The organism is Serratia sp. root2 (genome assembly GCF_031931805.1).
In the GTDB taxonomy this organism is placed as follows: Bacteria; Pseudomonadota; Gammaproteobacteria; order Enterobacterales; family Enterobacteriaceae; genus Serratia; species Serratia inhibens.
The window spans coordinates 345,288-458,914 of record NZ_JAUJXB010000002.1; the positions used below are offsets into that span (position 1 = coordinate 345,288).

General features: G+C 56.5%; 108 protein-coding genes, 2 tRNA genes and 2 pseudogenes (2 of these 112 cut by a window edge). 55 read left to right on the forward strand and 57 right to left on the reverse strand.

The features are described 5' to 3' along the window. Together QZQ97_RS15300 and QZQ97_RS15305 are read left to right on the forward strand one after the other, a co-directional pair. Nucleotides 1-2,154, forward strand: partial view of a valine--tRNA ligase gene (locus tag QZQ97_RS15300; protein ID WP_311994168.1) — the 3' portion only. It extends 723 nt beyond the left edge of the window; 2,154 of the gene's 2,877 nt are visible here — the last part of the coding sequence; the start codon falls outside the window, past its left edge; the stop codon is at nt 2,152-2,154. Between the two features lie 204 nt (nt 2,155-2,358). Next, nucleotides 2,359-2,862: a GNAT family N-acetyltransferase gene (locus QZQ97_RS15305; protein WP_006323361.1), complete on the forward strand. Its 504-nt coding sequence runs from the start codon at nt 2,359-2,361 to the stop codon at nt 2,860-2,862. A gap of 66 nt (nt 2,863-2,928) precedes the next feature. Here QZQ97_RS15305 and QZQ97_RS15310 read toward each other — a convergent pair whose 3' ends face one another. Then, nucleotides 2,929-3,936: an acyltransferase family protein gene (locus tag QZQ97_RS15310; RefSeq protein ID WP_311994169.1), complete on the reverse strand. Its 1,008-nt coding sequence runs from the start codon at nt 3,934-3,936 to the stop codon at nt 2,929-2,931. 402 nt (nt 3,937-4,338) lie between these two features. On the opposite strand from QZQ97_RS15310, the gene QZQ97_RS15315 reads away from it, so the two are divergent. Further along, on the forward strand, nt 4,339-5,946 hold the full coding sequence (locus tag QZQ97_RS15315) for a GMC family oxidoreductase (protein WP_311994170.1): 1,608 nt from the start codon (nt 4,339-4,341) through the stop codon (nt 5,944-5,946). Nucleotides 5,947-5,961: 15 nt separating this feature from the next. Here QZQ97_RS15315 and miaE read toward each other — a convergent pair whose 3' ends face one another. Together miaE and rraB are read right to left on the reverse strand one after the other, a co-directional pair. Continuing rightward, nucleotides 5,962-6,726 (reverse strand): tRNA isopentenyl-2-thiomethyl-A-37 hydroxylase MiaE, encoded by a 765-nt coding sequence (gene miaE, locus QZQ97_RS15320; RefSeq protein ID WP_065505830.1) that lies wholly within the window; start codon nt 6,724-6,726, stop codon nt 5,962-5,964. 49 nt (nt 6,727-6,775) lie between these two features. After that, nucleotides 6,776-7,204 (reverse strand): ribonuclease E inhibitor RraB, encoded by a 429-nt coding sequence (gene rraB, locus QZQ97_RS15325; RefSeq protein WP_006323358.1) that lies wholly within the window; start codon nt 7,202-7,204, stop codon nt 6,776-6,778. A gap of 163 nt (nt 7,205-7,367) precedes the next feature. Between rraB and argF the strand changes: the two genes are divergently transcribed. The 9 genes from argF to QZQ97_RS15370 all read left to right on the forward strand — a co-directional run bounded on the left by argF (nt 7,368) and on the right by QZQ97_RS15370 (nt 16,910). Continuing rightward, nucleotides 7,368-8,387 carry an ornithine carbamoyltransferase gene (argF, locus tag QZQ97_RS15330; protein WP_311994171.1) on the forward strand — a complete coding sequence of 340 codons (1,020 nt, stop codon included), beginning with the start codon at nt 7,368-7,370 and terminating at the stop codon, nt 8,385-8,387. Nucleotides 8,388-8,643: 256 nt separating this feature from the next. Next, on the forward strand, nt 8,644-10,212 hold the full coding sequence (locus QZQ97_RS15335) for an ABC transporter substrate-binding protein (protein ID WP_311994172.1): 1,569 nt from the start codon (nt 8,644-8,646) through the stop codon (nt 10,210-10,212). Between the two features lie 414 nt (nt 10,213-10,626). Beyond that, nucleotides 10,627-11,562 carry an aspartate carbamoyltransferase gene (gene pyrB / locus QZQ97_RS15340; RefSeq protein ID WP_126479957.1) on the forward strand — a complete coding sequence of 312 codons (936 nt, stop codon included), beginning with the start codon at nt 10,627-10,629 and terminating at the stop codon, nt 11,560-11,562. Between the two features lie 12 nt (nt 11,563-11,574). Continuing rightward, nucleotides 11,575-12,039 (forward strand): aspartate carbamoyltransferase regulatory subunit, encoded by a 465-nt coding sequence (pyrI, locus tag QZQ97_RS15345; protein WP_013811322.1) that lies wholly within the window; start codon nt 11,575-11,577, stop codon nt 12,037-12,039. A gap of 222 nt (nt 12,040-12,261) precedes the next feature. Next, a complete protein-coding gene (gene ridA, locus QZQ97_RS15350) occupies nt 12,262-12,648 on the forward strand; it encodes a 2-iminobutanoate/2-iminopropanoate deaminase (RefSeq protein ID WP_006323354.1) in 387 nt (128 codons plus the stop codon). Nucleotides 12,649-12,922: 274 nt separating this feature from the next. Continuing rightward, on the forward strand, nt 12,923-14,359 hold the full coding sequence (locus QZQ97_RS15355) for a circularly permuted type 2 ATP-grasp protein (protein WP_311994173.1): 1,437 nt from the start codon (nt 12,923-12,925) through the stop codon (nt 14,357-14,359). Beyond that, nucleotides 14,353-15,282: an alpha-E domain-containing protein gene (locus tag QZQ97_RS15360; protein ID WP_311994174.1), complete on the forward strand. Its 930-nt coding sequence runs from the start codon at nt 14,353-14,355 to the stop codon at nt 15,280-15,282. Before QZQ97_RS15355 ends, QZQ97_RS15360 begins: the two co-directional genes overlap by 7 nt. Next, nucleotides 15,279-16,085, forward strand: coding sequence for a transglutaminase family protein (locus QZQ97_RS15365; RefSeq protein WP_311994175.1), 807 nt, complete (start codon nt 15,279-15,281; stop codon nt 16,083-16,085). Before QZQ97_RS15360 ends, QZQ97_RS15365 begins: the two co-directional genes overlap by 4 nt. A gap of 96 nt (nt 16,086-16,181) precedes the next feature. Then, a complete protein-coding gene (locus QZQ97_RS15370; RefSeq protein WP_013811319.1) occupies nt 16,182-16,910 on the forward strand; it encodes a proteasome-type protease in 729 nt (242 codons plus the stop codon). Nucleotides 16,911-16,951: 41 nt separating this feature from the next. Here the strand turns inward: QZQ97_RS15370 and QZQ97_RS15375 are convergent, their stop codons facing one another. Further along, the gene (locus QZQ97_RS15375; protein WP_311994176.1) at nt 16,952-19,345 is read right to left on the reverse strand and encodes a beta-N-acetylhexosaminidase; all 2,394 of its coding nucleotides are present in this window, start codon (nt 19,343-19,345) and stop codon (nt 16,952-16,954) included. A gap of 146 nt (nt 19,346-19,491) precedes the next feature. Continuing rightward, nucleotides 19,492-22,200, reverse strand: a complete 2,709-nt coding sequence (gene mgtA, locus QZQ97_RS15380) for a magnesium-translocating P-type ATPase (RefSeq protein WP_311994177.1) — start codon at nt 22,198-22,200, stop codon at nt 19,492-19,494. Nucleotides 22,201-22,618: 418 nt separating this feature from the next. On the opposite strand from mgtA, the gene treR reads away from it, so the two are divergent. From treR to QZQ97_RS15400, 4 genes are all read left to right on the forward strand, one after another. Beyond that, nucleotides 22,619-23,566, forward strand: coding sequence for a trehalose operon repressor TreR (gene treR, locus QZQ97_RS15385; RefSeq protein WP_126479949.1), 948 nt, complete (start codon nt 22,619-22,621; stop codon nt 23,564-23,566). 299 nt (nt 23,567-23,865) lie between these two features. Beyond that, a complete protein-coding gene (locus QZQ97_RS15390; protein ID WP_311994178.1) occupies nt 23,866-25,002 on the forward strand; it encodes a tail fiber domain-containing protein in 1,137 nt (378 codons plus the stop codon). A gap of 42 nt (nt 25,003-25,044) precedes the next feature. Then, nucleotides 25,045-27,162, forward strand: a complete 2,118-nt coding sequence (locus QZQ97_RS15395) for an S-type pyocin domain-containing protein (protein WP_442995194.1) — start codon at nt 25,045-25,047, stop codon at nt 27,160-27,162. After that, complete coding sequence (locus QZQ97_RS15400) at nt 27,162-27,419, forward strand: immunity protein (protein WP_311994179.1); 258 nt, start codon at nt 27,162-27,164, stop codon at nt 27,417-27,419. Before QZQ97_RS15395 ends, QZQ97_RS15400 begins: the two co-directional genes overlap by 1 nt. Before the next feature lie 110 nt (nt 27,420-27,529). Here QZQ97_RS15400 and QZQ97_RS15405 read toward each other — a convergent pair whose 3' ends face one another. Further along, the gene (locus QZQ97_RS15405; RefSeq protein ID WP_311994180.1) at nt 27,530-27,943 is read right to left on the reverse strand and encodes an Exc2 family lipoprotein; all 414 of its coding nucleotides are present in this window, start codon (nt 27,941-27,943) and stop codon (nt 27,530-27,532) included. Nucleotides 27,944-28,302: 359 nt separating this feature from the next. Here QZQ97_RS15405 and treB point away from each other — a divergent pair, with 359 nt between their 5' ends. After that, nucleotides 28,303-29,718 carry a PTS trehalose transporter subunit IIBC gene (treB, locus tag QZQ97_RS15410; protein WP_126479930.1) on the forward strand — a complete coding sequence of 472 codons (1,416 nt, stop codon included), beginning with the start codon at nt 28,303-28,305 and terminating at the stop codon, nt 29,716-29,718. A gap of 179 nt (nt 29,719-29,897) precedes the next feature. Further along, entirely contained in the window at nt 29,898-31,562 is a 1,665-nt protein-coding gene (gene treC, locus QZQ97_RS15415) for an alpha,alpha-phosphotrehalase (protein ID WP_311994181.1), read from the forward strand. A 210-nt stretch (nt 31,563-31,772) separates the two neighbouring features. Here treC and QZQ97_RS15420 read toward each other — a convergent pair whose 3' ends face one another. Then, nucleotides 31,773-32,297: an NAD(P)H-dependent oxidoreductase gene (locus tag QZQ97_RS15420; RefSeq protein ID WP_311994182.1), complete on the reverse strand. Its 525-nt coding sequence runs from the start codon at nt 32,295-32,297 to the stop codon at nt 31,773-31,775. A gap of 104 nt (nt 32,298-32,401) precedes the next feature. Here QZQ97_RS15420 and QZQ97_RS15425 point away from each other — a divergent pair, with 104 nt between their 5' ends. From QZQ97_RS15425 to nrdG, 3 genes are all read left to right on the forward strand, one after another. Then, nucleotides 32,402-33,307: a LysR family transcriptional regulator gene (locus QZQ97_RS15425; RefSeq protein ID WP_311994183.1), complete on the forward strand. Its 906-nt coding sequence runs from the start codon at nt 32,402-32,404 to the stop codon at nt 33,305-33,307. A 214-nt stretch (nt 33,308-33,521) separates the two neighbouring features. After that, nucleotides 33,522-35,660 carry an anaerobic ribonucleoside-triphosphate reductase gene (nrdD, locus tag QZQ97_RS15430; protein ID WP_311994184.1) on the forward strand — a complete coding sequence of 713 codons (2,139 nt, stop codon included), beginning with the start codon at nt 33,522-33,524 and terminating at the stop codon, nt 35,658-35,660. Between the two features lie 166 nt (nt 35,661-35,826). Continuing rightward, on the forward strand, nt 35,827-36,291 hold the full coding sequence (nrdG, locus tag QZQ97_RS15435) for an anaerobic ribonucleoside-triphosphate reductase-activating protein (protein WP_311994185.1): 465 nt from the start codon (nt 35,827-35,829) through the stop codon (nt 36,289-36,291). A gap of 329 nt (nt 36,292-36,620) precedes the next feature. On the opposite strand, the gene QZQ97_RS15440 is transcribed toward nrdG, so the two are convergent. Then, nucleotides 36,621-38,039, reverse strand: coding sequence for an insecticidal delta-endotoxin Cry8Ea1 family protein (locus tag QZQ97_RS15440; protein ID WP_311994186.1), 1,419 nt, complete (start codon nt 38,037-38,039; stop codon nt 36,621-36,623). A gap of 120 nt (nt 38,040-38,159) precedes the next feature. Between QZQ97_RS15440 and QZQ97_RS15445 the strand changes: the two are divergent. Beyond that, nucleotides 38,160-38,258 (forward strand): annotated as a pseudogene (locus QZQ97_RS15445) (integrase); the annotation flags it as partial. Nucleotides 38,259-38,535: 277 nt separating this feature from the next. Here QZQ97_RS15445 and QZQ97_RS15450 read toward each other — a convergent pair. Next, complete coding sequence (locus tag QZQ97_RS15450) at nt 38,536-39,594, reverse strand: permease (protein WP_311994187.1); 1,059 nt, start codon at nt 39,592-39,594, stop codon at nt 38,536-38,538. Between the two features lie 294 nt (nt 39,595-39,888). Between QZQ97_RS15450 and phnF the strand changes: the two genes are divergently transcribed. From phnF to phnP, 11 genes are all read left to right on the forward strand, one after another. Next, nucleotides 39,889-40,614 (forward strand): phosphonate metabolism transcriptional regulator PhnF, encoded by a 726-nt coding sequence (gene phnF / locus QZQ97_RS15455; RefSeq protein WP_311994279.1) that lies wholly within the window; start codon nt 39,889-39,891, stop codon nt 40,612-40,614. Next, on the forward strand, nt 40,615-41,058 hold the full coding sequence (gene phnG, locus QZQ97_RS15460) for a phosphonate C-P lyase system protein PhnG (protein ID WP_311994188.1): 444 nt from the start codon (nt 40,615-40,617) through the stop codon (nt 41,056-41,058). A gap of 3 nt (nt 41,059-41,061) precedes the next feature. Then, nucleotides 41,062-41,643: a phosphonate C-P lyase system protein PhnH gene (gene phnH / locus QZQ97_RS15465; protein ID WP_311994189.1), complete on the forward strand. Its 582-nt coding sequence runs from the start codon at nt 41,062-41,064 to the stop codon at nt 41,641-41,643. Beyond that, nucleotides 41,643-42,728: a carbon-phosphorus lyase complex subunit PhnI gene (locus QZQ97_RS15470; protein ID WP_062791095.1), complete on the forward strand. Its 1,086-nt coding sequence runs from the start codon at nt 41,643-41,645 to the stop codon at nt 42,726-42,728. Before phnH ends, QZQ97_RS15470 begins: the two co-directional genes overlap by 1 nt. After that, nucleotides 42,721-43,581 (forward strand): alpha-D-ribose 1-methylphosphonate 5-phosphate C-P-lyase PhnJ, encoded by an 861-nt coding sequence (locus QZQ97_RS15475; protein ID WP_004952938.1) that lies wholly within the window; start codon nt 42,721-42,723, stop codon nt 43,579-43,581. The genes QZQ97_RS15470 and QZQ97_RS15475 overlap by 8 nt, the downstream gene beginning before the upstream one ends. Next, nucleotides 43,581-44,369, forward strand: coding sequence for a phosphonate C-P lyase system protein PhnK (gene phnK / locus QZQ97_RS15480; protein WP_311994190.1), 789 nt, complete (start codon nt 43,581-43,583; stop codon nt 44,367-44,369). The genes QZQ97_RS15475 and phnK overlap by 1 nt, the downstream gene beginning before the upstream one ends. A 15-nt stretch (nt 44,370-44,384) precedes the next feature. Next, nucleotides 44,385-45,089 carry a phosphonate C-P lyase system protein PhnL gene (phnL, locus tag QZQ97_RS15485; protein ID WP_311994191.1) on the forward strand — a complete coding sequence of 235 codons (705 nt, stop codon included), beginning with the start codon at nt 44,385-44,387 and terminating at the stop codon, nt 45,087-45,089. Then, nucleotides 45,089-46,225 carry an alpha-D-ribose 1-methylphosphonate 5-triphosphate diphosphatase gene (gene phnM, locus QZQ97_RS15490; RefSeq protein WP_311994192.1) on the forward strand — a complete coding sequence of 379 codons (1,137 nt, stop codon included), beginning with the start codon at nt 45,089-45,091 and terminating at the stop codon, nt 46,223-46,225. The genes phnL and phnM overlap by 1 nt, the downstream gene beginning before the upstream one ends. Continuing rightward, nucleotides 46,225-46,794 carry a ribose 1,5-bisphosphokinase gene (gene phnN / locus QZQ97_RS15495; RefSeq protein ID WP_311994193.1) on the forward strand — a complete coding sequence of 190 codons (570 nt, stop codon included), beginning with the start codon at nt 46,225-46,227 and terminating at the stop codon, nt 46,792-46,794. The genes phnM and phnN overlap by 1 nt, the downstream gene beginning before the upstream one ends. Further along, nucleotides 46,791-47,393 carry a DapH/DapD/GlmU-related protein gene (locus tag QZQ97_RS15500; RefSeq protein WP_311994194.1) on the forward strand — a complete coding sequence of 201 codons (603 nt, stop codon included), beginning with the start codon at nt 46,791-46,793 and terminating at the stop codon, nt 47,391-47,393. Before phnN ends, QZQ97_RS15500 begins: the two co-directional genes overlap by 4 nt. A 150-nt stretch (nt 47,394-47,543) precedes the next feature. Continuing rightward, nucleotides 47,544-48,326: a phosphonate metabolism protein PhnP gene (gene phnP, locus QZQ97_RS15505; protein WP_311994195.1), complete on the forward strand. Its 783-nt coding sequence runs from the start codon at nt 47,544-47,546 to the stop codon at nt 48,324-48,326. Here the strand turns inward: phnP and QZQ97_RS15510 are convergent. Together QZQ97_RS15510 and QZQ97_RS15515 are read right to left on the reverse strand one after the other, a co-directional pair. Further along, the gene (locus tag QZQ97_RS15510; RefSeq protein ID WP_311994196.1) at nt 48,277-48,915 is read right to left on the reverse strand and encodes an NAD(P)H-binding protein; all 639 of its coding nucleotides are present in this window, start codon (nt 48,913-48,915) and stop codon (nt 48,277-48,279) included. The two genes, phnP and QZQ97_RS15510, sit on opposite strands and share 50 nt — an antisense overlap. A gap of 47 nt (nt 48,916-48,962) precedes the next feature. Then, nucleotides 48,963-49,397 carry a YhbP family protein gene (locus tag QZQ97_RS15515; RefSeq protein WP_311994197.1) on the reverse strand — a complete coding sequence of 145 codons (435 nt, stop codon included), beginning with the start codon at nt 49,395-49,397 and terminating at the stop codon, nt 48,963-48,965. Between the two features lie 84 nt (nt 49,398-49,481). Between QZQ97_RS15515 and QZQ97_RS15520 the strand changes: the two genes are divergently transcribed. Beyond that, the gene (locus tag QZQ97_RS15520) at nt 49,482-49,784 is read left to right on the forward strand and encodes a GIY-YIG nuclease family protein (protein ID WP_311994198.1); all 303 of its coding nucleotides are present in this window, start codon (nt 49,482-49,484) and stop codon (nt 49,782-49,784) included. Here the strand turns inward: QZQ97_RS15520 and QZQ97_RS15525 are convergent. Beyond that, a complete protein-coding gene (locus QZQ97_RS15525) occupies nt 49,771-50,274 on the reverse strand; it encodes a GNAT family N-acetyltransferase (protein ID WP_311994199.1) in 504 nt (167 codons plus the stop codon). The two genes, QZQ97_RS15520 and QZQ97_RS15525, sit on opposite strands and share 14 nt — an antisense overlap. Then, nucleotides 50,268-50,789 carry a ubiquinone anaerobic biosynthesis accessory factor UbiT gene (gene ubiT / locus QZQ97_RS15530; protein ID WP_062791109.1) on the reverse strand — a complete coding sequence of 174 codons (522 nt, stop codon included), beginning with the start codon at nt 50,787-50,789 and terminating at the stop codon, nt 50,268-50,270. The genes QZQ97_RS15525 and ubiT overlap by 7 nt, the downstream gene beginning before the upstream one ends. A gap of 226 nt (nt 50,790-51,015) precedes the next feature. Between ubiT and ubiU the strand changes: the two genes are divergently transcribed. Together ubiU and QZQ97_RS15540 are read left to right on the forward strand one after the other, a co-directional pair. Then, the gene (gene ubiU / locus QZQ97_RS15535; RefSeq protein WP_311994200.1) at nt 51,016-52,011 is read left to right on the forward strand and encodes a ubiquinone anaerobic biosynthesis protein UbiU; all 996 of its coding nucleotides are present in this window, start codon (nt 51,016-51,018) and stop codon (nt 52,009-52,011) included. Nucleotides 52,012-52,022: 11 nt separating this feature from the next. Next, the gene (locus tag QZQ97_RS15540) at nt 52,023-52,901 is read left to right on the forward strand and encodes a U32 family peptidase (protein ID WP_311994201.1); all 879 of its coding nucleotides are present in this window, start codon (nt 52,023-52,025) and stop codon (nt 52,899-52,901) included. Nucleotides 52,902-53,511: 610 nt separating this feature from the next. Here QZQ97_RS15540 and QZQ97_RS15545 read toward each other — a convergent pair. From QZQ97_RS15545 to QZQ97_RS15555, 3 genes are read right to left on the reverse strand one after another with little or no spacing between them, the layout of a single operon-like run. Then, nucleotides 53,512-54,654: an ABC transporter permease gene (locus tag QZQ97_RS15545; protein ID WP_311994202.1), complete on the reverse strand. Its 1,143-nt coding sequence runs from the start codon at nt 54,652-54,654 to the stop codon at nt 53,512-53,514. Next, nucleotides 54,651-55,805 carry an ABC transporter permease gene (locus tag QZQ97_RS15550; RefSeq protein WP_311994203.1) on the reverse strand — a complete coding sequence of 385 codons (1,155 nt, stop codon included), beginning with the start codon at nt 55,803-55,805 and terminating at the stop codon, nt 54,651-54,653. Before QZQ97_RS15550 ends, QZQ97_RS15545 begins: the two co-directional genes overlap by 4 nt. Beyond that, nucleotides 55,787-56,758: an HlyD family secretion protein gene (locus tag QZQ97_RS15555; RefSeq protein ID WP_311994204.1), complete on the reverse strand. Its 972-nt coding sequence runs from the start codon at nt 56,756-56,758 to the stop codon at nt 55,787-55,789. The genes QZQ97_RS15550 and QZQ97_RS15555 overlap by 19 nt, the downstream gene beginning before the upstream one ends. A 230-nt stretch (nt 56,759-56,988) precedes the next feature. Here QZQ97_RS15555 and QZQ97_RS15560 point away from each other — a divergent pair, with 230 nt between their 5' ends. Continuing rightward, entirely contained in the window at nt 56,989-58,002 is a 1,014-nt protein-coding gene (locus tag QZQ97_RS15560; RefSeq protein WP_311994205.1) for a luciferase-like monooxygenase, read from the forward strand. Between the two features lie 140 nt (nt 58,003-58,142). Here QZQ97_RS15560 and QZQ97_RS15565 read toward each other — a convergent pair. The 20 genes and pseudogenes from QZQ97_RS15565 to rlmE all read right to left on the reverse strand — a co-directional run. Next, a pseudogene (locus tag QZQ97_RS15565) lies at nt 58,143-58,352 on the reverse strand (MFS transporter); the annotation flags it as partial. Nucleotides 58,353-58,542: 190 nt separating this feature from the next. Continuing rightward, the gene (gene yedF, locus QZQ97_RS15570; RefSeq protein WP_004952879.1) at nt 58,543-58,782 is read right to left on the reverse strand and encodes a sulfurtransferase-like selenium metabolism protein YedF; all 240 of its coding nucleotides are present in this window, start codon (nt 58,780-58,782) and stop codon (nt 58,543-58,545) included. Continuing rightward, nucleotides 58,779-59,993 carry a selenium metabolism membrane protein YedE/FdhT gene (gene yedE, locus QZQ97_RS15575; RefSeq protein ID WP_311994206.1) on the reverse strand — a complete coding sequence of 405 codons (1,215 nt, stop codon included), beginning with the start codon at nt 59,991-59,993 and terminating at the stop codon, nt 58,779-58,781. The genes yedF and yedE overlap by 4 nt, the downstream gene beginning before the upstream one ends. Nucleotides 59,994-60,140: 147 nt before the next feature. After that, nucleotides 60,141-62,117 carry a DEAD/DEAH family ATP-dependent RNA helicase gene (locus tag QZQ97_RS15580; protein ID WP_065505783.1) on the reverse strand — a complete coding sequence of 659 codons (1,977 nt, stop codon included), beginning with the start codon at nt 62,115-62,117 and terminating at the stop codon, nt 60,141-60,143. Next, nucleotides 62,107-62,187, reverse strand: a complete 81-nt coding sequence (yrbN, locus tag QZQ97_RS24555) for a protein YrbN (protein WP_096335046.1) — start codon at nt 62,185-62,187, stop codon at nt 62,107-62,109. The genes QZQ97_RS15580 and yrbN overlap by 11 nt, the downstream gene beginning before the upstream one ends. 116 nt (nt 62,188-62,303) lie before the next feature. After that, nucleotides 62,304-63,188: a lipoprotein NlpI gene (nlpI, locus tag QZQ97_RS15585; protein ID WP_065505782.1), complete on the reverse strand. Its 885-nt coding sequence runs from the start codon at nt 63,186-63,188 to the stop codon at nt 62,304-62,306. Nucleotides 63,189-63,316: 128 nt separating this feature from the next. After that, nucleotides 63,317-65,440, reverse strand: a complete 2,124-nt coding sequence (pnp, locus tag QZQ97_RS15590) for a polyribonucleotide nucleotidyltransferase (protein ID WP_065505781.1) — start codon at nt 65,438-65,440, stop codon at nt 63,317-63,319. 256 nt (nt 65,441-65,696) lie between these two features. Next, the gene (gene rpsO, locus QZQ97_RS15595; RefSeq protein ID WP_004933502.1) at nt 65,697-65,966 is read right to left on the reverse strand and encodes a 30S ribosomal protein S15; all 270 of its coding nucleotides are present in this window, start codon (nt 65,964-65,966) and stop codon (nt 65,697-65,699) included. A 123-nt stretch (nt 65,967-66,089) separates the two neighbouring features. Beyond that, a complete protein-coding gene (truB, locus tag QZQ97_RS15600; RefSeq protein ID WP_311994207.1) occupies nt 66,090-67,034 on the reverse strand; it encodes a tRNA pseudouridine(55) synthase TruB in 945 nt (314 codons plus the stop codon). Beyond that, nucleotides 67,034-67,444, reverse strand: coding sequence for a 30S ribosome-binding factor RbfA (gene rbfA / locus QZQ97_RS15605; RefSeq protein WP_004952863.1), 411 nt, complete (start codon nt 67,442-67,444; stop codon nt 67,034-67,036). Before rbfA ends, truB begins: the two co-directional genes overlap by 1 nt. Before the next feature lie 68 nt (nt 67,445-67,512). Beyond that, nucleotides 67,513-70,200 (reverse strand): translation initiation factor IF-2, encoded by a 2,688-nt coding sequence (gene infB / locus QZQ97_RS15610; RefSeq protein WP_311994208.1) that lies wholly within the window; start codon nt 70,198-70,200, stop codon nt 67,513-67,515. 24 nt (nt 70,201-70,224) lie between these two features. Next, nucleotides 70,225-71,733, reverse strand: coding sequence for a transcription termination factor NusA (nusA, locus tag QZQ97_RS15615; protein WP_004952855.1), 1,509 nt, complete (start codon nt 71,731-71,733; stop codon nt 70,225-70,227). A gap of 21 nt (nt 71,734-71,754) precedes the next feature. Further along, the gene (gene rimP, locus QZQ97_RS15620; protein ID WP_004952852.1) at nt 71,755-72,207 is read right to left on the reverse strand and encodes a ribosome maturation factor RimP; all 453 of its coding nucleotides are present in this window, start codon (nt 72,205-72,207) and stop codon (nt 71,755-71,757) included. A 217-nt stretch (nt 72,208-72,424) separates the two neighbouring features. Further along, nucleotides 72,425-72,501: transfer RNA gene (locus tag QZQ97_RS15625), tRNA-Met, on the reverse strand. A gap of 60 nt (nt 72,502-72,561) precedes the next feature. Next, nucleotides 72,562-72,648 (reverse strand) — tRNA-Leu (locus tag QZQ97_RS15630). A gap of 77 nt (nt 72,649-72,725) precedes the next feature. Further along, nucleotides 72,726-73,061 carry a preprotein translocase subunit SecG gene (secG, locus tag QZQ97_RS15635; protein WP_006317502.1) on the reverse strand — a complete coding sequence of 112 codons (336 nt, stop codon included), beginning with the start codon at nt 73,059-73,061 and terminating at the stop codon, nt 72,726-72,728. A gap of 252 nt (nt 73,062-73,313) precedes the next feature. Continuing rightward, nucleotides 73,314-74,651 (reverse strand): phosphoglucosamine mutase, encoded by a 1,338-nt coding sequence (gene glmM / locus QZQ97_RS15640; RefSeq protein ID WP_311994209.1) that lies wholly within the window; start codon nt 74,649-74,651, stop codon nt 73,314-73,316. A gap of 7 nt (nt 74,652-74,658) precedes the next feature. Next, the gene (gene folP, locus QZQ97_RS15645; RefSeq protein WP_311994210.1) at nt 74,659-75,492 is read right to left on the reverse strand and encodes a dihydropteroate synthase; all 834 of its coding nucleotides are present in this window, start codon (nt 75,490-75,492) and stop codon (nt 74,659-74,661) included. A 92-nt stretch (nt 75,493-75,584) separates the two neighbouring features. After that, a complete protein-coding gene (gene ftsH / locus QZQ97_RS15650) occupies nt 75,585-77,516 on the reverse strand; it encodes an ATP-dependent zinc metalloprotease FtsH (RefSeq protein WP_006317499.1) in 1,932 nt (643 codons plus the stop codon). 56 nt (nt 77,517-77,572) lie between these two features. Next, nucleotides 77,573-78,202 carry a 23S rRNA (uridine(2552)-2'-O)-methyltransferase RlmE gene (rlmE, locus tag QZQ97_RS15655; protein WP_004952836.1) on the reverse strand — a complete coding sequence of 210 codons (630 nt, stop codon included), beginning with the start codon at nt 78,200-78,202 and terminating at the stop codon, nt 77,573-77,575. Between the two features lie 142 nt (nt 78,203-78,344). Here rlmE and yhbY point away from each other — a divergent pair, with 142 nt between their 5' ends. Continuing rightward, nucleotides 78,345-78,638 (forward strand): ribosome assembly RNA-binding protein YhbY, encoded by a 294-nt coding sequence (yhbY, locus tag QZQ97_RS15660; RefSeq protein WP_004933536.1) that lies wholly within the window; start codon nt 78,345-78,347, stop codon nt 78,636-78,638. A gap of 114 nt (nt 78,639-78,752) precedes the next feature. On the opposite strand, the gene greA is transcribed toward yhbY, so the two are convergent. Further along, entirely contained in the window at nt 78,753-79,229 is a 477-nt protein-coding gene (gene greA / locus QZQ97_RS15665; RefSeq protein ID WP_037423174.1) for a transcription elongation factor GreA, read from the reverse strand. Between the two features lie 257 nt (nt 79,230-79,486). On the opposite strand from greA, the gene dacB reads away from it, so the two are divergent. From dacB to pmrB, 3 genes are read left to right on the forward strand one after another with little or no spacing between them, the layout of a single operon-like run. Next, nucleotides 79,487-80,920: a serine-type D-Ala-D-Ala carboxypeptidase gene (gene dacB, locus QZQ97_RS15670; RefSeq protein WP_004952830.1), complete on the forward strand. Its 1,434-nt coding sequence runs from the start codon at nt 79,487-79,489 to the stop codon at nt 80,918-80,920. A gap of 8 nt (nt 80,921-80,928) precedes the next feature. Continuing rightward, on the forward strand, nt 80,929-81,591 hold the full coding sequence (gene pmrA / locus QZQ97_RS15675) for a two-component system response regulator PmrA (RefSeq protein WP_311994211.1): 663 nt from the start codon (nt 80,929-80,931) through the stop codon (nt 81,589-81,591). Next, nucleotides 81,588-82,652, forward strand: coding sequence for a two-component system sensor histidine kinase PmrB (pmrB, locus tag QZQ97_RS15680; protein WP_311994212.1), 1,065 nt, complete (start codon nt 81,588-81,590; stop codon nt 82,650-82,652). Before pmrA ends, pmrB begins: the two co-directional genes overlap by 4 nt. 53 nt (nt 82,653-82,705) lie before the next feature. Here pmrB and cgtA read toward each other — a convergent pair whose 3' ends face one another. The 4 genes from cgtA to rplU all read right to left on the reverse strand — a co-directional run bounded on the left by cgtA (nt 82,706) and on the right by rplU (nt 85,558). Then, nucleotides 82,706-83,878: an Obg family GTPase CgtA gene (cgtA, locus tag QZQ97_RS15685; protein WP_311994213.1), complete on the reverse strand. Its 1,173-nt coding sequence runs from the start codon at nt 83,876-83,878 to the stop codon at nt 82,706-82,708. Between the two features lie 16 nt (nt 83,879-83,894). Next, entirely contained in the window at nt 83,895-84,866 is a 972-nt protein-coding gene (locus tag QZQ97_RS15690; RefSeq protein ID WP_311994214.1) for a DMT family transporter, read from the reverse strand. A gap of 105 nt (nt 84,867-84,971) precedes the next feature. Continuing rightward, a complete protein-coding gene (gene rpmA / locus QZQ97_RS15695) occupies nt 84,972-85,229 on the reverse strand; it encodes a 50S ribosomal protein L27 (RefSeq protein WP_004933559.1) in 258 nt (85 codons plus the stop codon). A gap of 17 nt (nt 85,230-85,246) precedes the next feature. Then, entirely contained in the window at nt 85,247-85,558 is a 312-nt protein-coding gene (gene rplU / locus QZQ97_RS15700) for a 50S ribosomal protein L21 (protein ID WP_004933561.1), read from the reverse strand. 269 nt (nt 85,559-85,827) lie between these two features. Here rplU and ispB point away from each other — a divergent pair, with 269 nt between their 5' ends. Continuing rightward, nucleotides 85,828-86,799 (forward strand): octaprenyl diphosphate synthase, encoded by a 972-nt coding sequence (ispB, locus tag QZQ97_RS15705; protein WP_311994215.1) that lies wholly within the window; start codon nt 85,828-85,830, stop codon nt 86,797-86,799. A gap of 50 nt (nt 86,800-86,849) precedes the next feature. Here the strand turns inward: ispB and QZQ97_RS15710 are convergent, their stop codons facing one another. Continuing rightward, a complete protein-coding gene (locus QZQ97_RS15710; protein WP_311994280.1) occupies nt 86,850-87,200 on the reverse strand; it encodes a DNA-binding protein in 351 nt (116 codons plus the stop codon). 181 nt (nt 87,201-87,381) lie between these two features. On the opposite strand from QZQ97_RS15710, the gene QZQ97_RS15715 reads away from it, so the two are divergent. Then, nucleotides 87,382-87,642, forward strand: a complete 261-nt coding sequence (locus QZQ97_RS15715; protein WP_311994216.1) for a helix-turn-helix domain-containing protein — start codon at nt 87,382-87,384, stop codon at nt 87,640-87,642. A 67-nt stretch (nt 87,643-87,709) separates the two neighbouring features. Here the strand turns inward: QZQ97_RS15715 and mdh are convergent, their stop codons facing one another. Then, nucleotides 87,710-88,648, reverse strand: a complete 939-nt coding sequence (mdh, locus tag QZQ97_RS15720) for a malate dehydrogenase (protein WP_006317490.1) — start codon at nt 88,646-88,648, stop codon at nt 87,710-87,712. A 466-nt stretch (nt 88,649-89,114) separates the two neighbouring features. On the opposite strand from mdh, the gene argR reads away from it, so the two are divergent. From argR to yhcN (QZQ97_RS15735), 3 genes are all read left to right on the forward strand, one after another. Further along, complete coding sequence (gene argR / locus QZQ97_RS15725; protein WP_004952803.1) at nt 89,115-89,585, forward strand: transcriptional regulator ArgR; 471 nt, start codon at nt 89,115-89,117, stop codon at nt 89,583-89,585. Nucleotides 89,586-89,989: 404 nt separating this feature from the next. Continuing rightward, nucleotides 89,990-90,253 (forward strand): peroxide/acid stress response protein YhcN, encoded by a 264-nt coding sequence (gene yhcN, locus QZQ97_RS15730; protein ID WP_311994217.1) that lies wholly within the window; start codon nt 89,990-89,992, stop codon nt 90,251-90,253. Between the two features lie 124 nt (nt 90,254-90,377). Beyond that, nucleotides 90,378-90,641: a peroxide/acid stress response protein YhcN gene (yhcN, locus tag QZQ97_RS15735; protein ID WP_311994218.1), complete on the forward strand. Its 264-nt coding sequence runs from the start codon at nt 90,378-90,380 to the stop codon at nt 90,639-90,641. A 190-nt stretch (nt 90,642-90,831) separates the two neighbouring features. On the opposite strand, the gene mpl is transcribed toward yhcN (QZQ97_RS15735), so the two are convergent. Further along, nucleotides 90,832-92,211: a UDP-N-acetylmuramate:L-alanyl-gamma-D-glutamyl-meso-diaminopimelate ligase gene (gene mpl, locus QZQ97_RS15740; RefSeq protein ID WP_311994219.1), complete on the reverse strand. Its 1,380-nt coding sequence runs from the start codon at nt 92,209-92,211 to the stop codon at nt 90,832-90,834. A 169-nt stretch (nt 92,212-92,380) separates the two neighbouring features. On the opposite strand from mpl, the gene fbp reads away from it, so the two are divergent. Further along, on the forward strand, nt 92,381-93,385 hold the full coding sequence (fbp, locus tag QZQ97_RS15745) for a class 1 fructose-bisphosphatase (protein WP_004952791.1): 1,005 nt from the start codon (nt 92,381-92,383) through the stop codon (nt 93,383-93,385). 41 nt (nt 93,386-93,426) lie between these two features. Here fbp and QZQ97_RS15750 read toward each other — a convergent pair whose 3' ends face one another. Continuing rightward, nucleotides 93,427-94,980, reverse strand: coding sequence for a methyl-accepting chemotaxis protein (locus QZQ97_RS15750; RefSeq protein ID WP_311994220.1), 1,554 nt, complete (start codon nt 94,978-94,980; stop codon nt 93,427-93,429). A gap of 255 nt (nt 94,981-95,235) precedes the next feature. On the opposite strand from QZQ97_RS15750, the gene ppa reads away from it, so the two are divergent. Continuing rightward, entirely contained in the window at nt 95,236-95,766 is a 531-nt protein-coding gene (gene ppa / locus QZQ97_RS15755) for an inorganic diphosphatase (RefSeq protein ID WP_004952787.1), read from the forward strand. Nucleotides 95,767-95,820: 54 nt separating this feature from the next. Here ppa and QZQ97_RS15760 read toward each other — a convergent pair whose 3' ends face one another. Genes QZQ97_RS15760 through tamA form a run of 3 tightly spaced genes read right to left on the reverse strand, consistent with a single transcriptional unit; the run spans nt 95,821 to nt 101,722 of the window. Next, nucleotides 95,821-96,168, reverse strand: coding sequence for a gamma-glutamylcyclotransferase family protein (locus QZQ97_RS15760; RefSeq protein ID WP_006317485.1), 348 nt, complete (start codon nt 96,166-96,168; stop codon nt 95,821-95,823). A gap of 2 nt (nt 96,169-96,170) precedes the next feature. Then, nucleotides 96,171-99,989, reverse strand: a complete 3,819-nt coding sequence (tamB, locus tag QZQ97_RS15765) for an autotransporter assembly complex protein TamB (RefSeq protein WP_311994221.1) — start codon at nt 99,987-99,989, stop codon at nt 96,171-96,173. Continuing rightward, entirely contained in the window at nt 99,986-101,722 is a 1,737-nt protein-coding gene (gene tamA / locus QZQ97_RS15770; RefSeq protein ID WP_311994222.1) for an autotransporter assembly complex protein TamA, read from the reverse strand. Before tamA ends, tamB begins: the two co-directional genes overlap by 4 nt. 288 nt (nt 101,723-102,010) lie before the next feature. On the opposite strand from tamA, the gene msrA reads away from it, so the two are divergent. Together msrA and QZQ97_RS15780 are read left to right on the forward strand one after the other, a co-directional pair. Beyond that, entirely contained in the window at nt 102,011-102,652 is a 642-nt protein-coding gene (gene msrA, locus QZQ97_RS15775; RefSeq protein ID WP_442995195.1) for a peptide-methionine (S)-S-oxide reductase MsrA, read from the forward strand. Between the two features lie 187 nt (nt 102,653-102,839). Further along, nucleotides 102,840-104,171, forward strand: a complete 1,332-nt coding sequence (locus tag QZQ97_RS15780) for a hemolysin family protein (RefSeq protein ID WP_311994223.1) — start codon at nt 102,840-102,842, stop codon at nt 104,169-104,171. Nucleotides 104,172-104,309: 138 nt separating this feature from the next. Here QZQ97_RS15780 and QZQ97_RS15785 read toward each other — a convergent pair whose 3' ends face one another. Continuing rightward, entirely contained in the window at nt 104,310-104,516 is a 207-nt protein-coding gene (locus QZQ97_RS15785; RefSeq protein WP_004952776.1) for a DUF1107 domain-containing protein, read from the reverse strand. Between the two features lie 325 nt (nt 104,517-104,841). Between QZQ97_RS15785 and QZQ97_RS15790 the strand changes: the two genes are divergently transcribed. Further along, nucleotides 104,842-105,396: a YtfJ family protein gene (locus QZQ97_RS15790; RefSeq protein ID WP_311994224.1), complete on the forward strand. Its 555-nt coding sequence runs from the start codon at nt 104,842-104,844 to the stop codon at nt 105,394-105,396. A 1-nt stretch (nt 105,397) separates the two neighbouring features. Here QZQ97_RS15790 and cysQ read toward each other — a convergent pair whose 3' ends face one another. Continuing rightward, nucleotides 105,398-106,138: a 3'(2'),5'-bisphosphate nucleotidase CysQ gene (gene cysQ / locus QZQ97_RS15795; RefSeq protein WP_311994225.1), complete on the reverse strand. Its 741-nt coding sequence runs from the start codon at nt 106,136-106,138 to the stop codon at nt 105,398-105,400. 256 nt (nt 106,139-106,394) lie between these two features. Between cysQ and QZQ97_RS15800 the strand changes: the two genes are divergently transcribed. Continuing rightward, nucleotides 106,395-108,347, forward strand: a complete 1,953-nt coding sequence (locus QZQ97_RS15800; RefSeq protein ID WP_311994226.1) for a bifunctional 2',3'-cyclic-nucleotide 2'-phosphodiesterase/3'-nucleotidase — start codon at nt 106,395-106,397, stop codon at nt 108,345-108,347. 46 nt (nt 108,348-108,393) lie between these two features. Here the strand turns inward: QZQ97_RS15800 and fklB are convergent, their stop codons facing one another. Continuing rightward, nucleotides 108,394-109,014: an FKBP-type peptidyl-prolyl cis-trans isomerase gene (fklB, locus tag QZQ97_RS15805; RefSeq protein WP_006317468.1), complete on the reverse strand. Its 621-nt coding sequence runs from the start codon at nt 109,012-109,014 to the stop codon at nt 108,394-108,396. Between the two features lie 288 nt (nt 109,015-109,302). Here fklB and QZQ97_RS15810 point away from each other — a divergent pair, with 288 nt between their 5' ends. Continuing rightward, nucleotides 109,303-109,971 carry an OapA family protein gene (locus tag QZQ97_RS15810; protein ID WP_311994227.1) on the forward strand — a complete coding sequence of 223 codons (669 nt, stop codon included), beginning with the start codon at nt 109,303-109,305 and terminating at the stop codon, nt 109,969-109,971. On the opposite strand, the gene QZQ97_RS15815 is transcribed toward QZQ97_RS15810, so the two are convergent. The 5 genes from QZQ97_RS15815 to rpsF form a co-directional block, all read right to left on the reverse strand. Then, a complete protein-coding gene (locus QZQ97_RS15815; protein WP_311994228.1) occupies nt 109,968-110,327 on the reverse strand; it encodes a DUF488 domain-containing protein in 360 nt (119 codons plus the stop codon). The two genes, QZQ97_RS15810 and QZQ97_RS15815, sit on opposite strands and share 4 nt — an antisense overlap. A 108-nt stretch (nt 110,328-110,435) precedes the next feature. Continuing rightward, nucleotides 110,436-110,888 carry a 50S ribosomal protein L9 gene (rplI, locus tag QZQ97_RS15820; protein WP_006317461.1) on the reverse strand — a complete coding sequence of 151 codons (453 nt, stop codon included), beginning with the start codon at nt 110,886-110,888 and terminating at the stop codon, nt 110,436-110,438. Between the two features lie 39 nt (nt 110,889-110,927). Continuing rightward, the gene (rpsR, locus tag QZQ97_RS15825; protein WP_002210155.1) at nt 110,928-111,155 is read right to left on the reverse strand and encodes a 30S ribosomal protein S18; all 228 of its coding nucleotides are present in this window, start codon (nt 111,153-111,155) and stop codon (nt 110,928-110,930) included. 4 nt (nt 111,156-111,159) lie between these two features. Further along, nucleotides 111,160-111,477 (reverse strand): primosomal replication protein N, encoded by a 318-nt coding sequence (gene priB, locus QZQ97_RS15830; protein WP_006317460.1) that lies wholly within the window; start codon nt 111,475-111,477, stop codon nt 111,160-111,162. Nucleotides 111,478-111,485: 8 nt separating this feature from the next. Beyond that, a complete protein-coding gene (gene rpsF / locus QZQ97_RS15835; protein WP_006317459.1) occupies nt 111,486-111,884 on the reverse strand; it encodes a 30S ribosomal protein S6 in 399 nt (132 codons plus the stop codon). A 457-nt stretch (nt 111,885-112,341) separates the two neighbouring features. On the opposite strand from rpsF, the gene QZQ97_RS15840 reads away from it, so the two are divergent. Then, on the forward strand, nt 112,342-112,608 hold the full coding sequence (locus QZQ97_RS15840) for a DUF1471 domain-containing protein (RefSeq protein ID WP_311994229.1): 267 nt from the start codon (nt 112,342-112,344) through the stop codon (nt 112,606-112,608). A 110-nt stretch (nt 112,609-112,718) separates the two neighbouring features. Here the strand turns inward: QZQ97_RS15840 and yjfP are convergent, their stop codons facing one another. Then, nucleotides 112,719-113,471 (reverse strand): esterase, encoded by a 753-nt coding sequence (yjfP, locus tag QZQ97_RS15845; protein WP_311994230.1) that lies wholly within the window; start codon nt 113,469-113,471, stop codon nt 112,719-112,721. A 125-nt stretch (nt 113,472-113,596) separates the two neighbouring features. Between yjfP and bsmA the strand changes: the two genes are divergently transcribed. Further along, nucleotides 113,597-113,627, forward strand: partial view of a biofilm peroxide resistance protein BsmA gene (gene bsmA, locus QZQ97_RS15850; protein WP_311994231.1) — the start only. It continues 278 nt past the right edge of the window; the window shows 31 of its 309 coding nt (coding positions 1-31); the start codon lies at nt 113,597-113,599; the stop codon falls past the right edge of the window.

Consider the following 113,627-nt stretch of genomic DNA (forward strand, 5'->3'; position numbering starts at 1 on the left):
GTGAACCCGGAAGATCCGCGCTACAAAGACCTTATCGGCAAAGAAATCATTCTGCCGCTGGTTGGCCGCCGCATCCGCATCGTCGGCGACGAACACGCCGATATGGAAAAAGGCACCGGCTGCGTGAAAATCACCCCGGCGCACGACTTTAACGACTACGAAGTCGGTAAACGTCACGGCCTGCCGATGATCAACATCCTGACTTTCGACGGCGATATCCGTCAGGAAGCGGAAGTGTTCAATACGCTCGGCGAAATCTGCACCGACTACTGCAACGAGATCCCGGCCCAATACCGTGGTCTGGAGCGTTTCGCGGCGCGTAAAGCGGTGGTTGCCGCCTTTGAAGAATTGGGCCTGCTGGAAGAGATCAAACCGCACGACCTGACGGTGCCTTACGGCGACCGCGGCGGCGTGGTGATCGAGCCGATGCTGACCGACCAATGGTACGTGCGCACTGCGCCGCTGGCGAAAGTGGCGGTGGAAGCGGTCGAACAAGGCGAAATTCAGTTCGTGCCCAAGCAGTACGAAAACATGTACTTCAGCTGGATGCGCGACATTCAGGACTGGTGCATCTCCCGTCAGCTGTGGTGGGGCCACCGCATTCCGGCCTGGTACGACGTGAACGGCAAAGTCTACGTTGGCCGCAGCGAAGAAGAAGTGCGCAGCGAAAACAACCTGGGCGCCGACGTGGTGCTGAACCAGGACGAAGACGTGCTGGACACTTGGTTCTCTTCCGGCCTGTGGACCTTCTCTACCCTGGGCTGGCCAGAGCAGACCGACGCGCTGAAAACCTTCCACCCGACCAGCGTGATGGTCAGCGGCTTCGACATCATCTTCTTCTGGATTGCGCGCATGATCATGCTGACCATGCACTTCATGAAGGACGAAAACGGCAAGCCGCAGGTCCCGTTCAAGACGGTCTACATGACCGGCCTGATCCGCGACGACGAAGGGCAGAAAATGTCCAAGTCGAAAGGCAACGTCATCGATCCGCTGGACATGGTCGACGGCATCTCGCTGGAAGACCTGCTGGAAAAACGCACCGGCAACATGATGCAGCCGCAGTTGGCGGAAAAAATCCGCAAGCGCACCGAGAAGCAGTTCCCGAACGGGATCGAACCGCACGGCACCGACGCCCTGCGCTTCACCCTGGCGGCGCTGGCCTCGACCGGCCGCGACATCAACTGGGACATGAAGCGCCTGGAAGGCTACCGCAACTTCTGTAACAAGCTGTGGAACGCCAGCCGCTTCGTGCTGATGAACGCGGAAGGTCAAGACTGCGGCTTCAACGGCGGCGAGAAAGTGCTGTCGCTGGCAGACCGCTGGATCCTGGCCGAATTCAACCGCACGGTGAAGGCTTACCGCGAAGCGCTGGACACCTATCGCTTCGATCTGGCCGCCAACATTCTGTATGAATTCACCTGGAACCAGTTCTGCGACTGGTATCTGGAGCTGACCAAGCCGGTGGTGAGCAACGGCAGCGAAGCGGAACAGCGCGGCACCCGCCACACGCTGATCACCGTGCTGGAAGCCCTGCTGCGCCTGGCGCACCCGGTGATCCCGTTCATTACCGAAACCATCTGGCAGCGCGTGAAAACCCTGACCGGCGAAACCGCTGACACCATCATGCTGCAGCCGTTCCCAGAGTACGACGCCGCGCTGGAAGACACCCAGGCGCTGAACGACCTGGAGTGGATCAAACAGGCGATCACCGCGGTGCGTAACATCCGCGCCGAGATGAACATCGCCCCAAGCAAACAGCTGGACGTGCTGCTGCGCAACTGCAACGCCGACGCCCAGCGCCGCGTGCAGGAGAACCAGAGCTTTATCGAGCGTCTGGCGCGCCTGGCGTCCATCACCCTGCTGCCTGCGGGCGAGAAAGGCCCGTTATCGGTCACCAAACTGGTGGACGGTGCCGAGTTGCTGATCCCTATGGCCGGCTTTATCGATAAAGACGCTGAAATCGCGCGTCTGTCGAAAGAGATGGGCAAGCTGGATGCGGAAATCGCCTCGATCGAAGGCAAGCTGTCGAACGAAGGCTTTGTGGCGCGCGCACCGGAAGCGGTCGTCGCCAAAGAGCGTGAGCGTCTGGCGGCCTGCAAAGAAGGCAAAGTGAAACTGCTGGAACAGCAGGCGACCATCGCCGCGCTGTAATCTGTCGGTTCGCTGCAACAGCTGAAAACAGCGGGGATCTCCCCGCTGTTTTTTTATCGCCGTTGCATCCGGTCCGCTTTAGATGTTATTACAAGATATTAATTGCTGCATGGACGCCGCCGAGATACAAACTCGGCGCGTTTTTGTCTGCACAAAAAACGATATTCCGGAGCCCTTCTGGTTCTTTTTATGGCGAGTGTAAACATGACAACAGCAACCCCAGTGCGTCTTCTGGTGCGCCCAATAACGGCTGACGACAATGCCGCTATTGCTAACGTCATTCGCGAAGTCTCCGCCGAGCACGGTTTGACGGCGGATAAAGGCTATACCGTTTCCGACCCCAATCTGGACGTCTTGTATCAGCTCTACAGCCTGCCGCGCAGCGCTTATTGGGTGATAGAAGTCGACGGCCAGATTGCCGGCGGCGGCGGCGTTGCTCCGCTGCAGGGCGGTGATGACGATATTTGCGAATTACAGAAAATGTATTTTCTGCCGGTTTTGCGCGGCAAGGGCCTGGCAAAACGCCTGGCGTTGCAGGCGCTGGAGTTTGCCCGTCAACAGGGCTTCCGCTGTTGTTATTTGGAAACCACCGCCAGTCTGACACAGGCCATCGGGCTGTATGAGCATCTGGGCTTCGAACACATCGACTGCGCCATGGGTACCACCGGCCACGTCGACTGCGAAGTGACCATGCTGAAAACGCTTTAATCTGGCTTCCGGGCAGGGGGCGAACATCTTCGTCCCCTGTCATGGCAGGCGCCGCATGCCGTGGCCCTACTCAGAAGCCCGCACTTTTCCCCGCATTCCCCCCTTGATCGCCCACTCAATCCGGCTCAGCACCAGGCTGGTAAGGTACGACACCAGGATCAACAGCAGCAGCACCAGCGGCGTATAACGCGGCGCAAAAATCAGTTTCTGGGTGAAGTAATAACAGTAGAAGCTGTGTGTCAGCCACATGTACATCGAATGTTTGCCCAGCTCGACCACCACCTTGTTCACCCTGCTGCCCAACCCGTCGGCGGTTTTCATCATCGCGATGATAAACAGCGGCGTCACCAGCAGCAGCCCCGGATTATGGGCGACGATAAACACCGCCACGGTCACCACCAGCAAGATCAACGGATGGGTGCGCCCCAACGTATCAATCAGCTTCGCCAACCACGAGTCCGCCGGGGCCTGTTGAGTGCGGCCAAACACCATGCCAAAACCAAAAGGCAGCAGCCAGGTGCAATATTCGATAAGCACCTGCGGTGCCCAAGGGAAATACTGCAATCCCCTGCCGCACAGCGCTGCAGCAAACAGCACGCCCAACAAGGTCGTCGTATTCAGTTTCGACAACAGCGGCAGCGAGAGCACGTACAGAACATAAAGTTTGAAGAACCACCACTCGCTGTTATAGGTGGATTTGAGACCAATGAGGTTTTCAATAAACAGCGACGGCGAAAGGGAATATCTTTCACCCGGAAAGAAAACGATGCCGATCGGCACAAAGATAAACAACACTATCCAGTAGCTGATATATAAATTCTTCAGCTTGCCCCAGATATATTTAAAAGAAATGTCTTTTTTAAGTGAAAAGCCATAACCGGACAAGAACAGGAACATCGACACGCAGATCTTGCCGAACAGGCCAAGATACATCTCAATGTTTACCCCGCTAACAATATGATATACCGGAATCTCAGGGCTAATTCGGCTCGGATAAGCGAACAGGTGGTGGACCAACATCAGAATGATGGCAATCCCCTTTAAATAATTAGACTTATTAATTGAAATTTCCATATTTCTTAATATATTATCCGCTATCAGGAGTCGTCATCATATAGCAGCCCACCGTTTTCTGACACTTCCTTTCTAATCGGATTAATCCCATATTTAATTTCCCGGTAAAAAACAAAGGCACAGCGTTTTTATTAACGCGTTTCTCCCGCTCTCGTTGCCTTTTTTGTTATCCCACAGCACCAAAACCCTGCCCGAAACCGATCACCAGAAATCATTAACATGGTCATATTTTAATTATTTTATATAAAAACAATAAAATCAAAGTGATAAAAACAACTCACAAACCAACAAGCATGTTTTTTGTGATATTCATTAATAAATTAACGATTGCAAATTGACCTCTTGCCGCCTTGCGTTACTCTGCCCTGACAGGCTTATGCCGCATTCGCACGGAGAACGGTCATGTCGGAAAACGCTTTTGATTACATCATTGTCGGCGCAGGCTCCGCCGGCTGCGTACTGGCGGCGCAGCTGATCCGCCGCACCCAGGCGAGGGTGCTGCTGCTGGAAGCCGGCGGCGACGACAATAACCTGTTCATCAAGATGCCGGCCGGCGTGGCGAAGATCATCGCCAAAAAAAGCTGGCCGTATGAAACCGAACCGGAACCGCACGCCAACAACCGACGCATGCAAATTGCCCAGGGCAAAGTGTTGGGCGGCAGCAGCTCGGTCAACGGCATGATCTACATTCGCGGCCAGCGGCAGGATTACGACGAATGGGCCGAACGTTACGGCTGCGTCGGCTGGGGCTATCAGGACGTGCTGCCCTACTTCAAACGCGCCGAGGCCAACGAGAGCCTGTCCGACGCTTATCACGGCGGCGAAGGGCTGCTGCCGGTCAGCGAGAACCGCTACCGCCACCCGCTCAGCATGGCGTTTATCCGTGCCGGCCAGGAGCTGAACCTGCCTTATCGCAACGATTTCAACGGCGACAGCCAGCACGGCGTGGGGTTTTACCAAACCACCACCCATAACGGCGAACGCGCCAGCACCGCCCGCACCTATCTGAAAGCGGTGCGTAACGATCAACGGTTGGTGGTGAAACTGAACGCGCTGGTGCATCGGGTGGTGTTCGACGGCAACATGGCCACCGGCGTGGTGTATAGCCAGAACGGCGGCGGCGAAGTTACCGCCCATGCCGCGAAAGAAGTGATCCTCAGCGCCGGTGCGGTAGGCTCGCCGAAGATCCTGATGCTGTCCGGCATTGGGCCGCGCGAGCACCTGCAACAGCTGGGGATCGAACCGCGTGCGGACTTGCCGGTGGGCAAGAACTTTCACGATCACCTGCATATGTCGATCAACGTCAGCACCCGTGAACCGGTCAGCCTGCACGGGGCCGATCGCGGTCTGCAGGCACTGCGCCACGGCGCTGAATGGCTGGCGTTCCGCAGCGGCGTGCTCACCTCCAACGTGCTGGAAGGCGCCGCCTTCACCGACAGCCTGGGCGACGGCCGGCCGGACGTGCAGATCCACTTTCTGCCGCTGCTGGACAGCTGGGACGACGTGCCCGGCGAGCCGTTGCCGGATATTCACGGCTTCACGCTGAAGGTCGGCTACCTGCAACCGAAGGCGCGCGGCGAAGTGCTGCTGCGCAGCCGCGATCCGCGCGATCCGGTCAAACTGCACGCCAATTACCTCGGCCACCCGGAAGATCTGGCCGGCAGCGTGCGCGCGGTGAAGTTCGGCCTGAGCTTCCTGCAAACCGCCGCTCTCAAGCCGATCGTCAAAGATCTGCTGATGCCGCAACCGGCATGGCTGAACGATGAAGCCCAACTGGAGGAGTTCGTGCGCAACTTCTGCAAAACGGTGTACCACCCGGTAGGCAGTTGCCGCATGGGCCAGTCGCCGCAGGACTCGGTGACCGATCTGCAACTGCGGGTACACGGCTTTGAACGGCTGCGGGTGATCGATTGCTCGGTGATGCCGCAGGTGACCAGCGGCAACACCAATGCGCCGACCATCATGCTGGCGGAAAAAGCGGTGGATTTGCTGCTGGGCGCACCGCAATAAGGGAACGCCCGGCAGTCAGGCGGCTGCGGGCACGCCGCTGTGGAAACGCAGTTCGCTGTCCGGCGACAGAATCAGCGCCGCTTCAATGCGGCCGAAGTGGGCCACCCGCTCGCTGATGTCACCGCCGGCAATCTGTTCGGCCAACGTCAGGTAATCCTGATAATGCCGCGCCTCGGAGCGCAGCAGCGAAACGTAGAAACGGTTTAACTCGTCGTCCAGATGCGGTGCCAGCCGGGCGAAACGTTCGCAGGAGCGCGCTTCGATGTAGGCGCCGCAGATCAGTTTGTCGATCAGCGTGGCCGGATCGTGGGTGCGAACCTCGCGGATCATGCCTTTGGCATAGCGGCTGGCGGTGATTTTCTTGTAGGGGATGCGCCGCGCCTGCATGATTTCCAGCACCTGCGAGAAGTGGTGCAGCTCTTCTTTGATCAGCAGCACCATCTTGTCCGCCAGTTCCTGGCCATAGGCCGAACCGTTTTTCGGCAAGATTTTCCTGGTGAACTGGCCCTGGCGGAACAGCGCTTCCGGCTCGCCCTGCGCTTCATGCAAAAACGCCTCGTAAGGCCTGAGCAACGCCAGCAAGGCATCGCCGCTCTCTTTGTCCGCCACGTAGCGGCGGATCAGCCACATGCCGGTCTGCGCCGCTTTCAGCTCGCACACCATATGGTCGGTCAACAGCAGCGGCAGGTTTTCCGGACGGCGTGCAGCGTCGATCCAGGCATCAGGCGTTTCACAGTGCAGGAAGTTTAGAATCGGGGATAACAGGGATTGGTATTTCATCAGCTTAATTATAAGGGCCGGCTTGCGCCGGCTCCTGTGCAAAAATTAATCAGTGGCGTTTGCCGTCGTCATCTTCGTCGATCAATTCACCGTCTTCTTCATCATCCTCACCGTCTTCACCGTTCGGATCTTCATAGTAGGTGCCCCAACCGTCGTAATTAACGCCGCAACGTTCCGCCAACGCCAAAAGCTGCTCTACCTGGGTGTCGATCAGTTCGGCATTCAGGCCGACTTCGCTGATCACGTCACAGCACATCACCAGCGTGCCGTCTTCCACTTCCAGCTCTTCGGCGTCAGTCACTTCGTAGCCCAGCTTGAAGGCTTCGACAGCGGCCTGCTCCAGCACTTCAAACTTTTCAGCAGAGAGGTGGTGTTCGATGGTGTAGAGCGCATCCGGATCGCTGCCGTCTTCCAGCAGTTCTTCGATGATCAGGCGGGTCTCTTCACGTTGTTCTTCCAGCTGTTCGCGGTTTGCCATGCCTATATCCTCAAGTCAAATGGCCTGTATTCCTTCTATTTTCACACACCGCCGCCATAGCTGCCACGATAAACGTGAAAGATTTCTGTCGTGGGGTTGAAATTGAATATTCATACATATAAAGTGAATTTTAATTCAATTAAAACGATCAGGACATGCGGAAATGAGTACGATGAACCCGTTCTACAAACGTCACTTTCTGAGGTTAATGGATTTCACGCCGGCAGAGCTGCTGGCGCTGCTGCGGCTTTCGGCCGAATTGAAGCAGGCCAAAAAGCAGGGTAAGGAAACGCGGCGTCTGCAGGGCAAGAACATCGCGCTCATCTTCGAAAAAGACTCGACACGCACCCGTTGCTCTTTCGAAGTTGCCGCTTTCGATCAGGGCGCCCAGGTCACCTATCTCGGCCCAAGCGGCAGCCAGATCGGCCATAAAGAATCGATGAAAGACACCGCCCGCGTGTTGGGCCGGATGTACGACGGTATTCAATATCGCGGTTACGGCCAGCATCTGGTGGAAACCCTGGCCACCCATGCCGGCGTGCCGGTGTGGAACGGGCTGACCAATGAATTCCACCCAACCCAACTGCTGGCGGATCTGCTCACCGTGCAGGAACAGCTGCCGGGCAAACCCTTGAACGAGGTGAAATTCGCTTACCTCGGCGACACGCGCAACAACATGGGCAACACCTTGCTGGAAGCGGCCGCATTGGCGGGCATGGATCTGCGCCTGGTGGCACCGAAAGCCTGTTGGCCGCAACCGGAGCTGGTAGCCGAGTGTCAGGCGCTGGCGCAACAGACCGGCGCCAAGATCACCCTGACCGAAGACATTGCCGAAGGGGTGAAGGACGCGGACTTCCTGTACACCGACGTGTGGGTGTCGATGGGCGAACCGAAAGAAACCTGGCAGGAGCGGATCGCGCTGTTGAAACCCTATCAGGTCAATATGGCGATGGTGAAACTGACCGGTAATCCGAACGTCAAATTCCTGCATTGCCTGCCGGCGTTTCACGACGACCAAACCACCCTCGGCAAACAGATGGCGGAACAATACGGGCTGCAGGGCGGCATGGAAGTCACCGATGAAGTGTTCGAATCCGCGCACAGCGTGGTGTTCGATCAGGCCGAAAACCGCCTGCACACCATCAAGGCGGTGATGGTCGCCACGCTGAGCGAAACGATTTAAAGCATATTGCCGGGGCGCGTCACGCACAGGCAATGGGACGCATGGCCATTACGGCTGCGCGTCCCAACCCCTTCCCCACTCTGGCAACCCCCGCCGGAGCGCCTAATATATTCTTGTCATATCAAATAGCCGATTGACCTTTGCCAGCCTTGGGCAAAGGTTCTACCGTGGCAGACTCGCGGCAAAAAGCCGTGAAAATTAACGATAACAACGACTTCTCAGCGCCATGCGTGGCGCCCTCAGGGGATACACACCGATGAAAGCCAAAGTCCTGCCGCTGTTAATGCTTGCCGCCCTGTCCACCTCTACGCTCGCCGCCACCCCGCCCAATACGCTGGTGGTGGTGCAATCGCTGGACGATATCGTCAGCCTGGATCCGGCGGAAGCCAACGAGCTGTCCAGCATCCAGACCGTGCCCAGCCTGTATCAGCGCCTGGTACAGGCAGATCGCGATGATCCGGCGAAAGTGGTGCCGGTGCTGGCGGAAAGCTGGCAGGGCGATGCGGCGGCAAAAACCCTGACGATCAAGCTGCGCCCGCAGGCGGTGTTCGCCTCCGGCAATCCGCTGACCGCCGACGACGTGATCTTCTCCTACAGCCGCGCGGTGAAAATGAATAAGTCGCCGGCGTTTATCCTCAACGTGCTCGGCTGGCAGCCGGACAACATCGACGCGCAGCTGAAGAAAATCGACGAGCACAGCCTGCAACTGAGCTGGACGGCGGACGTCAGCCCGGCGGTGGCGCTGAACATTCTCTCCACGCCGATCGCCTCGATCGTCGACAGCAAGGCAGTGCAACCTAATGCCAAAGACGGCGACTACGGCAACGCCTGGCTGAAAATGCATTCTGCCGGCAGCGGGCCGTTCAAAATGCGCGTCTACCAGCCGCATCAGGCGATCGTGCTGGACGCCAACCCGACCTCCCCGGGCAGTAAACCCTTGCTGCACAGCATCATCATTAAAAGCGTACCGGACCCGGCCACCCGCCGCCTGCTGATCCAGCAGGGCGACGCCGATGTGGCGCGTGAGCTTGGCCCGGACCAGACCGTGGCGTTAAAAAATCAACCGGGCGTGAAGGTGTTGGAAATCCCGTCCGCCGAGCAGAACTATTTAGTGTTCAACACCGGCAACGCCGCCAATCCGCTGCTGAAAAACCCGGCCTTCTGGGAAGCGGCGCGCTATCTGATCGATTATCAGGGCATCACTCAGGATCTGCTGAAGGGCCAGTATTTTGTGCATCAGAGCTTCCTGCCGGTCGGGCTGCCGGGCGCGCTGGAAGACAACCCGTTCGGCTTCGATCCGGCCAAAGCCAGGGCGATCCTGGCCAAGGCCGGCATCACCAACGCTACCCTGACGCTGGACGTGGAGAACAAGCCGCCGTTTATCACCATCGCCCAGGCGTTGCAGGCCAGTTTTGCCCAGGGCGGCGTGAAGCTGGACCTGTTGCCGGCCGCCGGCAGCCAGGTGTATTCGCGGGTGCGCGCCAAACAGCATCAGGCAGCGATCCGTCTGTGGATCCCGGACTACTTTGACGCGCACTCCAACGCCAGCGCCTTCGCCTATAACGACGGCAAGGCCAGCACGGTAGCGGGCCTCAATGGCTGGCAGATCCCGCAACTCAGCAAACAGACGCTGGCGGCGGTGGCCGAAGCCGATCCGGCCAAACGCACTGCGCTGTACACCGCCATGCAACAGGAGCTGCAACGCAGTTCGCCGTATGTGTTTATCGATCAGGCCAAAACCGAAGTGGTGCTGCGCGATAACGTCAAAGGCTACCAGCAGGGCCTGAACGCCGACATGGTCTACTACGATCGCGTCAGCAAATAACCGGCAAGCGGCTATCGCCGGCCAATCGATTGCGAAGCGGCAAAAATCGGCGTTTTAGCGCTTGCAGTGACGAAAAGCGCGAGTATAATGCGCGACAATTTGCCAGGAGAAAGCATGAAAAACGCCATGTGTTTTGTTAGCCGCAACCGACAAAACCGACCGCCAATCGGCGGCCAACTGCCGTTGTTTCTCCTGTTGCTAAACCGATCGTTTCAAGCCCCTCGTTGAGGGGCTTTTTTTTGCCTTAAAAATTATGCCCAAGAGATTTCGGGGCGCAGCCAGGCGGCAACCGATGGAATCCCCAGGAGCTTAGTCAACTAAGTGACTGGGGGGAGAGCGGGAAGCCAACACCGCTGCGGTTCGAAAGATGACGGGCATCCCCGTGCCACGGGCATACGTCGAGGAGAGTGAAAAATGGCCAACCCGCTGTATCACAAACATATCATCTCTATTAACGATCTCAGCCGCGAGGATCTGGAGCTGGTGCTGCGCACCGCCGCCAGCCTGAAAGCCACCCCGCAGCCCGAGTTGCTCAAGCACAAGGTGATCGCCAGCTGCTTCTTCGAAGCCTCGACCCGTACCCGCCTGTCGTTTGAAACCTCGATGCACCGCCTCGGCGCCTCGGTGGTCGGCTTTGCCGACGGCAGCAATACGTCTCTGGGGAAAAAAGGCGAAACCCTGGCCGACACCATCTCGGTCATCGGCACCTACGTCGATGCCATCGTGATGCGTCATCCGCAGGAAGGCGCCGCGCGGTTGGCGACGGAGTTTTCCGGCGGCATCCCGGTGCTCAACGCCGGTGACGGCGCCAACCAGCACCCGACCCAAACGCTGCTCGACCTGTTCACCATCCAGGAAACCCAGGGCCGCCTGAACAACATCAATATCGCCATGGTCGGCGACCTGAAATACGGCCGCACCGTACACTCGCTGGCGCAGGCGCTGGCCAAGTTCGAAGGCAACCGCTTCTACTTTATCGCCCCGGATGCGCTGGCGATGCCGGCTTACATCCTGAAAATGCTCGAAGAGAAAGGCATCGAATACAGCCTGCACAGCAGTATTGAAGAAGTGGTGCCGGAGCTGGATATTCTCTACATGACCCGGGTGCAGAAAGAGCGTCTGGATCCTTCGGAATACGCCAACGTGAAGGCGCAGTTCGTGCTGCGCGCGGCGGATCTGGCCGGCGCGCGCGCCAATCTCAAAGTGCTGCACCCGCTGCCGCGCATCGACGAGATCACCACCGACGTGGATACCACGCCGTACGCCTACTACTTCCAGCAGGCCGGCAACGGCATCTTCGCCCGCCAGGCGCTGCTGGCGCTGGTATTAAACGCAGATTTGGCTCTTTAAGGGGGAACCATCATGACTCAGGATAACAAACTGCAGGTTGAAGCGATCAAGTGCGGTACGGTGATTGACCATATTCCGGCGCAGGTGGGCTTTAAGCTGCTGACGCTGTTCAAATTGACCGCCACCGACCAGCGCATCACCATCGGCCTGAACCTGCCCTCCAACGAGCTGGGCCGCAAAGACCTGATCAAAATCGAGAACACCTTCCTGACCGAGCAGCAGGCCAACCAGCTGGCGATGTATGCGCCGAAAGCCACGGTGAACCGCATCGACAACTACGAAGTGGTGCGCAAGCTGACCCTCAGCCTGCCGGACCACATCGACGGCGTGCTGACCTGCCCGAACGGCAACTGCATCAGCCGCAGCGAGCCGGTGGCGTCCAGCTTTGGCGTGAAATCCCGCGACGGCGAAGTGCATCTGAAATGCCGCTACTGCGAGAAAGAGTTCGACCATCAGGTGGTGCTGCAGGCGGATTGAAATATGCCCATTTGCCGGGAACGACGCTGTTAATCCGCTCGTCACTCCCTATAATGAGTCCCTGAAGATAATCTACCCACGTTGCTACCCAATGGATTTCGAGCCGCAGCTAGGCGGCAAGTACGAGAGTCCCCAGGAGCTGACTCAAGTCAGTGACTGGGGTGAGCGTACGCAGCCAACAACGCTGCGGTTTGAAAGACGAAGGGTATATCAGGAGAAAAAATGTCACGTAACATCAGCACTGAACTCGCCCCGGCAGCCATTGGTCCTTACGTGCAGGGCGTTGATCTGGGCAGCATGATCATCACTTCCGGCCAGATCCCGGTGGATCCGAAAACCGGCGAAGTCGCCGACGACGTTTCCGCACAGGCACGCCAGTCGCTGGAAAACGTTAAGGCGATCGTTGAAGCCGCCGGCCTGAAAGTCGCCGACATCGTGAAAACCACGGTCTTCGTGAAAGATCTGAACGATTTCGCCACCGTAAACGCCGCTTACGAAAGCTTCTTCACCGAGCACAACGCGCCGTTCCCGGCCCGTTCCTGCGTCGAGGTGGCCCGTCTGCCGAAAGACGTGAAGATCGAGATCGAAGCCATCGCCGTTCGTCGTTGATTCCACGACCCCGCGCCCAACGGTCAGCCATCGGCTGGCCGTTTTTATTTGTCCCGCCTGAAGCAACGATCCGTCAGGGTGCGCTATCAAGGATCATCGCTACCCCAATGCACCACATTTTCGCCCCATTTTAAGGCAACGCCCGCCGCGCCTGCACCCAAATCGCGCTTTCCCCTGCCTTTTTCCTGCTTTTTACGCCGGTTTTCGCCCCTTTCACATTTTGGCACATTTTATGCTCGATCCTGTTACAGCCTGCAATGTCAACGAGGTGACGATGCTAAATATCGACCTGTCCGCTTCACCGTTTTTTGATGAGATGCTTCTGGCTGAGGGGAAACACCGGGGCCACTACGAAGCTTACTGGCATTGGCTGCAACAGGCCGACCAAAAGGCCATTCAACGCAAAAGAGAAGAGGCTGCGCTGCTGTTTCACCGGGTGGGCATTACCTTTAATGTTTACGGTGAGGATGACGGCGCCGAACGGCTGATTCCGTTCGACAGTGTGCCGCGCATCATCCCCGCCGGCGAATGGGCGATGCTCGATCGCGGCATTCGCCAGCGCGTACAGGCGCTCAACGCCTTTCTGCACGATATCTATCATCAACAACACATTCTGAAAGCCGGGATTATTCCGGCGGAACAGGTGCTGGCTAACGATCAGTATCAGCCCTGCATGCAGGGGGTCGATCTGCACCGCAATATTTACGCGCATATCGTCGGCGTGGATATGGTGCGCAACGGCGATGGCCAGTATTACGTGCTGGAGGACAATCTTCGCACCCCGTCCGGCGTGTCCTACATGCTGGAAAACCGCAAGATGATGATGCGCCTGTACCCGGAGCTGTTCGCCCAACAGCGCATCGCCCCGGTCGAGCGCTACCCGTCGCACCTGCTGCAAACCCTGCGCGAAAGCTCGCCGATTAACGATCCTACCGTGGTGGTGCTGACGCCGGGCCGTTTCAACAGCGCCTATTTCGAACACAGCTTCCTGGCACAACAGATGGGCGTGGAGCTGGTTGAAAGCGCCGATCTGTTCGTCAAGGACGGTGCGGTGTTTATGCGCACCACCGCCGGGCCATGCAAGGTGGATGTGATCTACCGCCGGGTAGACGATGCCTTCCTCGATCCGCTGGCGTTCCGCCCGGACTCGATGCTCGGCGTGCCGGGGCTGCTTTCCGTCTATCGCGCCGGCAACGTGGTGCTGGCGAACGCCATAGGTACCGGCGTGGCCGACGACAAGTCGATCTACCCTTACGTGCCGGACATGGTGCGCTTCTACCTGCAGGAAGAGCCGATCCTCAACAACGTGCCCACCTGGCAGTGCCGTCACAAGAATGAGCTGTCGTACGTGCTGGCGAACCTGGAGCAGATGGTGGTGAAAGAGGTTCACGGCGCCGGCGGTTACGGCATGCTGATTGGGCCGGCGGCGACCAAAGACGAAATCGCCCACTTCCGCGCGCTGCTGCTGGCCAAACCGCACAACTACATTGCGCAGAACACGCTGGCGCTGTCGACCTGCCCGACCTTTGTCAACGACGGCCTGGCGCCGCGTCATATCGACCTGCGGCCGTTCGCCCTGAGCGGCGCGGAAATTCGCCTGGTGCCCGGCGGCCTGACGCGCGTGGCGCTGGCGCAAGGCTCACTGGTGGTCAACTCGTCACAGGGCGGGGGAACCAAGGATACCTGGGTGTTGGAGGATGACGCATGCTGAGCCGAACTGCCAGTGAACTCTATTGGATGGCCCGCTATCTGGAGCGGGCAGAAAGCATCGCCCGGGTGCTCGACGTGACCAACAAACTGTCGATGATGCCGATCCGCGACAGCGAGGATCATGATCTGCAGGTGCCGCTCAACCTGACCGGCACCGGGCAACTGTACGCCGCCGCCTATCCCGATCTGACGATGGCCAATCTGGTGAGCTTTTTTGCGCTCGACAGCCGTAACCACAGCAGCATCTACAGCTGCCTGCAAATGGGCTGGAACAACGCCCATGCGGTGCGCGGCAGCCTGTCTTCCGAGGTCTGGGAATGCATTAACGCCACCTGGATCGAAATGAAGCTGATCCGCCGCCAGGGCATAGGGTCGGTGGGCGCCGACGGCTTCTTCGATTGGGTCAAGGAGCGCTCGCACCTGTTTCGTGGCGCGATGTTCGGCACCCTGCTGCGCAGCGACGCGATGTGCTTTATCCGCCTCGGCACCCTGCTGGAGCGGGCAGACGGCACTGCGCGCCTGCTCGGAGTGAAAAACGAGTTGCTGGATAACGACAGCGATCCGGTGCGCGAGTATTACCGTATGGACACCTTGCTGCGGGCGGTCAGCGCGCGCGAAGCCTATCACAGCATCTACAAGCAACAGCTCAGCCGGGAGACCATTGCCGAACTGATGATCCTGCGTAACGAAATCCCGCGCTCCCTGCTGGCCTGCGTCGGCGACATGGTGCAACAGCTGGAGCAGATTGGCGGCAACAGTGCCAATGAGCCGCGTCGGCTGGCGCACACGCTGCACGCCGTACTGCGTTTCAGCAGCATGAAGGATCTGAACAAGGTGGGGTTGAGCGACTGGCTGGGCTTATTCCTCGGGCAGATCAACGGCATCGCGGAAAGCATCCATCACACTTATCTGGAGGCGCAATGAAACTGAACATTGAGCACAATACCCATTACACCTACGCCCAGCAGGTGCAGCGCAGCACCCAATATCTGCGTTTGACGCCGCAGGATTCGCAGCACCAGCGCATCATCTCCTGGCAGTTAACGTTGCCGGAAGACGCGGTGTGTACCACCGATGCCTTCGGCAATGTGCTGCACGTGCTGACGCTGGATCACCCGCATCAGGCGATCACCATTCAGGCCCACGGCGTGGTGGAGATTGAAGACGGCGTAGAGGACCCGACGATGGGGCATCTCTCGCCGTTGGTGTTCCTGCGCCACAGCCCGCTGACCCAACCCGACAGCGCCATCCAGGCCTTCGCGCTGCGCTATTACCAACCGGAAACGCTGCTTGCCGGGTTGGAAAAGCTGATGGGCGATCTGTTGCTGAAAATGCCTTACACGCCGGGCGCCACCGAGGTGACCGACAGCGCCGCCCAGGCGTTCGCTTCCGGCAACGGCGTCTGCCAGGATCATACCCACGTCTTTCTGGCCTGCTGCCGCAGCCTGAACATTCCGGCGCGCTACGTCAGCGGTTACCTTTACAGCGAAGATTCCGCCCACGTCGCTACCCACGCCTGGGCCGAAGCCTGGGTGGACGAGCGCTGGCACAGCTTCGACGTCACCAACAACACCCGCCTGCCGAATCAGCACCTTAAGCTGGCGGTGGGGATCGATTATCTGGATGCCTGCCCGGTACGCGGCATCAGGCTCGGTGGCGGCAGCGAGGATATGCAGACGGTGGCCGCGGTGCAGATGATGCCGGCCAGCCAGGCGCAGGGGCAATAACATCCCCTTGCCGAATGCAGCGGTTTGCGGCACGCTGGTTTTTTTCGGCGTGCCGTCATCGAGCACGGTATTATTTCGCGTTTGAAGGATTTTGGTATGACCTATTGTGTGGCCATGCGCTTGTCATCCGGGCTGGTGTTTGCTTCCGACTCCCGCACCAATGCCGGGGTGGACCATATCTCCACCTTCCGCAAGCTGCACGTGTTCCAGCAGGACGGTGAGCGCACGCTGGTGCTGCAAAGCGCCGGCAATCTGGCGACCACCCAGAGCATCATCAGCCTGCTGCTGCGCCGCAGCAAGGATGCCGATCGCCCCAACCTGCTCAACGTGCCCAACCTGTATGAAGCCGCCACGCTGGTGGGCGAAACGGTGCGCGAAGTGATCCAGCGCGACAGCGAAGCCCAGCAGAGCGGCAGCACCACCGATTTCAGTTGCAGCCTGCTGCTCGGCGGCCAGATTGACGGCGAAGAGATGCGGCTGTTCCATATCTACCCGCAGGGCAACTTTATCGAAGCCACCCGGGATACGCCCTATTTCCAGATTGGCGAAAGCAAATACGGCAAACCGATTATCGATCGGGTGCTGAATTACGATACCCCGCTGGAACAGGCGATGCAGTGCGCGCTGATTTCTCTCGACTCCACGCTGCGCAGCAACCTGTCGGTGGGCCTGCCGCTCGACGTGATGATCTACCCGCGCGACAGCTTCAGCAGCCAACAGCAGTACCGCATTACCGAAGATCACCCGCACTTCAGTGCCATTCGCAAAGGCTGGGGCGAAGGGCTGGTCAGCATTTTCAAACAGCTGCCGCCGTTGCAGCTGTAAGTTGTTTTAGGGCTCAGCATGCTGAGCCCTAAATCACCCCCTTATTCGATCGCGCAGGCGCGCAGCAGCGCCTCCAGCGGGTAGACCGCCGCAATCACCACTTCGTCACGCACCTGCGCCGCGGCATCCAATTGCTGTTGTATCTGCCCGGCTTCGGTTTTACTCAACGGCTTACCCTGCTGATAGCGCTCCAGCAGCATCAACCCCAGCGTGGACAGCGCACCGACGTCCTGCGCCACCGGTGCCAAATCCTGCAATACCCGGTTACCGACGACAGTCGTTTTCACCGCTGCAGTGTTCAATTGCCAGCGCTGCAAACGCTCGCGGATCGCCTGCGCCGCTGCGCGATCGTTTTTGTCCTTCAGCAGCGCTTCAACCTGTCGTCCCATGTCGCGTACCGCGTTGCTTTCCGGTGGCAGCGCGTCGGCAAAACGGTTCAAAGGTTCGAACTGATGATAGTTGCCGGCCTTGAATTTCAGGTGCTGGCGGGTGTAGTACTGCCCCGGCTCCACCGCCTCGGCGAGAATTTGCAGCGGCAAGATCTCCACGCTGTTCGCCAACCGGGTGAATTCGCGGGCGGTTTCGGCATGCTGCTGCAGGCCCACAGACACCACTGACCAGGCATCCACCGCCGCCAGCCGTTGATACATGTTGTTTTCATCGGTCACGTCCTGCGCCGACCACAGCCGCTCCGCGACCGCAAAGGCGCGCGGCCACAGCTTGAGATCGAGGATCGGCGCACGGACGTTTTCCGCCCACAGCGCCGCCTCGCCGCCGAGAATATTGGCCTGTTGCTTCGCCTCCGGCACCACCGGCATTGTGCCCGCCGGGATCGCCGCCAGCCTGCTGCCGCTGGTCGGGTAGCGCACGTTGCCGATCAGCGTATAGCCGCTCAGTTGGTCCTGTTGCAGCCTGAATACCGGGCGCGTCTCGCCCATCCAGCTGTCGAGGCGGAAGGTCACCTGCTGCGGCGAACGCCAGACGATATCGTGCAACGCACGGCGGGATTTACCGTTGAAGTCGATAAATCCACGCCAGCCCTGCTTGCCTTCGATCAACGTAAAACTGCCTTCTACTGCGCTGCCCTTCAGGCGCGGCATGCTGAACTGCCAGCTTTGCGCCTGCTCATCGGGCTGCACCTCGGTATCTACCCCCAGAGGCTGGGGTAAAATTTCGTTGCGATAGTGATAGGCGGTGCTCTGCGGTTGATCGAGGTAGAAACCGGTGGACAGAATGCCCTGATAGCCGTCCTGCGCACTGGCGCCAAGCGAATCCGGCCCCTGCCAGGACTGGATGACAATGGTGCGCGGCAGCGACGGATGATAAATCTCATCCCAGCCGACCATGCGCCGCTGGTGCTGTTCGAGGATTTTTTCCAGCTTTTGGTTGAAGTAGGCTTGCAGCGCATGGGTATCCGCCAGCTGATTTTTTTGCATAAACGCCTGAATGGATGCCGATGCCTTCCACTGGCTGGCATCGACTTCATCACCGCCGATATGCAGGTAGGGATCGGGGAAAATCGCCGCCAATTCGCCGATGATCGCGTCAACGAACTGATAAACCTCGTCGCGGGTCGGATCGAGCGTCGGCTTGTGCACGCCCCATTCGCGTTCCATCGGATACGGCCCCGGCGCGCTCATTAATTCCGGGTAGGCCACGGCGATACTGGAGGCATGGCCCGGCAGATCGATTTCCGGTACCACCCGGATGCCGCGCGCCGTGGCGTAAGCCACCACCTGTTGCATCTGTTCGCGGGTATAGAACTGGCCGTCGCTGGCCAGCTGTTGCAGTTTGGGGTAGCGCTCAGAGGCGAAGCGCCAGCCTTGGTCGTCGGTGAGGTGCCAATGGAAGACATTGAGTTTGGCCGCCGCCATGCCGTCGAGCTGGCGCAGAATATCCGGCAGCGGCAAGAAATGGCGCGCAGAATCCAACAGCACACCGCGCCACGGGAAACGCGGCACGTCGGTAATCGTCACCAGCGGCAGAAAGGTATTTTGGCCATCGGTCTGCACCAGTTGCAGCAGGGTTTCCATGCCGCGCAGTGCGCCGAAGCGGGTATTGGCGGTCAGCGTGGCGCCCTGCGGCGTCACCGCCAGCTTATAGCTTTCATCGCTGCCGGGCAGCGGCTGAGCGGCCACGTTGTCTTTGATGTTCACCTGTATCGCCGAGCCGTCGGCTTTTGCGGTTTGCGGCGCCAACGTCCAACCGGTCTGCAGTTCGATGCGTTGCCGCCAGCGCAGCTCCGCCTCTGCCAGATCGTCGCCCTGCACCTTAAGCGTCAGGCGGTGATCCAGCACCAATCTGCCCGCCGGCTGCGTCAGTTCGACCTGCTGTGGCCAGGGCATCAGCGGCAGCGAGCCGGCCGGTTGCGCCAACGCGCCGAGGGAAAGCAATAACGATGAAGCCAGTAGCGTATAACGGAGCAGTCTATGCATCAGAAATTCCTCGAAGGAAAAAAATCAATAAAAACAGCGAAGCTGTCAATAAAGACTGAGCATAGTTCAGATGTCCAACCGCAAAGACGAAAAACCGGGGTGGATCACAGATGCCCTCTCCCGCAACGCAGAGAGGGCTTGAGAGATTACTGCCAGCCGTAGCGGCGCACGAACCAGCCTTTCACGCACTGGGTCAGCACCATATAACCGGCCAGGATCAGCACCAGCCACGGGAAATAACCGAGCGGCAGCGCCTGCAATTGCAGGAAACCTGCCAACGGCGAGAAGGTCAGGCCGATGCCGGTGGCGATCACCGCCAGCGTCATGATGCACAGCGGCCATGAAGGGCGACTCTGGATAAACGGAATTTTGCGCGTGCGGATCATATGCACAATCAGCGTTTGCGACAGCAGCCCTTCCACGAACCAACCGGACTGGAACAGCGTCTGCATTTCTGGCGTATTGGCCTTGAATACCCACCACATCAGGCAGAAGGTCAGCACGTCAAAGATCGAGCTTATCGGCCCAAAGAACACCATAAACCGCCCCAGATCGCTGGAGTTCCAGCGCTGTGGTTGGGTAATTTGATCGTCGTCGACGTTGTCGAACGGAATGGCGATCTGAGAAATGTCGTACATCAGGTTCTGGATCAGCAGATGCAACGGCAGCATCGGCAGGAACGGCAAGAAAGCGCTGGCAATCAGCACGCTGAACACGTTGCCGAAGTTGGAGCTGGCGGTCATCTTGATGTACTTCAGCATGTTGGCAAAGGTGCGGCGCCCCTCGATCACCCCCTGCTCCAGCACCATCAGGCTTTTTTCCAACAGGATGATGTCCGCCGCTTCCTTGGCGATATCCACTGCCGAATCGACGGAAATGCCGATATCCGCCGCGCGCAGCGCCGGGGCGTCGTTGATGCCGTCGCCCATAAAACCGACCACGTGCCCCTGCTGACGCAACAGCTTGACGATGCGCTCCTTGTGCATCGGCGTCAGTTTGGCGAACACCGTGGTGCGTGCCGCCGCCTGCGCCAGCTGTTCGTCCGTCATCCGTTCGATTTCACTGCCGCACAATACGTGATCTGCCGCCAACCCGACGTCTTTGCAGACCTTGGCCGCCACCAGTTCGTTATCGCCGGTGAGGATCTTCACCGTCACGCCGCTTTTCTTCAACGCCGCCAGCGCCGGTGCGGTGCTCTCTTTTGGCGGATCGAGGAAGGCCACGTAGCCTTCGAGGATCAGATCGGATTCGTCGGCCACGCCGTATTCATGCGCCTGCGCCGGCAGGATCTTGTTGGCCACCGCCACCACCCGCAGCCCCTGCTGGTTAAGATCGTCGGTAATGCGCCGAATGCGCGCCAGCAGCGCCTCGCTGAGCGGGTGAACTTCATCTTCCTGACGCACGTGGCTGCAAATCGCCAGCATTTCCTCCAGCGCGCCCTTGCAGATCAGCTCGTGATATTGCGCGTCTTTGGCGACCACCACCGACATGCGGCGGCGTTCAAAATCAAACGGGATCTCATCCACCTTGCGGTAATGCTGTAGCGCATCCGGCTGCCGGTTCTGCTCCGCGCAGCTCAGCACCGCCACGTCGAGCAGGTTTTTCAGCCCGGTCTGGTAGAAGCTGTTCAGCCAGGCGTAACGCAGCACCCGGTCGCTGTTGGCACCGAACACGTCGGTATGACGTTCCAGCACGATTTTATCCTGGGTCAGGGTGCCGGTTTTGTCGGTGCACAGAATGTCCATGGCGCCAAAGTTCTGGATCGCGTCCAGGCGTTTGACGATCACTTTCTGTTGCGACAGCTTCACCGCCCCTCTGGCCAGGGTGGTGGTCACGATCATCGGCAGCATTTCCGGCGTCAGCCCCACCGCCACCGACAACGCAAACAGCGCCGCTTCCCACCAGTCGCCCTTGGTGTAGCCGTTGATCAACAGCACTATCGGCGTCATCACCAGCATAAAGCGGATCAGCAGCCAGCTGACCTTGCTGATGCCGCTCTGGAAGGCGTTCGGTTGTTCATCCTGGCTGGTGACGCGCTGCGCCAACTGGCCGAAGTAGGTATCGCCGCCGGTGCCGATCACCATCGCCAGCGCGGTGCCGCTTACCACGTTGGTGCCCATAAAGCACAGGTTCCGGCACGCCAGCGGATCCTCCTCCACCCCGTGCGGTTCGGCGATCTTTTCCACCGGCAGAGATTCGCCGGTCAGCGCCGCCTGGCTGATAAACAGATCCTTGGCCGACAGCACGCGCAGATCCGCCGGGATCATGTCCCCCGCCGCCAGCTTGATGACATCGCCCGGCACCAACTGGGCAATCGGCAATTCAAGGTGTTCGCTTTTACCGGTCAACGCGTCGCTGCGAATGACCGTGGCGGTATTGCTGACCATCGCTTTCAGCGCGTCCGCCGCCTTGTTGGAGCGCGCTTCCTGAATGAAATGCAGCAGCGTGGAGATCAGCACCATCAGGCCGATCACCAGCGCGCCCGTCAGGTCTTCGGTGGCATAGGAGATTAGCCCCAGCACCGTCAACAGCAGGTTGAACGGGTTGCGGTAGCAGTGCCACAAATGGCGCCACCAGGATTCCGCCTGCTGGTTCTCAATCACGTTGGCGCCAAAGCGCTGGCGCAGTTGTTCCGCCTCATGGGCGGTAATGCCTTCCGGGTGGCTATGGAAACGCTCGTAAAGCCGGGTCGCATCGGCGGCGGCGCATTCCAGCCGCTGCCGGGCCAGGCCGGCGGGCAATTCATGCGCTACGCCGCTGACGCCTTCCAACAGGGGATCGCGCCGAATCAGCCGGCGCGGCAAATTGCGGCTGAGCAGGCCCAGCAGCTGACGGGGGATGTTTTTAAGTTTCATTATTCGCACCTCGTCACCCGTAGCCTCACGGCTGCGGGTAAACGCGCAATCGCGCCGGGCAAAGCTTTCGGACACGCCAAAAAGCCTCTGCCGGGGCAGATTCTTGTATTTTTAAAAGCAGCAGGAGCGAACGACAGAGCGCGCGCGACCGGTTACCGTTTATTTCACCGGTAAAACAGCAGCGCAAAGCGGAGAGGTTTTACCGGTGAGCCGAATGGGTGTCTATTGGGGTCGGATCGGGATCCATACGGGTAATAACCTCCGGTAAATAAAAAGATCGAACGACAAGAGCGGCCGTTCAGCGCAGTACGAAGATCCCCGCATTGCGCCAAGATCCGCACCGGAAAATAGGCTATGCTGACGGGCATTCATCGTAGGCCGCCAGATTACGCCTTTTAACCTAAACGATAAGTAAACCATGCAAAACCGGCTGACCATCAAGGACATCGCCCGCCTGAGCGGCGTGGGGAAATCCACCGTATCGCGCGTATTGAACAACGAAGGCAGCGTGAGCCCGCAAACCCGTGAACGGGTAGAAGCGGTGATCCGCCAGCAGGGGTTTACGCCGTCCAAGTCGGCGCGCGCCATGCGCGGGCAGAGCGACAAAGTGGTGGGGATTATCGTTTCCCGCCTCGATTCGCCGTCGGAAAACCAGGCGGTGCGCACCATGCTGCCGCTGCTGTATCAGCAGGGTTACGACCCGATCGTGATGGAAAGCCAGTTTGAAACTCGCCTGGTGGAAGAGCATCTGCACGTGCTGCAACAACGCAACGTCGACGGGGTGATCCTGTTCGGTTTCACCGGCCTGACGGCGGCCATGCTCAGCCCCTGGCAGGAAAAGATGGTGGTGCTGGCGCGCGAATACGAAGGATTTTCCTCGGTTTGCTACGACGACGATGGCGCAGTTCGGCTGCTGATGGAACGCCTGCAACAGCAGGGCCACCGGCATATCAGCTATCTGGGGGTGCAACTTGCCGATGCCACCACCGGCCTGCGCCGCCATCAGGCCTATCTCGACGCCTGCCGCCAGCAGCGGATCACCCCGAGCGTCGCTCTGGGCGAACTGAGCTATCAGAGCGGTTTTCAACTGGCCGCCGAAGTGATTGGCCCGCAGACCACCGCGCTGGTGTGCGCCTCCGACACCATCGCCCTCGGTGCCATCAAATACCTGCAACAGCAGCACATCGCCCCGCTACAGGTCTGCGGCATCGGCAATACGCCGCTGCTTAACTTCCTGTTCCCCGAGACGTTTTCGGTAGAACTGGGCTACGGCAGCGCCGGGTTGCAGGCCGCCCAACAGCTGCTGGGCCAGCTCAGCGGCGAACAGGGCATCCGCCAAATCATCGTGCCCAGCAAACTCGCCTGACGGCGGGGTTTGCCCGCATAATTCCCCTATCCGCATCCTCGGTTCTTGCCCACATTCGGTGGGCATCAATTCATCGCCATTTTGTATCAGCCACCACACAACAACGAATAGCCTTTCCTGATTGACCTCTGTCGCCCACAGCAACAAGATACTGGTTAAACATACAGTACTTATTGTGTGTTCCAGCGGTTTGGCAGCACACGGAACGTGAACACCGATAGCCATTAGCCAGAATGGGCGGAAGGATACCGGATGCTGTTAGCCATCAAATAACAGAGTGTCAAAAAGGAAGATTCATCATGGCTGAAGAAAAGAAAAATGCTCAAGTGCTTAACGGCATTAATGAAGACATCACTGAACTGAAATCACTGTCCACATTGCGTAAACGCGTTGTCAGCGACGGTGAAATTGTCTCCCGATCCGAAATCGGTTTTCGCCTGGCAAAGGGCAATACCGGCGTGCTCCTGCGCAGTGACGGGCTTAACTTCTCCGCCCTGGTTACCCCTGACGGCCAGGCGCAGAACGGGCAGTGGAACACGCTGCGCCCCTTCTCCTTCAACCTCTCTACCGGCCGCGTGGCGCTGCGTAACGGCGTGGATGTCTCGGGCGGTGCGCTGGTGTCGCATAACGCAGGCATTGGCGCGGTCACCACTGGCCCCGCTTCTCTTATCAGCGGGCAGACGTACGGCGCGCCGCCTGTACATACCGATTTTACCAGCGGCAACGTCACCACCACGATGATGATGGGGACACGGGTCCTCCCCGGTAAAGAAGATTACGGCCTGCTCTCCTACCGGGATTGGCAAGGGCGCTGGAATGAAATTCAGATCAGGGCCAATGCCGAACTTTCAGTTGGGCAACTGACCAAACGCAACGTCGATGGTTGGATTGTAGCGAGCGGAAACCAGAACGTTAATAACAACGCAGACCGGAACACCAACGGGATACGCATCCAAGGGAAGGATGCGCTGTGTGCAGACTTCTATCATTACGAACGCATCGGTCAACATCATTTTGTGGGGTTGCATGTTGCTAATGGTGGCGCACAGGGTTGGTACGAATTCCGCAATGATGGCCACGCCTACGCCAATGGTGCCTGGCACAGCAGCTCCGATGCCCGCATGAAAACGGAGATCGTGAAAATTGAGGGCGCACTGGAGAAACTGGGGAAAATCAGTGGCTATACCTACCTGAAACAAGGCGTGCCGGAGGCCGGCGTAATAGCCCAGGAAGTGGAGAACGTATTACCTCAGACAGTGACCAAGACTGAATTAAAACTGAATGACGGCAGCGTTCTGAAAGATGCCCGTGGAATTAATATCAATGGCGTGGTCGCCCTTCTGGTCGAGGCGTTAAAAGAAGAACGTGAAGCCCGGCTTGCGCTGGAGTCTCGGTTGGCGGTGCTGGAAAAAGCTGTTTCCGGTACACAGAGCTGATAACCCCATTCCTCGTAATAAGGATATGCAGGAGTAAATAATATGCCACAAGAACTGAATGGTCACGGCTCCACTGCAGGCGAAAGCATGGGGGGAACAGGTGCTAATCTTAATGAACGGCCGGATAACTCCACGCCCGGAGGAGGTGCTAACGGAAATGCAGGCGATCGCGACAACGGTAATAACAACTCCCACGATGCCGCCTATGAACGACAGAGGACCGCCATATTGAATGATCCGGCGATTAAAGACATGCTGGCAGATTTGAAAAAGCGAGCTCTTCTCATTAGTCCATCAGCGGAAGTCAAATTAACAAGCATAGATGCCAGTGGTTTGTTGAATATACAGGTTTCAGGCATGCGACGCGTCCATTCTCTGTCTGTCGAGAGGGCTTTTCAGTCAGTTAGGCCAGAAATAAAAAGAGACTCAGTATTTGAATTTACCACCGGTGAAGATACGGCTACCACGCGCGAGGATACGGCTTTTTATGGAATTGTTGAAACTGGCTACCGACTCGGTGATTACCAACGAGGGCCTACCGGTAACTATAATGGCAATAATTCGTCGGCAGAAGGTAAGGGATCATTAGCGACGTACTCCGAGGTGCTTAATGGAAAAATACCACCGGGTTTTTGGCTTGATAATAATAAAGTGATGACAGAAATCACGGAACAATATGAAATCAACGGTGGCGGCAAGGGTGACGACAAGACGGGATATAGGAAAAGCAACGTAGAGGTACCCTCTCTAACAAGCGCTTACCAGCAATATAAGAAAATACTGCGCGAAATTGCGGACGAAGCTCGCAAAGCCGAAGAGGCCCGTAAAGCCGAAGAGACTCGCAGAGCCGAGGAAGCCCGCAAGGCCGAAGAAGCGAGGAAAGCGCTGTTCGCCAAAGCCGGAGTTCTGGACACCCCGGCTTACACGCCTGAAAAAGCGAAAGCGGCCACTGCGGCGCTGGCTGCCGCAGGAACAATGGCACTCAACCGCGCCCCCGCAATGCTACAGGCGTCGACGGTTGCACAGGGTGTTATGACGACATCCAGTGAACTGGCCGGCTGGGTATCGGGGGCACTGTGGCGAGCGGCTGCGGAAGTCGGCAGCATACGTGCCGGTACCGCTGTCGCCGCAGGGTCGGTACTCGGTGCATTTGCAATCGGCTTCATTCCGACAGCAGCCGGAACGGGCAGTGACCAGGTTCCCGGTCGCGATATCAATATGTTTGCCTTCCAAGCGAGCCTGGCAGCAGCCGGAACAACGACAATCCAGCCTGGAATGACTTCGGTCGATTTGCCGGTACGTGGGTTTATCACCACTGACGACGATGGCAAACAAAGTGTAAACTTTGTCAGAACGGGCGTCGGCGGCGTATCTGCCAGCGTGCCGGTGTTCAGACCGGTTCGTGATGAGAAAACGGGGCTTGATAAAATCACGCTGCCCGCAATGGGAGGGGTCCCCGCCCGGACTATACTGATAAACCCGGTGCCGACGGGCCCTGCTGCGCCTTCGCATACCGGCAACGGTTCACCGGTACCCAGGACGCCGGTACATACCGGCACCGATGTCAGGCAGGCTGATAGTATCGTGGTCACGACCTTCCCTGCGGATGTCGTCCAGGAGCTGCAAGATTTTATCTTGTGGCAGCCGGATGCAACGGAAATCGGTGTTGAAGCTATCTATGTGATGGTCAGCAAGCCTTATGGGGAAAGCAATGCCAAAGGCAAGTACAGCGGGCGCGACTTCCATACGGAGAAAGCCGGCGGGCCTATCCAGAATCTGGACTGGAAAACCGCTAAAATTGACCGTGCAGGTGTAGACAAGGTAAAACTGCATGCTGGGCGATTTGAATCATCGCCGGAGAATAAAGTAATGGTCGACCGTCTGGAGAAAATCCTGAAAGGTGAGCTTGCTGCAACCGATACCGACAAGCGTTTTTATACGCATGAAGTGAGAGAACTGGAGCGTTATCGGAATTTGGGCATAAAGGATGGCGAGGTACCGCAAAGTGTTAAGGAACAAAAAGCAGTATGGAACAATACGCATACTGCAACTCTAGAGGATTACAAAATAAACGAAAAAGAACAGGCTCTTTATACTGATGAAGCCTTACAGGCTGCATATGAACAGGAATTAAAGGATGCTCTGGGAGGGGAAAAATAATGTCTTTGAAAGAGATTGTTAAAAATGAAAGTGTAGAGGATGTATTGACCTTCTTAGGGCCAACATCTGACTATAGAAAATTAGACAGATTATTCACATATAACAAAATTGAGGTTATAACCAGCGGTGAGCTTTCAGCTCGGTATGATGACTTATTAAAAAGAGGGGTGCTACAGGACCAGAATGGAAAGGTCGTAAAAGGCCCTAACTGGAAAGCTCCAAAATTCGTGACCGAGAAAAAATACGGTATCGAATAACCTCCAGACTCCTCCTGTAAATTTAATTTAAAACAACACCCAACAAATTCTCGTTTGTTGGGCGTTTTCGTTAATAGCCTCTTACTATGCTATCCATTTATCTATGTCCTTCAAGGACGCCCTTCGTAACCATCCCAGTAGGTGGCAACGGCAGAGTCCAGCAGGATTTGCCGTTGTTTCTGCGGGTTATCCGCCGAGTATTCGCGATTGATGAATATGCCTTTTTGCCCGGTTTCACTGAGGAATTCAGGGCTGCGGAACTCGGCCTCCCTTTGCTGTGCCTGCTGGCGCGTCATGCCATTAGCCCGATCGGTTTTCCCTATCTGATAGAACTGGTCAAAAAACGGGATGGACGATTTTATCGAGTCCGAAATCTGCGTACGGGTATTGGGATCAAAGTGCGCCTGAGCCAGTTGATGAATGGCATGCCGGGCGTGACGTTCAGGGCTGGTTTGCTGACTGGCGCAAGCGCTCAGGAACAGCGCGGAACACAGGATAAGAGTACGGGGGGCTAACAGCGTCATTATTCTTCCTTGAAAAGTCTATTGCGATGCCGCTACCGGCATCACGTTGCAAAAGTAGTGAGTATCGATGTCTTCAACCGACCTCTTGCCCGATAAGGGTGAGGTAACTCTTTGTTATTCCGGTTCAGGATAATACAACCGGCCGGAGTCTGCAGGATGTTTTTGCGGCTTTGCGCGCCCCCCCTCACTCCGAGATTGTTGTCCCCCTGCCAGGATGCATAATGCGGTCATTTTTTATCGTTTTGTGATCGTCGCCCCAAACCGGGAACGTTCCCATTCCATAAAAAAAGGGGAATGACTAAGCTTTGATCATTACTCAGCCAACACCTCTGCGCCTTACCCAAAAAAGGTACTTTATAATGAGCAAAGTTAAGCAACAGGATATCGACCGCCTGATTGTACTGGTGGGCGGACGCGATAACATCGCCACCGTCAGCCATTGCATTACCCGGTTACGTTTCGTCCTTAACGACCCCGCCAAAGCCAACCCGAAAGAAATAGAAACCTTGCCGATGGTCAAAGGCTGCTTCACCAACGCCGGGCAGTTCCAGGTGGTGATTGGCCCGGAGGTCGGCGATTACTATCAGGCGTTGATCGCCACCACCGGCCTCAACGAGGCCGATAAGGAGCAGGCCAAGGTCGCCGCGCGGCAGAACATGACCTGGAGCGAGCGCGCCATCGCCCACTTCGCCGAAATCTTCTTCCCGCTGCTGCCGGCGCTGATCAGCGGCGGTCTGATCCTCGGCTTCCGCAACGTGATCGGCGACATCCCGATGTCCGGCGGCCAGACGCTGGCGCAAATGCACCCGGCGTGGAAAACCCTCTACGACTTCCTGTGGCTGCTCGGTGAAGCGATCTTCATGTTCCTGCCGGTGGCCATCTGCTGGTCGACGGTGAAAAAAATGGGCGGCACGCCGGTACTCGGCATCGTGCTGGGCGTCACGCTGGTCTCCCCACAGTTGATGAACTCTTACCAACTCGGGCAACAAGTACCGGAAGTGTGGAACTTCGGCTGGTTCGCCATTCAAAAAGTCGGCTATCAGGCGCAGGTGATCCCTTCCATGCTGGCCGGTATGGCGCTGGGCTGGATTGAAACCCGCTTGAAAAAGATCGTGCCCGATTATCTGTATCTGGTGGTGGTGCCCGTCGTTTCACTGCTGCTGGCGGTATTCCTGGCGCACGCGCTGATCGGGCCGTTTGGCCGCATGATCGGCGACGGCGTAGCCTGGGCGGTGAAAGCCGTCATGACCGGCAGCTTCGCCCCGATTGGTGCCGCGCTGTTCGGCTTCCTGTATGCGCCGCTGGTGATTACCGGCGTGCATCAGACCACGTTGGCTATCGACATGCAGATGATCCAGAGCATGGGCGGCACCCCGGTATGGCCGCTGATTGCGCTGTCCAACATTGCGCAGGCTTCCGCGGTATTGGGCATTATCATCATCAGCCGCAAGGCCAACGAGCGTGAAATCTCGGTGCCGGCGGCGATTTCCGCTTACCTGGGCGTTACCGAACCGGCGATGTACGGGATCAACCTGAAATACCGCTTCCCGATGCTGTGCGCGATGATCGGCTCCGCCTTCGCCGGCCTGATTTGCGGCCTGGACGGCGTGATGGCCAATGGCATCGGCGTCGGCGGCTTGCCGGGTATTTTGTCCATCAAACCGCAATTCTGGCTGGTTTACTCGGCGGCGATTGTGGTGGCCGTGGTGATCCCAATGCTGCTGACCATCATGGTCTACAAACGCAAGGCCGCCCGCGGCGAACTGCCGGTCTGATTGAAATGTAGGGGTCGCAAATACCCAATAGCTTTCAGGCTGCAGCCAGGCGGCAAGGGTGCTGTACTCCCAGGAGCTTACTCAGGTAAGTGACTGGGGTGCAGCGCCAGCAGCCAACAACGCTGCAGTTTGAAAGATGAAGGGTATCGGGCCCGTTGTCACGATTCAAAGGTATAACTATGAGCAATCCAATCCCCTGGTGGCAGAACGGTGTCATCTACCAAATCTATCCGAAGAGTTTTCAGGACAGCACCGGTAACGGCTACGGCGATCTGGCCGGTGTGACCCAGCGGCTGGACTATCTGCAGGAACTGGGCGTCGACGCCATCTGGCTGACGCCGGTGTATGTCTCCCCACAGGTGGACAACGGTTATGACGTGGCGGATTACTGCGCCATCGACCCGGCTTACGGCACCATGGAGGATTTCGATCGTCTCATTGCCGCCGCCCACCAGCGCAGCATCCGCATCGTGATGGATATGGTGTTCAACCATACCTCGACCGAACACCCGTGGTTCCAGGCCTCGCAAGACCCCGGCAGCCCGTTCCGCCAGTTCTATGTCTGGCGCGACGGCGAAGGCGATGCGTTGCCGAACAACTGGCGTTCCAAGTTCGGCGGCAACGCCTGGCAGTGGCACGCCGACAGCGGCCAGTATTACCTGCACCTGTTCGCCACCGAACAGGCGGACCTCAACTGGGAACACCCGCCGGTACGCGAAGAGCTGAAAAAAGTGTGTCAGTTCTGGGCGGACAAGGGCGTCGACGGCCTGCGTCTCGACGTGATCAACCTGGTCTCCAAGCAGCAGGATTTCCCGTCCGATCCTGAGGGCGACGGCCGCCGTTTCTACACCGACGGCCCGCGCATTCACGAATTCCTGCAAGAGATGAGCCGCGACGTGTTCCAACCGCGCGGCCTGATGACCGTCGGCGAAATGTCCTCCACCACGCTGGAGCATTGCCAACGGTATGCGGCGCGCAGCGGCGAAGAGCTGTCGATGACTTTCAACTTCCACCACCTGAAAGTGGACTACGCCGGTGGGGAAAAATGGACGCTGGCGGCGCCGGACTACGTCGAACTGAAGCAGATTTTCCGCCACTGGCAGCAGGGCATGCATAACCGCGCCTGGAACGCGTTGTTCTGGTGTAACCACGATCAGCCGCGTATCGTCTCGCGCTTCGGCGATGAGGGCGAACTGCGGGTGCCGGCCGCCAAGATGCTGGCCATGGTGCTGCACGGCATGCAGGGCACGCCGTATATTTATCAGGGCGAAGAGATTGGCATGACCAACCCGGGCTTTAGCGCTATCGGGCAGTATCGCGATGTAGAAAGCCTGAACATGTATGCCGAACTGAGCGCCCAGGGCAAGAGTGACGCCGAGCTGCTGGCGATCCTGGCCGGCAAATCGCGCGATAACGGCCGCACGCCGATGCAGTGGAGCGCCGCGCCGAACGCCGGTTTCACCCAAGGTACGCCGTGGATCGGTTGCGCGGAAAACTACCCGCAGATCAACGCCGAGGCGGCGCTGGCCGATCTGGATTCGGTGTTTTACGCCTACCGCCAGTTGATTACCCTGCGCAAGCAGTATCCGCTGCTGACCCACGGCGACTATCAGGATCTGGCGCCTGTGCACCCGGCGCTATGGTGCTACCAGCGCAGCTGGAACGGACAGCGTCTGCTGGTGGTCGCCAACCTGTGCCGCGAACCGCTGGCCTGGCAGGCAGAAGGCGTGGAACCCTCCGCTCACTGGCGCCCGCTGATGAGCAACTACGCCGATGCGGCGGACCAACCGCAGGCGACGACCCTGCGGCCGTTCGAAGCGGTGTGGTGGCTGCTGGAGGACTGAATAACTGCGTTTAATACCGCTGCACCCTAAGTTTGAGGCAGGTGGGAGCCATTGCAGGTTAGCCGACCGTTGAGCGCAGGGATGCGCGATACGAGCCCCCAGGGACGGGTTCACGGCGTGTCGGCGCTCTGCATGACCCTACCTGTAACACTATTCGGCGCAGCTATTTAGCAGCCACAATGTGGGCGCAGTGCGGCAACCCGCTGCGCCCTACAATTTTTGCAGCAGCTTCACCACCCCGGCTGCCTCTTGCGCCAGGCGTTCATCGCTCATATCAAACACCCCCTGCACCAGATGCGGCGGCAGATAATCCATGCCGGTCAGGTTGGCCATGGCATTGAACGGCCGCAGCAGATCCGCCACCGGATAACGGTTGTAGCCTTCCGGCGAGTAGGCCTGCTGATTACCGCCGGTCGTCACCACCAGTTGCAGCGGTTTGCCGTGCAGTTTGGTACCTTCGCTGCCGTAGGCGAAACCGTAGGTTAATACCGCATCCTGCCATTCGCTGAGGATCGCCGGCGAGCTGTACCAGTAAAACGGGAACAGCATCACCACCGCGTCATGGCTTTGCAGCAGCTCCTGCTCACGGGCCACGTCGATGCGGTAATCCGGATAGGTACGCATCAGTTCATGCACGGTAACGTTGGGCAGCGTGTTCAGCGCTTCAATCAGCGCCTTGTTGACGCGTGAATCATCGGGAAAGCGGTGAGCGGTTAACGCTAAAATACGTGACATAAGAGATCCTCGGTTGAAAATTGATATCGCATTTTTCCATTTCCTTCGCCCGGGGTGTAGGCTGTTCTCTGTCACTTCAATTTCAACCAAAAGTATCAACCATTATGTCGCTGCCCTTTGACGTACATCGCCTGCTGCCGGCTTTTCTCAGCGCCGCCCAGGCGCAAAACTTTTCCGCCGCCGCCCGCCAGTTAGGCGTTACCCCGGCGGCAGTCAGCAAAAATATCCGCGTGCTGGAAGAGAAGCTGGCGCTGCGTCTGTTCCAGCGCAACACCCACAACGTGGTGCTGACCGACGAAGGCAAAGCGCTGCTGGCGCAGGTGGCACCGCTGTGGCAGGCGCTATCCGCCACGCTAGAAAACGCCGGCGGCGCGCAGCAAGATCCCTCCGGCACCGTGCGCGTCAGCATGATCCCCGGCTTCGGCCGCCAGATGTTGATGCCGTTGATCCCGCAGTTCCTTGAGCGTTATCCGCAGATTGACCTCGATCTTTCGCTGGATGCGCGGGTCGTCAATCTGGTGGGCGAAGGCTTCGACGTGGGCATCGGCAGCCGGGTCGATCCCGACAGCCGGCTGGTGGCGCGGCCGCTGTATCAAATGCAGATGGTGTTGGCGGCGTCCCCCGGTTATCTGGCGCAATGCGGCACGCCGCAGGATCCGGACGATCTGTTGCGGCATAACTGCCTGCTGCACCGCAATCCGGCCAATGGCCGCAGCGTAAAATGGCCGCTGCGCCAGCACGGCGAAACCAAAACCCTGGAGTTGCACGGCCGCCTGGTCGCCAGCCGGCCGGAGATGCTGCTGGACGCCGCGCTGGCCGGGCTGGGTATCGTCTGCCTGGCGCGCTGGTACACGGAGCCCCATTTTGCGCAGGGTACTCTGCAACCGGTGCTGCCGGAGTGCTGGCCGCAACCGACGCAGTTATGGCTGTACTACGCCTCTGCGGATCTGCCGCCACGGGTGCGCGCCTGGGTCGACTTTCTGCTGACACATTTTCGCGATCGCTCGTGAGCAGATTGACGTCTGTACAGGTTGCGCACGCTCTTCCGCTTTCCTTGTTCTACATCAAAAGAATCCCGACAATAACTATATATAGTGCTCAAAGAAAATAAATCACCTATATATGGTAGTTATCCACAAAGTCATCCACACATCGCCGTAGCCCTTCTGCGCTGCGGCATTGCCCTGTGGATAACCTATCCTTCAGGGAACAAGGAGTCGCAACGTGAAACCAGTAGTGATTAAACGGGACGGTTGTCAGGTCTCTTTTGACGAGGCACGTATTGGGCAGGCCATCGAACGGGCCGCGCTGGCCGTCGGGATTGTCGATGCCGATTACTGCGCAACCGTGGCCCGCGTGGTCGCTCAACGGATGGCGCAACAGCCGCGCGTGGATATCCATGACATTCAGCAGGCGGTGGAAAATCAGCTGATGGCCGGCGAATACAAGCAGCTGGCGCGCGCCTATATCGAATACCGTCACGATCGCGACGTAGCCCGCGAGCTGCGCGGGCGGCTGAACCAGGAGATCCGCGGTCTGGTCGAACAAAGCAATATGGCGTTGCTGAACGAGAACGCCAATAAAGACAGCAAGGTGATCCCCACCCAGCGCGATCTGCTGGCCGGGATCGTCGCCAAACACTACGCCAAGCAGCACATTCTGCCGCGTGACGTGGTGCTGGCGCATGAGCGGGGCGAGATCCACTACCACGATCTCGACTATTCGCCGTTCTTCCCGATGTTCAACTGCATGCTGATCGATCTGAAAGGCATGCTGACCAACGGCTTCAAGATGGGCAATGCCGAGATCGAACCGCCGAAGTCGATCTCCACCGCCACCGCCGTGACCGCCCAAATTATCGCGCAGGTGGCCAGCCACATTTATGGCGGCACCACCATTAACCGCATCGACGAGATCCTCGCGCCCTTCGTCAGCGAAAGCTTCGAGAAACACCGCCAGGTGGCCGAACAGTGGCAGATCCCGGACGCGCAGGGTTATGCGATGGCGCGCACCGAGAAAGAGTGTTACGACGCCTTCCAGTCGCTGGAATACGAGGTCAACACCCTGCACACCGCCAACGGCCAAACGCCGTTCGTCACCTTCGGCTTCGGCCTGGGCACCTGCTGGGAATCGCGGCTGATTCAGCGGTCAATCCTGAAAAACCGTATCGCCGGGCTGGGCAAGAACCGCAAGACTGCGGTATTCCCCAAACTGGTGTTCGCCATCCGCGACGGCCTGAACCACCAGTACGGCGACCCGAACTACGACATCAAGCAACTGGCGCTGGAATGCGCCAGCAAGCGCATGTACCCGGACATTCTCAATTACGATCAGGTGGTTAAAGTCACAGGTTCCTTTAAAACGCCGATGGGCTGCCGCAGCTTCCTCGGCACCTACGAGGAAGATGGCGAACTGGTGCACGACGGCCGCAATAATATCGGCGTGATCAGCCTCAACCTGCCGCGTATTGCGCTGGAAGCGGCCGGCGACGAGGCGCGTTTCTGGCGTCTGCTGGACCAGCGGCTGCTGCTGGCGAAAAAGGCGCTGATGACGCGTATCGCCCGGCTGGAAGGCATCAAGGCGCGGGTAGCCCCGATCCTGTATATGGAAGGTGCCTGCGGCGTACGGCTGAAGGCGGACGACAATATCGCCGACATCTTCAAAAATGGCCGCGCGTCGATCTCGCTGGGCTATATCGGCCTGCATGAAACCATCAACGCGCTGTTCGGCGGCGAACAACACGTTTACGACAACGCAGCGCTGCGCGCCAAAGCGGTCGCCATCGTTGAACGCCTGCGCACTGCCACCGACAGCTGGAAAGAAGAGACCGGCTACGGTTTTAGCCTGTACAGCACACCAAGCGAGAACCTGTGCGACCGTTTCTGCCGGCTGGACACCGCCGATTTCGGCGTGGTGCCGGGCGTTACCGACAAGGGTTATTACACCAACAGCTTCCATCTCGACGTGGAGAAAAAGGTCAATCCGTACGACAAACTGGACTTTGAGGCGCCTTATCCGCCGTTGGCCAACGGCGGTTTCATCTGTTACGGCGAATACCCCAACCTGCAACACAATTTAAAAGCGCTGGAAGACGTGTGGGATTACAGCTACAGCCGCGTACCTTATTACGGCACCAACACGCCGATCGACGAGTGCTACGAGTGCGGCTTTACCGGTGAATTCGCCTGCACCAGCAAGGGCTTTACCTGCCCGAAATGCGGCAATCACGAGCCGTCCAAGGTGTCGGTCACCCGCCGGGTGTGCGGCTACCTCGGCAGCCCGGACGCCAGGCCGTTCAACGCCGGCAAGCAGGAAGAGGTGAAGCGCCGGGTGAAACACCTCGGCAATGGGCAGCTCGGCTGAAAAGCGCCGTGCAGCCTATGCAGAAGCCTGTTCATCAGGCGTGATTCGCAGCCAGTTTGTCTTCGGCCAGCGCGCACAAACCGGAGCGTACACGCAGTACGTGAGGATTTGCAGCACTGCCCGGAGGCAAAATGGCCAGTAAAATAGCCTGATGGGCAGGCCTCACATGAATTATCACCAGTACTACCCGATCGACGTGGTCAACGGCCCCGGCACCCGCTGCACGCTGTTTGTCGCCGGCTGCGTGCACCAATGCGTCGGCTGTTACAACAAAAGTACCTGGCGGCTGAACTCTGGCCGGCCTTTTACTCAGGAAATGGAAGACCGGCTGATTGCCGATCTCAACGACGCGCGCATTCCGCGCCAGGGGCTGTCGCTGTCCGGTGGCGATCCGCTGCACCCGGCCAACGTGCCGAGCATCTTGCGGCTGGTGAAACGGGTGCGCGCAGAATGCCCAGGCAAGGATATCTGGCTGTGGACCGGCTACCGGCTGGCGGAACTGGATGCGCAGCAGATGCAGGTGGTGGACAGGATTAACGTCTTGATTGACGGCAAGTTTGTGCAGGATCTGAAAGACCCGGCGCTGATCTGGCGCGGCAGCGCTAACCAAGTAGTACATAGGTTGCGCTGAGCTAACAGCCCAAACTCGACCTGGCACAGCTACGGCATGGAGCCAATCTGATGGGCGGGTTTGTGCCAGGAGCGGGCGTTGCTAACGCAACGGTGAGTTAAAAAACGGGGAGCAGGTCAATTTGAGGATGTTACGATTCATCATGTTTTTGAACAGTCTCATAAATGGATGAGCGTTCAGTATATTGAAAGTTACATCTGAGGAGACAGTGTTAAATATATATCGAATTGTGTGAATGTTAACATAGTAAAAACCTATTATAGAAATAATAATAGGCTTTTGCTCGCTCTGTAATTCGGCCTGAATCTAGATAGAGTGAAAATTAGTTTCTAACCATTTGGGTTTTTACATACCCCATTTTTTTCAAAATAATATGTCACATTCTTCAACGTTAAGTTACCACCAGATTTCATTACTCCGCCTTCATCTGGGATGAAGTAATACCAACTCTTAACACCTGTCTTTGAATCACTTATTTCATACCATCCTGAAACTCTTGCACCATCTTCGGGTTTAAAATAATACCATTCATTAAATAAAAAACCCCATCCGGTCAGCATTTCACCGCGTAATAGTTTTTCTTTAGCGTGGTTTATTAACCCATCTTTTTCACATAAATAATATATATTGCCTTTGTCAGCTAACCAACTAGTGACCATTTCACCGGCCTTAAATGTTCTTGAGCTTAAGTGATTTGTTATATCAATTGGGCTATAATAATACCACCTACCATTATTATTATACCAACCACGCTTTATACTTTCATCAGCGTTGAAGTTACATGCCAAGATGAAAGACACATTACCAGATGTTTGCGCCTCCAGTTTATTAAGTAAGAAAAGTGTTTCTGCCTGTTCCGTTTTGGAAATTCTTCCCCCCCCAGTAATTTCATGAAATTTTCTAAACATTTTTGAGTTAACTTCATCCGTGTAACTTTTGTACGATTTGGCTACTTCTTCTGTTTTTCTAAAATAAGTTTCAAAATGCTCATCGCCAATTTCAAGTTTAGGGTTTGTTTTTCTATTAACTTCGATGAAATGAAGGAATAGTAAATGTGCTGTAGCAATATGGACGAATATTGGAAGCCTGGTTAATTCATGACCAGTCATTTTACACAAGTCAATTAATTTTATGAAATCAGAGTTATATATGTCTGCATGAGTAACATTCGCCTTTGCGATATCATTGTTTTGATCATCTTTATTGTGATTTTCATCTAGGTTTTTATTTACTGAATCTTCTAGAATTTTAAGTTGAGATTTTAGGGTTTTACTATTTTGCTCTATTATGGAAATGTTGTTATTTTCTATTTTCTCATCTACTAGCGTGCTGACCTTCGACATCAACTCTTGCATCATTGAATGATTTTCATTCCAGAACATTCCAACCAGCGAGGAAACAAAAATTCCGCCATATGGTATAAACCCAATGCTTAGTATTGTAAAACTTCTCACGGTATCGTTGAAGTTACCTTCATCTAGATCTTTTAATAGCGTGGGGGCAATTTTTTCAAATAAATTAACTGCATTTTTAAAAGCTTCTTGCTTTGCACTTTTTGAAGCAGATTTTTTATTTAAATCATTTACTATTGATTCAAACCGTTCTCTTTGAGCTTTAGAAGAAGATGCGTAAACCTCTACAGAGCTTGGGCTTGATGTGATATTTTTTATGGCATTGAGGTTTTGTTCAAAATCCATTAACTCTTCGTCTATATAAAATGAAAAACCTTGATTTTCATGCGTATACATCTTCGCCCTCTTCATTTAATTAGGTTTTAGCTCTTCTTAATAAGAAATTCATGTATAGTTCAGTAACTGAATTTTTGCAATCTAGGCATTGATTAGCTAACTAATTTACCACCCATTGTAAATTGTGAGCGACCTCATGAATCCCTGAATAACCTGACGCCGGAAGAATATCGGCTGATGGCTGAGAAACAGGAAATCTCAAAAAGTGCGTGGAACTAAAACGGGCATGCTTACACCTTCATCTCTCTGTCCGCAGTTCGCTCAAAGCCGACTGCCAGATAAGATTCTGTTCTATCGTAGAAACTGTCAGTTCAGGTCTAAGCTAATACAGCTCAACGTTATCATCGATAACGCCCCCGGATTTTCGCTTTGAATATAGCCATTCGTTTTTCCGCCTCCGAATGGCTGAGATAAACCGCTATGCCGTTTCTTAAACGTTCAAAGGCGGCATCTCCTCCTTTGAGACACCATCGGGCCACTCATCAGCAACAATAAGTCACATCAACCCCATTCCCACCAGACCCGTCGCGATCCCGCACAACACCACCAGCAATGCGGTCAGGCACAGTGCCTTGGCGGAGAAGACTTTGTTTAGCATCAGCAATGAAGGCAGGCTGACCGCCGGCAGGGTCATCAGCAGCGCCAGCGCCGGGCCGGTCCCCATGCCCGCCAGCATCATGGTCTGTACAATCGGGATTTCCGCTGCGGTGGGGATCACGAACAGGCAACCGGCGATCGCCAGGGCGATAATCCACAGCAGGCTATTGTCTATCGCCCCATCGGCGTGCGGGAACAGCCACACGCGTGCCGCGCCCAGCGCCAGCACCGCCACAATGTAAACGGGAATGGTCGCCCAAAACAGCGCCCACAGCGCCTTCAACCAACGACCGAGAAACGGCCGATCTTCGGTTTTCACCAGCGGCACCGCCGGCGGTTGCAGCGCGGCCGGCTGCGGATCCCTGGCTGTAACGCGCTGCACCAGCCAGGCGACGCCCAGCACCATAATCACCCCGGCCACCAGCCGAATAGCGGCAAACGGCCAGCCGAGCACAAAACCCATAAAAATCAACGTTGCCGGGTTCAATACCGGGTTGCTCAACCAGAACGCCATCGCCGCGCCGCTGGAGACCGACTGGCGCCGCAGCCCGGCGGCTACCGGTGCCGCACAGCAGGTACACATCATGCCCGGCAGCGCGATCGCCGCGCCCAGCAGGGTGCCGGAGAAACGCGGGTGGCCCAGGGTGCGCAGCAGCCAGTCGCGTGGGATCAGCACTTGCACCAGCGACCCCAGCAACACGCCGAGCACCGCCGCCTTCCACACCGCAGTGAAATACACCAGCGCATAGTGCCAGGCCGCCAGCCACGGGCTGCTGTCGGCATTGGCCAGAATCGATTTGCCGATGGAGTGAGTGTCCGCCGCCAAAAAGGCTTTGCCGTAATAAGGCTGCCATTTGACGTAGTAAAGGCCGATAGCCACCACCAGCAGGAACAGGATCGGTTTCCACAGCGGCCAGGCGCGGGAAGTATTTTCAGGAGCGGTCAAGGGTTGCGGCATAGGGTTGGCTCAGGTCAATGCATCAATAACGCTAGCTTAGCGCGCCACCGGCCCCTGTGCATCATCGGCCTGTCCAAAATAGTTCATCTGTTCGCCACCGGCACGTAACGCGATTGTCATCTGGCGGCGGCAACATAATGCCAACTTGAAAGCCACAGGGCATACCCGTCGCCTTTCAAGCCGTAGCGTTGTTAGCTGCAATTTGAAAGTCATAGGGTAAGCACCAGTACTGTAAGAAATCCTGATAAATCATAAAGTTTAATGGGTATCCGGCACGCCGAGGTTTTTATTATGATGGACTTATCTAGACATCCGACCAGCTTCCCCACCCGTTACCAGCAGATCGCCGCGCAGCTGGAACAAGAGTTACGCACCCAATACCGCTGTGGCGACTATCTGCCTTCCGAGCAACAGTTGGCGGATCGCTACCAGGTCAATCGCCATACCCTGCGCCGCGCAGTGGATCAACTGGTGGATCGCGGCTGGCTGCAACGCCGGCACGGCATCGGCATATTGGTGCTGATGCGCCCCTATGACTACCCGCTGCATGCCAATACCCGCTTCAGCCAGAACCTGTTCGAGCAGGGCAGCCACCCCACCAGTGAGCGCTTACTCGCTGTATTACGCCCGTGCAATGGGCATATCGCCAGCGCACTGTCGCGGGAAGAAGGCGAAACGGTGATCCACCTGCGCACCCTGCGCCGGGTCAATGGCGTGCCGATGAGCGTGATCGACCATTATCTGCCCGATCTGGACTGGTGGCCGGCCCTGCAACAGTTCCACAACGGCTCGCTGCACGAATTTATCGAACAGCATATTCACCAGCCACTGACCCGCAGCCAGACGCGTATCAGCGCCCGCCGGGCCCAGGCCAAAGAGAGCCGGCTGCTGGAGATCGCCACCCACGCGCCGCTGCTGTGCGTGCGCACCCTGAACGTCTGCACCGGCAGCGCCAACGTGGCGGAATACTCCGTCAGCCTGGCGCGCGCCGACATGATTGAACTGACGATGGAGCACTAAATGCAAGCCTTACAGCCTAGACAACGCTGGATGTCGGTACTGGCGCACAGCCAGCCGGCCCAGCTGCGCAGCCACTGGCAGGCGCTGAACCTCAGCCCGCGCTACCGAAGCATTCGCGCGCCGGAGATTGGCCTGGCGCAACTGCAAGGGCGCATGGGCGCCACCGGCCGCCGCTTTGTGCTGGGCGACATGACCGTGACCCGTGCGGTGGTACAGCTGGAAAACGGCGGCTATGGCTACAGCTATATCGCCGGGCGCGACAAGGCGCATGCCGAGCTCTGCGCGTTGGCGGACGCCCTGCTGCAACAGCCTGATCAGGCCGAATTGCTGCAACAGCAGTTGATTGAACCGCTGGCCGCGCTGCTGCACGAACAACGCCAGTTGCGCGCCCGCTCGGTCGCCTCCAGCCGGGTCGACTTCTTTACGCTGGTGCGGGGGGATTAACCGATGAGCCTGTTAACCGGATTTGAACAGCCGATAGAACAATCGCAGCACGCTTTCCGCTTGATCCTCAAGGCATTAAGCGAACCGGGTCATACCGTCACGCTGCAAGGTGGCCCGGCCTGGGGCGCACTGAACGCGGCCAGCACCGCCGCGTTGCTGACGCTGGCGGATCAGGAAACCCCGATCCAGCTGTGTGAAGCCTTTAAAAGTGAGCAAGTGCTAACAAACATTCGCTTCCACAGCGGTGCGCCATTGGCAGCCCAGCCTGAAGAAGTGTGTTTTGCCCTGTTCGATACGCAGTTGCAGACCGCCGATTTGCTGGCGCTGCCACACGGCAGCGAAATCTCGCCGGAATTCGGCGCCACGGTCATCGTGCAACTCAATGGGCTGGAACAAGGCACCCCGCTGCGGCTGACCGGCCCTGGCATCGAACATCAACGAATTATTTCACCGCAGTTGCCGCCGGCGCTGCTGGATTTTCTCATTAACCGCCCGCTGCGCTTTCCGCTGGGGCTGGATATTTTGCTGACCTGTGGCGATCGCCTGCTGGCGCTGCCGCGGACCACCCGCGTGGAGGTGTGCTGATGTACGTAGCCGTTAAAGGGGGCGAAAAAGCCATTGAGGCCGCCCATCAGTTACAGGAACAGCTGCGGCGCGGCGACGACAGCGTGCCGGCACTCGGCATCCGGCAGATTGAACAACAGCTGGGGCTGGCGGTGGATCGGGTGATGACCGAAGGCGGTATTTACGATCCCGAACTGGCCGCGCTGGCCATCAAGCAGGCGAGCGGCGATCTGGTCGAGGCGATTTTCCTGCTGCGCGCCTACCGCACCACCTTGCCGCGTCTGGCGGTCAGCGAACCGCTGGCAACCGAAAACATGCGGCTGGAACGCCGTATCTCGGCGGTTTACAAGGATTTGCCCGGCGGGCAGGTGCTGGGCCCAACCTACGATTACACCCACCGGCTGTTGGATTTTGCCCTGTTGGCGGAAGGTGAAGCACCGCGCGCGCCGCAGGCCGACGAACCCCTGCCGGAAAATTGCGCCCACGTGTTTGATTTGCTCAGCCAACAACAATTGGCGCTGGCGGAACGCGACGACGGCAGCGTGCCGGACGACATCACCCGCAACCCGCCGGTTTACCCTTGTTCACGCTCGGCGCGGCTGCAACAGCTGGTGCGCGGTGACGAAGGTTTCCTGCTGGCGCTGAGCTACTCCACCCAGCGCGGTTACGGCCGCACCCACCCGTTCGCCGGCGAGATCCGTACCGGTTACGTTTCGCTGGAGATTGTGCCTGAAGAGCTGGGTTTCGCGGTAGATATCGGCGAAATCCTGCTGACCGAATGCGAAATGGTCAACGGTTTTGTCGACCCGGAAGACCGGCCGCCGCACTTCACCCGCGGTTATGGCCTGGTGTTTGGCCGCGCCGAGCGTAAAGCGATGAGCATGGCGCTGGTGGACCGCGCACTGCAAAGCCCCGAGTACCAGGAAGGCGTCGCCAGCCCAGCACAGGACGAAGAGTTCGTGCTGGCCCATGCCGACAACGTGGAAGCCGCCGGCTTCGTTTCCCACCTCAAACTGCCGCACTACGTTGACTTCCAGGCCGAACTGGAGCTGCTCAAGCGCCTGCGACAGGAGTTCAGCGAGCGTCAGGAGGCCCGCAATGAGTGAAGTATTGACCGGCTATAACCTTGGCTATCTCGACGAGCAAACCAAACGCATGATCCGTCGCGCCATCCTCAAAGCCGTGGCGATCCCCGGTTATCAGGTGCCGTTCGGCGGCCGCGAGATGCCGATGCCTTACGGCTGGGGCACCGGCGGCATTCAGCTGACCGCCAGCGTGATTGGCCGCGCCGACGTGCTGAAGGTGATCGACCAGGGCGCCGACGACACCACCAACGCGGTGTCCATTCGCCGCTTCTTCCAGCGCGTTGCCGGGGTAGCCACCACCGAACGCACGCCGGAAGCGACGCTGATCCAGACCCGGCACCGCATTCCGGAAACGGCACTGCACGAAGACCAGATCCTGATTTATCAGGTGCCGATCCCGGAGCCGCTGCGCTTTATTGAACCGCGTGAAACCGAGACCCGCAAAATGCACGCGCTGGAAGAGTACGGCGTGATGCAGGTGAAGTTGTACGAGGACATTGCACGCTACGGCCATATCGCCACCACCTACGCCTATCCGGTGAAGGTCAACGATCGTTACGTGATGGACCCTTCGCCGATCCCGAAATTCGATAACCCGAAAATGCACATGATGCCGGCGCTGCAGCTGTTTGGCGCCGGGCGCGAGAAGCGCATCTACGCCCTGCCGCCGTTCACCAAGGTGGAAAGCCTGGACTTCGACGACCATCCGTTCAGCGTGCAAAAGTGGGATGAGCCCTGCGCGCTGTGCGGCTCGCGCCACAGCTATCTGGATGAGGTGGTGCTCGACGACCAGGGCAACCGCATGTTCGTCTGCTCTGACACCGACTACTGCCGGCAGCAGCTGGCGCAACCTTCGCAAGAGGCGCAGCACTGATGATTTCCCACCCCCTGAGCACCACGCCGCTGTTGTCGGTGGCCAACCTCACCCATTTGTACGCGCCGGGCAAAGGTTTTAGCGATGTCTCTTTCGATATCTACCCCGGTGAAGTGCTGGGCATCGTCGGCGAATCCGGTTCCGGTAAAACCACGTTGCTGAAATCCATCTCCGCACGGCTGGCGCCGCAGCACGGGCAGATCCTCTATCGCCCGCAGGCCGGGCAACAGCACGACCTGTACGCGATGGCGGAGAGCGATCGCCGCCGCCTGCTGCGCACCGACTGGGGCGTAGTACATCAGCACCCGCTCGACGGGCTGCGGCCCAAGGTGTCCGCCGGCGGCAACATCGGCGAACGGCTGATGGCCATCGGCCAGCGTCACTACGGCGACATCCGCCGGCAGGCTGCCCAGTGGCTGGAGGACGTGGAGATCCCGGTATCGCGCCTTGACGATCTGCCGACCACCTTCTCCGGCGGCATGCAGCAACGGCTGCAGATCGCCCGCAATCTGGTGACCCACCCGAAACTGGTGTTTATGGACGAGCCGACCGGCGGGCTGGACGTCTCGGTGCAAGCGCGATTGCTCGATCTGCTGCGCAATCTGGTGGTGGAAATGCAGTTGGCGGCAGTGATCGTCACCCACGATCTGGGCGTGGCGCGCCTGCTGGCGCACCGGCTGCTGGTGATGAAAGAGGGCCAGGTGGTGGAAAGCGGCCTGACCGACCGGGTGCTGGACGATCCGCACCATCCTTATACCCAGCTGCTGGTTTCTTCAGTGCTGTCGTAATACGAGGGGATAACAATGACGATTCAAATCCGGGTTGAACACCTGAGCAAAACCTTCGTGCTCCACCAGCAGCACGGCACGCGCCTGCCGGTGTTGCACGACGCCAACATGACGGTCGGCAGCGGCGAATGCGTGGTGCTGCATGGCCACTCCGGCAGCGGTAAATCCACCCTGCTGCGCTCGCTGTACGCCAACTACCTGCCCGACAGCGGCCATATCTGGGTCAATCATCAGGGCGAATGGCTGGACATGGTGCAGGCCGAAGCGCGCCAGATCCTGGCGGTCCGTCGCCACACCCTCGGCTGGGTCAGCCAGTTTCTGCGGGTGATCCCGCGTATCAGCGCGCTGGACGTGGTGATGCAACCGCTGTTGGAGCAGGGCGTCGACCGTGCCGAATGCCGCGAGCGCGCCGAGACGCTGCTCAACCAGCTCAACGTGCCGCAGCGCCTGTGGCAGTTGGCACCCTCTACGTTCTCCGGCGGTGAACAGCAGCGGGTGAATATCGCGCGCGGCTTCATTGTCGACTACCCGATTTTGCTGCTCGACGAACCGACCGCCTCGCTCGACAGCCGCAACAGCGCGGCGGTGGTCGGCCTGATAGAACAGGCCAAGCAACGCGGCGCAGCGATCGTCGGCATTTTCCATGACGAAGGCGTTCGCCAACAGGTCGCAGACCGGTTATACGACATGCAAGCGCCCCAGGCGCTGGAGATCTTCTGATGATCATCAATAACGTGAAACTGGTGCTGGCAGACCAGATTGTCGAGGGTTCGCTGGAGATTAACGACGGCGTGATCCGCAGCTTCGCCGATACGCCGAGCCAGCTGCCGCAGGCGCTGAACGGTGAAGGCGGCTGGCTGCTGCCGGGGCTGATTGAGCTGCACACCGACAATCTGGACAAGTTTTTCACCCCGCGCCCGAACGTCGACTGGCCGGCGCATTCGGCGATGAGCAGCCATGATGCGCTGATGGTCGCCAACGGCATCACCACCGTGCTGGACGCGGTGGCGATCGGTGACGTGCGCGACGGCGGCCACCGGCTGGAGAACCTGCAAAAAATGATCGACGCGGTGATCCACAGCCAGCGCGCCGGGGTCAACCGCGCCGAGCATCGGCTGCACCTGCGCTGCGAGCTGCCGAACGAGAGCACCCTGCCGCTGTTCGAGCAGTTGATGGATAAACCGGGGGTATCGCTGGTGTCGCTGATGGACCACTCTCCGGGCCAGCGCCAGTTCGCCTCGCGTGAAAAATACCGTGAGTATTATCAGGGTAAATATCATCTCAATGACCAACAGATGAGCGAGTACGAAGAGCAGCAGATCGGGCTTTCCGCCCGCTGGGCCACGCCGAACCGCGAGGCGATCGCCGCCCACTGCCGGGCGCGCAAGATTTCTCTCGCCAGCCACGACGACGCCACCGCCGAGCACGTGGCCGAGTCCTGCGCACTGGGCAGCGCGATTGCGGAGTTCCCGACCACCGAGGACGCCGCCCGCGCCTCGCACCGGCAGGGGTTGCAGGTGCTGATGGGCGCACCGAACATCGTGCGCGGCGGCTCCCATTCCGGCAACGTGGCGGCGCACCATCTGGCGGCGCTGGGTGTGTTGGATATTCTGTCTTCCGACTATTACCCGGCCAGCCTGCTGGATGCGGCATTCCGCATTGCGGCCGACGAACGTAACGGCTACGGCCTGCCGCAGGCGGTGCAGATGATCACCAGCAACCCGGCGAAGGCGCTGGATCTGCACGATCGCGGCTCCATCGCCGAGGGGCTGCGGGCGGATCTGGTGTTGGCGCGGCCGCACGGCGAGCACATCTACGTGCAGAACGTCTGGCGCCAGGGTAAGCAGGTGTTCTGATGGCGCAGCTTATCTATTTGATGGGGCCGTCCGGCTCCGGCAAAGACAGCCTGCTTGCGCAGCTTAGGGCCGATGCCGACAGTGCGCCGCTGGTGGCGCACCGTTATATCACCCGGCCGGCGGATGCCGGCTGCGAAAACCATATTGCGCTCAGCGAACCTGAGTTTCTGCGCCGCCGCGCCAAGGGGTTGTTCGCTCTCGACTGGCAGGCGCACCAGCACCATTACGCGTTTGGGATCGAGGTAGATCTTTGGCTGTTGCAAGGGATCGACGTGGTGGTCAACGGTTCGCGCGCCCACCTGCCGCAGGCGCAGCAGCGCTACGGTGCGCAGCTGTTGCCGGTCTGCCTGCAGGTCAACAGCGAGGTTCTGCGCCAACGCCTGCAAAACCGCGGGCGTGAAGACGCCGCGCAAATCGAACAACGGCTGGCGCGGGCGGCAGAATACCAGCAAAGACTGCCCGCCGGTTGCCGCCTGCTGGCGAACGATGGCGATCTGCAAGACACCCTGACGGCGCTGCTGGCGCTGTTACCGGCTTCAACCAAACACCCCCAGGACGCCACACAATGAACGATTTTGCACAACCGAGAATCGGCGACAACGTGATCCTTAACCGCACCCGGATCGGTCGGTACGTGCATCTGGCCGACGATGCGATCCTCGAAGAAGTGGAAATGGGCGACTATTCCTATACCGCCGGGCACAACCAGATTTTTTACGCCACCCTCGGCAAGTTTGTGTCGATCGCCTCTTACGCGCGCATCAATCCCGGCAACCACCCGACCTACCAGCGCATCGCCCAGCACCACTTCACCTACCGCGCTTCCGAATACGGTCTGGGGGACGATGACGAGGCCTTCTTCGACTGGCGGCGCGAGCACCACGTTACCGTCGGCCACGACGTGTGGATCGGCCATAACGCCATCCTGATGCCTGGCGTGAGCGTCGGCAACGGCGCGGTGATCGGCAGCGCGGCGGTGGTGACCAAAAACGTCGAGCCTTATGCGATCGTCGCCGGGGTGGCGGCTAAAAAGATCGGCATGCGCTTTGACGATGCCTTGATAGAACGCATTGAACGCAGCCAGTGGTGGCACTGGGATCATCAGACATTGCAGGAACGACTGGCGGATTTCCGTGATATCAACGCCTTTGCGGAGAAGTATCTTTAAAACCCTTATTAATCTTACCCAATGAATTTCGCGTTGCAGCCAGGCGGCAAATGCGTGAATCCTCAGGAGCTTACTCAAGTAAGTGACTGAGGTGCGCGTATGTAGCCAACAACGCTACGGCGTGAAAGGCGAAGGGTAAAGGAGCAACTCATGCAATTGACGTTTCTCGGCACCGGCGGCGCCCAGCAGATCCCGGTTTTCGGTTGTGATTGCCTGGTGTGCCAGCGGGCGCGGCGCGAACCGGCATTCCGGCGGCGGCCATGCAGTGCGATGCTCAAATTTCAGGGGGAAACGACCTTGCTGGATGCGGGATTGCCGTCGCTGGAACGGCGCTTTTCGGCGGGGGAAATTCAACGTTTTTTACTGACACATTACCACATGGATCATGTTCAGGGGCTATTTCCTTTGCGCTGGGGGTGCGGAAATTTCATTCCGGTGTACGGCCCGGCGGATGATCAAGGCTGCGACGATCTGTTTAAACACCCCGGTATTCTGGCGTTTCAACCGCCGTTAACTCCCTTCGAAAGGATTGAATTGGGCGGGCTGCATATCACCCCGCTGCCGTTGCAACATTCCAAACCGACGTTGGGTTATTTGGTCCAGACAGAAGGCTACGCGCTGGCCTATCTGACCGATACCGTCGGCCTGCCGCCGGACACCGAGGCTTTCCTGCGCAAAATAACGCTGGATCTGCTGGTGCTCGATTGCAGCCTGCCGCCACAACCCCAGGCGCCGCGCAATCATAACGATCTGACCCGCGCTCAGGAAACACAACAACGTTTGCAGCCCGGCCGCACGCTGCTGACGCATATCAGCCATCATCTCGATTTATGGCTGATGGACAACGAACTGCCGCCGGGCCTGGAACTGGCTTTCGATAATCTCAGTGTACGTTGCCATAGCGATGCAGTTGGTCGGACTCCAGCACCCTAACGCCGCTGCCGGGGCTGAACGCCTGCTCCAGCAGGGTTTGCGCCACGTCCTTGGCCGCAACCGAGCGCCACTTGCCCGGCAGCAGTTTGAACAACGGTGCGGTGAGGTGCTCCAGTAAACGCGGCGATGGGCGATCCCCGAGCAACATCGATGGTCGCACCAGCGTCAGGCGTGGCCAGTTCTGCTCACGCAGTGCCTGCTCCATTTCGCCTTTGGTGCGGTTATAGAGGAATGATGAACGCGGGTTAGCCCCCACCGCGCTGACGACCAGACAATGCTGCGCCCCCAGCCGCCGCCCGGTCAGAGCGCTTTCGACGACTAACTGATAATCGACATAGCGGAAATTGGCATCGCTGCCGGCCACTTTACGGGTAGTGCCCAAGCAACAGAAAATAATATCGACTGGCTGCTGCAGACCGCTCAGCAACGCGAACAGATCCTCGCCCACCGGGTTATCTGTTTTTTCGTTTGGGGGCAGCGGTTGGCGCGTCGGTGCCACAATCGCCGTCACCTGCGGATCGCCTTGCAACAGTTGCAACAGCTCGCTGCCCACCAGCCCGGTGGCCCCTACGATTAATATCCGTGCCATAGACTCTCCCGCCGATTGATGACTCTGAAAAGTATAGTTTGTTGCACTCAGGCCCGCGTCCAATGCAGCTTTTTACCAAATCCCAGGGTATTGTCGGTCATCTTCACTTCCTGCAAATTCAGCTGCCACACCGGCGCTTTCATCACTTTGGCAATCGGGAAACGCTTGCAGTAACGGGCGCGCGCCTGTGCCTCTTCATCGCCGCTCAGCATCACCGCTTCTGCACGATACTGCACGCCGCGGATCAGCGCGATGGTCTTTGGCTTTGGCGCAATAGTGCCTACCACACTGGCATTTTGCAGCATCAGCTCGCCGTGGCGAGTGTGGGTTTCGGTCATCAACCACAGCGCCATCTGCTCGGCGTCAAACACGTAAAAACAGTTGGCGCACCACATGTCCATACCGTTGCCGGCGCACAGCGTCAGCACATGTTGCTTGCCGAGGAAATGGCGGATGTGTTCCAGATCGTCTGACTGGTGCATTGAGATCTCTCTGTCGACGGGTTCAGCGGATAATAAATGATATGGTAATGTAATCTGCCCGTCACAACATAACCCGACTTATAAATGACTGATAATTTCTGGTACCTCTATATGCTGCGTTTGCCGAACGGCATGCTGTATACCGGCATCACTACCGACGTAGTACGGCGGCTGACGCAGCACCAGGCGGGCAAAGGTGCCAAGGCGTTGCGGGGAAAGGGGGAACTGACTCTGGCGTTTCACTGCCGGGTGGGGGATCGCTCAACGGCGTTGAAGCTGGAATATCGGGTGAAGCAGCTGAGCAAAATACAAAAAGAGCGGCTGGTGAGTCACCCGCCGCTTTCGTTGGATTATTTACTGCCGAACGCTGAGGTTAAAACCGGTTAAACGGCTCGGAGTATTCGACCGCCCCGCTGATGTCGTTCAGGGCGTCTTCCGCCAGCGGATAAACCTGGAACGCGGCTTCGGCACCCGGCCAGCGGCAACGCAGGCCATAGGCAGCGGCCGGTTTAAAGCCGAAACGGCCGTAGTAAGCCGGATCGCCCAGCACCACCACTGCCGCGTAACTGAACTCGTTCAGGGAATCCAGCCCTTCGTAAATCAGCTTTTCGCCCAGCCCCTGGCGACGCAGGCTTTCATCCACCGCCAGCGGTGCCAGACCGACCCACTGCCGGTCTTCTCCGGCAACATCGACCGGGCTGAAGGCGGCATACCCCACCACGCCGCCTTCGTCGTCGGTGGCGACAATGCCCAGGGTCAACAGGCCGTCTTCGCGCAGTTGCTGCACCAGATCGGCCTCGTCATCTCGCCCAAAGGCGCGGCGCAGCAAGGCATCAATCCCCGCCGCATCTACCGGAATTTCTACGCGGATCAGCATGCTACCGGCACACGGGAAGTCTGCGCCGTGCCCTCCTGCAATCCTGCTTCCACAAACTCGGCCAGTTGCAGCAGGCCAATGCGCAACGGCGCAGGCATGGCTTCCAGCTCGATGGCGTCCATCAGATTTTTTACATACAGGCCCAATTCGGTGTCCCCTTCAATCTGCAGCCGACGCTGAAAGAACAGCGTATCGGGATCTTGCTTGCGCGCAGCGATCAGAATCAGATCGTTGGCGTCGCCGCTGAAGCTGACATCAGCTTCGGCGTGGTGGCTGACAACCAGTTTGTCGTTTTCTACCGTCATAAACCAGTGTAGCGCCAGATCGCGAACTTCGATCTTTAACCAGCGCGATTCGAGAAAAGCCAAATCGCCATCCGCCAACGCCTGGCGGAATTGCCAGCCCAACACCTGTTCCAGAAGCTGCCGTTGCAAGGCAAACGGCGTGAATTTTAGCGGTACGCGCAGCAGCGACGGCCCTTGGCGCACAATGCGTGCTCGTAGTTGTTCCAACACTGTCGTTCACTCCTTTCAACACAGACTAGCGCTATTTTGCCACATCGGCGCGCGCCTGAAGCGGTCTATATCAACAAATAGTGCATTTCGCCGCCAGCTTTATCAATACGCCAGAAGCTGCCTCAAATCAAAACCTGTTCGCCCTGCTTTCACTAAAATTGCTTCCCCTATGGGCGCTCGCCGGTTGAATACCGCCGCGACAGCCCTTGTTAACCAGGATAAATCTATGGAGCTGCTTTGTCCCGCCGGTAACCTTCCGGCCTTGAAAGCCGCGGTGGATAACGGCGCAGACGCCGTGTACATCGGCCTGAAAGACGATACCAACGCGCGCCACTTTGCCGGCCTCAACTTCACCGAGAAAAAGCTGCAGGAAGCGGTCGAGTACGTGCATCGGCACCGCCGCAAACTGCATATCGCCATCAACACCTTCGCCCACCCGGACGGCTATGGCCGCTGGCAACGAGCGGTGGACATGGCAGCGCAACTGGGTGCGGACGTACTGATCCTGGCCGATTTGGCGATGCTGGAATACGCCGCCGAACGTTACCCGCAGCTGGAACGCCATGTCTCGGTACAAGCTTCCGCCACCAACGAAGAGGCGATCCGCTTTTATCAACGCCATTTCGACGTCAGCCGTGTCGTGCTGCCGCGCGTGCTGTCGATGCATCAGGTCAAACAGCTGGCGCGCACCAGCCCGGTGCCGCTGGAAGTGTTCGCTTTCGGTAGCCTGTGCATCATGGCCGAAGGGCGCTGCTACCTCTCTTCCTACCTGACCGGCGAATCGCCGAATACCGTCGGCGCCTGCTCCCCGGCGCGCTTCGTGCGCTGGCAGCAAACCGCACAGGGCATGGAATCGCGCCTGAACGACGTGCTGATCGACCGTTATCGGGACGATGAAAACGCCAGTTATCCGACGTTGTGCAAAGGGCGTTATCGAGTGGACGACGTGCGTTATCACGCGCTGGAAGAACCCACCAGCCTGAACACGCTGGAGCTGTTGCCGGAATTGCTGGCCGCCAATATCGCTTCGGTGAAGATTGAAGGACGCCAGCGCAGCCCGGCGTATGTCAGCCAGGTGGCGCGCATCTGGCGCCAGGCGATAGATCGCTGCCAGGCCGACCCAGCCACCTATCAGACCGAAGCAGGCTGGATGGAAGCACTCGGCGCGATGTCCGAAGGCACGCAAACCACGCTCGGCGCCTATCACCGCAAATGGCAGTAGCAGGAGAAACCATGAAATACGCATTAGGCTCGGTGCTGTACTACTGGCCGAAAACCGAGATTGAGGAGTTCTACCGGCAGGCGGTGAACAGCAGCGCGGAGATTATTTACCTCGGCGAGAGCGTCTGCACCAAGCGGCGCGAAATGAAGGTGGGCGACTGGCTGACGTTGGCGCAGGAGATCGCCCGCAGCGGCAAACAGGTGGTGATTTCCACTCTGGCGTTGCTGCAAGCGCCGTCGGAACTGAACGAACTGAAACGCTATGTGGAGAATGGCGAGTTTCTGATCGAAGCCAACGATCTGGGCACGGTGAACATGGCGGCGGAACGCGGCCTGCCGTTCGTCGCCGGGCATGCGTTGAATTGCTACAACGCCTATACCCTGCGCCTGCTGCACCGCCAGGGCATGGTCCGCTGGTGCATGCCGGTCGAGCTGTCGCGCGACTGGCTGGCCAATCTGCTGGCGCAGTGCAACGAGTTGGGTTTCCGCCATCAGTTCGAAGTGGAAGTCTTGAGTTATGGCCACCTGCCGCTGGCCTATTCGGCACGCTGCTTCACCGCCCGCTCGGAGAACCGTGGCAAGGACGAGTGCGAAACCTGCTGCATCCACTACCCGCAGGGGCGGATGATGCGTTCACAGGAGGAACAGCAGGTGTTTGTGCTCAACGGCATCCAGACGATGAGCGGCTACTGCTATAACCTCGGCAATGAGTTGCAAAGCATGCAGGGGCTGGTGGATATCGTACGCCTTTCGCCGCAGAGCGCAGAAACGTTGACGCTGATCGACAGCTTCCGCGCCAACGAACAGGGTACGCAACCGCTGGCTTTGGTCGATAAAGCCGACTGTAACGGTTACTGGCGCCGGGTAGCGGGGTTGGAGCTGGTGCAGTAGCGGGATAACTCAAAGGGATGCCGGTAACTTCTCCGCTGCCGGCATCTTATTTGTTCACGTTAAATCGCATTACTTTCCGTTGTACCAATGATAAAAACTCACGCACATCAGGCAAAAACTTCTGACGCCCAACCCCATAAAAACAGCGATAACCGCATTCGCTACATGTTCTCTTGGGGAACCAGCAATTAATACCGGGTGATAAAGCAACTGCATGGTTATCATCAGCCCGATAAAAGTAGCAAAACACTTGGCGAACTTACCTGCCCCCATAATCATTACCTATTTTTAAAACTTAAAAAGTAATATAAATGAGCGATTACCGATGAAACTTACTATTGATATTACTAGCATTACCCGTAAAAAATAGCCTTTTCCGTTCCTCTCCCTTCCCTTTCGTTCACCATGATAATGGTAATCACTGCCAGGCAACAAACCGTTTTATCGGTAATGGAGAAGCAAATCAATTAATAATTAAAATAAAAAATAATAATAACTATTCGAATGAATAAAAAATTTAAATCATATAACTAATATATAATCGTTAATCGATTAATTAAATAAGTCTGTTAATAAAAAATAAAGGCGCCACATGCGGCGCCTTGCTCAATCAGGACTCCCGTCGCTTACGAAACAGGCTGCGCAGCGCCACGCTGTTACGCATGAAGCCTACGCCAAAGCCCAGCAGGGTATAAATGATCCCCAGCACCAACAGCATCACTACGTCGCCCCACACTTCATTCAGCGACAGCCCCATCTGGTTAACGCCGGCAACCGCCTTGGTGGCCCAGGTGGAGGGGATGCAGTAAGAGATTGCCCGCACCCAGCCCGGCATCGCCTGCAACGGCCAGATGGTGCCCGACAGGTAGAATATCGGCGTGGTGATAAACGCCAGCGTCAGGTAGATCATCTCGACGCTGCGCAGGCACTCGGTCACCAGCTTGCCCAACCCCAGCACCGCCAGCAGGAACGGGAAGGTCAGCAGCAGGATTTCCGGGATGCCCGCCGTCTGGCGGTAACCCAACACCCAGGGCCACAACACGAACAGCACGATCGACAGGAACAGCCAAATAGGCAGCAGCGCCGTCAGCCCGCCCAGATGCGCCGCAAACGGCGCTTTGCCGCCGGGCAGGTTCTTCATGGCGATGCTGACGCGGATGCAGGCGATCAACAGCGAATGCTGTAACAACATCACCAACAGGCCGGGAAAGATGATAGCCGCAAAGCTGATGCCGGGGTTGAACACGTCCAGCGTCTGACCCAGTATCGGCGTCATGATCACCTGCGCCTGGCGTTCGCTGAAACCGCTGCGCAGCAGCAGCCCGTTGTTGTAGTCGCCCAGCAACTGCTGATAGGCCGCCACCACGTCCTGCTGGATCTGGCCGTTGGCCAGGCGGTTGGTGGCGTCGCCGTACACCGGCACCACGATATTCTGCCCGCTGAGGATCTTCTTCTCCAGATCCACCGGCATGATGATCACCGCGAACAGCTTGCGCCAGCCGAGATCGCGCTGCGCCTGCTCCAGGCTGTCGTAGGTTTCAATGGCGATCTTGGAGGTGGCGTCCAACTGGCGGATCAGCTGGCGGCTGGCGGTACTGTGATCCTGATCGACCACCCCCACCGGCAGATCCCATACCGTGCGGTTGGCGTACACCATGCTCATGATGCACAACGACAGGATCAGCATCAGCCACATCGGCCGCTCCAGCATGCCGAGCAGCACCCGAACGAAGGTTTGCCAATAAAGCTTCATCCCGCGCCCCCTTCTTTCAGCAGCCGCACCAGCAGCCGTTTACGCACCAACAGCGCCGTCACCAGCGGATAAATCGATAACAGCGCGCACACGCTGAAGATGGCGCTGGCCGGCACCTGCCGCAGAAACACGTCGAACATCGCGTACAGCGCATGAGTCAGCGGCTCTATATTGGAGATGATGCGCGCCGGCAACGGCATCGACAGCTCCGGCACCGCCATGCCGGAAAAGGTCAGCGCGATACTCACCAGGATCCCGATCAGGCTGTAGGCGGTAATAATACTGCCGGTAAAGGTGAACAACAGCAGGCCGATGCTCTGCGCCGCCATCACATAGAAGAAGCCAATCAGCAGCATAAACAGTGGGTTGCCGCTGACTCTGGCATCGAAAATGCCTACCAGCGCAGCGATCTCCACCATCAGCAGGCTGGTAAAACACAGGGTATAGGGTGCCAGCTTGCCGAGCAGCGCCAGGCTGAAGGGTCTGGCCTTCAGCAGCGACTTGCTGCGCGCCAGCACGTAGATCATGCAGGTCACCACGAACAGCTGCAGCAGATGGATAGTGGCGCCAAACTGTTGGTAATAGATATAGCTGCCGCTGGCGTTGAACAGGCTGCCGTAGGACAGCGTGACGTCCGCCAGCGGCGGCAGCGTTTTGCCCATCTCGCCGGCGATGATGCTGCGGTAGCTGGCGTTGATTTCGTTCATCAGGCCGCTGAAGTCCTGGGTGGAATACAGCCCGGCGCCGTAAAACAGCGCGTTGTAATACATCACCACGCTCGGCTGCTTGCCCGCCAGCGCGTTGGCTTCGAAATCCGGCGGCACGTAGAGCAGCGCGTAATCCTGTGCGCTGCGCAGGCGATGCAGCGACTCCGGCAACCCGCCGGAGTAAGCCTCGACGTGGGCGTGCGAACCGGCGTCCAGGCGGCGCGTCAGCGATTTGGAAAGCGGGCTGTGATCGCTGTCCACCACCGACACCGGCAGATCGAGCAGCGTACCTTCGGAAAAGTTGCTGCTGATCAGCCCGAACAATATCAGCGGAAAGATCCAGCTCAGCCAGTGCACCACCGGGCTGCGGAAGGCGGTGCGGCACTCGTTGTCAAACGCGTGACTGAAGCAGCGCCAACCGGCCCTTACTCTTTCCATTGCCATAAGCTGCTCATCCCTGGACGCAGGCCGTCCACCGGCTGTGACGGATACAGACGCACCTCGAAGGTTTTCAGATCGAAATCACCGGTGGCGCGGGTGGCGCGTTTGGTGGCGTAGTCCCCCAGCGGCGCGATGTAGCGCACCTCGGTGTCGATCATTTTGTCTTTCAACGCCGGCACCCGCAGCTTGACCTTGTCGCCCTTGCGCACATGCGCCAGGATGTCTTCACGCAGGTTGAACACGAAGTAGGCGTCCGGTACGCGGATCAGCGTCAGCAGCGGGCTGCCGGCGTTCAGCAGTTCGCCCACTTCCGCCGGAATCGGCCCCACTTCGCCATCCACCGGCGCTAAAACTCGCAGATCGTCGGTCTGGGCTTTCACTTCCAGCAGATTCTCTTCCGCCGCGCGCAGCGCCGCCGCATATTGCTGACGCAGCTCGACGCGATCGCCGTTGATGCCTTCGTCCAGGTTGGCCTTGGCCGCCTGCACCTGTTGGAACGCGGTATCGCGCGAACGGCGCGAGCTGTCCAGTTCGGACTTCGAGATATAGCCTTTGCCGGCTACGCTCAGGTTGCGATTGTAATCATTCTGCGCATTGCGGTATTCCGCCTCGGCCTGCGCCAGGCTGGCGCGCAGATTGCGGATGCTCTCTTCACGTGTGCCATGCAGCGACTGATCAAGCTGCGCTTTGGCCTCATCGCGCGTCGCCTGTGCAGAACGCAGCTGCGCCATCAGTTCCGGGCTATCGAGCTGAATCATCGCCTGCCCACCCTTTACGTCGTCGCCGCGCTCCACCAGGCGCTCGATCACCCGCCCCTTGGCCTTGGAGGCCACGATCACCTCCGGAGCGTCAACTTCGCCCTGCAACAGCAGATCCTGATTATGCGCGCGGAACAAGACCGCCAGAGCGATCGCCACCACCATCAACAACAGGGTAAACAGCGTCTTTTTTTTCATTGTGTCGACTCTCGAAACGGTAAGCGGCGGGCGGGTATCGTTATATCCATATCTTAATTAACCCCTAAAAAACCATTATTCTCATGAGGATATCACAAGCACATATATCCTCTTTTATAACTATAAATTGGATTATGCTTTTAACACTAAAAAGCATCTTTTTTTGGCTTTGTAGTTTGCAGACTCCTGCAATCGCCCTTTAAGCGATCAACTCTTTGATGGACGATGTCATGACTGAAAAAACTGCCGTACCGTTTTCGGTACTGGATTTATCCCCAATCCCACAAGGGGCCAAGGCGCGCGACGCCTTCCATTGCTCGCTGAATTTGGCGCAACACGCCGAGAAATGGGGCTACCAGCGCTACTGGCTGGCGGAGCACCACAACATGACCGGCATCGGCAGCGCCGCTACCTCGGTACTGTTGGGCTATCTGGCTTCCGGCACCCAGAGCATTCGACTCGGCTCCGGCGGCGTGATGCTGCCCAACCATGCGCCGCTGGTGATCGCCGAGCAGTTCGGTACCCTGGAATCGCTGTATCCGGGGCGTATCGATCTGGGCCTTGGCCGTGCGCCCGGCACCGATCAGCGCACCATGATGGCGCTGCGCCGCCACCTGTCCGGCGAAGTGGATAACTTCCCGCGTGACGTGCAGGAGCTGCAGCATTATTTCTGCGATGCGCAACCGGGCCAACCGGTGCAGGCAGTACCGGGCCAGGGCTTGCATGTGCCGATCTGGCTGCTGGGTTCGAGTCTGTACAGCGCACAGCTGGCGGCACAGCTCGGTCTGCCGTTCGCCTTCGCTTCCCACTTTGCGCCGGAAATGCTGTTCCAGGCGCTGAAGCTGTATCGCGAGAACTTCAAACCTTCCGAACAATGCACACAGCCGCATGCCATGGTATGCATCAACGTGGTGGCCGCCGACAGCGACGAAGATGCCCGCCGGCTGTTCACCTCTATGCAGCAGCAATTTATTAACCTGCGCCGCGGCTCACCGGGCCCGCTGCCGCCGCCGGTGGACAATATCCACGCGCTGTGGAGCGCCGGAGAGCAATACGGTGTCGATCAGGCGCTGCGCATGTCGATAGTCGGTAATGAAAGCACCGTTCGCCACGGGTTGCAGGCACTGCTGCGTGAAACCGGTGCGGATGAAATCATGGTCAACGGCCAGATCTTCGATCATCAGGCGCGGCTGCATTCGTTTGAGATTGTCGCCGGAGTGAAAGGCGAAGTGGTGAAAGGCTAAACGAAAGGTGGGGGAAATGGCTTCCCCCACCTTTAACCGGGCCGCCAGGCCTGTGTTACCGCTTCCCGTGCCTGCCGGTGGCGATCGGCCCGCAGAAACTGCTGACGGTAAACGCCCGCCCGAAACCTATACACACCGTTGCCGAAATGTTCCACCACCGTGCTGCTCAGCAGCGACGAAATGAAATAAGCTGCCCCCAGCGCGATAAACGCATTGCCTGACTGGAATGAGCCAAGTCCCGTTCCGGACTGCAGCGTCAGCGCCATCACAGACATAAAAACGCTCCAGCAGGAGAAGAACAGGATGGCGATCACCAGCCCGAAGCGCACGCGCAGCAACGCCGGCGGAAGCTCGCAAGTGCATCTATTTGGCGTTCACCCTGAACACTGACGTGCCGGCCAGCTGGAGCGGGATGACGTCATGCCGAAAATGGTGGCGCTGTTCCGCGCGCAACGACCGGATGCGGGTGTACGTGCCGGCAGATGAGCAGAGTGAACGCCGCCTGCATCAGTTGACCGGCGGCGCAGAGTAACCTGGGTGTCAACGTTGGATAAGGTAGCGGATGGTCGGGCCGTCCTGCTGGATATCCAGCACCTTGTAACCGTGATTGCGCGCGTCGAGCGGGATGTTGTTGATCGACTGCGGGCAATCGCTGATCACCTCCAGAATTTCCCCCGGTTTCAGCTGTGGCATCGCTTCCAGCGTCGCCACCGCCGGGTAGGGGCAGGGTTCTCCCAGCATGTCCAGCCGGTAATCCGGCACTATCGCCGCCTGTTTCATGACACTCTCCTTAAATTAACCACCTGCGCGTCCGGTTTGGCACGGAAAAAGCGTTTCTCCCACCACAGCATGGCGGCAAACGCCAACGCCAGCAGCAGGTAAGTGATCAGCAGGCCACCGATCGGCCCGAAGGTATCCAGCAGATTAACCTTGTCGTAATCGGTGGCCAGCGCCGGGGCCAAATCGTCCCAGTAGTAAGCCAGCAGCGTCGCGCCGATGATATTACCCAGCCCGACCCACCAATAATGCACCTGCCCTTCTACCGCACGGTACATCCAGCCGGTCTCGCAGCCGCCGGCCAGTACAATGCCGAAACCGAACAACAGCCCGCCAATCACCGCATTGGGGCCGGCCCACATGATTTTAGGCGCGACACCAAGCTGTACGTAACTGAAAATACCGATGGCGCTGACCGCCATGCCGATAATGATCGCTTTTGCCATATGGGTGCGGCCGGTGATCCACAGATCGCGGAACGCCGAGGTGAAGCAGATCTGTGCGCGTTCAATCAGCAAGCCAAAGCCGATGCCAAACAGCATGGCGATACCCAGCTTCGGTGCATCAAACAGCGTCCAGAGCGACCAGGCGAGCGACAGGCAGAAAATCACCATGCCCAGGCGGAAACGGCGGCGTGCCTGGTCTGGTTTTTGCGTCAGCGGCGCGGCAGCCTGCACTTTTTGCAATTTCACCGGGATACGGAACAGCGGCAACAGGGTAAATTTGGCGCCAAAGTAAGAGCCGGCTGCGGTCGCCAGCGCGAAGAACCAGGCGTGCAACGAGAACTGCGGAATGCCGGTAAAAAACGCCGCCAGGTTACACCCCATTGCCAGCCGCGCGCCGAAGCCGGCGACAATGCCGCCCAACAGTGCCTGCACAACGCGAATGCGATGCTGCGGCCGGCGCAGCTTGATGTTATTGGCCCACAGCGCAGCGGCGATGCAGCCGGCGAACATACCGATGATCATCCGGCCGTCGATACGTTGCAGCGGCGTACCCTCAAGGCCGATAACCTTAAAGTAACCCCATTGCTCAGGGTGCAGACCGAACGCCTGCAACAGGTGGCCGCCCCAGCGGGTAAATTCGCCGGTTACCGCCCAGAAGGTGCCGGTCATGCCAAAGTAGTAAGTCGAGAGTATCCCGGCGGCAATCACTGCCGGCAGTGGCGCCCAAAAGCGCACCAGGTATTGAGATTTAAATTGCTGCCAACTCATGGCATCTCCTGTGCGTAGTATCCATAAGAAAAAACCTTATAAATGATACGCCATTTAACCGCGCTTAACGGCAAATTTCAGGCATAAAAAAACCAGCCCGAAGGCTGGTTTTTCAGAGTGATTAACCGCGAACGGCCAAATCAGACGTTATGCATCGCCGAAACGACGACGTGGTGCAGCCGGAGCGGCATCATCACGGCGCGGTGCGCGTTGGCCGTCACGGTTGAAGTTACCGCCACGACGTTCGCCACCGGCGTTGGCGTTACCGCCTTCGCGACGCTCATTGAAAGAACGACGTGGAGCACCTGCGCCGGCACCTTCACGACGTTCGCCGTTGAACGGACGAGCACCGCCACGACGCTCACCACCGGCACCAGGAGCCCCGCCTTCGCGACGCTCACGACGTTCATGCGGCTGTGCATCGCCCAGCAATTGCATGTTCATCGGCTTGTTCAGGATGCGGGTACGGGTGAAGTGAGACAGGATCTCGCCCGGCATGCCTTTTGGCAGTTCGATGGTGGAATGGCCGGCAAACAGCTTGATGTTACCGATGTAACGGCTGCTGATGTCACCTTCGTTAGCGATCGCGCCAACGATATGACGAACTTCCACACCGTCATCACGGCCCACTTCAATGCGGTACAGCTGCATTTCGCCAACGTCACGACGTTCGCGACGTGGACGCTCAGCACCACCGTCACGGCTGTCTGGACGCGCTTCACGACGACGGTCGTTGCCACGATCGGAGCCACGCTCGTCACGGTCGTTGAACTCACGACGTTGACGCGGTTTGAACACCGGATCCGGTGGCAGAATCAGAGGACGTTCGCCCTGCGCCATTTTCAGCAGTGCTGCGGCCAGGGTTTCCATTTCCAGCTCTTCTTCCGGCTGCAGTTTAGCCAGCAGTGCGCGGTACATGTCCAGATCGCTGCTTTCCAGCTGTTGCTGTACTTTAGCGGCGAACTTGGCCAGACGACGCTCACCCAGCAGCTCTGCATTTGGCAGCTCAACTTCTGGAATGGTCAGCTTCATGGTGCGTTCGATGTTGCGCAGCAGGCGGCGTTCGCGGTTTTCCACGAACAGCAGCGCGCGGCCGGCACGGCCAGCACGGCCGGTACGGCCGATACGGTGAACGTAAGACTCGGAATCCATAGGGATGTCGTAGTTCACAACCAGGCTGATACGCTCAACATCCAGACCACGAGCAGCAACGTCGGTCGCGATCAGGATATCCAGACGGCCGTCTTTCAGACGCTCCAGGGTCTGCTCACGCAGTGCCTGGTTCATGTCACCGTTCAGTGCGGCGCTGCTGTAACCGCTGCGCTCCAGCGCTTCAGCCACTTCCAGGGTCGCGTTTTTGGTACGCACGAAGATGATCGCCGCATCAAAGTCTTCAGCTTCCAGGAAACGCACCAGCGCTTCATTCTTGCGCATGCCTTGTGCAGTCCAGTAGCTCTGGCTGATGTCCGGACGGGTAGTGATACTGGACTGAATGCGCACTTCCTGCGGATCTTTCATAAAGCGACGGGTAATGCGACGGATCGCTTCCGGCATGGTTGCAGAGAACAGCGCGGTCTGATGTTCAGCCGGGATCTCCGCCATGATGGTTTCTACGTCTTCGATAAAGCCCATGCGCAACATTTCGTCGGCTTCATCCAGCACCAGACCGCTCAGGTTAGAGAGGTTCAGCGTGCCGCGTTTCAGGTGGTCCAGCAGGCGGCCTGGGGTACCCACTACGATTTGTGGGCCCTGACGCAAGGCGCGCAGCTGCACGTCGTAACGTTGGCCGCCGTACAGGGCAACAACGTTAACGCCAGTCATGTGTTTAGAGAAATCAGTCATCGCTTCCGCAACCTGAACCGCCAGTTCGCGGGTCGGTGCCAGCACCAGAATCTGTGGTGCCTTCAGGGAAGCGTCAAGGTTGTGCAGCAATGGCAGCGAGAACGCTGCAGTTTTACCGCTACCGGTCTGCGCCATGCCCAGCACATCACGGCCGTTCAACAGGTGAGGAATACACTCAGCCTGGATCGGTGACGGTTTTTCGTAGCCCAGATCGGTCAGGGCAGAAATGATAGGAGCAGACAGCCCCAGGTCAGCAAAAGAGGTTTCAAGCTCAGTAGTCATGTACACGTGCCTCATTAATAATGGCAGCCAGTCTACATAACTCGTCGAGAAAATTTTCAGTCATTTTCATTGAAAAGTGTGAACCGGCTCAAATTAGATTATAAAACGAACAAAGAAGCCCTCGCCCGTTAAGGCGATAACTTTGGCAAAAAACCAATGTATATCAGGCTGATAGTTGTTCGTCAGCTATTGCTGGTCCGATTCCGATAGGTCGTCTTGTTCTTGGCCCAACAGCGCCAATTCCAACAATGCATAGCGGTGCTCAACGAAATTATGAACGTTGTTAGCAACCGTCAGTTTGAACAGCGCCGAAGCGGTGTCCTTGTCCCCCAGACTCAGGTAGTGTTTACCCAAATAGAAGTCAGTTTCACTGAGATGCTCAGCGAGCGAAGTGTTATCCGTTGCCTCTGCCTTGAGCCTTTCCATCAGCGTTTTTTCACTGATGTTGCCCAGGTAGAATTCGACAATATTCCATCCCCATTGCCCTCGGTTCGCTTTGTCATAACGCTGCTGGAGCGCTACGTCAGCCTTCTTGGGATCGATTTCTCTTTCCACAAGATACAGCCACAACGAACGGAAGGGATCGTTTGGGTCGTCTTGATAAAACGCCTGCAGATCATCCTGCGCCAACGGGAAGCGGCCGCCATAATACAGTGCGATGCCCCGGTTTAAACGCGCGTAATTGTAAGTTGGATCAAGCTCTAGTACAGAATCAAACGCTTCATAGGCAGCATCAAAATTGCCTGCCTGCGTTAAGTAAATGCCCAGGTAGTTGAAAACTTCTGGCATATCAGGACGTATCGCCAGCGCTTGCGAGAAATCATTGCGCGCCAGTGCACGTAGCCCGAGGCTATCATACAGCACACCGCGCTCATATAAAAGCTGCGCACGCTCATCGTCCGTCAGTGCCCGGCTGGCAAGTATTTGTTCCATGCGCGCCAGGATCACTTCCTGCTGCAGAGTTGGCTGCAACGGGATCGCCAAAACTTCGTCTTTACGCCAATCATGGTTGCTGCATCCTGCCAGCATGAGTGCTGTCGCAACGTAACACCAGCGCAAGAAAGGCTTCATTTCCCACTCCCGAAGACAAACATTGGATGAACGTCCTGTCATCCGTTTGCTAATACGCAGGCATCCTACCCGCGCGATACGAACAGCTCCCAACCCCATGGCAGGGAGCTGTAAATCTATCTATACAGTTATTCTGCTTCAGGCGCAGGTGCAGATGAATCTGCTTCTGGCGCTGTCGCTTCTTTGATGCTCAGACGCACACGGCCCTGACGGTCAACTTCCAGTACCTTAACCGGTACTTCCTGACCCATCTGCAGATAGTCGGTCACTTTCTCAACGCGCTTGTCAGCGATTTGAGAGATGTGCACCAGACCTTCTTTACCGCCGCCGATCGCCACGAATGCGCCGAAATCAACGATACGGGTAACTTTACCCTGGTAAATACGGCCCACTTCGATCTCTGCGGTGATCTCTTCGATGCGGCGGATAGCGAACTTCGCTTTTTCGCCGTCGGTAGCAGCAATTTTAACCGTACCATCATCTTCGATTTCGATGGTAGTACCGGTCTCTTCAGTCAGCGCACGGATGACAGAGCCGCCTTTACCGATCACGTCTTTGATCTTGTCCGGGTTGATTCGGATTGTGTGGATACGCGGTGCGAACTGAGAGATATCGCCACGCGGGGTGCTGATAGCCTGTTCCATTACGCCCAGGATGTGCAGACGCGCGCCCTTGGCCTGGTTCAGTGCCACCTGCATGATTTCGCGGGTGATGCCTTCAATTTTAATGTCCATCTGCAGCGCGGTAATACCGTCACGGCTACCGGCTACTTTGAAGTCCATGTCGCCCAGATGATCTTCGTCACCCAGAATGTCGGACAGAACGACAAAGTTATCTTGTTCTTTAACCAGGCCCATTGCGATACCCGCAACGGCTGCCTTGATTGGCACGCCTGCGTCCATCAGCGCCAAAGAGGCGCCACAGACAGAAGCCATCGAAGAAGAACCGTTGGATTCGGTGATTTCAGAAACCACGCGCACCGTGTACGGGAAATCTTCCGGTTTAGGCATCATAGCCAATACACCGCGTTTCGCCAGGCGACCGTGACCGATTTCACGACGTTTAGGCGAACCCACCATACCGGTCTCGCCTACGGAGTACGGAGGGAAGTTATAGTGGAACAGGAAGCTGTCGGTCTTCTCGCCCATCAGCTCGTCCAGATTCTGCGCGTCACGGGCGGTGCCCAGCGTTGCGGTAACCAGAGCCTGAGTCTCGCCACGGGTGAACAGTGCGGAACCGTGGGTACGCGGCAACACGCCGGTGCGCACGTCCAGGCCACGGATCATGTCTTTTTCGCGGCCGTCGATACGCGGCTCGCCACGCAGCACGCGGCTACGTACCACGTTTTTCTCAACGCTGCCCAGGATGTCCTGAATTTCAGACGCGTCCAGGGTTTCGTCCTGCGCCAGCAGGGCTTCAACTACGCTGCTCTTGATCGCATCTACCTGAGCGTAACGCTCTTGTTTTTCGGTGATGTGATAAGCGTCGCCCAGACGGCTTTCTGCCAGTTCTGCAACGCGCGCGTGCAGCGCTTCGTTGATTGCAGGTGCCTGCCAGTCCCACTTGGGCTTGCCGGCTTCGGCAACCAGGGAGTTGATGTTTTCGATAACAATCTGCTGTTGCTCGTGGCCAAAGACCACCGCGCCCAGCATCTGATCTTCGCTCAGAACGTCAGCTTCGGATTCAACCATCAGCACTGCGCCGGCGGTACCGGCAACCACCAAGTCCAGGCTGCTTTCTTTCAGCTCGTCGGTAGTTGGGTTCAGCACATACTGATTGTTGATGTAACCCACGCGTGCAGAGCCGATTGGGCCGTTGAACGGAATACCGGACAGGCTCAGGGCAGCAGAGGCGCCGATCATCGCAACGATGTCCGGGTTTACCTGCGGGTTAACGGAAACTACGGTCGCGATCACCTGAACTTCATTCAGGAAGCTGTCCGGGAACAGTGGACGGATCGGACGGTCAATCAGGCGCGAGGTCAGGGTTTCGCCTTCGCTCGGACGGCCTTCACGACGGAAGAAGCTGCCCGGGATACGACCAGCAGCGTAAGTACGCTCCTGATAGTTAACGGTCAGTGGGAAGAAGCTTTGGCCTGGTTTGGCTTTTTTCTGGCCAACTACGGTAACGAATACTGCGGTGTCATCCATGCTCACCATAACGGCGGCGGTGGCCTGACGAGCCATCATACCGGTCTCGATGGTGACGGTATGCTGGCCATACTGGAATTTGCGAATGATCGGTGTCAGCAAAATTATATCCTTGATTAACGGCGCGCAATCGTATTGACGACTCGACACGCCAGTGACTCGATTTGCCTTCTCACTACATCCTCGCGACTAATGACAATCCTTATCTCAAGCCTGAGACAAAGCCTCTCATTAGCCGCGCGAACCTCTGTAACGGAAGAACCTGTTTGGAAACATCAGTAATACATTAACCTGATTTGCTTATGCTTCCTAGAAGAAAGGGGCCAAAATAGGCCCCTTTCCGCTGAAACTTGCTAGATTAGCGACGCAGACCCAGACGCTCGATCAGGCTGGTGTAACGTGCTACATCTTTACGCTTCAGGTAGTCCAGCAGCTTACGACGCTGAGAAACCATACGCAGCAGACCACGACGGCTGTGGTGATCTTTTTTGTGTTCTGAGAAGTGGCCTTGCAGATGGTTGATCTGCGCAGTCAACAGGGCAACCTGAACTTCGGTAGAACCGCTGTCGTTAGTACCACGACCAAAATCAGCTACGATTTGAGCTTTAGCTTCAACACTTAGAGACATTGTCATACTCCAGATTATAGATAATAAATACAGGCGCCGATCTCTAATTCAGCAACCCAATGCATAAGCTGCGCCATTCTACTCTTAGCGCAGTGCGATCGCAAGGCAGTGCGTTTTCCACCCTCAGTCGAAATGTTCGACCACCAGGCGGCGCGGCGCTACGCGACCGTCATCGGCGATGTCACCCACGCCAATAAATTTACGCTCTTCACCTTCCGTCATTCGCACCATGCCCGAGGCCGGTGCGCCGGCAACCTGTACCGGTTGCCCCTGCTTGACGTAACCCGCAACGACCGGCAGCAAATTCACTTCCGGGTAGTTTTCGACCGGGCTGTCCATCGGCATCAACAACGGATCGAGCAACTCGCCAGGCGAGATATCCTGCGTCTGGGCCTGCTCCAGCAGCGTATTCAACTGCTCAAGCGTGACCATGCGTTCGATTGGATAAGTCGCTACCTGCAGGCGACGCAGATAGATCACGTGCGCGCCGCAGCCCAGCAGCTCGCCGAGATCATCGGTGATGGTGCGAATGTAGGTGCCTTTCGAACAATGAATTTCCAACTCCAGCTCATCCCCTTCCCAGCGAATAAACTGCAGTTCATATACCGTGATGCTGCGCGCTTCACGCGGAACTTCGATACCCTGGCGTGCATACTCATAGAGTTTCTTGCCCTGGTACTTCAGCGCAGAGTACATCGACGGCACCTGCTTGATATCGCCGCGGAAACTGTCCAGTGCCGCATCAAGCTGCGCCTGGGTGAAATTCACCGGACGCTCTTGCACAATCTGGCCGTCCGCATCCGAGGTGTCGGTACGCTGACCCAGCTTGGCAATGACACGATAACGTTTATCGGAGTCGAGCAGGAATTGCGAGAACTTGGTCGCCTCACCCAGGCAAATCGGCAGCATGCCGGTAGCCAGCGGATCGAGCGCGCCGGTGTGGCCCGCGCGATTGGCGTTATAAAGGCGTTTCACTTTTTGCAGAGCGTCGTTGGACGACAGACCCTGCGGTTTGTCCAGCAACAGTACGCCGTGAATATCACGGCCGCGGCGACGAGGGCGACTCATTAAGCCTCCTCGTCATCGCCTGATGCGGAACGGCGTTCGGCGTCGTTTTTCACCACGTTAGTCACCAGGTTGGACATGCGCATGCCTTCTACCAGTGAGTTGTCGTAAGCGAAGGTCAGCTCAGGCACTACGCGCAGACGCATGGCTTTACCCAGCAAAGTGCGGATGTAGCCGGAAGCGTCTTCCAGAGCTTTAATGCCTTTAGGCACCAGATCCGGATCGGCGTTTTCGGTCAACACGTTCAGGAAGGTGACGTAAACTTTGGCGTACGCCAAATCGCGAGAAACTTCTACACCAGAAACGGTAGCCATGCCGATACGCGGATCTTTGACTTCACGCTGCAGAATGATAGCAATCTCTTTTTGCATCTCTTGTGCCACGCGCTGACCGCGGCTGAATTCTTTTGCCATTATGGATTCTCCAGACAAATCGGGGGGCACAAGGCCCCCCGGAACAGACTTAAGCAGATGTGCAAGCGTTAAGCGATGGTGCGTTGAATCTCAATGATTTCGAACACTTCGATCATGTCGCCGACGCGCACGTCGTTGTAGTTCTTAACGCCGATACCACATTCCATGCCGTTACGGACTTCGTTAACGTCGTCTTTAAAGCGGCGCAGGGATTCCAGCTCGCCTTCATAGATAACCACGTTGTCGCGCAGAACGCGGATTGGGTTGTGACGCTTGATTGTCCCTTCGGTAACCATACAACCTGCGATGGCGCCGAATTTCGGTGATTTGAACACGTCACGCACTGCGGCCAGACCGATAATCTGCTGCTTGTACTCAGGTGCCAGCATACCGCTCATCGCCTGCTTCACTTCGTCGATCAGGTTATAGATCACGGAGTAGTAACGCAGATCCAGGCTTTCTGCATCAATCACGCGGCGCGCAGAAGCGTCGGCACGGACGTTGAAGCCCAGGATGATGGCATTGGAAGCCGCTGCCAACGTAGCGTCGGTTTCGGTGATACCCCCTACGCCGGAGCCAACAATCTTCACTTTCACTTCGTCGGTAGAGAGTTTCAGCAGTGATTCGCAAATCGCTTCACAAGAACCCTGTACGTCGGACTTCAGTACGATGTTCAGCTCAGAAACTTCACCGTCGGTCATGTTAGCGAACATGTTTTCCAGTTTAGATTTCTGCTGACGTGCCAGCTTGACTTCGCGGAACTTGCCTTGACGATACAGCGCAACTTCACGCGCTTTCTTCTCGTCACGCACCACGGTCGCTTCATCACCGGCGGCAGGAACGCTGGACAGGCCCAGGATCTCAACCGGAATAGAAGGACCTGCAGAAGTCACTTCGCGACCCAGTTCGTCACGCATCGCACGTACGCGGCCGTATTCGAAGCCACACAGAACGATATCGCCTTTGTTCAGCGTACCTTCCTGTACCAGCACGGTAGCAACCGGACCACGACCTTTATCCAGGAAGGATTCGATAACCACGCCGCTGGCCATACCGCTGCGTACGGCTTTCAGTTCGAGAACTTCAGCCTGCAACAGGATAGCGTTCAGCAGTTCGTCGATACCGGTACCGGCTTTCGCAGATACGTGAACGAACTGTGCTTCGCCGCCCCACTCTTCCGGCATAACACCGTACTGGGACAGTTCCTGCTTAACGCGGTCCGGATCGGCTTCCGGCTTGTCGATTTTGTTCACTGCAACGACCAACGGCACCTTCGCTGCTTTCGCATGCTGGATAGCTTCGATGGTTTGCGGCATCACGCCGTCGTCGGCAGCAACAACCAGAACAACGATGTCGGTCGCCTGGGCACCACGGGCACGCATTGAGGTAAAGGCTGCGTGACCTGGGGTATCCAGGAAGGTGATCATGCCGTTGTCGGTTTCTACGTGGTAAGCACCGATATGCTGGGTAATACCACCGGCCTCGCCTGCTGCCACCTTGGTGGAGCGGATGTAGTCCAGCAGAGAAGTTTTACCGTGGTCAACGTGGCCCATGATGGTCACGACAGGTGCACGTGACTCAGCGGCAGCACCGGTATCACGGTCGCTCATCAGCGCTTCTTCCAGCTCGTTCTCACGACGCAGGATAACTTTGTGGCCCATCTCTTCGGCAACCAGCTGCGCGGTTTCCTGGTCGATGACCTGGTTAATGGTGGCCATTGCGCCCAGTTTCATCATCGCTTTGATGACCTGAGAGCCTTTAACCGCCATTTTGTTAGCCAGTTCGGCTACGGTGATGGTTTCGCCGATCACAACGTCACGGTTAACCACCTGAGCCGGCTTGTTGAAGCCCTGCTGAAGAGTGCTTGGCTTACGCTTGCCTTTACCGCCACGGGTAACGGCGCGCGCTTCTTCGCGGTCTGCTTTAGACTCGGAAAGCTTGTTGCCTTTCTTCTGCTTGGTCGCTTTGCCGCCACGAGTGCGGGCGCGGCGCTCGCCTTCAACTTTGGCGTCGTTTTCGTCTTCGGCTGCACGGGCGTGTTGAGAGGTAGTCACGTGGTAATCGGCCGTTTCAACCGCAGCGCTTGCTGCTTCAGCTTCAGCCCACTTCTCGCCGTTCTCTTCGGCCATGCGGCGCGCTTCTTCCGCTACGCGTTTGGCGTCTTCTTCAACCTTGCGGTGCACTTCTTCTTCCGCTTTACGTTTCAGTTCTGCGGCTTCGGCTTCACGGCGTGCTTTTTCTGCCTGAGCTGGCTTGGTCATTTCGTCGGTATGTTGATTGGTCACTTTTTCTTTTTCCGCTGAATTACGCTTAGCAATCTCCGCGGCCTCACGTTTGGCTTGGTCTTCGGCTGCGCGCTTTGCTTCCGCTTCGCGTTTCGCCAGCTCTTCCGCTGCGCGCTGTGCCTGCTCTTCCGCTTCACGCTGTGCCTGCTCTGCCGCTTCAGCCTGTTGGGCTTCTGGCGTATCGCGATTTACATAAGTGCGTTTCTTGCGGACTTCGATTTGCACCGATTTACTTTTACCGCCGGTGCTCGGAATATTCAAGGTGCTGCGCGTTTTGCGCTGCAACGTGAGCTTACCCGGCGCACTACCGTGTTCACGGTTAAGGTGCGCCAGTAAGGCTTCTTTCTCGTGCTGGGTCACAGAGTCTGTCTCAGACTTGTTAATCCCTGCATCAGCAAACTGCTGTACCAGGCGATCAACTGGAGTCTGAATCTCTGCTGCCAGCGATTTTACGGTTACATCTGTCGTCATGCTGTTCCTTCCTGCTACAGTTTATTACGCGTTGTCGCCAAACCAACAGATATTACGTGCGGCCATAATCAGCTCGCCGGCTTGCTCATCGCTAAGCCCTTCAATATCAGCCAGATCGTCAACACCCTGCTCGGCAAGATCTTCCAGCGTACAAACCCCACGCGCGGCCAGTTTAAAGGCCATGCTGCGCTCAAGACCCGGAAGGTTGAGCAAATCGTCAGCAGGTTTTTGGTCACCCAGGCTCTCTTCTTGGGCCAGGGCAAGCGTGGTCAATGCAGCTTTGGCGCGATCGCGCAACGCTTCAACCATATCTTCATCCAGACCGTCAATTTCCAGCAGCTCTTTGATTGGCACATAAGCCAACTCTTCCAGAGTAGAGAAGCCTTCTTCGACCAGTACGGTGGCGAAATCTTCGTCGATATCAAGATACTTGGTGAAGGTATCAATGGCGGCATGAGCTTCGGCCTGGTGCTTGGCCTGCAGATCGTCCGCCGTCATCACGTTCAGTTCCCAACGGTCATCGTCACGATGTTGTTTTAACAATTGGGAAGCCAAACGCACGTTTTGGCCATTACGGCCGATCGCCTGTGCCAGATTGCTGGCTTCAACGGCGATATCCATGGTGCAATTATCTTCATCAACCACGATCGAGGCAACGTCTGCCGGTGCCATGGCGTTGATGACGAACTGCGCAGGGTTATCATCCCACAGGATGATATCGATACGTTCGCCGCCGAGTTCACTCGAAACGGCCTGAACGCGCGCACCGCGCATACCTACGCAAGCGCCGACCGGGTCGATGCGTTTGTCGTTGGTTTTCACAGCAATTTTTGCACGGGAGCCAGGATCACGGGCTGCCGCTTTAATCTCAATCACTTCTTCACCGATTTCCGGTACTTCGATGCGGAACAGTTCTTTCAGCATCTCGGCGCTGGAGCGGCTGACGAACAGCTGTGCGCCACGAGCTTCCGGACGGACGGCGTACAATATGCCGCGAATTCGGTCGCCCGGACGGAAGTTTTCGCGCGGCAGCATGTCTTCGCGGCCAATCACCGCCTCGGCGTTGCTGCCCAGGTCCAGCGCAATGCTGTCACGGTTAACTTTCTTCACCACGCCGGTGACGATTTCACCTTCGTGCTGACGGAAAGCGTCAACGACCATGGCGCGTTCGGCTTCACGTACTTTCTGTACGATAACCTGTTTCGCGGTTTGGGTAGTGATACGGTCAAAGGTCACAGATTCGATCTGATCTTCAATGTACCCGCCCAATTCGATGCCAGGCTCTTCGTACTGAGCGGCTTCCAGCGTGATTTCACGCGTTGGCTGGGTCACTTCATCTACGGCGACCCAACGACGGAAGGTATCGAAATCGCCGGTTTTGCGGTCAATGCTGACGCGAACCTCAATTTCCTGCTCGTATTTTTTCTTGGTTGCGGTGGCTAATGCGGTTTCCAACGCTTCGAAAATCTTCTCACGCGGAAGGGATTTTTCGTTGGAAACAGCTTCAACAACAGCCAGAATCTCTTTATTCATCCTAGTTGCCTCATCCAAACTTTAAAAGTGGGGTACCAGGTTCGCTTTCTGGATGTTGCTCAGCGCGAACACTTCATCTTTCCCTTCCACAGTAACCGTGATCATCTCGCCATCGACAGACTTGATAATGCCCTGCCATTTGCGACGGTTCTGTACGGCCATGCGCAGGACCAGGCTGACTTCTTCACCGAGGAAACGAGTATAGTGCTCAGCGGTGAACATCGGGCGATCAAGGCCAGGAGAGGAGACTTCCAAGTTGTAAGCGACTGTGATTGGCTCTTCGACGTCCAATACAGCGCTGACCTGGTGGCTGACATCAGCACAATCGTCAACATTGATGCCATTTTCACTATCAATATAGATACGGAGCGTCGATTGGCGCGCACGAATAAATTCGATGCCTACAAGCTCAAAGCCCAACGCTTCTACCGGTGCCGAAAGCATCTCTGTTAATTTTTGCTCTAATGTGGACAAGCCCACCCCCAAGACATAAAAAAAGGGCCTAATAGCCCAGTGATTCTGTTGCCAAATAACAAAAAACCCCGAAAATTCGGGGCTTTATGCAACTGGACCCTGTTTGCCGCAAAGCGGCTTCGGTGCAACTTTCTAACAAGTGCCATTTTCAAATGTTGTTCGAGAAAAGCGGATTTCAATCGAAAAGTGTATTTGAAAATAAACACTTAAAGGAAAGTGGTTGCGGGGGCCGGATTTGAACCGACGACCTTCGGGTTATGAGCCCGACGAGCTACCAGGCTGCTCCACCCCGCGTCCGAAAACGTGGCAAATACTACGCCGATAATCGCAAAATTGCAAGTTATCTCTGGGATTTGGTACCGAGGATGGGACTCGAACCCACAAGCCCGTTAGGGCACTACCACCTCAAGGTAGCGTGTCTACCAATTCCACCACCTCGGTACTGATTCTTACTGCTAACGGCTGTTATTTTATTGAGGTAACAACAACCGTTTTCAAACTTTGTTACTGCCTGCCGCTTACTGTGGGATATCGCTGCTCGGCTTGGTTGGTGCTGCCGGTGCGGTAGTCTGCTCAGATTTCACTGGCTGACCGAGGTTTTCCCACTCGCTGCCTTTCTTGCTCTGGTTGGTGCTCAGGTTGCCCAGGATCAAACTGATGACGAAGAACAGCGCCGCCAGAACAGCCGTCATGCGGGTCATGAAGTTACCGGAACCACTCGAACCGAACAATGTGCCAGATGCACCTGCTCCGAAGGAGGCTCCCATATCAGCGCCTTTACCTTGCTGCAACATAATCAGAGCAACCAGCCCGATTGAGATCAGCAGGAAAATTACCAGAAGAGCTTCGTACATAGTTGTACCCGTATCCTTGCGGCTTCACCGCGTGCCAAATGCTTCACACCCCAAAGGCTTCTTTTCTATTAAGAAGTCGCAGGCATTGTATCAAACTGCCCACTGAAGCGGGTGTGAATACTAACCAAAGCCGCTAACCCACGCAAGGGCAATTTGCAGCCGTCGGCGCGTTTGCGGAAAAAAGCACCAATAAAATTCGCAGGCTGTGTTTTCCGGGGGCCGCAAATAGCCCCCCGGCTTGTCAGCGGTGAGTTAACCGGCAGACTTCACCGCATCGGCGATACGGTGCGCCAACGTGGTAACCTGCTGTTCATCCTCACCTTCTACCATCACGCGGATCAACGGTTCGGTACCTGATTTACGCAAAAGAACGCGGCCACGACCAGCCAACTCGGTTTCAACCTGCTCGGTGACTTTACGCACCTCTTCAGACTCCAATGGGTTGTGCTCGCCGACAAAACGCACGTTGACCAGGATCTGCGGCAGCAGTTTCATGCCGCTGCACAGATCGTGCAAACTCATGCTGTTACGCACTATCGCGGTCAGCACCTGCAGGCCGGCAATGATGCCATCACCCGTCGTGGTTTTGTCCAGCAGGATCACGTGGCCGGAGTTTTCCGCGCCAATGCGCCAGCCCAGTTCCTGCAACTTCTCCAGTACGTAGCGGTCCCCCACTTTCGCACGGGCAAATGGGATACCAAGCTGCTTGAGCGCCAGTTCCAGACCCATATTGCTCATCAACGTCCCGACAGCGCCACCGCGCAACTGGCCCTGACGCAGCCCCTCTCGGGCGATGATATACAGAATCTGGTCGCCATCGACCTTGTTGCCAAGGTGATCAACCATCATCACGCGATCGCCGTCTCCGTCAAAAGCCAGACCGACATGCGCTTTTTCCAGCAGTACGCGTTCTTGCAGTTGACGAACATCGGTCGCGCCGCATTTCTCATTGATATTCATGCCGTCCGGCTCAACGCCGATAGCGATCACCGTAGCGCCCAGTTCACGCAACACGCTCGGTGCGATGTGGTAGGTTGCGCCGTTGGCGCAGTCCACCACAATTTTCAGGCCCTTCAGGCTCAGTTCGCTCGGGAAGGTACCTTTGCAGAATTCGATGTAACGACCGGCAGCATCGATGATGCGGCTGGCTTTACCCAGTTCGGCGGACTCCACGCAGGTCAACGGCTTTTCCATTTCGGCTTCAATGGCTTCTTCGACATGGTCCGGCAACTTCGCTCCGTCAATGGAGAAGAACTTGATGCCGTTGTCGTAGAACGGGTTATGTGATGCAGAGATCACGATACCGGCTTCAGCACGGAAGGTGCGCGTCAGATAAGCCACCGCCGGCGTCGGCATCGGGCCGGTGAACGAGGCGGATAGCCCCGCAGCGGCCAGCCCGGCCTCCAGCGCCGATTCCAGCATGTAGCCGGAAATGCGGGTATCTTTGCCGATAATGATTTTACGGGAGCCGTGACGTGCCAGTACCTTACCCGCCGCCCAGCCAAGTTTCAGCACGAAATCCGGGGTAATAGGGCTATCGCCGACTTTGCCACGAATGCCGTCGGTACCAAAATATTTGCGCTCACTCATGTCTCTGTCATCCCTTAGCTGAAAGTGTTGCCTCGACGACACGCATCGCCTCGACGGTTTCTTTAACGTCATGCACTCTGACAATCTGTGCGCCCTGCATGGCGGCGATCACCGCACAGGCCACACTGCCGATAACCCGCTGTTCCGGGGGTACATTCAGCAGTTGTCCAATCATCGACTTACGCGACATCCCTACCAATAGCGGCAGGCCAAAGTGATGAAACTCTGACAATCTGGCCAGCAGTTGATAATTGTGAGCCAAATTCTTACCGAAACCGAATCCTGGGTCGAGCAGCAATTTCTGATTTGTTATGCCGGCGGCATTGCAGCGTTCGATATGCTGTTGGAAAAAAGCGTTCACATCAGCAACAAGATCGTCATAGTGCGGTGCCTGCTGCATGGTACGCGGTTGCCCCTGCATGTGCATCAGGCACACAGGCAGCCCGCTTTCAGCCGCCGCCGCCAATGCGCCGGGCTCCTGCAGCGAGCGAATATCGTTTATCAGATGCGCCCCTGCCTGCGCCGATTCGCGGATCACGCCCGCTTTCGACGTATCCACCGAGATAAACACCTCAAAACGCTGCGCCAAGGCTTCTACTACCGGCACGACACGTGCGATCTCTTCCTCTTCACTGACCTCCGCGGCTCCCGGCCTGGTCGACTCACCCCCCACATCAATCATGGTCGCACCGGCCGAAATCAGCGCATGCGCATGCAACAGCGCCTGATTCAAGGTGTTGTGACGGCCGCCGTCAGAGAAAGAATCCGGGGTTACGTTGAGGATCCCCATCACTCGTGGGTGGGAAAGATCGAGAGTCATGTCTCGCACGGTTAACTGCATCGCTAATTCACCTTACTGTTGCCTGGGTCACTGCCCGCCGGGCAATAAAAAACCCCGGCATGCCGGGGTTCGATGTTATTACACAGCCGAAGTTACTTGTCTAGCTGTTCAGACATGGTATTGCCTGGGTTTGGCGTGCGTGGCTCATCTACCGGCGTCGGGGCTTTTGGAGTACCGCCGTTGTCGGAATTGCTGCCCTTGTTCACATCGTCCCAACCCGCTGGCGGACGCACATCTTTACGGTTCATCAGATCGTCAATCTGTGGTGCATCGATGGTTTCATACTTCATCAAGGCGTCCTTCATTGAATGCAGGATGTCCATGTTTTCCATCAACAATGCACGCGCACGGATGTAGTTGCGTTCGATCAGGGATTTCACTTCCTGGTCGATGATGCGCGCAGTTTCATCCGACATGTGTTTCGCTTTGGCCACCGAACGGCCCAGGAACACTTCGCCCTCTTCTTCCGCATACAGCAGCGGCCCCAGCTTCTCGGAGAAGCCCCATTGGGTCACCATGTTGCGGGCAATCGAGGTCGCCACTTTAATGTCGTTCGACGCACCGGTAGAGACTTTCTCTGGCCCGTAAATAATCTCTTCAGCCAGACGACCGCCGTACAGAGTAGAAATTTGACTCTCCAACTTCTGACGACTGGCGCTGATCGCATCGCCTTCCGGCAAGAAGAAGGTGACGCCCAACGCACGGCCACGCGGAATAATAGTGACCTTGTGCACCGGATCGTGCTCAGGAACCAGACGGCCGATAATGGCGTGGCCTGCTTCGTGATACGCGGTCGACTCTTTCTGCGCTTCGGTCATCACCATGGAGCGACGTTCCGCACCCATCATGATCTTGTCTTTGGCTTTTTCGAACTCAACCATCGACACCACGCGTTTGTTGCCGCGAGCGGCAAACAGTGCCGCTTCGTTGACCAGGTTGGCCAAGTCTGCACCGGAGAAGCCCGGGGTACCACGTGCAAGCACAGAGGCATCAACATCTGGAGCCAACGGCACGCGACGTGAATGCACCTTCAGAATTTGTTCACGGCCACGCACATCCGGCAGGCCCACCACGACCTGACGGTCGAAACGGCCTGGACGCAGCAACGCGGGGTCAAGCACGTCCGGACGGTTGGTCGCAGCAATGACGATAATGCCTTCATTGCCTTCAAAACCGTCCATCTCAACCAGCATTTGGTTCAGCGTTTGCTCACGTTCATCATGACCGCCACCCAGACCGGCGCCACGCTGGCGACCAACGGCGTCGATTTCATCGATGAAGATGATGCACGGTGCCGCTTTCTTGGCCTGTTCGAACATGTCGCGCACACGGGAAGCGCCCACGCCCACAAACATTTCCACGAAGTCGGAGCCGGAAATGGTGAAGAACGGCACTTTTGCCTCACCCGCGATGGCTTTCGCCAACAGCGTTTTACCGGTCCCCGGCGGGCCGACCATCAGCACGCCTTTCGGGATCTTGCCGCCCAATTTCTGGAAACGGCTCGGCTCGCGCAGGTATTCCACCAGTTCGCTTACTTCCTCTTTTGCTTCATCACAACCGGCAACGTCAGCAAAAGTGGTTTTGATCTGGTCTTCCGTCAGCATACGGGCCTTGCTCTTGCCGAAGGACATCGCGCCCTTGCCGCCGCCGCCCTGCATCTGCCGCATAAAGAAGATCCAGACCCCGATCAGCAACAGCATCGGGAACCATGAAATAAAGATAGAAGCCAGCAAACTCGGCTCTTCAGGCGGTTCACCAACAACTTTCACATTTTTCGTCAACAACGTATCCAGCAACTTAGGATCGTTGACAGGGATGTAGGTCGTGTATTTGTTACTGTCTTTCTTGGTAACGTTAATTTCACGTCCGTTGATTCGCGCTTCGCGAACCTGGTCCTGGGTCAGTTCGGACATGAAGGTAGAGTAATCCACCCTACGGCCATTCGACTCGCTGGGCCCAAAGCTCTGGAATACAGACATCAACACTACCGCGATGACTAACCAGAGTATTAGGTTTTTCGCCATGTCACTCAAGGGATTAACCTCATATTACAACTGTGTTAACAAACAGCGTTAGGGTACTACAGCTTGCGCCCTGTCGCTACAATGTACACTTCACGCGAACGTGCGCGGGAAGCGTCTGGCTTACGAATCTTAACCTTCGTAAACAGGGAGCGAATTTCCCGTAGGTACTCGTCAAAGCCATCTCCCTGGAACACCTTCACCAGGAAACTTCCGCCTGGTGCGAGGACATCACGACACATTCCCAGTGCTAATTCCACCAGATACATCGATCTCGGAATATCGACGGCCGGAGTGCCACTCATATTCGGGGCCATGTCAGACATAACCACCTGAACCTTACTTTCACCTACACGTTCCAACAGAGCTTTAAGGACCAGTTCATCACGAAAATCGCCCTGAAGGAAATCGACGCCAACGATAGGATCCATTGGCAAAATATCACAGGCGATGATGCGACCGTTACCGCCGATCTGCGTTACTACATATTGTGACCAACCGCCCGGCGCTGCGCCTAAATCCACTACTGTCATACCGGGTTTAAACAGCTTGTCACTCTGCTGTATTTCATCAAGTTTAAACCAGGCGCGCGAACGCAGCCCTTTTTTCTGCGCCTGTTGCACATATTTATCGCTAAAGTGTTCTTGTAACCAGCGACTGGAGCTAGCAGAACGCTTTTTATTAGCCATCTCGTTTTCCAACTATCATAAAAGAGTCTTATGCCAGGTTCGCTGCTCACGTAGACTCACACCGGTGAAGACCGATTTGGTGATATACATGAGATGGCGGTAGAATGTACCGTTTTCAATCCCAACTTAAGCAAAAAAGACAATGAATCTGAATAATAAACAAAAACAGCACCTGAAAGGCTTGGCGCATCCGTTAAAACCGGTTGTCATGCTGGGTAATAACGGTCTCACCGAAGGGGTGCTGGCTGAAATTGAACAGGCTCTGGAGCATCATGAGCTGATCAAGGTAAAAATCGCTGCTGAAGATCGCGAAACCAAAACCCTGATCGCCGACGCTATCGTACGTGAAACGGGTGCCTGCAACGTGCAAGTCATCGGCAGTACGCTTATTCTTTACCGCCCTTCGAAAGAGCGCAAGATCAGTCTACCGCGTTAATAAGCATTGGGTTAACGAAAAGGTGCCATGCACCTGACTCAGATAAAAGGCCGCATGCGGCCTTTTTCCTTTCTTTACAAAACCCTGGCGAATTTCTGAACGAACGAGCGTATATCAGAGATATTCAACCTTCAGGATCTCGTAATCTACATCGCCGCCCGGGGTTTTAATGACCACCACATCATCCTGCTCTTTACCGATCAAGCCGCGTGCCATGGGCGAATTTACCGAAATCAGATTTTTCTTGAAGTCGGCCTCATCGTCACCCACGATTCGGTAAGTCACTTCTTCTTCGCTATCCAGGTTCATCACCGAAACGGTGGAGCCAAAAATCACGCGGCCATTGTTTGGCATCTTGGTGATGTCGATCACCTGCGCGTTCGACAGTTTGGCTTCAATTTCCTGAATGCGTCCTTCGCAAAAACCCTGCTGTTCACGAGCAGCATGGTACTCTGCGTTTTCTTTCAAATCGCCGTGTTCACGGGCGTCAGCGATGTCCGCAATGATTTTCGGACGACGCACGCCCTTCAGATATTCAAGCTCTTCGCGCAGTTTTTCAGCGCCAAACAAGGTCATCGGAATCTGTTTCATATAGTGAATACCTCTAAATCTTTCCTGTTCAAATAACCGTCATCCTGACGTGTTCGAATGAAAAAACGGTGGGTGTATCTCCCCCCGCCTCCAGGCGACAAACAAAAGAAGCCTGACTCGGAACATTCGTCCAAGTCAGGATCGATTTTGCATTTTGATACGCATTTTAGCGTAGAGTTCCTTGAGGGTCATCGTTTACTTTCTCCCTGAATGCACCGTAGTATGACGGCACGTTATCCAGCTGTTATCCCGAGATTATGCGTTTTTCACGAATTGTCAGTGCATTGGCTTGCGCATTTGTTCTGAATGCAAATGCGGCCCCGGTGGAAGATTACACACAATATTTGCCTGATGGGGCCAACCTTGCCCTGGTAGTTCAGAAGATCGGTGCCGATGCGCCGACCATCGATTATCATTCACAGCAAATGGCGTTACCGGCCAGTACCCAAAAGGTGCTGACGGCGCTGGCTGCCTTGTTGCAGCTCGGTCCCGATTATCGTTTCACCACCACGCTGGAAAGCCAGGGCGATATCAGCGACGGCGTGCTGCGGGGCAATCTGATCGCCCGCTTCAGCGGCGACCCGACCTTTAAACGCCAGAGCCTGCGCAATATGGTGGCGATCCTGAAAAAACAGGGCGTTCGCCAGATTACCGGCGACGTGCTGGTCGACACATCGGTATTCGCCAGCCACGACAAAGCCCCAGGCTGGCCATGGAACGATCTGACCCAGTGCTTCAGCGCACCGCCGGCGGCGGCGATTGTCGATCGCAACTGCTTCTCGGTATCGCTGTACAGTGCGCCAAACCCGGGTGATATGGCCTTTATACGCGTGGCCTCTTATTACCCGGTCAATATGTTCAGCCAGGTACGAACGCTGGCGAGAGGCTCTGCGGACGCCCAATACTGCGAGCTGGACGTGGTACCGGGCGAATTGAACCGCTTTACCCTGACTGGCTGTCTGACCCAACGCAGCGATCCGCTGCCGCTGGCCTTCGCCATTCAGGATGGCGCCAGCTACGCCGGCGCTATCTTGAAAGATGAGCTGACGCAAGCCGGCATCCAGATAGATGGCCACCTGAAACGCCAGACTCAGCCTGGCCTGGCCGGCACGGTGATTGCGCAAACGCAATCGGCGCCGCTGCACGAGCTGCTGAAGATCATGCTGAAGAAATCGGATAACATGATCGCCGATACCGTGTTTCGCACCATCGGCCATGAACGTTTCGGCGTTCCGGGCACCTGGCGCGCCGGCGCAGATGCCGTACGTCAGGTACTGCGTCAGAAGGCCGGGGTTGATCTGGGCAACAGCATAGTGGTGGACGGCTCTGGCCTCTCTCGCCATAACCTGTTGGCCCCGGCGACCATGATGCAGGCGTTGCAGTACATTGCGCAGCATGACAGCGAACTGAACTTTATTTCGATGCTGCCGCTGTCCGGCTACGACGGTACCCTGCGCTACCGTGGCGGGCTGCACGAAGCCGGCGTCGATGGCAAGGTATCCGCCAAAACCGGCGCACTGCAGGGCGTGTATAACCTGGCGGGCTTTATCACCACCGCCAGCGGCCAACGCTTTGCGTTCGTACAGTACCTGTCGGGTTATGCCGTACCACCGGAAGATCAGAAACAGCGCCGCGCTCCTCTGGTGCGTTTCGAAAGCCGCCTGTATAGGGATATTTATCAAAATAACTGAGGGTCAGGATGAAACTGCTGATTGTTGAAGACGATGAGCTGTTGCAGCAAGGGCTGGCGCTGGCATTGGCCAGCGAAGGTTATGCCTGCGACTGCGCCGCTACGGCGGCGCAAGCCAATGCGCTGCTCATTACCAGCCAATACAGCATGATCATCCTCGATCTCGGTCTACCCGACCAGGACGGTGCCAGCCTGCTGCGGCAGTGGCGCCGCCAGCAAATCGATTTGCCGGTGCTGATCCTCACCGCCCGCGATGCACTGGAAGACCGTGTCGATGGGCTGGACGCCGGCGCTGACGATTATCTGGTGAAACCCTTCGCGCTGGTTGAACTGCAGGCGCGGGTGCGCGCCCTAATTCGCCGTTATCAGGGCCACAGCGACAACCTGATGCAGTTGGACGATCTCCAACTCAATCTCTCCAGCCAGCAGGTATACGTTCACCAACAGCCGGTTGAAGTCACACCAAAAGAATTCGCCATCCTGTCTCGCCTGATGATGCGTGCCGGGCAAACGGTCAATCGTGAACTGCTGCAGCAGGATCTTTACACCTGGCAGGATGATTTAGGCTCCAACACGCTGGAAGTGCATATCCATAACCTGCGTCGTAAATTGGGCAAAGATCGCATCCGCACCGTCCGGGGTATCGGTTACCGCCTGGAATCCACCTCATGATCAGCATGCGCCGTCGTCTGTTGTTGATGCTGGCGCTGATCCTTCTGGTCACCCAGCTGATCAGCGCCTTTTGGTTGTGGCATGAAAGCCAGGAGCAAATCAGTTTCCTGGTGGATGAAACGCTGTCGGCCAAGATTCGCACCGAACGTGTCGACACTGAAATCGCCGAGGCGATAGCCTCGCTGCTCGCCCCTTCGCTGATCATGATGATTGTCACGCTGCTCGCCTCTTTCTGGGCCATTAGCTGGATTATCCGCCCGCTCAATCAGCTGCAACAGCGGCTGGAGAAACGTTCCGCCGATAACCTGACTCCGCTCCCTCTTAACAGTGACAGCCTGGAAATGAAAGCGGTCACCACCGCACTCAATCAGCTTTTCTCACGCCTGGACAACACCATCCAGCAGGAACGGCTGTTCACCGCCGACGCGGCACATGAGCTGCGCACACCGTTAGCGGGGATCCGTCTGCATCTGGAAATCATGGAAAAACAGGGTATTGAGCAAAGTAAACCGCTGATTACCCGCATCGACCAGTTGATGCACACCGTCGAACAGCTGTTGATGCTGTCGCGCGCCGGGCAGGATTTTGCCAGCGGACACTATCAACGTTTTGATTGGGTGCACGATGTGATTCAGCCACTGCGGGAGGAGCTTGACGAGCTGGCCGCTCAACGCGATCAAAAGCTGCAATGGCAACTTCCTGCAGAGGCAAAAATTCATGGCGACCCGGTGCTGCTGCGTTTGTTGTTACGTAACCTGGTGGAAAATGCACACCGCTACAGCCCCGAAGGCAGCCTCATTCAAGTCAGGCTTGCACCGCAGGAGCACGGCCACCTGCTGCAGGTGATCGATGAAGGACCTGGCGTGAAGGAGAAGATGGCTGGTGAGCTTACCCAGGCGTTCCGCCGTATGGATCAACGTTATGGCGGCAGCGGGCTGGGGCTGAATATCGTGACTCGTATCGTGCAGCTGCATCAGGGCTGCCTGACGCTGGAAAATCGCCAGGATTCCAGCGGGCTGAATGCCCAATGCTGGCTGCCTGAAAACGTGCTGAACAAATAACGCCGATAAAAAAAGGGCCCAGCGTTGTAAACTGAGCCCTTCTCTTCGCAAGATTATTTCTGGTATATGATTTCGACGCCTTCGTCGTCATCTTCGTCCCAGTCGTCATCCCAATCGTCATCCGCTTCGGCTTCCACTTCCGCGATCTGTTCACGGTGGTAATCGTCCCACATGAACTCGACTTTCTCAGGTGCGCTTTCTTCGATCGCCATGGCTTTCGGTTGGGTATTGATAAAGTTCATCACGTCCCAGCACAGCGCATTGACACCTTCGCGGTTGGCGGCGGAGATCATGTAATACTTCCCTTCCCAACCCATGCCCTCTGCAATCGCCTTGGCACGTTCGGCCGCTTCTTCCGCACCTACCAAATCAACTTTGTTGAACACCAGCCAGCGTGGCTTCTGCGCCAGATTTTCGCTGTATTGGTTCAGCTCGTTGATGATGATTTTGGCATTTTCTACCGGATTGGATTCGTCGATTGGGGCGATATCCACCAGGTGCAACAGCACGCGGCAACGCTCCAGATGCTTCAGGAAACGAATACCCAGGCCAGCGCCGTCGGATGCACCTTCAATCAGCCCCGGAATATCGGCCACCACAAAGCTCTGCTCGTGATCCATTCGCACCACGCCCAGGCTAGGCACCAGGGTAGTAAACGGATAGTCGGCAACCTTTGGCTTGGCTGCGGATACCGCGCGGATGAAGGTCGACTTGCCTGCATTCGGCAGGCCAAGCATGCCGACATCGGCCAGCAGCAGCAATTCCAGCAAGATGTCACGGGCCTCACCGGCAGTACCCAACGTCTTTTGACGCGGCGCGCGGTTAACCGAAGATTTGAAACGGGTGTTGCCCAGACCGTGCCAACCGCCTTTAGCGACCATCAGTTGTTGGCCGTGACGGGTCATGTCACCGAGGATCTCGCCGGTGCCCTGATCCTGCACGCGAGTACCGACCGGCACCTTGACGATAATGTCTTTGCCACGTTTACCGGTACAGTCACGGCTTTGGCCGTTCTGGCCACGTTCGGCGCGGAAAGATTTCTCAAAACGGTAGTCAATCAAGGTATTGAGGTTTTCGTCCGCCAGCAGATAGACGTCCCCGCCATCGCCGCCATCGCCGCCATCCGGCCCACCGTTCGGGATATACTTTTCGCGGCGGAAACTGACACAACCATTACCACCGTCACCTGCAACGACCAAAATCGCTGCTTCATCTACAAACTTCATTTACCGTCTCCGTAAATCATTCACCGGGCTGCTTTAAAGGAGCAACCAGGTTGGTTTCTGCCCGTCGCGGCCACCATCGGTGACCAATTGCGGAAAACATGGCGCCCGCTACCACCACGAAAGCACCGATATAGCCGACGACATTCAATGCCGGGGCGGCGAATACGTGTGGCCAGGCCAGCGCCAATAAATCTGAAAACAGCAAGGTAAACAGCGGTGTCAGCGTGACTAACGCACTCACCTGCGCTGCCTGCCAGCGCGCCATGGCCTCCGCCAGTGCACCATAGCCAATCAACGTGTTAGCGCCACAAAACAGCAAACAAGCCAATTGCCAGCCACTGAGTTGGGAAATCATCTCTGGCCGCGCCAGAGGGAACAGCGCCACTGCACATAAAGTGTACAACATTACCAGGATCTGCGGTGAAGCCAATCGGCGCAACAACACTTTCTGCGCAACGCCATAAGTCACCCAAACCGCCGCCGCACAGACGCCCAGCAGCACCCCAAGGGTGTAATCCGTCAGGCGGGTGAAGATCTCAATGAGGCTGACATTGAAAAACAGCATTAGCCCGCAGATCAACATCAATGCGCCAATCACCTGAGTGATGCGCATGCGTTCTTTTAAAATCAGCACGCTGGCAAACATCATACCGACCGGCGACAGTTGGCCGATCACTTGCGACGCCGTCGGGCTGAGGTACTGCAACGAAGAGCTGAAGAAAATAAAGTTCCCCAGCAGGCCCGCAGTGGCGATTGCCAAAATTAACAGCCAGCGCGGCTGACGGAACATTTTTACCGGAGGCAGTCTGCCGCGTACCGCCAGAATGGTCCCCAGGCCAAGTGCGGCAAGGGTAAATCGATACCAAACGATGGTAAACGGATCCATCACGACCAGCACTTCTTTCATCGCAATCGGCAACGCACCCCAGCAAATCGCCGTGGTCACCGCCAGAGAAATGCCAATTCCGACCTGCTGTTTCGTTTCCATCTTACCTTTGCCAGCGCTGGTGGGCCGATGCATAAGCAGCCCATAAATGTAAAAAGCCCCGCAACGAGTTGCGGGGCTTACATCTATTTAGTAAGGCTCGAAAAATTATTCAGCTTCGATGCTGATGAATTTACGATTGCTCGGGCCTTTAACTTCGAACTTGACTTTACCGTCTTTCAAAGCAAACAGAGTGTGGTCTTTGCCGCAACCCACGTTGGTACCAGCGTGGAATTTGGTGCCGCGCTGACGAACGATGATGCTGCCTGCCAGTACTGCTTCGCCGCCAAAGCGTTTTACGCCCAGACGTTTAGCTTCTGAATCGCGACCGTTACGAGTCGAGCCGCCAGCCTTTTTGTGTGCCATTAATCCGCTCTCCTAACTTAAGCGCTGATGCCGGTGATTTTAACGTCAGTGAACCACTGACGGTGGCCCTGCTGCTTACGGTGGTGCTTACGACGACGAAACTTAACAATCTTAATTTTCTCGCCACGACCGTGAGCAACGACTTCAGCTTTGATCTTACCGCCATCGACGAAAGGAACGCCGATTTTGATATCTTCGCCATTAGCAATCATCAGAATCTGGTCAAACTCAACCGCTTCACCAGTTGCGATGTCCAGCTTTTCCAAGCGAACGGTCTGACCTTCGCTTACTCGGTGTTGTTTACCACCACTTTGGAAAACCGCGTACATATAAAACTCCGCTTTCCGCGTGCCCAACTATTTAGTACAGAGCGCGCTATAAATATTCACAATAGGGCGCGAATTCTACGCAATAATCCCGCGTATGACAAGAGCAGAATAAGACCAGAAGCAGAAAAAAGAAGAAAAAAAGCACAGTTTCTTTCATGGCGTTTATCTGAGCCGTTTTTCAAGTACAATCAGAGGGACAGTTACCGCCATGTACCGATGTGAGCAGCGATCTCAACGCGGTGAAGAGAAACACAGCTGAAAAAAATACAATGAACCTAGAGCAAATTACCGAGTTAACCGCGCAAGATATGGCGGCCGTGAACGCAACAATTCTCGAACAGCTGAATTCCGATGTCACACTCATCAATCAGCTTGGCTATTACATTATCAGCGGTGGCGGTAAGCGCATCCGTCCGATGATCGCCGTTCTGGCGGCGCGGGCGTTGCATTATCAGGGCGATAAGCACATTACCGTCGCTGCGCTGATCGAATTCATTCATACCGCTACCCTGTTGCATGATGACGTGGTGGATGAATCCGACATGCGCCGCGGCAAGGCCACCGCCAATGCCGCGTTCGGCAATGCCGCCAGCGTGCTGGTGGGCGACTTCATTTATACCCGCGCTTTCCAGATGATGACCAGCCTGGAGTCACTCCGCGTGCTGGCGTTGATGTCCGAAGCGGTCAACGTCATTGCCGAAGGTGAAGTGCTGCAGTTAATGAACGTGAACGATCCGGATATCACCGAAGAAAGTTATATGCGGGTGATCTACAGCAAAACCGCTCGTCTTTTTGAAGCGGCGGCGCAATCGTCAGCGATCCTTTCCGAGGCCAGCGCAGCAGAAGAAAAAGCGCTGCAGGATTACGGCCGCTATCTCGGCACCGCATTCCAGCTGATCGACGATCTGCTCGATTACAGCGCCGACGGCAGCACTCTGGGTAAAAATACCGGTGACGATCTGAACGAGGGGAAACCCACGCTGCCCTTGCTGCACGCCATGCGTAACGGCAACAGCGCGCAAACGGCCATGATCCGCGAAGCCATTGAACAAGGCAGCGGCCGTCATCTGTTAGAACCGGTTTTACAGGCCATGCAACAGTGCGGCTCACTTGAATATACCCGCCAACGCGCCGAAGAAGAGGCCGATAAGGCGATTGCCGCGCTGCAGGTTCTGCCGGAATCCCCTCATCGCTCCGCGCTTGAAGGATTAGCGCACCTTGCGGTTCAGCGAGATTTTTGAGAAACAAAAACTCCTTGGAAGTTTCTACAGACCTGCGGACGCGGGTCTGTTCATTTCCCCTCCGAGATACGCGCCAGCAGGCTGCCTATGCCTTCACGCATCAGGAACGCCAACACTTTCTCACGCTCGGTTTCCGTCAGGTGATAGTAATATTCAATCCACACCGCCAGAGGATCCTTGCGTTCAATGTCATAAATTGCCGGGTCTTCTTTTAGTATCAGCAAATTGCGCGTATCTGACGGTAAGCTGTCAATATGATATTCCAGCGCCTTTCCCTGCACACCTTTACGCCTGCGACTGATCCAGCCATCGCGACGCGCCATCAAATTTATTCCCTGTGGTGAAGCGGGTAATCCTGCAATGCCTGTAAGTTCCTTGGCGGCAAACCACTCTTTTTTCATAGCCATGATCTCTGGGGAAAATGTGCAAGGACGTTTTTTAGAAATTAATGAGATATTTTTATAGAAATTTAGTGGTATCCTAATTTCCGTATAAGCGTTTCATGTTGTTCAAACGATTAATCTTGACCTGTTAGTTATACCACTAACAGAACTTTCGCTAATCAAAAAAGGGAATGCAAACATGAATTCTGGGAACAAGGACTGGCATCCGGCGGATATCATTGCGGCTTTACGTAAGAAGGGAACGACACTGGCGGCAGTATCGCGCAAAGCGGGGCTTAGCTCATCCACACTGGCGAACGCGCTATCTCGGCCCTGGCCAAAAGGGGAATGGCTGATTGCCGAAGCCTTGGATGTCCATCCTGCAGAGATCTGGCCAAGCCGCTATTTCGATCCGCAAACCAACGACCTGCTAAATCGAAAAGCCCGTATCAGGTCATGATTCGGGCATAAAAAAACCGCCGGTGCGATGTCCGGCGGCTTGTGCATACTCATGCGTTCTGGGTTGATCAGTTATTGATAAACTTTTCACCCAGTTCGATATCTTTATGCAGAACATCCAGCATCTCTTCCAACGCTTTCTGCTCGAACGCGCTCAGAGTACCGATGTCTTTACGTTCTTCTACGCCGTTTTTGCCCAGCACCAGCGGTTGTGCGAAGAAGCGGGCATATTTGCCGTCACCTTCCACATAAGCACATTCCACCACGCCTTTTTCACCTTGCAGCGCACGAACCAAAGACAGGCCGAAACGCGCCGCCGCCTGGCCCATTGACAAAGTTGCGGACCCGCCACCGGCTTTAGCTTCAACCACTTCAGTACCCGCATTTTGGATACGCTTGGTCAGATCCGCCACTTCCTGCTCGGTAAAGCTCACACCAGGGATCTGTGACAACAGTGGCAGAATGGTCACACCAGAGTGCCCGCCGATAACCGGCACGTTCAGCTCTTCCGGCTGTTTGCCTTTCAGCTCAGCCACGAAGGTGTTGGAACGGATGATATCCAGCGAGGTCACGCCGAACAGTTTGTTTTTGTCATAAACACCGGCTTTCTTCAGCACTTCCGCGGCGATTGCCACGGTGGTGTTTACCGGGTTGGTGATAATGCCGATGCAGGCTTTCGGGCAGGTTGTCGCCACTTGCTGGATCAGATTACGCACGATACCTGCGTTGACATTGAACAGATCTGAACGATCCATGCCAGGTTTACGCGCAACGCCGGCCGAAATCAGCACTACATCTGCGCCGTGCAAAGCTGGAGTAGCGTCTTCGCCGCTGAAGCCTTTGATTTTAACTGCGGTAGGGATGTGGCTTAAGTCGACGGCAACGCCTGGGGTAACGGGGGCAATGTCGTAGAGAGAGAGTTCAGAACCTGAAGGAAGCTGGGTTTTGAGTAGAAGGGCGAGGGCCTGGCCGATACCGCCAGCAGCACCGAGAACTGCAACTTTCATCCTATACTCCTTTATTATCTTAAATATATAAAGCGCCGTGAATACGTTAGTTACGGACCTTAAATTATTACACCTTTAAAAACAATCTCTTAACAGTCTGTTTGAGAGCTGGTGCAATAAAACTGCCGCTGCCGCGTTCATTTTAGATTAAATGGCTTACACATTAAGGGCATAGCGCACATTAATCAAAAATAGTGCGAGGTTATTCACGAGCAAGTTAACCGGCGGTTACATTACACCCTTACATAACATCAGAACAACATCATTTTAATAACATTTTCTTTACCGCCGCTGGCCGCTTTTTCGGTCACTGAAAGGGCATATTCATGGGGTACGGATTTTGTTAAAATGCCGCCCTTTCCTCATTGTCCGGGCATTATTGTTTTCTTCGGACGTCCTTTTATTGCATAAAAATTCATTTATATGCATAATAATCACTTCTATTGTCAACATTCCACGGTGCAAAATGCGTAATCCCGCAAAGCAGGAAGATCTGATCAAAGCGTTTAAAGCGTTATTGAAAGAAGAAAAATTCAGTTCTCAAGGCGAGATCGTTTTGGCGCTGCAAGAAGAAGGCTTCGAAAACATCAACCAATCCAAAGTATCGCGCATGCTGACCAAGTTCGGCGCGGTGCGTACCCGCAATGCCAAAATGGAAATGGTGTATTGCCTTCCGGCCGAACTCGGCGTACCGACCACCACCAGCCCGCTGAAGAATCTGGTGCTGGATGTCGATCATAACGATGCCGTAGTGGTGATCCATACCAGCCCCGGTGCCGCGCAACTGATTGCCCGCCTGCTGGATTCGCTGGGCAAATCCGAGGGCATTCTCGGCACCATCGCCGGTGACGACACCATTTTTGTTACCCCAGCCAGCAGCTTTACCGCTCGTCAGTTGTACGAAGCCATCCTGTCGCTATTCGAACAAGAGTTATGATGCACAACGCTAACAAAATGCGGCTGACGGTCGCGTTTTGTTAGCGCTTCTTTAACCCTGTCTTACCTTTTCCTCTCGCCCTGCCACGTTTAAAACTCGATTTCCGCCTTGTTACGACACATTCCAATGACATTTATACAGAGCCAGTGATAGCTACTGCATTCTTCCGCACGTTTGGTCAAAAACGCTTACCTGATTGAAATTACATAAATTTAACATCGAAAGATCGTTTTATGAGCGATTTTTATTCCATAAGGTTATTAAAGATAAGAATCACCATAATAAAGTTTCACAAGAAACTGTTAGCGAACTATTAATTTTTCGAGTTACTAGATGTATACTCATTTCCGTGACGTAAATCACAGTTCATTGGAACTGACAAAAGAATACGATAAGGTGAAATCATGAAAATTAAAGCTACAGTTGCAACACTAAGCCTCATGTCTGTGCTTTCCTTTGGCGCATTTGCAGCACAATCCGTTGATGCAGATCAGGCGGCCAAACTGCAGTCCGCAGGCACCATTACCGTCAGTGGCGTAGCCGGTGCCCCTTCAGATATCCGTCAGGCGCTGTCTGAAAAAGCCGATGCCCGCGGCGCGACCGCTTACCGCGTGATCGAAGCGCGCAATGAAGGCAACTACCACGCCACGGCTGAAATTTACAAATAAGACCCCGGCATTACCCGGCAACGGGCAATACATCTCTGGAAACCAGCATTGCCGATAACAGCTTTCAAGAATAATAAACGCTGTAAAGCCCTTCCTGGCTGTTATCGCTACAGGACACACGACCATGAACATGAAAGCTACCCTCGCGGCAATTAGCCTGATGTCAGCCCTTTCGTTCGGCGCTTCAGCCGCTACGCTGATCACCAATGACCAGGCCGGTGATCTTCAGTCTGTCGGCACCATTACCGCCAGTGGCGTCACTGGTGCACCTTCGGATATTCGCCAGGCGCTGTCCGACAAAGCCGATAAACAAGGCGCTAAAGCGTACCGAGTGATCGAAGCCTACGAAAACGGCAACTGGCACGCGACTGCCGAAATCTACAAATAACAATTCAGAGAACGCGATTACCGAACTGATTACCCTCGTCACTGCCACTGCCGAGTTCTGTCGTAAACGCGAATTCTCTGAAGATTATCGTCGTCCTATCCGACGAACCCCGTTGCCCTCGCTCGCGAGGGCTTTTTTATGGGCGAAAAAAAGGGCCGCTAGCGGCCCTTTATCGAATTTTTCCTGTCGATCAGTAGGTTACTTTCGGCTCTGGCTTATTGGCCAATGCCTCCAGCAACCGATCGTGGATCCCACCAAATCCGCCGTTACTCATCACCAGGATATGGTCACCCGGCTGAGCGGTTTTCACTATCATATCCACCAACGTGCCGAGATCGGCGCTCCAGTGGGCCGGCTGCACGCAAGCCTCCGCCACTTCCGCCACCTGCCAGGGAATATGGTGTGGCTGGAACAGGAAGACCTCATCGGCGCGGCCAAGCGATGGCGCCAAATCGTTCTTGCTGATGCCCATTTTCATGGTGTTGGAACGCGGTTCAAGCACTGCCAGAATGCGGGCGGTCCCCCCCACTTTGCCGCGCAGAGCGGCCAGGGTCGCCAGGATCGCCGTTGGGTGATGCGCAAAATCGTCGTACACCGTGACGCCGTTGGCTTCGCCACGCAGCTCCAGACGGCGGCGGGCATTGATGAAATCGCCCAGCGCGGCGCAGGCGTCTGCAGGCTGTACGCCAACGTGACGCGTTGCGGCAATGGCCATCAGGCCATTATGCATGTTGTGCTCGCCCACCAGCGCCCATTTCACCTCACCAACCTTGTCGCCATTGAGGAACACTTCATAGTGGCTGGCGTCCGGGGTCAGCTTGTGCGCCCGCCATGCCCCCTCTTCCCCAACCAGTTCCTGCTCGCTCCAGCACCCCATCGCCATCACCTGTTTCAGGTGGTTGTCGTTGTCAGGCAAGATGATCTTGCCCTTGCCCGGCACCAGGCGCACCAGATGATGGAACTGCTTCTGGATCGCTTTCAGATCGTCAAAGATATCGGCATGATCAAACTCCAGATTGTTCATGATCAGCGTACGCGGGCTGTAATGAACAAACTTGGAGCGCTTGTCGAAGAATGCGCAGTCGTATTCATCGGCTTCGATCACAAAGAACGGGCTGCCGCCCAAGCGCGCGGAAACGTCGAAGTTCCCCGGCACGCCGCCGATGACAAAGCCGGGCTGATAACCGCAGGCTTCCAGGATCCAGGTTGCCATGCCGGCCGTGGTGGTTTTACCGTGGGTCCCGGCAACCGCCAGCACCCAGCGATCGCGCAGTACATAGTCATGCAGCCACTGCGGGCCGGAAACGTAAGGGATGCCTTGCTCCAGCACCGCTTCCACGCAGGGGTTACCGCGCGTCATGGCGTTGCCGATGATCACCAGGTCCGGTGCGGGATCCAACTGAGCCGGATCGTAACCCTGGATCAGATCGATCCCCTCTTTCTCCAGCAGCGTGCTCATCGGCGGATAGACATTAGCGTCAGAGCCGGTCACCTCATGTCCCAACGAACGAGCCAGTACCGCCAGCCCCCCCATAAAGGTGCCACAGATCCCAAGAATGTGAATGCGCATAGTTTTCTCAATTGAGTACGTCGAATGTTGCCTTATTCTACCGCTCAGAATCGTCCAGAAGAAATGGATTTGCCTATGAATAGCGCTCATCTTTGGGCTACACTGCTCGCGAATACGTTGGCGGTTTGTTAACAAACCGCTACCCATCCGTAGATTCAGGGATTGTGTCATGAAAACGTTAGGCGAATTTATCGTCGAGAAACAGCACGACTTCTCTCACGCCACCGGCGAGCTGACAGCGTTACTTTCTGCAATTAAACTGGGCGCCAAAATCATCCACCGCGACATCAACAAAGCGGGTCTGGTTGATATCCTCGGTACCAGCGGCATTTCCAACGTACAGGGTGAAGTCCAGATGAAACTGGACCTGTTCGCCAACGAAAAGCTGAAAGCTGCGCTGAAAGCGCGCGGTGAAGTTGCGGGTATCGCTTCTGAAGAAGAAGATGAGATCGTGATTTTCGATGGCGAGCGGGCTGAAAATGGCAAGTATGTGGTGTTGATGGATCCGTTGGACGGTTCGTCCAACATTGATGTCAACGTCTCGGTCGGTACTATTTTCTCTATCTATCGTCGCATCACCCCGGTCGGCACTCCCGTGACCGAAGAAGATTTCCTGCAGCCGGGCAGCGCCCAGGTTGCAGCCGGCTACGTAGTTTATGGTTCCTCTACCATGCTGGTGTATACCACCGGTTATGGCGTGCATGCCTTTACTTACGATCCGTCTCTGGGCGTGTTCTGCCTCTCCCATGAGAAAGTGCGTTACCCGGCCACCGGCAACATGTATTCCATCAACGAAGGCAACTACATCAAGTTCCCTCGCGGCGTGAAGAAATACATCAAGTATTGTCAGGAGCAGGACGAAGCGACACAACGCCCTTACACCTCACGCTACATTGGTTCACTGGTTGCCGACTTCCACCGCAACCTGCTGAAAGGCGGCATCTACATTTACCCAAGCACCGCCAGCCACCCGCAAGGCAAGCTGCGCCTGCTGTATGAATGCAACCCGATGGCGTTCCTGGCAGAACAGGCCGGCGGTAAAGCCAGCGACGGTAAAAACCGTATTCTGGACATTACTCCGGTGAAACTGCACCAGCGTGCACCTTTCTTCGTCGGTACCAAATCCATGGTTGAAGACGCCGAGCGCTTTATCGCCGAAAACCCGGACGAATAAAGCCTCTCTACAGGAGGCGGCATGCCGCCTCCTGTCATCCATCATAATTTGAACGCCGCCATGCTCTGTGCCAGCAGTTGAGCCTGATCCTCCAGCGAACGCGTCGCCGCAGCAGATTCTTCGACCAACGCAGCATTTTGTTGCGCAACCTGATCCATCTGGGCCACTGCCAGGTTCACCTGCTCAATACCGCTGCTTTGTTCCCGGGTAGCCGCCGAAATTTCCCGCATCAGCGCCGTTACGCGGCCCACTTCACCGGTAATGCCATTCATGGTTTTCGCCGCAGATTCCGCCATCTGCTCGCCTTCCTGCACCCGATTCTGCGACGCTTCTATCAGCCCTTTGATCTCTTTCGCCGACTGCGCACTGCGCTGTGCCAGGCTGCGTACCTCACCGGCCACCACGGCGAAACCGCGTCCTTGTTCACCGGCACGGGCCGCTTCGACCGCCGCATTCAACGCCAGAATATTGGTCTGGAAGGCAATGCCGTCCATCACGCTGATGATATCGGCGATGCGCCGTGAACTGTCGGTTATCGCCTGCATCTTGTCCATCACCTGGCTGACCACCTCGCTGCCTTGGTTGGCGATATCGGATACGCTCAGCGCCAGCTGGTTAGCCTGCTCGCAATTCTCGGCGTTCATTTTCACCGTCGAAGTCAGCTGTTCCATGCTGGCCGCGGTTTCTTCCAGCGAGGCTGCAGACTCCTCGGTGCGCTGCGCCAGATGCAGGTTACCGGCCGCCAGCTCACGTGAGCCGGTATCAATCTGGCTGCTGGCATCGCGCACCTTGCTCACCGAGCCGACCAGCGCCTGTTGCATTCGTTGCATAGCGCGGATCAAACGACCCACCTCGGTATCCCCTTCGCCGGTAATTCGGTGCGTCAGGTCGCCGCCGGCGATATATTCCAGTTGGGCGATAGACTCATCGAGAGGGCGCAGGATAATCACCCGCAGCGCAAACCAGGCAAGCACTGCCAGCAGCACGCTGAGCAAGCCGGCAAACACGATCAGGGTGATTTTGGTGCTGGCGTTATTTTCCGCCTCATCCACCCGCTGTTGCCCCACTTTCATGGCAAAGCTGCGGAAATCGCTGAGGTCTTTTTCGAAGGCGATGCTCAGGGCCGAAATCCGGGTTTCCTGAATGTCGTAATAGTCATCGACCTTACCGGCCTTGATGGCGTCGGCCATTGGTCTGACACCCTGTTCGAGATAGGCCCGGTAGCTGTTCTGCAAACGGGTAGAGAGCTCACGGCCACGTTCGGTGACGGTACCGACGCTGACAAAACGCGCCATTTCGTGCTTCGACTGCTCGAGGTAATCATAGATACGGCCTACCGTGGCATCGGAAACCTCAATCTGGCCTATTTCCCGCTGGCGCACCGCCAGCGAAGCGGCGGTTCTGGCACGCAGCGTCAGGTTGGAACTGCTGGCCAGCGATCCCAGTTCCTCCCCCAGGATCTGGTTCAGAGTGTGTAGCGAACGCGACCCTTCATTAATCGCGTTGACGCCGATCGTGCTGACCATAATCAACAACAGCGTCGTCAGGCTAAGCAGGGCAATCAGCCCGGCCTTCACCGTAATCTTTTTTAGCATGAGTTCTTCCCGGCTTCAGAAATAGTGAGATCAAACGTAGGGGAGGTAAAACGCGGAGCCAGGTTTCCCGGCTCATTATTATTTGATGAAGTTATCGGCAACGGCGGGAAAAACTTAACCTCGTTGGAGGATTAATCTGGAAATGCGGTAGATGGCTCCCCGGTGGGGAGTCGGTGATGAAAAGGGCAGGAAATCGCAAAAGAGTCCGCTATAATAGCCGCCACTCCATTTCTGGTTTGATTAAAGGAAACCGACATGAGCTTGAATCTGGTCCCAGCTGGCAAAGACCTGCCGGAAGACATCTACGTTGTTATCGAAATCCCGGCTAACGCCGATCCGATCAAATATGAAATCGACAAGGACACCGGCGCGCTGTTCGTTGACCGTTTCATGTCTACCGCGATGTTCTATCCGTGCAACTACGGTTACATCAACCACACCCTGTCTCTGGACGGTGATCCGGTTGACGTGCTGGTGCCGACCCCGTATCCGCTGCAGCCGGGTTCTGTGATCCGTTGCCGTCCGGTGGGCGTGCTGAAGATGTCCGACGAAGCCGGTGAAGATGCAAAACTGGTTGCCGTTCCGCACAGCAAGCTGACCAAAGAGTACGATCACATCAAAGATGTGAACGACCTGCCAGAACTGCTGCGTGCCCAGATCGCTCACTTCTTCGAGCATTACAAAGATCTGGAAAAAGGCAAATGGGTGAAAGTGGAAGGCTGGGCAGACGCTGCCGCTGCCAAAGCTGAAATCGTTGCTTCTTTCGAACGCGCTGCCAAGAAGTAATTCTTGCCGCCGTCCGATGAAAAAACACCGCTCAGTGAGCGGTGTTTTTTTTTATTACTTTTCGTCGAGACGCTTCAACCAGTCGCCGCTGTTAATCCGCGGGTAACCGTCCACACTGTGTTTATACAGGTAGATCCACGCACTCCCATAAGGCGTCTGAATCAGCTCGCGCTTATAGTCCTTGGTGTTGCTTTTCAGTTCGTCCAGCTCTGCCAGAATCGATGAGTTAATACGGTACACCTCACAATGTACCGTGCCCTCTCCAGGGATCGCCGCCGGGTAATGGCCCAGATTATAAATCTGATAGCCTTCGAGCTCATGCTCGCCGAGCCATTGGGCGTTGGTCATCCAATGGCTGTTTCCCTGTTTGCGTCGTAAACTGCCGTAGACAATTATTCGCATCGCTAAAACTCAAACTGATAGAGCAAATCTAATGCCTGGTCGATACCAGACACCGCTTCAAGATACAACTTAGGCATCAGGCGGTAACGCAACGTCAGCGTGGCCAGCGAGTCGAAAATGCCCACCCCATATTTTACTTGTAAGCCTGGGAGAACATAGCCGCTCACGACAACCTGGGAGCTGTCGCCAACCCCCTGGGTGTCCAGGGCCAAATTACTTACGCCAAACGCCTCGCCGATTTTACCCACAAGTTGACCACTTTGTGCAACCCCCATCCCAATTAACATTGAGGTCATTGCGTTGCCGTCGGCGCCAGAACTGCTCAACCCCTGCCCACGAAGCAGGTAAGACAAGGCTTCCTGCTGCGATTTAGCCGGATCGGAGAACACCTCCAGCTTCGGTGCATCCGCCAGCCCGGTGACGCGGACCCCGGCGGTGACGCCGTCTTCGGTCGAGTCCGGATTACGGATCGCCTCAAGGTTAAGCAACGGCTGATCCGGTGGCCCCGAGAACAGCAGTTGGCCCTTGCGGACAATCAGATCCTGACCATAAGCATGGAAGCGACCGGAAGGGATGTCAATCTGGCCGTTCAGGCCCAGGCCGTTCTTGTCCTGCACCACTTTTAAGTCGCCCTTCAGCCTGGCCTTCAGGCCAAAGGCATCCAGTCGTACGTCGTTGCCGACGTGGATCATCAGATTACTGTTGATTGGGATCCCGGCGGTTTTCGGCTGTATGGGTTTCAGCTGATTATCCAGCATCACTTCGTCGGAAGACACGCCCACCGCGCTTTCCGGCAGTTCCTGCACCGTTATGCGCGCCCAGGGGATATTGACTGAGCCATTGAGCGAGAACAGCTGCGGCGTCGCTTCAAAGACCAGATCAGGCGAAACGTCGATGCGGATCATCGGCGGCACCGTCACCCGCAGCTTGTCGCCCTTGGCGGCGATACGGGCGCGCCAGGCGTTGATATCGCGCCAGTCGGCGTCACCGGACAGGTTCAACTGCCCGCGAGTCGTGCCGATCAGCCCCTCCAGCGTCGAGGTCATGCCATCGAAGTTAACCACCAACCGGCCGTCAGTCATGTCAAACGGCATCCAGTGCCCATCAATATCCACTTTATCCAGCGCTAACCGGCCATAAACCAGCGGTTTTTGCGCGCTGCCGCCCAGACGCAGGTTGGCGTTCAACATGCCCGCCGCTTTTTCCCCTTGCATCAGCGCCGGGTTAATCATCGCCAGCGAGATATTGGTGATATTGACATTACCGCTGATAATGCGGCGCACCTGCGGGTCGGTGACCTGAATGTTGCCGTTAAACTGGCCATTATTGTTCAGCTTGATCAACCAGTCCGCCTGCGCGCGGCCGTTGGTCAGCCCAGCGTTGAGATTCAGCGTATCGAAGGCGATCGGCAGCGCATTACCCTGCACCTGCTGCACCACTTTCACCCCATTGCCCACCAGCGAGACTTTCGCATCAGGCAACGCGCCACCCGGTTTCCAGCTAACATCCGCCCGGCCGGAGAACACGCCGCTCAGGGCCGTTTCCGGCCCCAGGAAAGGTTTCACCATCGCCAGATCAAAGCGGTTCAGCACTACGCTGGCCTGGCCGCTCTGGCCCGCCTCAATGGTTTTCGGCACGCACAGTTCGGCGTTCGGGTTCTGCCAGCAGTGCGGCCCGATACTGATTTTCTGTGCGGTATTCAGGTAGTCCAGCGCAATGGCGCGCGTTAACCGCCACTCGCCCACAGGGGTATCGAAACGGGTATTGTTCAGGTTGCCGCGCCAGCGCTGCTGCTGACGATCGAAACTGCCCTGAAGCGCCAGTTGGCCGGATACCGGCTTGCCGTCAATCTTCAGTTGCAGCTGATGCTGTTTTTCGCTGCCTTTGGCATCCAGCGTCAGCAGGTTGATCTCCAGAGCATCCTGCTTCAGTTGTTCAACCCGTACCGCCAGTTGGCCCTGAATCTGATCGCTGGAGCGCACGTCGCCGTCAATTTTAACCCGGTTAATGCGCAGCGCCTGCCACTGCAGGCCAGAAGCGGTCAGATCGGCCAACAACTGAGGCGCCTGCAGGTTGCCGCGCAGTTTAAGCAGACCTTTCGCCGTACCGCCCAGCCCCGGCAGCGCGCCGTCCAGGCGCGGTGCGTCGATATTCGCATCCAGATTCCAACTTTTCTCGTCCAGTTGGCCTTTGACGTTCAGTTGGTTACGCCCCAGCGTCAGATCGATACCGGGGATTTTCCACTGCCCGGCAGCGTTGCCGCTGAGCGAGCCGCGCGCCGTGACCTTGTTTTGCTTCACGTTGCCGTCGAGCTGCAGCACCGGTACCTGCAATTGCCAGCTGCCACCGTGCAGGCTGCCGCGAGTGGTGATCTTGCCGGCAAGCGTAGCCGGCCATTCCGGCCACTGTTTGGCGGTGTTAATACCGCTTAGCATCAGCTGTGAATTCCAGCTGATGGCCTTGCTCCAGTCCACCAGCGCGGTCAAATCGGCGTTGCCCTGCAAGGCGGCCAGCCGCAGGCGATCCAGTTTGAACTGTTCGACGTTGCCTTTGCCATCCAGCGTCAGCACCGCCGGCGGCAGATCCTGACCTTTGATGTTGGCGCGCGTCGACAGCGCATAATCGGTCGCCTTACCGTTGAAACGCAGGCGGAAATCATTGATTTGATATTGCGCCTCGCCGCTCAGCGGCCATTTCAGCTGTTTGCTTTGCAGCGTCAGTGCCAACGGCAAACCGACCTCAGCCAATTGAGTTTGCATATCCAACTGCGCACCGACCGGCCCGGAAAGATTGAGCGCCACTTTCAGCTCTTCACGCAGCCCACCGCCGACGTTCAGCTTGACCTTCTCACCCTTCAACGGCTCAATATTCAGCGTGCTGTTCGCCACCATCTCCACCGGCCAGTTGCCGGTCAGCGTCGCCTGTCCCTGGGCGGACAGCGTGCCCTGCGGCGATTTCACATCAAAATTGTCCAGCTGGATATGCTGGTCTTTGGTGCTGGCCTGCAGCAGCAGGCTGGTGATCAATACCTCGGTGTCGCCAGTCAGCCGCAGCTGTTCACCGCTAATTTCCTTGACGGTGATATCCAGCGGCAGGCGAATGTCCGGCAGATCCGGCAGCAGCGGTTTGGCGAACAGTTCTTTCAAGGTTTCGCCCAGCGGCTTCTCTTCCGGCTGAGGCACAGGCTTGGCAGCCTCATCGACTTTTTCCCCGACCTTTTTCGCCACCTCGACGACCGGCTGCACGGCCTCCGGCAATGGGTTTTGCGGCGTTTTCGGCAGGGCTATCAGCAGCGAGCTGATTTTGGTTGGCAGCAGGGTCAGTGCGCGTTCCTGCCACTGTGCGCCGGTGCGGAACTCGCCCAGTGAAATCGCCGTGTCGTCGACGCTGACCTTGACGTTGTTCAGCGCCAGCATGCGCAGGGTGATCGGGTATGGCGTACTCAGATTCGTGGTCGGCTCGCTGGTCTCCTCCACCGGCGCCGACGGCGTCATCTCTTTGGTTTTCACCACGACATCCACGTCCTGAGCGGTCAGGGCGTTAACGCACAGCGAACTGCGTTTAAAGCAGGATAAATCCAGCGACAGGTGGAACTGCCCGGCATTCACCGTCACGCCCGGCATCTGGTATTTCACGCCCTTTAGCGTCAAGTCGCGCCAACCGCCGCTGACGCCGGCAATCTCCAGCCCCGGTACCCAACGCGCAGCCCCATTGATAACCGTATGCAGGCCGCTGGTGGTGCCGAGCAGATAAGCCAACCCGCCGATCAGCAACAGCAGAACAATCAAGAGTCCTAGACAAATCTTTTTAATCAGGCTCATAATTCAGGCCCCAAACCGATATAGAACTGCACCCCGTGGGTCTCTTTATCCCCAACCGGAGCGGCGATATCCAGCTTCACCGGGCCGACCGGCGACTGCCAGCGCACGCCGAAGCCGGCGCCGGTTTTGACGTTGCTTTGCTTGATATCGTTCACCGCTTCGCCGGAATCCACAAACACCGCGCCCCACCATTTGCCGGTCACGTTGTATTGGTATTCCAGCGAGCCGGTCAGCATTTTGGAGGCGCCGGTCAGCTTGCCGTCATCGTCACGGGGTGAAATGCCTTTGTATTTGTAGCCGCGAATGCTGCGATCGCCACCGGCGAAGAAACGCAGATCCGGCGGTACTTTTTCAAAGTTATTGGTTTCGATCCAACCAACCTGCCCGCGCGCAACAAAGCGGTGTTTGTCGGCCAGGGTGCGGATCCAGACGTTTTGCGCCTGTATCAGCGCAAAGTCGACGCCGGAACCCCAGGTGGTGTCGGAGACATCGAGAGAATAACGCTGGCTGTCGCCCCAGGTCGGCATCAGACCGCCGCGCGAGCGGGTACGGTTAACGCTGACGCCGGGATACAGCAGCATGGTAGTGTCGGTGACCGTACCCTGGGTAAAGTGGTCCAGACGCCAGGTCAGGTTCAATGCCCGTTGCCAGCCGCTGGAGAGATCCCAATTGCGGGAAACCACCGCTTTTGACGTAACGGACTTGGTGTCGTTGAGATCGACGTTCTTGAAGCCCCCCTGCAACAGGTAGTACTGCTCCAATGGGTTCTTCAACAGCGGGATTTTATAGGTCAGATCAAGCTGCTGTTCCGGCGCGGAAATACTGGCGCTGGTTTCCAGGCTATGCCCGCGATCGTTAAGCCACGGTTTTTTCCAGGTGCCTTTTACCCGGGGGCCGACGTCGGTGGAATAACCGACCCCGGTTTCGATGGTATTGCGGGTGCGCGGCGTAACCAGCGCATCTAACGGCAAAATCTTGTTCTCTTTGGCGTCTTGGAAATCAGGGGACACCACCACCGAGTTAAACCAGTTGGTGGCGGACAAACGACGGTTCAGTTCGGCCAACTCTTCCGAACTGTAATAATCCCCCTGATGAAAGGGCACCAGATTTTGCAGATAGTCTTCACGGATTTGCGAACCTTCGAACTTCACCTTGCCGAAACGGTAGCGCTGCCCGCTGTTGAAGTCGATGTCCCAATAAGCCTTATGCAGTTCCTCCGCCACGCCCAGTTGGCTCTTGGTCATATCGGCATCGAAATAACCTTTGCGCAGCGCCATGCCGGTCAGAGAACCTTTGAAGCCGTCGTATTTGCCGTGATTGAGGATCTCGCCTATCGTCGGTCGGCCCTTTTTGACCAGTTCCAGATAGTCTTCGTCGGTTTTCGCGCCACCTTCCAGTTGAATATTGGCACCGGCAATGCGCACCGGCTCGCCCGGATTCACCTTGGCATGCAGCACGGGACGCGCCAGCCCCGGGCGGTCATCCAGCGTAAAATCGATGGTGGGCTGATAATAACCCAACGCGCGCAGCCCCTGGCGGACGGCTTCGTCCACGCGTGCGCGGAAACGCCCATCGGTGCCGACTTCTTCCGGCGTGATGGAAGACAACCGCACCCGGACGTTTTTTTCAAGTTCCCCGCTAAGTCCTTCAACCTGCAGCCGCACATTCGCCGAAAACGCCGCAGGCGTCGCGAGCAGCGCACAAAAAAAGCACAGGGCACGGTATCGTGGCACGCGTTCTCCTTAATTTATTTTACTTTCCTGGTATAACATCGCTCTCTGGTGCCAGGGCAGACTCCGCGCTATCAGGACGGCAGCCCTCTTCAGCGTTATTCCAGACGCCGCGTGTTACCGTTTTACTGTCGCCGTAAACAGGCGCATTCTTCGCTTTTGGCGCTCAAAATACTGCGTTAAGCTGACACTTAATCTCAATATGCAGCTTATTGTGGGCAAAGTTTCGGTTAGATACAACCGAACCGCTGCGTCTTGGGCCAATTCTTACTGTGACAACAGGAGTCAACCGTGGTGCCATTTTTTGATAAAACCCAAACCGTCGACAAGGCGAACGCACTGCCTGGCCGCACGACGCCGATGCCGGTTGCGACGCTCAATGTGGTCACCGATCATTCGATGACCCACGTCCCGGACGGCATGGAAGTAGCGATCTTCGCCATGGGTTGTTTCTGGGGTGTGGAGCGCCTGTTCTGGCAACAACCGGGCGTCTACAGCACCGCCGCTGGCTACAGCGGCGGCTACACGCCAAACCCGACCTACCGCGAAGTGTGCAGCGGCCAGACCGGCCACACCGAAGTGGTGCGCGTCGTGTTCGACCCAAAAATCGTCAGCTATAAACAACTGCTGCAGGTTTTTTGGGAAAACCACGACCCGGCACAGGGCATGCGTCAGGGCGGCGACGTCGGCACCCAGTACCGTTCGGCGATTTACACGCTGACGCCGGAACAGCAGACCGAAGCCGAAAGTAGTCGGCAACGTTTCCAGCAGGCGATGGATGAAGCCGGTGACAAACGCGCCATCACCACAGAAGTGACGCCGGCACTACCGTTCTACTATGCCGAAGACGACCATCAGCAATATCTGTATAAAAATCCCGAGGGCTATTGCGGCCTGGGCGGGATCGGCGTTTGTCTGCCGCCGCAGGGCTAACCTACTATTTTTTAACCGCTGGCGGCCCCTGTGGGGCTACTGCTATACTGTGCGGGGTCGCATTTGCGGCCCTGCTTTTTGATAAAGCTCTGGCGGGCGCGGTATGCGACCCCCTACAATTCTTTTTTTACAATGTACTACCCTTCCTCAAGAGCGCCGTCATCCCGTCGGCACGTATGGATAGATTATGTTAAACAGTATTTTACTGATTCTTTTTCTGATCGCCGTGAGTGCGTTTTTCTCACTGTCGGAAATATCTCTGGCCGCATCACGCAAGATTAAACTGAAAATGATGGCTGACGAAGGTAACGTCAATGCCGCCAAAGTGCTCAAACTGCAGGAAACGCCAGGCCTGTATTTTACCGTAGTGCAAATTGGCCTGAACGCCGTGGCCATTCTCGGCGGTATCGTTGGCGATGCCGCTTTTTCTCCTACTTTCAAACTGCTGTTCGACCGCTTTTTGTCACCTGAACTGGCGGAGCAGGTCAGCTTCATCTGTTCCTTCGTGTTGGTGACCAGCCTGTTTATTCTGTTCGCGGATTTGACCCCGAAGCGCATCGGTATGATTGCACCAGAGACGTTCGCCGTCCGGATCATCAACCCGATGCGTTTCTCAATCATGCTGTTCCGGCCGCTGGTATGGTTCTTCAATGGCATGGCAAACCTGATCTTCCGCTTGTTCAAGCTACCGATGGTGCGTAAAGACGACATCACCTCCGACGACATTTATGCGGTGGTGGAGGCCGGCGCGCTGGCGGGCGTGCTGCGTAAACAGGAACATGAGCTGATCGAAAACGTGTTCGAGCTGGAATCACGCACCGTGCCCTCTTCGATGACCTCGCGTGAAAGCGTGGTTTACTTCGATCTGCGCGAGAGCGAAGAAAGCATCATCGAGAAAGTCTCGACCCACCCGCACTCCAAGTTCCTGGTGTGCGACGGCAATATCGATCAGGTGGTTGGCTACGTCGACTCCAAAGACCTGCTGAACCGCGTGCTGGGCAACCAGAGCCTGGTGCTGAGCAGCGGTGTACAGATCCGTGCCGCGCTGATCGTACCTGATACCCTGACGTTGTCCGAAGCGCTGGAAAGCTTTAAAACCGCCGGCGAGGACTTTGCCGTTATTCTTAATGAGTATGCGTTGGTGGTAGGCATCATTACGCTGAATGACGTAATGACCACGCTGATGGGCGATCTGGTGGGCCAGGGCCAGGAAGAGCAGATCGTGGCGCGTGACGAAAGCTCGTGGCTGATTGAGGGCGGCACGCCGATCGAAGATGTCATGCGCGTGCTGCACATTGACGAGTTCCCGCAGGCGGGTAACTACGAAACCATTGGCGGCTTTATGATGTACATGCTGCGCAAGATCCCGAAACGCACCGACTTCGTCAAGTACGCCGGCTATAAATTTGAAGTCGTGGACATCGACAGCTACAAGATTGATCAGTTGCTGGTGACCCGATTGAGCGACAAACCTGCGGCAGTGCTGCCAAAAGCGCCGGGGGACAACTCCCCAGCCTGACGCTTGCCGGCAAAAACGTCAGCGGCCCCATCGGGGCCGCGATTATTGGAGCTTTTTGCAGGTGCACAAAATTTTACCCTATAAATTTCAAATTGCAGATAACCACGCTGCGGCTTGAAATAAGGCGGGTATAGCGCATTAACCCATCTCTGATTGCAGCAACAACACCTGCCGATTCACCTCTGACATCACACTGAAGTGGCGCCTGTCACGAATTTTCGGTATCAGGATTTTCCCTTCGTCGAACTCGAACGCGCCTACATCTTTGATATACAGCCGGCCACGAAACAGGGTCTTTACGTACTTCGCCACTTTCAATGGGTTATAACGCTGGAAGATTCTCATTCTTTTACTCTCCTCCGTTTGGTCCATGCGCTCAGCGAGCCGCCAAGGTGGCAGCCTCTAAAGTAAGAACGCAACTTGATTGCCATGTAGTAGACCTAGTAAAGACCATATCGTTCACTTCCGCCTGGTCATCTTCACTGGATTTACACTTTTTGACAGAATTGTATATGATAATATATAACTTTTTCAGTATATCCCTTCAAAATAAAGGTATTAGCGCTCAGAAGGAAAAACTGCGATCCGGCTAACAGGACAGACCTCCGATCACAACCTATGCTTTAGGCTGTTGGGTGCTGTCGGCACCGTCCCCTTCCAAGGAGAAGGCATGAAAAAAAGTAGCATGCTCATTGCATCCCTGCTGTTTGCTCCCCTTTTGGCCTCCGCACACAATTTCCAGCTCCAGCAGCGCGTCGCGCCGGTCGGCGTCAGCGATAAAGGAGAGTTAAATTACGCTAATGATAAGTTTAGCTATAAAAACTGGAATAGCGCGCAGCTCAGCGGGAAAGTGCGAGTGATCCAGCATATTGCCGGCCGCAGCTCCGCCAAGGACATGAACGACCCATTGATAGAAGCGATTAAAAAAGCCAAGTTACCGCACGAACGTTACCAAACGACGACAATCGTCAATACCGACGATGCCCTGCTCGGTACCGCGATGTTTGTTCGCAACAGCATTGAGGACAGCAAGAAAGAGTTTCCGTGGTCGCAATTTGTCGTCGACAGCAACGGTAACGTTCGCAAAGCCTGGGATCTGCAGCCGAAAGGGTCGGCCATTGTGGTACTGGATAAACAGGGCAAGATCCAATTCGCCAAAGACGGCGCTTTGACGCCGGAAGAGGTGCAGCAGGTCATGACCCAACTGCACCAGCTCCTGAACTGATTCAGAACAGCGAAACCCGGAAGCCGGGGTTGAGGAAGGACTCACGTGGCGTATAGAGCAACGGCTGGCCCTGCCAGTCGTGGATCTGCGCCCCGGCTGCCACCGCGACGGCATGGCCGGCAGCGGTGTCCCAGATATTGGTCGGCCCGAAACGCGGATAGAGCTGCGCCTTGCCTTCCGCCACCAGACAGAACTTCAGCGATGAGCCGACAGAAATGGTCTGATGCTCGCCCAGTTGGTTCAGGTAATCCTTCAATTCTTCATCGCTGTGGGAGCGGCTCACCACCACCAGCGGCGGATGGGCATTGCTGACACCAATCGTCTGGCGCTGCCCCTTCTCTTCTTTCCAGGCTTTACCGCGCTCGGCCAGGTACAACACGTCGATCGCCGGGGCATAAACCACGCCCATTACCGCCTGGCCGTCTTCAATCAGCGCGATATTCACCGTAAACTCGCCGTTGCGATTGAGGAATTCCTTGGTGCCATCCAACGGATCGACCAGCCAATAACGCGTCCAGTTCTGACGCACCTCCCAGGCCGGCGGATCTTCCTCCGACAGCAGCGGCACGTCCGGCGTTAACGCCGCCAACCCGCGTTTGATAATATGATGCGCCGCCAGATCGGCCGCCGTCACCGGTGAATCATCTTTTTTCTGCGCCACATCAAGCGGTTGTTCACCATCATACACCGCCATGATTGCCGCTCCCGCTTCGCGGGACAATTGGCAAATTTGCTCTAACATCATTCACCTCAGATATGCAGTTCCGTGGGTAATTTCCCCTTCCTCATTGCTAGCAGCCTAGTTTTTTTTGCATGGAATATCCATCACAACGGTTTAACCATCGGTATTTACTCGAGTCTTTGTCGTCACAACTGTGACATTTCCTGCGTAATCTCGGTCAATTTTCTGCCACACTTCACAGTTTGGTGAGACAACCAATGTTAATTACATGTCCCTCTGCGATAAAACTCGAAAAATGGAATGGAGAAAGCCCAAAATGATGAAGCGTCCGCTGACGTTGTCCGCCCTGGCTATGCTGGTTTGCGCCTCGACGCAGGCGGCAACGGTCGACCTGCGCGTACTGGAAACCACCGACCTGCACAGCAACATGATGGACTTCGATTACTACAAGGATAAACCAACCGATAAATTCGGCCTGGTGCGTACCGCAAGCCTGATTAAACAGGCTCGCCAGCAGGCCACCAATGCGGTGCTGGTGGACAACGGCGATATTATTCAGGGCAGCCCGCTGGGCGACTATATGGCCGCCAAGGGGCTGAAATCCGGCGACGTACACCCGGTATACAAAGCGATGAATACGCTGAATTACGTGGTCGGCAATATCGGCAACCATGAATTCAATTACGGCCTGGACTACCTGAAAAACGCCATTGCCGGCGCAAAATTCCCGTATATCAACGCCAACGTGATCGACGCTAAAACTCAAAAACCGCTATTCACGCCTTACATTATCGTCGATACCCAGGTAAAAGACCGTGACGGCAAGGAACATACTTTACGCATCGGCTATATCGGCTTCGTTCCCCCGCAAATTCTGGTGTGGGATAAAGCCAATCTGCAGGGCAAAGTGACGGTTAACGATATTACCGAAACCGCCAAACGCTACGTGCCTGAAATGCGCAAACAGGGCGCCGACCTGGTGGTGGCAATCCCGCACTCCGGCCTTTCCAGCGAACCCTATAAGGCCATGGCGGAGAATTCGGTGTACTACCTCAGCCAGGTGCCGGGCATTGACGCCATCATGTTCGGCCATGCCCACGCGGTATTCCCGAGCAAGGACTTCGCCGCTATCAAAGGCGCAGATATTGAAAAAGGCCTGTTGAATGGCGTACCGGCGGTCATGCCGGGCCAATGGGGCGATCACCTCGGCGTGGTCGATCTGCAGTTGAGCAACGACTCCGGCAGTTGGAAAGTGGCCTCCGCCAAAGCGGAAGCGCGGCCAATCTACGACAAGGAGCACAAGCAATCGCTGGCGGCGGAAGACGCTGCGCTGGTGAAGGTGCTGGCAGACGATCATAAAGGTACGCGAGACTTCGTCAGCCAGCCGGTCGGCAAGTCGGACGACAACATGTACAGCTACCTGGCGCTGGTACAGGACGATCCGACAGTGCAGATCGTCAACAATGCGCAGAAGGCCTATGTTGAGCACTACATTCAAGGCGATCCGGATCTGGCGGACCTGCCGGTGCTGTCAGCCGCAGCGCCGTTCAAGGTCGGCGGGCGCAAAAACGACCCGGCCAGCTTCGTTGAAGTGGAAAAAGGCCAGCTCACCTTCCGCAACGCTTCCGACCTCTATCTCTACCCCAATACGCTGGTGGTAGTGAAAGCCAGTGGCAAAGAGGTGAAGGAATGGCTGGAATGTTCGGCCGGGCAGTTCAATCAGATAGACGTCACCAGCAGCAAGCCGCAAGGCCTGATTAACTGGGATGGCTTCCGCACCTATAACTTCGATGTCATCGACGGTGTGAATTATCAGATCGACGTCAGCCAGCCGGCGCGCTACGACGGCGAATGCCAGTTGATCAACGACAAGGCGGAACGCATCAGGCACCTGACGTTCAAGGGGAAGCCGATCGATCCGAACGCCACTTTCCTGGTTGCCACCAATAACTACCGCGCTTACGGCGGCAAGTTTGCCGGCACCGGCGATAAGCACATCGCCTTCGCGTCGCCGGACGAGAACCGTTCGGTACTGGCGGCGTATATCGGCGCCGAGACTAAAAAACGCGGCGCGGTACGGCCACAGGTGGATAATAACTGGCGCCTGGCGACATTCAGCAGTGCGCAACCGCTGGATATCCGCTTCGAAACCTCACCCAGTGAGAAAGCCACTGCGTTTATCAAAACGCATGCGCAGTACCCGATGAAGGCTGAGGGCACGGACAGCATCGGTTTTGCGGTTTATCGGATCGATTTGCAGAAGAAGTAAAAAAATCAGGGCGCCGAAAGGCGCCCTTGTTCACTGCCGTAGTGAATTACAGAATTTCCAGCAGCTCGACGTCAAACACCAGCGCGCTGAATGGCGGGATGGATGCGCCTGCACCGCGCTCGCCGTAAGCCAGATCGTGCGGGATATACAACTGCCATTTGGAGCCGACCGGCATCAGGGTCAGCGCTTCGATCCAGCCAGGGATCACGCCGCTAACCGGGAATTCTGCCGGCTGGCCGCGCTCTACGGAGCTGTCGAACACGTCGCCGTTAATCAGACGACCGGTGTAATGCACGCGCACGCGATCCTGACGGGACGGGATTGGGCCATTGCCCTGTTCCAGCACGGAGAACTGCAGACCGGATTCGGTCAACGTCACTTCGTCACGCTTGGCGTTTTCTTCCAGGAACTGCTGACCTTCAACGGCCATTGCCTGCTGGCGCTCACGACGCACGGCATCCGCACGCTCGTGGATTTCACGCAGTGCGCGGTGCACTACGTCTACCGGAACCGCCGGGGCATTCCCTTCCAGCGCGTCACGCAAACCTGCCAGCAAAGCTTCCGGTTGTAAACCTTCCAGACCGGACTCTTGCAACTGCTGGCCGACCTGTAAACCAATCCCGTAACTTGCTTGCGCTTCAACGCTGTCAAAAGAAGGGGTTGTCATGGGGTTTTCCTTTAGTCTGTAAAAAGTCGAAAGCGCAGCATAACAGCGCCGGAAAGCCGGGTAAAATCTTGTGTGGAGAATGATGACTTTTGTCGTAGAAAAAGAAACAATAACCTTCTGTTAACGCCCGCGACCGCGATCTCAGGCATATCGCCTGCCGCGACAACCATTGAATAGCTGCTGCCTTTCACTTCAAACAGTTAGCGGACTATACTGAAAGCAGGAAATCGGGCCGGCGGTACACCATGTTGTACTGTGGCATTTTTACGCAGTTGAAGAGAGGTCACCATGGGCAGAATCTCGCCCAGGAGAAGGAAAACCACCCGTATCTACCAGCCGTTGCTGCGCACCTGGCTGAACTTCAGCCAGCGCCTGAAACCTGGCCCCGCGCCAGAGGCGACAGAAGATCCGGATTCAGAGCAACCGCCGGTAAACGGCAAAGGACAGGGAATCAAAGCGTTACTGCTGAAGATTTGGCACCTGCCGGACAGTTTCGGCTGGATGGAACCCTTGCCCTATTTTCATCGTCGTTGGACGCTTATCTTCGGCGCGATCCTGCTGTTGGCGCTGTTATGGCCCTATTCGTCAGAGAAACAGCCATTCCCGGTCACCCAGCAAGGCAACGGTATACCGCTGCAGACCGATCAGCAAGATAACGGCCAGCAGCAGCAAGCTGCCGAACCGGAACCGGCAGGTAATTGGCAACGCTACCAGATCCAGCCGGGTCAAACGCTGGCGCAGCTATTTCGTGACAACAGCCTGCCGGTGAACGAAGTCTTTGCCATGGCGCAGGTAGAAGGTAGCGACAAACCGCTCAGTAATATGAAGGTGGGTCAGGAAGTGCGTATCGAGCGTGATACCAACGGCGTGATTACCGCGCTATCGGTCACCACTGCAGACAATACCCAAGCCCTGTTCCGCCGTCAGGCCGATGGCGGTTATCGCCGCGAGCGCTAATCCGCCAGTTGAGCCAACAAGAAGTCACGCAGCACCACGCCCTGGTTGTGCTGTGTGTCTTTACTGCCGTACAGCAAGGTCAGGGCCTGCCCTTGCCGCAATAACGCCACCAGGGGCCGCCAGGCTTCGTTTTCCGCCAGTTGCCGCCGGTAGCGGCGGTCAAACTCTTCCCACTGATCGACGTGTTGATGAAACCACTGCCGCAGAGCATTATCCGGCGCAACCTGTTTCAGCCACTGCACTCCCTGCAACCGTTCCTTGCTTATCCCGCGCGGCCACAACCGATCAATCAAATAGCAGTTCTCCGGTGCCGGGCCGGTAAAGTCATAGACGCGCTGTAAGTTAATGTCTGCCATTTGCTGCCTCTCTCACCAAGGGTAATCGCAAGGTAGCGCATTTTACCACTCGCAGAAAAGCAAAACGCCAGCACGAGGCTGGCGTTTTAACTTGGCTGGCAGGAACGATTAAGCTTCTGCAACCACAACTACATTCAGCTTAGCGAACACGTCGCTGTGTACCTGGAACTCAACTTCATGTTCACCAGTGGTACGCAGAACGCCGTTCGGCAGACGAACTTCGCTCTTGGCAACTTCAACGCCTGCCGCAGTAACTGCGTCAGCGATGTCGCGGGTGCCGATAGAGCCGAACAGTTTGCCTTCGTCGCCTGATTTAGACGCGATGGTTACTGAACCCAGTTCGTTGATCTTGGTTGCGCGAGCTTCAGCAGCAGCCAGAACGTCAGCCAGTTTGGCTTCCAGTTCAGCACGACGTGCTTCGAAGAACTCTACGTTTTTCTTGGTAGCAGGAACAGCTTTGCCCTGTGGAACCAAGAAGTTACGAGCGTAGCCCGCTTTAACGTTAACCTGATCACCCAGGCTGCCCAGGTTTGCTACTTTATCAAGCAGAATAACTTGCATTACCTTATCCTCTTAAAGTCGTTAATAGACAGCGGCCGATTACTGATGACGATCAGTGTATGGCAGCAGGGACAGGTAGCGAGCACGCTTGATGCAGCGAGCCAGCTGACGCTGGTATTTTGCACGAGTACCGGTGATACGGCTCGGGACAATTTTACCGCTTTCGGTAATGTAGTTTTTCAACGTTGCGATATCTTTGTAATCAATCTCAACAACGCCTTCCGCGGTGAAACGGCAGAACTTGCGACGACGGAAATAACGTGCCATTAGGCTAGTCTCCAGAATCTATCAATTCAATCTGCTCGGCATGCAGAACCAGTTTGTTCAGCCCGTTGCGCCCTTGATGGCAGCTTACGAAGCCTTGCACGGTTATCTGACTGCCGACCGTTAATCTTTGAGTTAGTGCTTGTGACTGTTGTCCGCTGACAACCACGGGCATTCGGCACCATGCTTGTCTGCTGAATCCGGCTTCCATCTGCTGCGAACGGTGCTCTAGCACAAATTGGCAGTGGGGGATCCCGGAAGGACTCACCTTTCGAACCGGCGCCTTGCACACAGTGCCAGACAAAACCAGACGATTAGACGTCACAGCAGCAATTACTCTTCAGAATCCCCAGCATCTGCATCATCTGCGGTTTCGTTAGCGAAGTCTTCGCGGCGATCGCCACGACGTTCGTCTTTCGCTTTAACCATCGGAGATGCTTCAGTTACCGCGTGCTTAACGCGCATAACCATGCTGCGGATAACGGCGTCGTTGAAGCGGAAGTTTGTTTCCAGCTCATCGATCGCTTCCTGCGGAGCTTCAACGTTCAGCAGAACGTAGTGAGCTTTGTGCAGTTTGTTGATCGGGTAAGCCAGTTGACGGCGGCCCCAGTCTTCCAGACGGTGAATCTGACCGGCAGCGTTAGTGATGGTAGCACTGTAACGCTCGATCATGCCCGGAACCTGTTCGCTTTGGTCAGGGTGGACCATAAAAACGATTTCGTAATGACGCATCGAATTGCTCCTTACGGATTATTCAGCCTCCTGTCAGGGTCAACCGTGGCCCATGGAAGCAAGGAACGTGTATGTGTGTACGGCTGAAAAAATGACGCGTAATCATACTTGCGGAGGTTGGAAAACTCAAGGAAAGCGTGGGATTTATTATCGGTAATGCGAGGCTAATTCAAAAATAGCACGATTTGCTTTCTGCAGAACCTATGTATGCAAATCCATCAGTTCCAAAAATCTTTCAATGAAATCATCATCGATGCGTAAATTTTATTCATTTTTTTTGAAGGAGGCCATCAAAACCACGCACTTTTTAATCCCGCCGAAAGGTCTAAAATTGTACTTATCCGCCGCAGACAGCGCGACGAAAAAGATTTGAAGTTATTCAATGCATATAAATAACTTTTTGCTGCACTGGCACCTGCTGTCAGGCCGTTGAGGCAAACGGTTAAGAGAGGCAAATATGAAACGCATTACCATCGCTACCGCCATTGCTTTACTGTTTTCCGCCAACGTCATGGCCGCCAGCGAAATCACCTCCCATGAGGCCGATCAGCGCCAGAGCATTGGGTTCGTCACGCTAAACCAGAATGTGGTATCGCCGGATGACGCCACCAGCCAGGTGAGCAAAATAGCCGACCAGCGGGGTGCGACAGCCTACCGCATCATTGCCCTGCATGAGCCGGACAGCAACAGCACCATTCACGTCAGCGCCGAGCTGTATCGCTAAACGAAAATGCAGTACCAGGGAACGAAGCCGCGCCAACAAGCGGCAAATGAGAACAGGCGACGCTCTCGCTGAACGGTAATATCTGGCCCCCTATTATTCAGGGGGCTTTTTTACAGCACACGGCGGAAAAAGTCTGCGGTCGCGGACAATGCCAACGGCGTAATGCGGTGCTTGACACCCGGTTCGGTAATAAACGTCAGTTGGCGATCCCAGCCGCTCTGGCGCAGTTCGGTAGCCAACCGCAGGCTTTCCGACGCCGGCACCACATCGTCCGTATCACCGTGCCACAGCAGCAGGGGGCGATCGGTAATCTTTTCCAACTGACGCTCCAGACCGTAATCCGCCAGAACGGCGATGCGCGCTTCAAAACCGGCAGCCGTCAACAGATTGCCCTGTTCATCCAGCGGCGGAAACAACGTCTGGGCCAACGAGGTGTAATAACCGCTCCCCATCAGGCTGGCGGCCGCTTTAATCCACGGATAACGCGCAAAGCTGCCCAAAGCGGTCATGCCGCCCATTGAAGCGCCGGCCACGCCAATACGCCCGTCGGCAATCAGCCCACGCTGTGCAAACTGCGTTTTGAGCGCCGGTAACTCGTCAATGTTGCGTTTGAGAATCTCCCAAAAGCGGGCCAATCGCCTCTGTTCATCACCGTCAAAGCGCTCGCCGTGCAGATCGGCATCCGGCAGCACCACGCGAAACCCCGTCCTTGCCAACGCATAGGCAAAGTAGGCGTACACTTCTTTCGACGAGGTATAACCATGGTAGAAAAATACCGTCGGCAGCGGCTGATGATACTGCCCCGCCGGCACAGCATGGATCACCGCAACATCGCCCACTCGTTCATCATGTATTTCAATCATCCGTTTTCCCTCTGCGTACCCGTTGCCTTCATAATGGCAAACTTGAGCTAAAAGCATTAGCTCAATCTGTTCCACTTTATATTGGGTTACACTGAAGCCATGATAGCGATTTTCCCGAGGTGCCCATGAGACTTTCCCGCCTGCTGCTGCCCCTGA

Coding starts and splice junctions, on each gene's coding strand:
- QZQ97_RS15305 (WP_006323361.1), top strand. CDS start 2,359: ATGACAACAGCAACCCCAGTGCGTCTTCTGGTGCGCCCAATAACGGCT.
- QZQ97_RS15310 (WP_311994169.1), bottom strand. CDS start 3,936: ATGGAAATTTCAATTAATAAGTCTAATTATTTAAAGGGGATTGCCATC.
- QZQ97_RS15315 (WP_311994170.1), top strand. CDS start 4,339: ATGTCGGAAAACGCTTTTGATTACATCATTGTCGGCGCAGGCTCCGCC.
- miaE (WP_065505830.1), bottom strand. CDS start 6,726: ATGAAATACCAATCCCTGTTATCCCCGATTCTAAACTTCCTGCACTGT.
- rraB (WP_006323358.1), bottom strand. CDS start 7,204: ATGGCAAACCGCGAACAGCTGGAAGAACAACGTGAAGAGACCCGCCTG.
- argF (WP_311994171.1), top strand. CDS start 7,368: ATGAGTACGATGAACCCGTTCTACAAACGTCACTTTCTGAGGTTAATG.
- QZQ97_RS15335 (WP_311994172.1), top strand. CDS start 8,644: ATGAAAGCCAAAGTCCTGCCGCTGTTAATGCTTGCCGCCCTGTCCACC.
- pyrB (WP_126479957.1), top strand. CDS start 10,627: ATGGCCAACCCGCTGTATCACAAACATATCATCTCTATTAACGATCTC.
- pyrI (WP_013811322.1), top strand. CDS start 11,575: ATGACTCAGGATAACAAACTGCAGGTTGAAGCGATCAAGTGCGGTACG.
- ridA (WP_006323354.1), top strand. CDS start 12,262: ATGTCACGTAACATCAGCACTGAACTCGCCCCGGCAGCCATTGGTCCT.
- QZQ97_RS15355 (WP_311994173.1), top strand. CDS start 12,923: ATGCTAAATATCGACCTGTCCGCTTCACCGTTTTTTGATGAGATGCTT.
- QZQ97_RS15360 (WP_311994174.1), top strand. CDS start 14,353: ATGCTGAGCCGAACTGCCAGTGAACTCTATTGGATGGCCCGCTATCTG.
- QZQ97_RS15365 (WP_311994175.1), top strand. CDS start 15,279: ATGAAACTGAACATTGAGCACAATACCCATTACACCTACGCCCAGCAG.
- QZQ97_RS15370 (WP_013811319.1), top strand. CDS start 16,182: ATGACCTATTGTGTGGCCATGCGCTTGTCATCCGGGCTGGTGTTTGCT.
- QZQ97_RS15375 (WP_311994176.1), bottom strand. CDS start 19,345: ATGCATAGACTGCTCCGTTATACGCTACTGGCTTCATCGTTATTGCTT.
- mgtA (WP_311994177.1), bottom strand. CDS start 22,200: ATGAAACTTAAAAACATCCCCCGTCAGCTGCTGGGCCTGCTCAGCCGC.
- treR (WP_126479949.1), top strand. CDS start 22,619: ATGCAAAACCGGCTGACCATCAAGGACATCGCCCGCCTGAGCGGCGTG.
- QZQ97_RS15390 (WP_311994178.1), top strand. CDS start 23,866: ATGGCTGAAGAAAAGAAAAATGCTCAAGTGCTTAACGGCATTAATGAA.
- QZQ97_RS15395 (WP_442995194.1), top strand. CDS start 25,045: ATGCCACAAGAACTGAATGGTCACGGCTCCACTGCAGGCGAAAGCATG.
- QZQ97_RS15400 (WP_311994179.1), top strand. CDS start 27,162: ATGTCTTTGAAAGAGATTGTTAAAAATGAAAGTGTAGAGGATGTATTG.
- QZQ97_RS15405 (WP_311994180.1), bottom strand. CDS start 27,943: ATGACGCTGTTAGCCCCCCGTACTCTTATCCTGTGTTCCGCGCTGTTC.
- treB (WP_126479930.1), top strand. CDS start 28,303: ATGAGCAAAGTTAAGCAACAGGATATCGACCGCCTGATTGTACTGGTG.
- treC (WP_311994181.1), top strand. CDS start 29,898: ATGAGCAATCCAATCCCCTGGTGGCAGAACGGTGTCATCTACCAAATC.
- QZQ97_RS15420 (WP_311994182.1), bottom strand. CDS start 32,297: ATGTCACGTATTTTAGCGTTAACCGCTCACCGCTTTCCCGATGATTCA.
- QZQ97_RS15425 (WP_311994183.1), top strand. CDS start 32,402: ATGTCGCTGCCCTTTGACGTACATCGCCTGCTGCCGGCTTTTCTCAGC.
- nrdG (WP_311994185.1), top strand. CDS start 35,827: ATGAATTATCACCAGTACTACCCGATCGACGTGGTCAACGGCCCCGGC.
- QZQ97_RS15440 (WP_311994186.1), bottom strand. CDS start 38,039: ATGTATACGCATGAAAATCAAGGTTTTTCATTTTATATAGACGAAGAG.
- QZQ97_RS15450 (WP_311994187.1), bottom strand. CDS start 39,594: ATGCCGCAACCCTTGACCGCTCCTGAAAATACTTCCCGCGCCTGGCCG.
- phnF (WP_311994279.1), top strand. CDS start 39,889: ATGGACTTATCTAGACATCCGACCAGCTTCCCCACCCGTTACCAGCAG.
- phnG (WP_311994188.1), top strand. CDS start 40,615: ATGCAAGCCTTACAGCCTAGACAACGCTGGATGTCGGTACTGGCGCAC.
- phnH (WP_311994189.1), top strand. CDS start 41,062: ATGAGCCTGTTAACCGGATTTGAACAGCCGATAGAACAATCGCAGCAC.
- QZQ97_RS15470 (WP_062791095.1), top strand. CDS start 41,643: ATGTACGTAGCCGTTAAAGGGGGCGAAAAAGCCATTGAGGCCGCCCAT.
- QZQ97_RS15475 (WP_004952938.1), top strand. CDS start 42,721: ATGAGTGAAGTATTGACCGGCTATAACCTTGGCTATCTCGACGAGCAA.
- phnK (WP_311994190.1), top strand. CDS start 43,581: ATGATTTCCCACCCCCTGAGCACCACGCCGCTGTTGTCGGTGGCCAAC.
- phnL (WP_311994191.1), top strand. CDS start 44,385: ATGACGATTCAAATCCGGGTTGAACACCTGAGCAAAACCTTCGTGCTC.
- phnM (WP_311994192.1), top strand. CDS start 45,089: ATGATCATCAATAACGTGAAACTGGTGCTGGCAGACCAGATTGTCGAG.
- phnN (WP_311994193.1), top strand. CDS start 46,225: ATGGCGCAGCTTATCTATTTGATGGGGCCGTCCGGCTCCGGCAAAGAC.
- QZQ97_RS15500 (WP_311994194.1), top strand. CDS start 46,791: ATGAACGATTTTGCACAACCGAGAATCGGCGACAACGTGATCCTTAAC.
- phnP (WP_311994195.1), top strand. CDS start 47,544: ATGCAATTGACGTTTCTCGGCACCGGCGGCGCCCAGCAGATCCCGGTT.
- QZQ97_RS15510 (WP_311994196.1), bottom strand. CDS start 48,915: ATGGCACGGATATTAATCGTAGGGGCCACCGGGCTGGTGGGCAGCGAG.
- QZQ97_RS15515 (WP_311994197.1), bottom strand. CDS start 49,397: ATGCACCAGTCAGACGATCTGGAACACATCCGCCATTTCCTCGGCAAG.
- QZQ97_RS15520 (WP_311994198.1), top strand. CDS start 49,482: ATGACTGATAATTTCTGGTACCTCTATATGCTGCGTTTGCCGAACGGC.
- QZQ97_RS15525 (WP_311994199.1), bottom strand. CDS start 50,274: ATGCTGATCCGCGTAGAAATTCCGGTAGATGCGGCGGGGATTGATGCC.
- ubiU (WP_311994200.1), top strand. CDS start 51,016: ATGGAGCTGCTTTGTCCCGCCGGTAACCTTCCGGCCTTGAAAGCCGCG.
- QZQ97_RS15540 (WP_311994201.1), top strand. CDS start 52,023: ATGAAATACGCATTAGGCTCGGTGCTGTACTACTGGCCGAAAACCGAG.
- QZQ97_RS15545 (WP_311994202.1), bottom strand. CDS start 54,654: ATGAAGCTTTATTGGCAAACCTTCGTTCGGGTGCTGCTCGGCATGCTG.
- QZQ97_RS15550 (WP_311994203.1), bottom strand. CDS start 55,805: ATGGCAATGGAAAGAGTAAGGGCCGGTTGGCGCTGCTTCAGTCACGCG.
- QZQ97_RS15555 (WP_311994204.1), bottom strand. CDS start 56,758: ATGAAAAAAAAGACGCTGTTTACCCTGTTGTTGATGGTGGTGGCGATC.
- QZQ97_RS15560 (WP_311994205.1), top strand. CDS start 56,989: ATGACTGAAAAAACTGCCGTACCGTTTTCGGTACTGGATTTATCCCCA.
- yedF (WP_004952879.1), bottom strand. CDS start 58,782: ATGAAACAGGCGGCGATAGTGCCGGATTACCGGCTGGACATGCTGGGA.
- yedE (WP_311994206.1), bottom strand. CDS start 59,993: ATGAGTTGGCAGCAATTTAAATCTCAATACCTGGTGCGCTTTTGGGCG.
- QZQ97_RS15580 (WP_065505783.1), bottom strand. CDS start 62,117: ATGACTACTGAGCTTGAAACCTCTTTTGCTGACCTGGGGCTGTCTGCT.
- yrbN (WP_096335046.1), bottom strand. CDS start 62,187: ATGAAAATGACTGAAAATTTTCTCGACGAGTTATGTAGACTGGCTGCC.
- nlpI (WP_065505782.1), bottom strand. CDS start 63,188: ATGAAGCCTTTCTTGCGCTGGTGTTACGTTGCGACAGCACTCATGCTG.
- rpsO (WP_004933502.1), bottom strand. CDS start 65,966: ATGTCTCTAAGTGTTGAAGCTAAAGCTCAAATCGTAGCTGATTTTGGT.
- truB (WP_311994207.1), bottom strand. CDS start 67,034: ATGAGTCGCCCTCGTCGCCGCGGCCGTGATATTCACGGCGTACTGTTG.
- rbfA (WP_004952863.1), bottom strand. CDS start 67,444: ATGGCAAAAGAATTCAGCCGCGGTCAGCGCGTGGCACAAGAGATGCAA.
- infB (WP_311994208.1), bottom strand. CDS start 70,200: ATGACGACAGATGTAACCGTAAAATCGCTGGCAGCAGAGATTCAGACT.
- nusA (WP_004952855.1), bottom strand. CDS start 71,733: ATGAATAAAGAGATTCTGGCTGTTGTTGAAGCTGTTTCCAACGAAAAA.
- secG (WP_006317502.1), bottom strand. CDS start 73,061: ATGTACGAAGCTCTTCTGGTAATTTTCCTGCTGATCTCAATCGGGCTG.
- glmM (WP_311994209.1), bottom strand. CDS start 74,651: ATGAGTGAGCGCAAATATTTTGGTACCGACGGCATTCGTGGCAAAGTC.
- folP (WP_311994210.1), bottom strand. CDS start 75,492: ATGCAGTTAACCGTGCGAGACATGACTCTCGATCTTTCCCACCCACGA.
- ftsH (WP_006317499.1), bottom strand. CDS start 77,516: ATGGCGAAAAACCTAATACTCTGGTTAGTCATCGCGGTAGTGTTGATG.
- rlmE (WP_004952836.1), bottom strand. CDS start 78,202: ATGGCTAATAAAAAGCGTTCTGCTAGCTCCAGTCGCTGGTTACAAGAA.
- yhbY (WP_004933536.1), top strand. CDS start 78,345: ATGAATCTGAATAATAAACAAAAACAGCACCTGAAAGGCTTGGCGCAT.
- greA (WP_037423174.1), bottom strand. CDS start 79,229: ATGAAACAGATTCCGATGACCTTGTTTGGCGCTGAAAAACTGCGCGAA.
- dacB (WP_004952830.1), top strand. CDS start 79,487: ATGCGTTTTTCACGAATTGTCAGTGCATTGGCTTGCGCATTTGTTCTG.
- pmrA (WP_311994211.1), top strand. CDS start 80,929: ATGAAACTGCTGATTGTTGAAGACGATGAGCTGTTGCAGCAAGGGCTG.
- pmrB (WP_311994212.1), top strand. CDS start 81,588: ATGATCAGCATGCGCCGTCGTCTGTTGTTGATGCTGGCGCTGATCCTT.
- cgtA (WP_311994213.1), bottom strand. CDS start 83,878: ATGAAGTTTGTAGATGAAGCAGCGATTTTGGTCGTTGCAGGTGACGGT.
- QZQ97_RS15690 (WP_311994214.1), bottom strand. CDS start 84,866: ATGGAAACGAAACAGCAGGTCGGAATTGGCATTTCTCTGGCGGTGACC.
- rpmA (WP_004933559.1), bottom strand. CDS start 85,229: ATGGCACACAAAAAGGCTGGCGGCTCGACTCGTAACGGTCGCGATTCA.
- rplU (WP_004933561.1), bottom strand. CDS start 85,558: ATGTACGCGGTTTTCCAAAGTGGTGGTAAACAACACCGAGTAAGCGAA.
- ispB (WP_311994215.1), top strand. CDS start 85,828: ATGAACCTAGAGCAAATTACCGAGTTAACCGCGCAAGATATGGCGGCC.
- QZQ97_RS15710 (WP_311994280.1), bottom strand. CDS start 87,200: ATGAAAAAAGAGTGGTTTGCCGCCAAGGAACTTACAGGCATTGCAGGA.
- QZQ97_RS15715 (WP_311994216.1), top strand. CDS start 87,382: ATGAATTCTGGGAACAAGGACTGGCATCCGGCGGATATCATTGCGGCT.
- mdh (WP_006317490.1), bottom strand. CDS start 88,648: ATGAAAGTTGCAGTTCTCGGTGCTGCTGGCGGTATCGGCCAGGCCCTC.
- argR (WP_004952803.1), top strand. CDS start 89,115: ATGCGTAATCCCGCAAAGCAGGAAGATCTGATCAAAGCGTTTAAAGCG.
- yhcN (WP_311994217.1), top strand. CDS start 89,990: ATGAAAATTAAAGCTACAGTTGCAACACTAAGCCTCATGTCTGTGCTT.
- yhcN (WP_311994218.1), top strand. CDS start 90,378: ATGAACATGAAAGCTACCCTCGCGGCAATTAGCCTGATGTCAGCCCTT.
- mpl (WP_311994219.1), bottom strand. CDS start 92,211: ATGCGCATTCACATTCTTGGGATCTGTGGCACCTTTATGGGGGGGCTG.
- fbp (WP_004952791.1), top strand. CDS start 92,381: ATGAAAACGTTAGGCGAATTTATCGTCGAGAAACAGCACGACTTCTCT.
- QZQ97_RS15750 (WP_311994220.1), bottom strand. CDS start 94,980: ATGCTAAAAAAGATTACGGTGAAGGCCGGGCTGATTGCCCTGCTTAGC.
- ppa (WP_004952787.1), top strand. CDS start 95,236: ATGAGCTTGAATCTGGTCCCAGCTGGCAAAGACCTGCCGGAAGACATC.
- QZQ97_RS15760 (WP_006317485.1), bottom strand. CDS start 96,168: ATGCGAATAATTGTCTACGGCAGTTTACGACGCAAACAGGGAAACAGC.
- tamB (WP_311994221.1), bottom strand. CDS start 99,989: ATGAGCCTGATTAAAAAGATTTGTCTAGGACTCTTGATTGTTCTGCTG.
- QZQ97_RS15780 (WP_311994223.1), top strand. CDS start 102,840: ATGTTAAACAGTATTTTACTGATTCTTTTTCTGATCGCCGTGAGTGCG.
- QZQ97_RS15785 (WP_004952776.1), bottom strand. CDS start 104,516: ATGAGAATCTTCCAGCGTTATAACCCATTGAAAGTGGCGAAGTACGTA.
- QZQ97_RS15790 (WP_311994224.1), top strand. CDS start 104,842: ATGAAAAAAAGTAGCATGCTCATTGCATCCCTGCTGTTTGCTCCCCTT.
- cysQ (WP_311994225.1), bottom strand. CDS start 106,138: ATGTTAGAGCAAATTTGCCAATTGTCCCGCGAAGCGGGAGCGGCAATC.
- QZQ97_RS15800 (WP_311994226.1), top strand. CDS start 106,395: ATGATGAAGCGTCCGCTGACGTTGTCCGCCCTGGCTATGCTGGTTTGC.
- fklB (WP_006317468.1), bottom strand. CDS start 109,014: ATGACAACCCCTTCTTTTGACAGCGTTGAAGCGCAAGCAAGTTACGGG.
- QZQ97_RS15810 (WP_311994227.1), top strand. CDS start 109,303: ATGGGCAGAATCTCGCCCAGGAGAAGGAAAACCACCCGTATCTACCAG.
- QZQ97_RS15815 (WP_311994228.1), bottom strand. CDS start 110,327: ATGGCAGACATTAACTTACAGCGCGTCTATGACTTTACCGGCCCGGCA.
- rplI (WP_006317461.1), bottom strand. CDS start 110,888: ATGCAAGTTATTCTGCTTGATAAAGTAGCAAACCTGGGCAGCCTGGGT.
- rpsR (WP_002210155.1), bottom strand. CDS start 111,155: ATGGCACGTTATTTCCGTCGTCGCAAGTTCTGCCGTTTCACCGCGGAA.
- rpsF (WP_006317459.1), bottom strand. CDS start 111,884: ATGCGTCATTACGAAATCGTTTTTATGGTCCACCCTGACCAAAGCGAA.
- QZQ97_RS15840 (WP_311994229.1), top strand. CDS start 112,342: ATGAAACGCATTACCATCGCTACCGCCATTGCTTTACTGTTTTCCGCC.
- yjfP (WP_311994230.1), bottom strand. CDS start 113,471: ATGATTGAAATACATGATGAACGAGTGGGCGATGTTGCGGTGATCCAT.